This window comes from Micromonospora arida (assembly GCF_042873195.1).
GTDB lineage: Bacteria > Actinomycetota > Actinomycetes > Mycobacteriales > Micromonosporaceae > Micromonospora > Micromonospora arida.
Window position 1 is genome coordinate 114,392 of the sequence record NZ_JBIALC010000012.1, and the last position, 85,307, is coordinate 199,698.

Sequence of the window (85,307 nt, forward strand, 5' to 3'; positions counted from 1 at the left end):
GGAACCGGTCTCGCCCGGCTTGACGACCAGCGTCTTCACCTCGCCCTTGTTCGGGGTCAGGGTGAGCGTGACGGTCTCACCGTCGGCGGGGTTCTCGATCGTGAAGGTCAGCTTGTCGCAGGTCGACTCGACCGAGCCCACCGGCTCCGCCGGAGCCGGGGTGGCAGTCGGGGTCGGGCTCTGGGTCGGAGGCTGGCTCGGCGACGGCGAGGTGGCAGGGGTGGTCGGGGTGGGGGTCGCCGACGGAGTGGCGGTCGGCGTCGGGCTGCTGGGCGAGGGCGTGGCCTCTGCCGCGCAGGTGCCCTTCGGCTCGGCGGCCACGGTCCGCGACTCGGTCACGATCCGGTCGGAGCGCACCCAGCGGGCCTCGACGGTCAGCTCGATCGTCGGCCGCTTCTGGTCGAAGCGGTGGGCCTGGGTGCCGGTGAGGAAACCCTCGCCCTTCGCGGGGAGAGTGGCGTCCTGCGCCAGGCTGCCGGTGAATTCGGCCGGGACGGTCGACTTCAGCGTGGTGATCTTCGCGTCGATGTTCTCGCTGTTGCCGACCGTCCAGGTCACCTTGACCTGGCCGTCGGAGGTCAGGCAGTAGGTGCCGGAGGGCTCGGGGTGGTGGGCACTCGCGGGGCTCGCGAGGACGCCGACGCCGGCGATGCCGATCAACGCGCCCGCGGCGATGGCCGCGACGCGCCGGAACGGAGACTTGGGAGGGTTCACGCCTGCTCCTGGTGAGGGGGGTACGGATCGCGTGGCGGGAGGCCGGGAGACATCGTGGCCGGGGGGTCACCTGCTCACCGGTGGCGTCGCGCGACGCGGTGGTGTTCCCGCGGCGAAAGCGGGGACAGGGGGAGACTGTACTGATGGGTGGTTAATGAGGGGAGTTCAGATCATTGCCATCCGGCAATGTCACTGATTCGTGATCTTTGATATACCGAAGGTGCCGATCCGGTCACTGGGGAGGGTTCGTCCGCCGTGGCTCCACGGTGGATACCGCACCGTCGGAGCTGCTCAGGTGCTCCCCGTCGTCGCCGGCCGGCCAACTCCCCGGATCCGCGCCGTGCTGACCGGGTCCGGGCCGCATCGCGTAGCGTCGCGGGCATGAGCAGGAGGAAACGGTGACCCGGATCGTGGCCGGGACGCTCGGTGGCCGGCGGATCGCCGCGCCGTCCGGCGCCGGCACCCGACCCACCTCGGACCGGGTCCGGGAGGCGCTGTTCAGTGCCGTCCAGGCCGAGGTCGATCTCGACGGCGCCCGCTTCGCCGACCTGTACGCCGGCTCCGGCGCGGTCGGCCTGGAGGCGCTCTCCCGGGGTGCCCGGCACGTGTTGCTGGTCGAGTCCGACCCGCGGGCGGCCCGGGTGATCCGGGAGAACGTGGCCGCCCTCCGTGCCGGTCCGGCGGCCCGTCTGGTCACCGGCAAGGTGGCGACGGTGCTGGCCGCCGGACCGGACGGCGAGGCGTACGACGTGGTCTTCGCCGACCCGCCGTACGCGGTTCCGGACGAGGAGATCACCGCGCTGTTGGCCGCGCTGGTCGACGGCGGCTGGCTGGCGCCCGACGCGTTGGTGGTGGTGGAGCGGTCCCGCCGCACCAGGGAGTTCGACTGGGTGGAGGGGATCACCCCCGAGCGCAGTCGCCGTTACGGCGATACCACCCTTTGGTACGGTCGCCGATCATGAGACGTGCGGTGTGCCCCGGTTCGTTCGACCCGGTCACCAACGGACACCTCGACATCATCGGGCGGGCCAGCCGGCTCTTCGATGAGGTGATCGTCGGTGTGCTGGTGAATCAGTCGAAGAGTGGCCTGTTCACCGTCGAGGAGCGCATCGAGATGCTCCGCGAGGTGACCTCGTCGTACGGCAACGTGCGGGTCGAGTCGTTCCGAGGGCTGCTGGTGGACTTCTGCCGGGCCCAGCAGGCCAGTGTGCTGATCAAGGGCCTGCGGGCGGTCAGCGACTTCGACTACGAGTTGCAGATGGCCCAGATGAACATCGGTCTGGCCGGCGTCGAGACGCTCTTCATGCCGACCAACCCGCTCTACTCGTTCCTCTCGTCGAGCCTGGTCAAGGACGTGGCCAAGTGGGGTGGCGACATCTCCGCCCACGTCCCCGACCCGGTCCGCGAAGCCCTCCAGGCCCGCCTGGGCCCCCGCCCCTGACCTGCCCCCACGCCCTCGCGATCTTGCACTTGTGGTTTCGGATTGCCCCCTTTCGCCGTGGTCTGGCGCGACCGGAAGTGCAAGATCGGCGCGAGGGAGGCGCGGCGGGAGCTGCGGGTGACTATGTCGCGACTCGCCGGGTTGGGGTGAGTGGGGCGGCGGTGGGGCCGGCACGACATGATTGGTGGCGCGGGGAACGGCCGTAGCCCGCATCATGGAGGTCGGCCGACGAACGACAGGAGTGAGGTAGCCGGTGGACCCGCTCGATCGCATCGACGAACTGATCGCCATCCTGGAGCAGGCCCGCTCCGTCCCGATGTCGCGCAACAACTGCATGGTCGACCGGGGTGAGATGATCGCTGCCCTCGATGAGATGCGTGCCGATCTCCCCGCCGACCTGCGTCGCGCCGCCGCGCTCCTGGAGGAGCGCGACAAGATCATGGAAGCCGGCAAGCGCGAGGCGGACCGGATCATCAGCGAGGGTGAGGCAGAACACGCCCGCCTGGTCTCGGTGAACGAGATCACCGTGTCGGCCGAGCACGAGGGCGCCCGGATCATCGGCGAGGCCCGCGCCGAGGCGCAGCGCCTGCGTGAGGAGGTCGACGACTACGTCGACACCGCGCTGGCCAACTTCGAGCAGTTCCTCACCCGGGCGCTGGCCTCGATAGAGCGCGGCCGGGACAAGATGCACGCGCTGCGAGAGATCGGCACCTTCGCTGGGGATGAGGCGGAACGCCCGCTACCCTTCTGAGCGGCACCTCACCAGCCGACTTCTCAGGCAGGCGTCGCCCCCGGTTCGACGGTCCGGCGGTCGCCCAGGTAACCTTTTTTGTCGGCCTCTCACCGGCCGGAGTCTAACTATGCCCAAGCACTCGCCATCGACACTCAACCCCAGGTCGCCGCTGGTCCTCGACACGAGGGACCTGCCGCGTCGCCCTGGCGCGTTGCGTGAGGTCCAGCGGGTCGTGCCGGCACCGGCGGACCTCGGTGTGGAGTTGATCGGCGTGCCGGAGGGCGCGGACCTCGACCTCGATCTGAGGTTGCAGTCCGTGTCCGAGGGCGTGCTCGTCTCCGGGACCATCACCGGTCCCGTCCGGGGCGAGTGCGGCCGTTGCCTGCGCGAGATCAACGACTCGATGGGCGTGACGATCCAGGAGCTGTACGCGTACGAGGACAGCACCACGGACGCCACGACCGACGAGGACGAGGTGGGCCGGATGCAGGGCGATCTGATCGACCTGGAGCCGGCGCTGCGGGACGCGTTGGTGCTCACGCTGCCGACCAACCCGCTCTGCCGGGAGGACTGCCCAGGACTGTGCCCCGAATGCGGGGCGCACTGGGACGATCTGCCGGCCGACCACAGTCACCAGCAGATCGACCCGCGTTGGGCGGGCCTGTCGCAACTGACCGTTACAGAGGAGTAAGAACCGTGGCCGTCCCGAAGCGCAAGATGTCGCGCAGCAACACCCGGTCCCGCCGGGCGAACTGGAAGGCGACCGTGGTCGCGACCGTTGCGTGCCCGCAGTGCAAGTCCCCGAAGCTGCCGCACGCCGCCTGCTCCGTCTGCGGCACCTACAACGGCCGCCAGGTTCTCGAGGTCTGACCTGGACGCCGAGTGACGCCCCCGACCCCAGGTCGGGCGGCACGCGCATCCTGGCATTCGCCCGGTGCTCCGGCTCCCTCCGACGCCGGCCGGCCCAATCCGGCCGGCGTTCCGGTGGAGCCGGGCGCCGCGCGGATCGCCGTTGACCTCCTCGGCGGGGACGACGCTCCCGCCGTCGTGGTTGACGGCGCTCTGCGGGCCATGCGCGCCGACCCTGACCTGCATCTGCTTCTCGTCGGTCCGACCGAGGTCGCCGACGAGCTGATTGCTGCCCTCGATCCGGCGCAACGTGCCCGGATCACGGTGCGGCCCGTCCGCGACGTCGTCGGCATGGCCGACCATCCCAGCGCCGCCCGCTCCGAGAGCACCGTCCGGGCCGCGGTCACCGCCGTCCGGGACGGGACCGCCGACGCCCTGGTCTCCGCCGGCGCCACCGGCGCCACCGTCACCGCGGCCGTGCTCGGCCTCGGCCGCTCGCCGGAGATCCGCCAACCCGCGCTGGCCGCCACCCTGCCCGCCGTGGCGGGGCCGGTCGTGTTGCTCGACGTCGGCGGCTCCCTGGAACCCCGCCCGGCCACCCTCGCCCGCCACGCCGTGCTCGGCGCCGCGTACGCGGCGGTGGCCCACTCGATCGCCGCGCCCCGGGTCGGGCTGCTCTCGGTCGGCACCGAGGCCGGCAAGGGCGACCGGGTCCGCCGCGCCACCGACCCGCTGCTCGCCGTCGAACCGCTGCCCGGTGGGGCGCGCTACGTCGGCCTGGTCGAGGGGTACGACGTGGCCCTCGGTGCGCGCGCCGATGTCGTCGTCACCGACGGCTTCACCGGTAACGTGCTGCTCAAGGCCATCGAGGGCGCGTACGCGATGGCCGGCGGCCCACCTGCCCAGGGCGGCGCGCCCCGCGCGGCGGCCCTGCTGGGCGTCGCGGGGACGGTGGTCGTCTGTCACGGGTCCGCCCGCGCCGACGACGTCGCCTCCGGCATAGCTCTCGCCGCCCACCTGTGGCGGCGGCGCGCCACCGATCTGGTCTCCGCGTTGCTCGACCGCCACGCCGCGACGGATCGCACCGACCGCTCCACCGACACCGAGGTACGCACATGAGCAACGACAAGCGGCGGCGGGCGTCCGTCGGTCACCTGGAAGCCGCCTTCGGAGTGAGCCTGGAACCCGAGCTGCTCCAGCGCGCGTTGACCCACCGGTCGTACGCGTACGAGAACGGCGGGCTGCCGACCAACGAGCGGCTGGAGTTCCTCGGCGACTCGGTGCTCGGCGTGGTGATCACCACGGCGCTGTTCCACAACCACCCGGACCTGCCCGAGGGTCAGTTGGCCAAGTTGCGGGCCAGCGTGGTCAACATGCGGGCGCTCGCCGACGTTGCCCGCGGTCTGGGCCCGGACGGGCTCGGCGCGTACCTGCTGCTCGGCAAGGGTGAGGAGACGACCGGTGGCCGGGACAAGGCGAGCATCCTCGCCGACACGTTGGAGGCGCTGCTCGGCGCGATCTACCTCCAGTACGGCCTGGACACCACGGGGATCGTCATCCACCGGCTCTTCGACCCGCTGATGGCCGAGTCGGCTGGTCGCGGGGCCGCCCTGGACTGGAAGACCAGCCTCCAGGAGCTGACCGCGGCGCTCGGTCTCGGCGTCCCGGAGTACCGGATCGAGGGCACCGGCCCGGATCACCTCAAGACGTTCACCGCCTGGGTGGTGGTGGCCGGCATCCGGTACGGCGGCGCCGAGGGGCGCAGCAAGAAGGAGGCCGAGCAGCGGGCCGCCGAGGCCGCCTGGCGGACGCTCGCCGAGCAGAACGGCCAGAACGGCGGCGACGGCCAGAACGGCGGCGACGGCCAGGATGGTCGGGCCGGCGACGATCGCCAGGAGCAGCCGACCGTTCGGGACGACTCGGCCGACCGCGACGAGCCGTTCGGGCCGCTGGAGCGCGCCGAGCGGGCGGCTCAGGCCGAGCAGGCCGACCACCTGGCACAGGCACTGCCGGCCGGGGGCGCCGACGGTCACGAGACGGGTCGGCGGCGTGCCTGAGCTGCCCGAGGTGGAGACCGTCCGACAGGGGGTGGCCCAGTGGGTCGTCGGCCGTCGGATCGCCTCCGTCGAGGTTCGTCATCCGCGTGCCGTTCGCCGGCACGCTCCCGGCGATGTGCACTTCGCCGACGTGCTCGCCGGCCGGACGGTGCTGGACGCCCGCCGTCGCGGCAAGTACCTGTGGCTGCCACTGGACAGCGGTGACGCGATCGTCGGGCACCTCGGCATGTCGGGTCAGCTGCTGCTCCAGCCACCCGGGACGACGGACGAGACCCACCTACGGGTCCGGTTCCGGTTCAACGACGACGGCCCGGAGCTGCGCTTCGTCGACCAGCGCACGTTCGGCGGGCTCTCGGTGAGCGAGGGTGGCGCCGAGCTGCCCGACGAGATCGCGCACATCGCCCGCGACCCGATGGACCCGGAGTTCTCCGACGAGGCGTTCGTCGCGGCCCTGCGCCGCCGGCACACCGAGGTGAAGCGGGCACTGCTCGACCAGACCCTGATCTCCGGGGTGGGCAACATCTACGCCGACGAGGCGCTCTGGCGCGCCCAGCTGCACGGCGGTCGACCCACCGACGCGTTGACCGGCCCGGCCGCTCAGCGCCTGCTCGGCCACGTCCGCGACGTGCTGGCCGAGGCGATCAGTGAGGGCGGCACCAGCTTCGACGCCCTCTACGTGAACGTCAACGGCGAGAGTGGCTACTTCGACCGGGCGCTCAACGCCTACGGCCGCGAGGGCGAGCCGTGCCGGCGGTGCGGCTCGCCGATCCGCCGCGAGGCGTTCATGAACCGGTCCTCGTACAGCTGCCCGCGCTGTCAGCCACGGCCTCGGGGTTCCCTCCGGGGATGACCCGGAGCCGGCTCGGGGCGATGCCGGCGGGTCGCGGCGGGTCGCTCCGGGGTGGACCCCGGTGTACGTCCGGATCGGGGTTCGACCCTGGCGGACGCACCCCCGCACCCGGTCCGGTGGTTCCAGGGTGGGCCCGGGTCGATCCCCGATGTGACCGCCTCGTCACGCACCTAACGTCAGCACCGTTGACAGGGGGTTGACGTGACAGGGGGACCCGAGATGGGGAGAAGACCGGTGACGGTGCGGCTGGCGCGGTGGAGCGCCGAGCACCCGTGGCGGGCGATCGCGCTGTGGGCCGTGTTCGTGGCGGTGTGCTTCGTGGGCGGCAACGCCGCCGGACTCAACGAGGCCACCAGCGGTGACCAGGCGATCGGCGAGGCGGGTCGGGCCAGCCTCATCGTGGACGCCGGTGACTTCGACGACCCGGCCGTCGACAACGTCCTCATCACCTCCCGTGGTGGCGCGTTGGACCAGGCGGCGGCGAAGTCGGCGGCCGACGACGCGGCGGCCCGGCTGCGTACGGTCGCCGGGGTGGCCGGGGTGGGCCAGCCGGTCACCGCGCGGGACGGCTCGGCGCTGCTGCTGCCGATCACCATGTCGGGTGACCCGGAGACGGCCTCGGATCGGGTGCAGCCGTTGCGCGACGCGACCGCCACCGTGCAGGACGCGTACCCCGGGCTGCGCGTCGAGCAGGTCGGCGGACCGTCGATCGGCCAGGCCCTCGACGACACACTGGGTAAGGACTTCAAGCGCGCCGAGCTGCTCAGTCTGCCGGTCACCCTGGCGATCCTGATCATCGCGTTCGGCGCGCTGATCGCGGCGAGTGTGCCGGTGCTGCTGGCACTCTCCTCGGTGGCCGCCGCGATGGGTCTGTCCACTCTCGCCTCGCACCTGGTGCCGGCCACCGACACCACGGCACCGGTGATCCTGCTGATCGGCATGGCGGTCGGCGTCGACTACTCACTGTTCTACATCCGTCGGGAGCGGGAGGAACGCGCCAAGGGTCGGTCCGGTCTGGACGCGGTGGAGATCGCCGCGGAGACCTCCGGGCACGCGGTGGTGGTCTCCGGCTTCGCGGTGATCATCTCGATGGCCGGGCTGCTGCTCGCCGGCGACGTGGTCTTCTCGTCCCTCGCCATCGGCTCGATCCTCGTGGTGGCCGTCGCGGTGACCGGTTCACTGACCGTCCTGCCCGCCCTGCTGGCCCGGCTCGGCCGTTGGGTGGACCGGCCCCGGGTGCCGCTGCTCTGGCGACTGACCGCGCCGCGTACCGGCCGGCACGGCGAGCCCCGCGCGCCCCGGCTGTGGCCGGCGGTGCTCCGGCCCGCGCTGCGCGCGCCGGTGGCGACGCTTGTCATCTCGGTCGGGCTGCTGCTCGCGCTGGCCGCGCCGGCGCTCGGCATGAAGCTGAAGTTCCCCGGCATGGAGGACCTGCCTCGCACCACTCCGGCAATGCAGGCGTACGACCGGCTCACTGCCGCCTTCCCGAGCGCCGGCACCAATCACGTGGTGGCCGTCCGGGCACCCGCCGACCAGGTCGACCGGGTACGCGCCGCCCTCACCGGCCTGTCCACCCGTGCGGCCGGCGATCCGCTGTTCGCCCCGGCCGAGGCGGACGGCCCGAAGATCGAGGTGTCGGCCGACCGGCGGGTCTCGGTGCTGGACGTCCCCACCCCGTACGCCAGTCGCGACGACCGGTCGGTGCAGTCGTTGGAGAGGCTGCGCGGGGACCTGGTCCCGGCCGAGCTGCGCGGCATTCCCGGCATCGAGTACGCGGTGGGCGGGAGCGTCGCCGACAGCGAGGACTACGCCCAGCACGTCCGGGACAAGTTGCCGTTGGTCATGGGCTTCGTGCTGGTGCTGACCTTCCTGGTCATGGCGTTCACCTTCCGGTCGGTGGTGATCGCGGCAAGCTCGATCGCGCTGAACCTGCTCTCCGCCGGTGCCGCGTACGGCCTGCTGGTGCTGATCTTCCAGGGCGAGTGGGCGCAGGGGCTGCTCGGCTTCACGTCGATGGGCGCGATCGTGTCCTGGCTGCCGCTGTTCCTGTTCGTGGTGCTGTTCGGCCTCTCGATGGACTACCACGTCTTCGTGGTCAGTCGGATCCGCGAGGGCGTCCGGTCCGGCCTGCCCAACCGTGACGCCGTGTCGTACGGGATCACCTCGTCGGCCGGGGTGGTGACCAGCGCGGCGATCGTGATGGTCGGGGTCTTCTCGATCTTCGCCACGCTGAGCACGATCGACATGAAGCAGCTCGGCATCGGTCTGGCGGCGGCGATCCTGCTGGACGCCACCATCATCCGGGGAGTGGTGCTGCCAGCGTTGATGACCATGCTCGGCGACGCCAACTGGTGGGCCCCGCGTTTCCTGCGCCCCCGCCCGGCACCCGCGCCCACCGACCCGCCCGCCTCCGCCCCGGAGCTGGTCCCGGTGCCCTGACCTCCGAGCGCTCTGGGCCGGGCCGCGACCGTGGCCCGGCCCAGCCGTGTCTCAGGGGAGGGGGCAGGCTTCTCGGGACGCGTCCAGGGTGCGGTCCTTGCGGATCGACGCGAAGCCGTAGCCGACGGTGGTGACACAGAAGTCGTCGGTCGAGCCGGTGTACTCGACGTGGAAGACCGGCTTGCCGGCGTCGCTGAACGGCAGCAGTTTGGCGCACTGGGCCAGCCGGACGCACTCCTCGTTGACCGCGAAGTCGAAGTCCGGGGCCAGCGCGGCGAGTTGCGGCACGTCGTTGGCCAGCCCCGGGGAGAGACTCAGCGAGCGGGCCATCTCGGCGAGCCTGCGGTTGAACAGCAGTTGATCGTCGAAGTCGAGCGGAAAGCCGGTGCGCGCCGCGTACCCGTCGGCGTCGAAGAGCGCCACCGCGCCGAAGCCCTTGCCCCGGCAGAGCCGGAACCGGTCGGCCAGCACCGGTCGGAGCGCGTCCCAACTCCGGACGTCGAGCCACCGGCTGTCGGGTCGACGCCCGGCCGCGCCCCGGACGACCTCCGGGAACCGGCTGACGTCCGGGTCGTCGGAGCGGACCGATCCCACGTTCACCTGGCAGATCAACCGGCGGTCCCGGGAGCGCAGTTCGGCGGTCTGTGCGGCGGTGGTGGCCACCGGGTCGAGGAGGAAGACATGGGCGTCGACCGCCGGGTCGAGCGGGCCGCTGAGCTGCCACTGCCACTGCCAGTGCCGGGCCTGCGCCGCCGGCCACGCGGTGGGCGCGCCGGGCGGGGTGAGCGCGGGCCGGCACCCGTACGCCGGCACCAGGAGCACGAGAGCGACGCTGGCGGACAGGACGCGGTGCAGTGGGCGTACGGCGACGCGTCGCCGCGGCCGGATCCACATCGGCAGCTCCCGGGTCCCGGACGGCCGGTCGCCGCCCGCACCGGTACGCGGCCCCCACGCTCCGGCCCGACGTACCTCACCGGGTCAACGAGCGCGGGGGCGGGAACGACGCGCGGTCAGCGCGGCGCCGCGAAGACCTGCGTCCAGTACGGTCCGTTGCTGTTGGCGATGCCGACGCCGATCTCGGTGAACGAGCAGTTCAGGATGTTGGCCCGGTGGCCGGAGCTGTTCATCCAGGCGTCCATCACCGCGGCGGGGGTCTGCTGGTTCCAGGCCACGTTCTCGCCGTACGTGCGCCAGGCGTAGCCGACCCGGTCCAGCCGGGTGCCGGCGTTGCTGCCGTCGCTGCCGGTGTGCGACATGTTCTTGTGGTCGGCCTGGTCCTGGCTGTGCCGCTGGGCGGCGGTCATCAGCTTGGTGTCGATGCTCAGCGCCTTGCAGCCGGCCTTGGCCCGCTCGGCGTTGACCAGGTTCACCACCTCGCGGGCCTGGGCGCTGACGGAGCCGCTGGAGCCGCTGGAACCGGTGGGGCTGCCGGTGTTGCTCGGCGCGCTGCTGCGCTGGACGCTGCGGCGCGACGCGGCGGTGCTCCGCGACGTCGCCGGCGTGGGCTTGACGACCTTCGTCGGCGAAGGGCTCGGAGACGCCGTGGGGATGGCGGACGGGGAGGGTGCGGCGAGGGTGTCCAGTGCCGGCTCTCCGGTCGGCGCTGCCGACGCGGCGAAGGAGTCGTCGACGGCCGTCGGCTGGGCGGCCCCGTCGTCACCGCCGGGCAGGGCGAGCGCGCCGACGCCGAAGCTCACCACGAGGGTGGCGGCCGCGGCGGCGCCTCCGATCATCAGCGGCCGGCGCCAGCGGCGTGGGGAGCGGTGCCGTCCCTCGCCGGGCCGGCCGGTCTCGGCTGCGCCGTTCCAGCCGTCGGTGCTCTCCGGGTCGGTGTCGGTGTGCCAGCCGCCGGGCGCCTCGGCGCGCCGTACGCCGGTGGTGTCCTGGGCCGGGCGGCTGTCGCCCCAGCGGTCCGTCTCGCTGTCCGGCTGGTAGGCCCCCCAGGCCGCGGTGCGGGCGTCGGCCGCCTCGGCGGGGATCACCGGGTCCGGGTGCCGGCCCTCGGTGGGCTGCTCCCGGTGCCACTCGTCGCCCGACTGACCGGGCTCGTCGCCGAAGAGGTAGGCCGAGCGGGGCTCTGGGCCGTCGTGCAACCAGGCCGGCTCGTCGGTCGGTCCCTCGGCGCGCCGGGGGGCGCCGTTCGGGTCCATCGGATCGGTCCAGCCGTACACGCCTATGCCTCCAGGGGTCGGTTGCGGGCCGGGGTGACGCTACGGCGCGGCGACGACCTGCGGCAACGTGGCTAAGAAAGAGTTAAGGGGAAGTCGGACGCCAGGGTGCGGACTTCCGCAGATCCGGGCGTACAGTAAAGGCGTCCGGACAGAGAGTGTCCGTGCCTTGCGGCAGCCCCCCCGACAAGTGGACAGGTCGACGTGGAGATGATCTACGGCCTGCGAGAACTTGACGAAGGAGGGGTTTGCGGCTCAATATATAGGTGTCGCCAGTCGCGCCCGGTCATGCCCAGATACAGCCTGGAATGACAGCCGCGTATGAATTGGGCGCGCGTTGGCCGGCCTTTCCGGCAGCGCATATCAAGGAGTCAGCATGGCGAAGGCCCTCTACGGCCACGTAGGTGCAGCGCCCGACCGGCGTCTGCTCGACGAGGTCACCCGACTGCGTTCCAGGGTTCAGGCACTGGAGTTCGAGATCACGCGTCTGCGTGCCGACAATGATCGGCTCGCGGCGGCTGCGGCGGAGGCGGACGATCTGCTCCGTCTGGCCGAGCCGGCGCTGACCTGATCTCCAGGTCGTAAAAACTGAATCGCACCACCGCAAAAATACGCGCCGACACCTTCTGTGCCGGCGCGTAACACTGTCCGGGACCTTTTCGGCGCCGACGATTCATGATCTTGCTGCCGATCGTGCGGAGAGCGTGCCGCACAGTTACCGAAAAGCGCGTCGGCGGATAAGCCGATCATGAAAGGCACTTGTCTTTCTCGCGGTCTCCGGAACAACAGTGCGCCCACCGTCGACACGATGCGGGGCGGGTCGCGTGCCGGGCCGCTTCCACCGCCGGGTTAGTCTGCGAGTTCACCCAGGTCCCCACAGCCGGCGACGGTACGGCGGCCACCGGACGAGGATCGAGTAGGTGTATCTCAAGAGCCTGACGGTGAAGGGGTTCAAGTCCTTCGCCTCCGCGACGACGTTGAAGCTGGAGCCCGGGATCACCTGTGTGGTGGGCCCGAACGGCTCGGGCAAGTCCAACGTCGTCGACGCCATCGCCTGGGTCCTCGGTGAACAGGGCGCCAAGGCCCTCCGTGGCGGCAAGATGGAGGACGTCATCTTCGCCGGCACCGCCGGCCGGGCGCCGCTGGGTCGCGCCGAGGTCACCCTCACCATCGACAACACCGACGGCGCGCTGCCGATCGAGTACACCGAGGTCTCCATCACCCGCCGGATGTTCCGCTCCGGCGAGAGCGAGTACGAGATCAACGGCAACTCGTGCCGGTTGCTCGACATCCAGGAGCTGCTCTCCGACTCCGGCATCGGCCGGGAGATGCACATCATCGTCGGGCAGGGCCGCCTCGACGGCATGCTGCACGCCAAGCCGGAGGACCGCCGGGCGTTCATCGAGGAGGCGGCCGGCGTCCTCAAGCACCGCAAGCGCAAGGAAAAGGCGCTGCGCAAGCTCGACGCGATGCAGACCAACCTCAACCGCCTCACCGACCTCACGGCCGAGCTGCGTCGTCAGCTCAAGCCGCTGGGCCGGCAGGCCGAGGTGGCCCGGCGCGCCGCCGCCATCCAGGCCAACCTGCGCGACGCCCGGTTGCGGCTGCTCGCCGACGACCTTGCCACCCTGCGGACCACCCTCGACCGGGAGATCGCCGACGAGACCGCGCTGCGCGAGCGGCGCGAGCAGATCGAGGGTGAGCACACCGAGGTGCAGGGCCGGCTCGGCGAGTTGGAGGCCGCCCTCGCGGAGGACGCGCCGCTGCTCGCCGCCGCCCAGGACACCTGGTACAAGCTCTCCGCCCTCCAGGAACGCTTCCGCTCGATCGAGCAGTTGGCCCGGGAGCGGCTGCGGCACCTCAGCGCCACCGGCGACGACGAGCGGCCCGGCCGCGACCCGGACCAGCTGGAGGCCGAGGCGGAACGCGTCCGCGAGCAGGAAGAGGAGCTGCGCGGCGCGCTCACCGACGACCAGATCCGACTGGCCGAGGCGGTCGAGCACCGCCAGGAGTTGGAACGGCAGTTGGCCGCCGCCGAGCGCGAGCTGGTCGCCGCGGCCAAGGCCATCGCCGACCGGCGCGAGGGGATGGCCCGGCTCACCGGCCAGGTCAACTCCGCCCGGGCCCGGACCACCAGCGCCGGCGAGGAGATCGAACGCCTCGCGACCGCGCACGCCGACGCGCTGGGCCGCGCCGAGCAGGCGCAGGCCGACCTGGACGCGGTCGCCGCCCAGTCCACCGAGGCCGACCGGGACAACGCGGACCTGGACGCCCGGCACGCCGAGGCGGTCGCCGTACAGGAACGGGCCCAGGCCACCGTCCGATCGCTGGCCGACGCCGAGCGGGCGGCGGAGAAGGACGCCGCCACCTGGAAGGCCCGCGAGGAGGCACTCGCCCTGGGGCTGCGGCGCAAGGACGGCGCCGGGGCGCTGCTCGCCCGCGCCGGGGACGTGCCCGGCCTGCTCGGCAGCCTCGCCGGGCTGCTCACCGTCGCGCCCGGTCACGAGGCCGCGCTGGCCGCCGCGCTCGGCGGCCTCGCCGACGCGGTCGCCGTCACCGGGGTGGACGAGGCCGTCGAGGCGATGCGGCTGTTGAAGATCTCCGACGCAGGCCGCGCCGGCCTGCTGGTCGGCAGCCCGGCGGGGCCCGGCATGACCGGCTCCGCCGACGCGCTGCGCCCGAAGCTGCCGGACGACGCCCGGTGGGCGCCCGACCTGGTGGAGTGCACCGCCGAGCTGCGTCCGGCAGTGCACCGGGCCCTGCGGGACGTGGCGCTCGTCGACGATCTCGCCGCCGCCGCCGAGCTGGTCGCCAACAACCCCGAGCTGCGGGCGGTCACCCCGGACGGTGACGTGGTCGGGGCGTACGCGGCGGCGGGCGGTTCGGCCAAGGCCCCCAGCTACATCGAGGTTCAGGCCGCCGTCGAGGAGGCCCGCGCCAACCGGGTCACCGCCGAACGCGCTGGCCTGGAGCTACGTGATCAGTTGGTCGAGGCGCGTGCCGAGGTGGCTGCCGCCAAGGAGGCCGTGCAGCACGCCGCCGCCGAGAAGCGCGAGGCGGAGAGCCACCGCAACGCCGCCGCTCGCCGGCTGGCCGAGCTGGGCGCGGCGGCCCGTTCCGCGAAGGCCGAGACCGACCGGCTCGGCGACTCCCACTCCCGCGCCGAGGCCGCCCGGCAACGGGACCTCACCGCGCTCGCCGAGCTGGAGGAGCGGCTACGGCTGGCCGAGGAGACCCCGGTCGACGCCGAGCCCTCCACCGAGGAACGGGATCAACTCGCGGCCATGGTGCCGCAGGCCCGGCAGAACGAGATGGAGGTCCGGCTCGCCGTGCGTACCGCCGAGGAGCGGGTCTCCTCGATCGCCGGCCGGGCCGACTCGCTCGCGCGGCAGGCCACCGCGGAGCGGGCCGCCCGGGAACGCGCGGCGGCGCGGCGGGCCGCCCGCGCCCGGGGCGCGGGCATCGCCCGGTCCGTCGCCGGTGGTGCCCGGGAGGCGCTGACCCGGCTGACCACCTCGATCGCGACGGCCGAGGAGCACCGCGACGCGGTCGCGCTGGAGCGCGCCGCGCGGGAGGCGGAGCTTCAGGAGGTACGCGGTGCCGCCAAGCGGCTCGGTGCGGAGTTGGAGCGGCTGACCAGCCAGGTGCACCGCGACGAGGTGGCCCGGGCGGAGCAGCGGCTGCGCATCGAGCAGTTGGAGGCGAAGGCCGCCGAGGACTTCGGGCTGGACGTGGAGACGCTGGTCGCCGAGTACGGTCCGACTCAGCCCGTTCCGCCGACCCAGGTGGACGTCGCTGCGGCCGAACGGGACGGTCTGCCGGTGCCCGAGCCGGTGCGCTACGAGCGGCCGGTGCAGGAGAAGCGGGCCGCGAAGGCGGAACGCGAACTGGCCCTGCTCGGCAAGGTCAACCCACTCGCGCTGGAGGAGTTCGCCGCGCTGGAGGAGCGTTTCAAGTTCCTCTCCGAGCAGTTGGAGGACCTCAAGGCCACCCGTCGGGACCTGCTCACAGTGGTCAAGGACGTGGACGAGCGGATCCTGGAGGTCTTCGCCAGCGCCTTCGAGGACACCGCCCGGGAGTTCGAGCAGGTGTTCACAGTGCTCTTCCCCGGTGGCGAGGGACGGCTGATCCTCACCGAACCGGACGACCTGCTCACCACCGGCGTCGAGGTGGAGGCCCGCCCGCCGGGCAAGAAGATCAAGCGGCTGTCGCTGCTCTCCGGTGGCGAGCGGTCGCTGACCGCGGTGGCCATGTTGGTGGCGATCTTCCGCGCCCGGCCCAGCCCGTTCTACATCATGGACGAGGTGGAGGCGGCCCTGGACGACGTCAACCTGGGCCGGCTGATCACGTTGCTGGCACAGTTGCGCGAGAAGAGTCAGCTGATCGTCATCACCCACCAGAAGCGGACGATGGAGATCGCCGACGCGCTCTATGGCGTGACCATGCGCAGTGGGGTCACTCAGGTGATCAGCCAACGGCTCAACCGGGCCGACGAGGACGACCAGCGGCCTGGCCGCGGCGAGGAGAACGGGTAGTGGCTCGGGAACGCGCGACGGCGCTCCTGCTGGACTTCGATGGCGTACTGCGCCGGTGGGACCCGGCGGTGGCTGCCGTTGTCGAGCGGGAGTACGGCCTCTCCGAGGGTGTGCTCGGCGAGATCGCCATGCAGTGGGGGCGGCTCCAGCCGGTGCTCACCGGCCAGGTCAACCACGCCGAGTGGATGAACAGCGTGGCGGACGCCCTGACCGAGTCGGTGGGCAGCCCGGAACGGGCCCGCGCCGCGGTGGAGCAGTGGCAGAGCTACCGGGGAGAGGTCGACCAGGAGGTGCTGGCGTTCGTCCGGGAGGTCCGTGCGGCGGGCGTCCGGGTCGGGCTCGGCACCAACGCCACCGACCTGCTCGACGCCGACCTGGCCGCACTCGGCCTGGTCGGCGAACTGGACGTGGTGGTCAACTCCTCGGTGATCGGCGTGCACAAGCCCGCCCCGGAATACTTCAAGGCCGCCTGCGTGGCCCTGACCACCCCGCCGGCCCGGGTCCTCTTCGTCGACGACGAGGACTGGGCCGTGCGGGGTGCCCGGGCCGCCGGGCTGTCGGCGCACCGCTGGGGCGGCCACTCCGACCTGCGTTACCTGCGGGCGGCTCTGGACTACTGAGCCGCGCCGCCTGTCAGCGCAGGCCGGGGACCTCGGCCACCGTGAACGGTGGTGCCGGCGCGGTCGCGTTGAGCTGGCTGTTGACCCACAGCAGCCGGTCGTTGTCGCGGGCCAGGGTGGTCGGGGACTGCTCCAGGCCGGCGGTGTGGGACTTGGCTGACCGGTTGACGGGGCAGCGGGTCAGTCGCCGGTGACGCCGTCGATGCGTTCCCGGATCAGATCGGCGTGGCCGTTGTGCCGCGCATACTCCTCGATCATGTGCACGTACACCCAGCGCAGGCTGAAGGTGCGGTTCCCGTCGCTGCGGGTCAGCCTGAACGTGTCGTCCAGGGACCGCCCCTCGGTCGCCGCGCGGGCCGCTTCGACCTCGGCCCGGAAGGCGGCGAAGGCGGCCTCCGCGTCGGCGCTGGCCGCAGCGTGGAAGTCGGCGTCGTTGTCGGTGGTGTAGTCAAAGAGGTCGGGCAGGTCCTGGCCGGCGAAGCGTTGGCGGAACCATGAGCGCTCCACATCGGTCATGTGCAGGACCAACCCGAGAAGGTTCAGGCCGGACGGCTCGACGCTTGCCGTGCGCAACTGCTCGGCGGTCAGGCCGGCACACTTGTGCAGCAAGGTGTCGCGGTGGTAATCGAGCCAGCCTTCCAGCATGGTGCGCTCATCAGCGACCAAGGGCTCGTGGCTGCGGTCGATCTCCGGTGCTCTCCAAGTCGTCATCGGGTCATCCTGCGGCTCGGGCAAGACAGTCGCGAGCGGTTTTCAGGGCACCACGACGACTGGCCAGCGGCCGGCGCGGACCAGGCGGGTGGCGACCGAGCCGACCAGGCGGTGCCCGGCCTGCTCGGAGGCACCCACCACCACCATGTCGGCCTGGAACTCGTCCGCCGCCGCGCGCAGCTCGGCGTACGCGTCGCCGCGCCGGCACAGGAAGGTCACCCGCAGGCCCAACTCCTCGGCCCCGCGCCGGCACTCCCGGCGCAGCTCGTCGGCCAGCTCGTCGTGGGTCCGCTGCACCGCGCCGGCGTCCATCCCGGGCACCAGGGCGGTCAGGCCGCTCGACGAGCTGACGAAGACCACCACCAGGGAGGCGCCCTGCCGGCGCGCCAGGCCGGCGGCGTAGGAGCCGGCCCGCTCGGAGGTGCGGGTGCCGTCGACACCCACCATGATCACCCGAGGGCCGTCCGTGCCCCGTTCGAAGGGCAACGGGCGGGTCCGGGGGCCGAACTCCTCGCGGTCCGGTGCTCCCACGCTCATGGTTCTACCTCACCTCTGCTCACCGGTACGGACCACGGCTGCGCCAGCGCCGGCGGCGACTGTCGATTCCCGCTCGACCTCGCCGGAAACCGGGTCGCCGTTGTGCTGCCGCAGAGGTACCTCCTTGATGAAGGCGACCGCGATCAGCGCGATCAGCGCGAAGGGCGCGGCGGCCAGGAAGATGTCGCCGGCACCGTGGCCGTACGCGCCCTCCACGACGGCCCGCAGCGGGCCGGGCAGGGTGTGCACGTCGGGCAGGGTGCCACCCGAGCCGGAACTGGACGCGGGGATGCCGAGCTGGGCCAGCCCGTCGGCGGTGTAGTCCTTGACCTTGTGGGCGAGCACCGCGCCGAGGGCGGCGACGCCGATCGCGCCACCCAGGCTGCGGAAGAACGCCACCACCGAGCTGGCCGCGCCGAGCTCGTGCGGACCGACGGTGTTCTGCACGGCGAGGACCAGGTTCTGCATGGTCATGCCCAGACCGACGCCGATCACCAACATGTAGACGCTGAGCAGGGTGAAGCTGGTGTCCGCGCGCAGTGTGCCCATCAGCGCGAAGCCGACGGTGAGCAGCGCCGAGCCGATCACCAGGTAGCGCTTCCAGCGGCCGGTCTTGGTGATGACCCGACCGATGACCGTGGAGGAGACCAGCAGACCGAGGATCATCGGCAGGGTCATCAGACCGGACATGGTCGGGCTCTGCCCACGGCTGATCTGGAAGTACTGGCCCAGGAAGATCGACGCGCCGAACATGCCCACACCGACCGCGATGCTCGCGACGACGGCGAGGGTGATGGTGCGGTTGCGGAACAGCCGCGGCGGGATCATCGGCTCGGCGGCCCGGGTCTCGACCCGGATCGCCAGCGCGCCGAGCACCAGGGCCCCGAGGACCATGGCGGCGGTCTGCCAGGACGCCCAGGCGAACTGGTCACCGGCGAGCGAGACCCAGATCAGCAGCAGCGACACGGCCGCGGTGATCAGGGTGGCGCCCCACCAGTCGATCTCGGCCTTCCGCTTGACCACCGGCAGGTGCAGGGTCTTCTGCAGCACGATCAGCGCCACGATGGCGAATGGCACGCCGACGTAGAAGCACCAGCGCCAGCCGAGCCAGGAGGTGTCCACGATCACGCCGCCGATCAGCGGGCCGCCGATGGTGCCGACGGCCATCACGGCGCCGAGGTAGCCGCTGTAGCGGCCCCGCTCGCGCGGCGCGATCATCGTGGCCATGATCACCTGGGCCAGCGCGGTGAGGCCGCCGGCGCCGATGCCCTGCAGCACGCGGCAGGCGATCAGCTCGCCGGTGCCCTGCGCGAGGCCGGCCAACACCGAGCCCAGCACGTAGATGCCCAGGGCGAGTTGGACAAGTGTCTTCTTACTGGTCAGGTCGGCCATTTTGCCCCAGATAGGGGTGGTCGCGGTCGTCGCGAGCAGGGCCGAGGTAACCACCCAGGTGTACGCGGACTGGCCGCCGTGCAGTTCGGTGATGATCCGCGGCAGCGCGTTCGAGATGACCGTGGAGGAGAGGATCGCGACGAACAGGCCCAGCAGCAGGCCGGAGAGTGCCTCCAGGATCTGCCGGTGGGTCATGGTCACGGCGGTCGCCTGGGGAGGCGCTGTCGCCTGGCTCATCGTTGTTGCCTCCGAGCGGAGTCGAGGTGGAACGGCGGGGCTGGTACGCGCGGGCCGCCTGAGAGTTGCCTGAAGCAACCGTATGCCTTGGTTGCCTAGAGCAACAACTTGACGGACCGCGATGCTATTCCGTGTTCGACGCCCCTACTGCCAGGAGTCGTTGAACCGGCCGAGCAGCCGAGCGAAATCCTCGACGTCCTGGGCCGGCCAGTCGTTCAGCGTGCGCAGCAACTCTCCCACCCGCGCGGACCGGGCAGCGTCGAACCGGCGCTGGCCCTCCTCGGTGAACGTGATCTGCGCGGCCCGCCGGTCGCTCGGATCGGGGTCGCGGTAGACCAGGCCGAGGACCTCCAGGGCGTTGATCTGCCGGCTGAGCGTTCCCTTGCCCACACCGAGCCGCGCCGCCAACTCGGTCAACCGGATCGACCCACTGCGCCGCAACCAGAGCAGCAGCCCGTAGGTGTTCGGCTCCAGGTTCGGGTGCACCTCGCGGGCGATTTCCCAGGAAACCGCCCGCCCACGACGCAGCAGGGCGGTCAACTCGTGCTCGACCGCCCGGATCGGTTCTGGCAGGTGCTCGTCCACGCGTAGAGACTACGGCGAGGTCGGCCGTGCAGCGGCCGAGAGTCGGCGTCGCATCACGGGGCGTAGGTGGCCGTCCTTCGTGGTGCCCTCGATGACCACGTCGGCCCTGCGCCCCTCATGCGTCAGGGTGGCGACCGCGTTGCCGAAGTAGGGACCGGCCAACTTGCGCCACCGCACCCCCGGCCGGCGGACACCCGCGGAGCGGGCCAACGCCCGGGTGGCGCCGGCCGGACCGGCCGACCAGCCCATCTTCATCAGCGGGCGGATACCGGCCGGCACCTGGTTGTGGATCGGCGAACAGGTGAGCTGGTGCACCGGGGTCACCACCGCCGGGTCCGGGAACCGGGCCCGCGCCACGTACGAGTGGTGCACGTCACCGGAGAGCACGCTGATCGACGCCGGTGGGGCGTACGCCGGGCCGGCCCCGATCCGCGCGCCGGACTGCCGCGGCGTGCCGGTGCCGATGCGGGCGAACGTTTCCGCCAGCGCCTCGAAGGACCGCCGGAACGCCGCCCAGTGCTCCAGGTCCAGGGCGCGGCGCAGCTTCTCCGCCCCGCGCGCCACCCACGGTCGGCGTGAGTCCGCCAGCTTCTCGTTCCACGCCTCGATGTGGTGGATGCCCTGCGGCAGCAACCAGGGCAGCGACGCGCCGACCACCAGGTGGTCGTAGACCCCGTGCGCCTGGTCGAGGAACCAGGCCCACTCGCCGGGCGGCAGCATCGCCCGGCTGTTGGGCTCGAGCACCCTGCTGCACCGGTTGTCCAGCATGACCAGCCGGGTCCGGCCCAGGTCCAGTGCGTAGCTCCACTGATACTGCACCGCGCGCCAGCGCTCGGTGTCGTGCGCCAGGTCGGACTCCTGGTCGACCCGGTGGCCGAACTCGCGCAGCACGTTGGTGGCGTCCTCGGCGGCGGCGACCTTCGCGAAGACCGGATCGGCGACGATCTCGTCGGGGGAGAGGTTGCCCAGGTGCTGGTAGACCCAGTACGAGGCGAGCCCACTGCCGATCCGCTCCTGCCACCAGGGTTGCTCGCGCACCTCGGCTCGCCACGCCGCCGAGGTGTTCCAGTCGTCGATGATCTCGTGATCGTCGAAGATCATCACGCTGGGCACTGTGGAGAGCAGCCAGCGGATCTCCGGGTCACGCCAGGACTCCAGATAGAGCTTGGTGTACTCGTCGAAGCTCACCACCTGGTCGGCCGGAGCGCCCTTCGGCCGCCGCCGCCGCCGACGCAGCAGCCGGCGCACGGTGGGCGAGGTGACGTCGGCGTAGACCTGGTCACCGAGCAGCACCAGTAGATCGGGCAGCGGGTTCGACTCCGGGTCGGCCATCAACCGCCGGGCGTACGCGTCCAACGCGTCCGGTGGCAGTTTGCGGGTGGTGGCGTGCTGGGTGGTCTCGCGACACGAGCCGAAGATCAGATTTACCGGCTGGTCCCGATCGTCGGCGGCCCGGGTGCGGATCACGCTCGGCGGGAACCCGCTGCTCGGCACCGGCCAGACGATCTCGTCGTCGACCAGCACCTCGTAGGTGGTCTCGCTGTCCGGGGCGAGGCCCTCCACCACCACGAGGGCGTAGTGGTGGTCGTACGCCGAGAAGGTGGGCGCGGCGCCGGTGGCGCCGCCGGCAGTGCGGACGGTGACCACGGCGGGCGCGGCGGTCTCCACCCAGATCGTCGCCCGGGTGTCCACCACTCGCCGCAGAAGTGGGCCGATGAGGAGGTGTGCGGCGGGCATGCGGCCGAGCCTACCGCCGGTTCGCTGGTGCCGGCCGGGTGCGGTGCTGAGAGCCCCAGCACCGCTTCGGGCACGGCTCGGGGTGCGGTGGCTGGGACGCCGCCGCCGGCATCTGACAGGATTCCGGCATGGCCGAATATCTCGTCCTCGCTCTGGTCCTGCTCGGTGTGCTGATCGCCGGCACAGTCGGGCTGGTCGTGCCGCGATTGCGGCGACGGCCCGAGCCCCCGCTGCCACGCACGGAGGTCGACACCAGGGCTGAGGAGGATCTCGCCGGCCCGCCGGTCGAGGCACCGGAGTCCGATCTGTCCACCGGCGTCCTGGTCGAGCCGCCGCCGGTGCTCGAACCGCAGGTCGAGGTCCCCGAGCCGACCGCCGGGCGGCTGGTCCGGCTCCGCTCGCGGCTGTCCCGCTCCCAGAACGTGTTCGGCAAGAGCCTGCTCGGCCTGCTCGCCCGCGACCACCTCGACGAGGACGTCTGGGAGGAGATCGAGGACAGCCTGATCACCGCCGACGTCGGCGTCGACGCCACCCGCGACATCGTCGACCGGCTCCGCGAGCGCACCCGGGTGCTCGGCACCCGCTCGGCCTCCGAGCTGCGGGCACTGCTCGCCGCCGAGCTGGTCAACGCGCTCGACCCGAGCCTGGACCGCTCGTTGCGGACCGCCCCCAAGGACGGCGTGCCGGCGGTGGTCCTGGTCGTCGGCGTCAACGGCGCTGGCAAGACCACCACCTGCGGCAAGATCGCCCGGGTGCTGGTGGCCGACGGTCGCAGCGTGCTGCTCGGCGCGGCGGACACCTTTCGGGCCGCCGCGGCCGACCAACTGGAGACCTGGGGCTCGCGCGTCGGAGCGGAGACCGTGCGGGGGCCCGAGGCCGCCGACCCGGCCAGCGTCGCCTTCGACGCGGTCAAGCGGGGCATCGACACCGGCGTGGACACCGTGCTCATCGACACCGCCGGCCGCCTGCAGAACAAGGTCGGCCTGATGGACGAGCTGGGCAAGGTCAAGCGTGTGGTGGAGAAGCAGGGCCCGATCGACGAGACACTGCTCATCCTGGACGCCACCACCGGCCAGAACGGCCTGGAGCAGGCCCGGGTCTTCACCGAGGTGGTCAACGTGACCGGTGTGGTGCTGACCAAGCTCGACGGCACCGCCAAGGGCGGCATCGTGATCGCCGTGCAGCGCAAGCTCGGCATCCCCGTCAAGCTGGTCGGCCTCGGCGAAGGCAAGGACGACCTGGCCCCGTTCGACCCGGCGCAGTTCGTCGACGCGTTGCTGGGGACCGAGGCCACCGGCCGGGACGCGTAGTCTCGGGTGACCACTGACGATCGCGCGTACGCGGGCTGGCGTGACCCCGGCCATCCTTCGCAGCGCCTCGGGAGACCGTACGTGACTTCGCAGGAGATCCCGCTGCACGGCGGCAACGTGAGCACCGTTGTCCGCGTGGGTGACACGGTCCGGCGCAACGCCGGGCCGTGGACCCCGTCCGTACACGCGCTGCTGCGCCACCTGGAGTACGTGGGGTTCACCGGCGCCCCTCGGGCGCTCGGGATGGACGAGCGCAATCGTGAGGTGCTGTCGTACCTGGAGGGGGAGTGCGGAGAATATCCGCTCGCCCCGCACTGGGTGACCGACGAGGCCCTGGTCACCGTCGCCACCATGCTGCGGATGTTCCATGACGCGCAGTACGGCTTCACCCCTCCGCAGGCGGCGGTCTGGCGCTCGTTCGGCCCCCCACCACCGGACACCGAGGTGATCTGCCACCACGACGCCGCGCCGCACAACGTGATCTGGCGTCCGGACGGCACCCTCGGGCTGATCGACTTCGACCTCGCCTCGCCCGGAGCGCGGATCTACGACGTGGCGTACGCGGCCTGGACCTGGGTGCCGATCTTCGCGGACCGGGACTCGATCACGCTGGGCTGGAAGCACCCGGACCGCCCGCGCCGCCTCCGGCTCTTCGCCGACGCGTACGGGCTGATCCCCCGGGACCGGCACCGGCTGATCCGGACCATCCGTAAACGGATCGTGGACCACGTCGAGGGGATCCGGCGGATGGCTGCCGCCGGTGAGCCGGCGTTCGTCCGGATCGTGCACAAGGGCCACCTGCGTCGACCGATGCGCGATCTGCGGCTGCTCGACTACGAGCGGCACGCTCTGGAGAACGCCCTCCGCTGAGCGCCGGTCGGGCGATGCTCGGCCCGGCCGGTCACGCGCACCGGTCGATGCCGCTGACCGGTCAGCTATCGACGATCGCCGTCCGGTCGATCCACCTTCGTCCATGCCGACGACTGTGCGGAGTTCGTGACACGTCCGAAACAACCCGTCACGAAACGGAAACCCGCACGGGACCCAAAGTGAAACAGCCGGCCGCGAAGCTTCCGCGCAACCGGCCTACGGGCGACGCTGCCCCGGAAAGCCGCGAAGGAGGACTTCACCTTTAGGAGGCCAGCGTGCCTGAAGCACCGACGATCGACGGCGCCAATACCACGTGGCTGCTGGTTTCGACCGCGCTCGTGCTGCTCATGACCCCCGGACTGGCGCTGTTCTACGGCGGCCTCAACCGGGCCAAGGGCGTACTCAACATGATGATGATGAGCTTCTCGGCTATCGGGCTCATCTCTATTCTGTGGTGGTTCTACGGATTCAGCGTCGCCTTCGGGGCCGACGTGAACGGCTTCTGGGGCGACCCGGGCGCGTACCTCGGCACCAAGACCTTCCTCGCCGAAACCGACCTGTGGGGTGCCACGGCGGAGAACCCCAGCGGCATCGGGGTCCCGCTCTACGTGTTCATGGCATTCCAGATGGTCTTCGCGGTGATCACCGTCGCGCTGATCAGTGGTGCCATCGCCGACCGGGCCAAGTTCGCCGGCTGGCTGCTGTTCGCCTTCGGCTGGGCCACCCTGGTCTACTTCCCGGTCGCCCACTGGGTGTGGGGCGGCGGCATCATCGGCGGCGACATCCACGCACTGGACTTCGCCGGTGGCACCGCGGTGCACATCAACGCCGGTGCGGCGGCCCTGGCCGTGGCTCTGGTGCTCGGCAAGCGGCTCGGTTGGCCGCGTGAGGGCATGAAGCCGCACAACATCCCGCTGGTCGCGCTCGGTGCGGGTCTGCTGTGGTTCGGCTGGTTCGGGTTCAACGCCGGCTCCGAGCTGACCGTCGACTCGGTCGCCGGCCTCGCCTTCATCAACACCCAGCTCGCCACGGCGGCTGCGGTGCTCGGCTGGATCGCGGTCGAGTGGATCAAGGACCGGAAGCCGACCATGGTCGGTGCCTCGTCCGGTGCCGTCGCCGGCCTGGTCGCCATCACCCCGGCCTGCGGGTTCATCGCCCCCTGGGCGGCCGTCCTGCTCGGCGTCGTCGCCGGGGCCGTGTGCGCGCTCGCCATCAGCCTCAAGTACAAGCTCGGCTACGACGACTCGCTCGACGTGGTCGGCGTGCACTTCGTCGGTGGTTGGATCGGGTCGCTCTGGCTCGGTCTCTTCGCCACCAACTCGGTCAACTCCGCGATCACCGACGTGGTGGGCGCCTCCGACGGCCTCTTCTACGGCGGCGGCGCGACCCAGCTCGGGCGGCAGGCCCTCGCCGGCCTGATCGTCACCGTCTGGTCGTTCGGCATCGCCTGGGTGCTCGCCTTCGTCATCGAGAAGACGATCGGCTTCCGGGTCAAGGGTGAGGACGAGGTCGAGGGCATCGACATCGCCGAGCACGCCGAGAGCAGCTACGACCTGTCCCCGGCCGGCGGCGGCAGCGGCAGCGCGTTCGCGATGGCCGGCATCGGCACCCCCGGTGGCGGCACGACGAGTGGTGCCAAGCCGGAGGCGGAGCCCGCCGAGCCGGTCAGCGAAAAGGTCGCCGGTTAACGTTCCTGGGATGGAGGGGTTGGACATGAAGCTGGTGACCGCAGTCATCAAGCCGTACCAACTGGACGCGGTGAAGGAGGCCCTGCACGCCCTCGGGGTGGCCGGGCTGACCGTCAGCGAGGTTCAGGGGTACGGGCGGCAGAAGGGGCACACCGAGGTCTACCGGGGTGCCGAGTACACGGTCGAGTTCCTGCCCAAGATCCGGGTCGAGGTGCTCACCGACGAGATCGACGTCGACAAGGTGGTGGACGCCATCGTCGGAGCGGCCCGCACGGGCAAGATCGGTGACGGCAAGGTCTGGGTCACCGGTGTCGAAGAGGTCGTCCGGGTGCGTACCGGCGAACGCGGCCTCGACGCACTCTGACGCGGCCACGACTGACATGACCTCGTTGATCAAGAAGAACGCGTCAGGACCCGCCGATGACGGCGACGCGAACCTCTTGATCAACGAGGTCGTCGGCGTTCCCGGGGGGATCGGGGAAGCGGCCCGGCGAGGGCGGGCCGCCGCCTACGACTCGTTTCTGCGGGGGTTGCTGCCGGCGCGGGACGGGGTGGCACTGCTGGCCGTCGGGGGCTTGGGTCGGCGGCAGTGTGCCCCGTACAGCGACCTCGACCTGGTGCTGCTGCACGCCGGGGTGCCCGGCACCGACGAGTTGGCCGCCTCGGTCTGGTACCCGATCTGGGACGCGGGCCTGCGGCTCGACCATTCCGTACGCACCGTCGCCGAGGCGCTCTCGGTGGCCCAGGACGACGTGAAGGTCGCCCTCGGGCTGCTCGACGCCCGGTTGATCGGGGGGGACCAGACGCTGGCCGACGCGCTGATCCGCACCGCCGCCGATCACTGGCGGCGCACCGCGGTCCGGCACCTGCCCGGCCTGCGGGAGGTCACCGAGGCCCGTTGGCAGGCCCACGGTGAGCTGGCGTTCCTGCTGGAGGGCGACCTCAAGGAGGCCGCCGGTGGTCTGCGTGACGTGGGGCTGCTGCGGGCGATCTCCGCCGCCGGCATCACCGACGCGCTGCGTCCCGCCGTACGCGCCGCCCACCTGCGCCTGTTGGACACCCGCGACGCGCTGCACCAGCAGGTCGGCCGACGGGTCGACCGGCTGGTCGCCCAGGAGCGCGACGGAGTGGCCACCCTGCTCGGTCTGCGACAACTCCAGCCCGGCGCGTCTGACGCCGCGCGGCGGCCGGGAGCCGTCGTGGAAGACGGCGACGCGCTGCTGCGTCGGGTCGCCGGTGACGCCCGCACGGTCAGCCACGCCCTGGACGACGCCTTCCGGGCCGCCGACCGGCTGCGCTCCGGCCGCTCCCGGGGCGGCAACGGCCGCCCGGCCCGCCGCCCGGTCGCCCGCGACGTGGTCGAACACGACGGCGAGTTGGTGCTCGCCCGCACGGCGATCGGGGCACGCCCCGACCCGAGCCTCTCCCTGCGGGTGGCCGCCGCGTCGGCCACGACCCGGATCCCCATCGCGCGGGCCACCTGCGAGTGGCTGGCGGCGTACTGCCCGCCCCTGCCGGCTCCCTGGCCGGCCGAGGCCCGGGCCGCGCTGATCACCCTGCTCGGCGCCGGTGCCGGCCTGGTGCCCGCCTGGGAGACCTGCGACCGGTACGGGCTGGTCGACGGCTGGCTGCCCGAGTGGACCCGGCTGCGCAGCCTGCCCCAGCACAACCCGGTGCACCGCTTCACCCTCGACCGGCACCTCGTGCAGACCGCGCACGAGGCCAGCCGGCACGCCCGCGAGGTGGAGCGCCCCGACCTGCTGCTCCTCGGCGCTCTCCTGCACGACATCGGCAAGGGCCTCCCCGGTGACCACAGCACCGTCGGTGTGCCGGTTGCCCAGGCGGTGGCCACCCGGGTCGGTCTGCCCGCGGCGGAGGTCGAGCTGATCGGCAAGCTGGTCCGGCTGCACCTGCTGCTGCCTGACGTGGCCACCCGCCGGGACCTGGCCGACCCGGTCACCATCGCCTCGGTGGCCGAGGCGGTCGGTGACACCGGCACCCTCGACGTGCTGCACGCGTTGGTCCGCGCCGACGCGGCGGCGACCGGGCCGGCGGCCTGGTCCGACTGGAAGGGCCGCCTCGTCGCCGAGTTGGTCGCCCGGGTTCGCACCGCGCTGGACACCGGCGTACTCCCCGAGCCACCCGCCCCGAACCCGGAGCTGCTGGCCGGGCCACTGCCGGTCGTCCACCTGACCGGCGACCGGGTGTCGGTCGCGGCGGCCGACCGGCGGGGTCTGCTCGCCACGGTGGCCGGCTGCCTGGCGCTGCACCGGCTGGAGGTGATCTCCGCGGACGCCTCCGCCGTCGACGGCCGGGCCCTGGTCGAGTGCCGGGTGCAGCCCCGCTACGGCCTTCCGCCGGACCCGGTCCCCCTCCGCGCCGACCTGCGCCGGGCGGTCGCCGGCGACGTGTCGGTCACCCAACGGCTGCGGGGCCGTGCGCTCGCCAGCCGTGGCGGTGGCGCGGCCCCACGAGTGGTCTGGCACCGCGAGGCGGCCACCGACGCCGTACTGCTGGAACTGCGCGCCGCCGACGCCGCCGGGCTGCTCTACCGGGTCGCCTGCGCGCTCGACGAGGCTGGCGCCCTGGTTCGCGCGGCCCGCATCTCCACCCTCGGCGCCGACGTGGTCGACGCCTTCTATCTGGTCGGCGGTTGGCCGGACGACGCCACCCGGGTCCGCCTGGAGGCCGCCGTCCTGGCCGCCGTCTAACCGCCCCGCCCCGCCCCGCCCCCGCCCCCGCCCCCGCCCCCGCCCCCGCCCCGCCCCCCCGCCCCGCCCGCTCCGCCCCGAATTCCGCGTCGATCTTGCACTTTGTGTCCCCGCATACCACGTAAAAGCCGCGTAGTGACGACACAAAGTGCAAGATCGCGGGAGCGGAGGGCGAGGGCAAGATCGAGGGCGCGAGGGCGCGAGGCGCGAGGGCGCGGGGGCGCGGGGGCGGTACGTCGGGGGGCGTAGTGGCGGTGCCGCTCGTGGACGCACGTCGAGCGGCACCTGCGCGGGCAGAATGACGCCCATGCGACGAGGCGGGCAGTGGCGGTGGCCGGAGGCGGCGGCGGATGCCGCGCTCGCCCTGGTGCTGCTCGGGTTCGGCCTGCTCGCCACCGGTCTGGCCGGGGACAACCAGCCGGGGTCGAGGCCGGTGGACGCCGCCAGTCGGGTGCTGATCGCCGTCGCCGCGCTCGCCCTGCTGATCCGGCGGCGTGCTCCGGTCGCCACCCTCGCCGTGGTCACCGTGGCCACCTCGACGTACCTGCTGATCGGCTACCCGTACGGCCCGATTCTGGTCACGTTCCTGGTCGCGGTCTACACCGTGGCCGTGTGGCTCCCGGTGCGACCTGCGGCGCTCGCCACCGGCGGTGCGTTCGTTCTGTTGTTGGCGCACGTCTTCTTCGGGCGGGGGCCCGCGCCAGGTTGGACGGGAGTGCTGCCCGCGGCGGCCTGGGTGGTCGTACCGTTCGCGGTGGGGGTGGTGGTGCGGGTGAGCCGTGAGGCGACCGCGCGTACCCGTGCCGAAGAGGCCCGAAGTCGTGCCGAGCAGGCGCGACGCCAGGCCGACGAGGAGCGGCTGCGCATCGCGCAGGAGGTGCACGACGTGGTGGGGCACGGGCTGGCCGCGATCAGCATGCAGGCGGAGATCGCCATGCACCTGCTGCCGAAGCGGCCGGAGCAGGCGGAGGTGGCCCTCACCGCGATCAGCCGGACCAGCCGCGAGGCGTTGGACGAGCTGCGGGTCACGCTGGGCGCGGTGCGGCGGGGTGCCGGGCGCGAGCCGGTACCCGGCCTGGCCCGGCTGCCCGCGCTGCGCGACCGGCTCGCCGGGGCGGGGCTCGCCGTCGAGGTGCGCGTGGTCGGGGGCCCCCGGGAGGTGCCGGCCGCGGTCGACCTGGCCGCGTACCGGGTGGTGCAGGAGGCGTTGACCAACGTGCTGCGTCACGCGGGAGTGGCGAGCGCGGAGGTGACCGTGGACTACCGCGCCGACGAGGTGACCGTCGAGGTGACCGACCGGGGGGTGGGTACCGGCCGCGCCGGGACGGCTCCGGCCGACGACGAGGGCGGCCACGGTCTGGCCGGGATGCGCGAGCGGGTCGCGGCGCTGGGCGGGCGGTTGACCACAGGGCCGCGCGCCGAGGGCGGGTTCCGGGTGTACGCCATGCTGCCCGCGGAGCCGACGACGTGATCCGGGTGCTGATCGCCGACGACCAGGACCTGGTCCGGCTCGGACTGCGCGCGCTGGTGGAGAGCGAGGACGACCTGGCGCTGGCCGGCGAGGCGTCCGACGGGCTGCGGGCGGTCGAGTTGGCCCGTCGGGAACGGCCGGACGTGGTGCTGATGGACATCCGGATGCCCGGCATCGACGGCATCGAGGCGACCCGCCGTATCGTCGCCGACCCCGATCTGACCGGCACGCGGGTGGTGGTGCTCACCACCTTCGAGCTGGACGAGTACGTCTTCGACGCGCTGCGGCACGGTGCGAGCGGGTTCCTCACCAAGGACACCAGACCGGCTGAGCTGCTGCGCGCGATCCGGCTCGTCGCCGAAGGGGAGGCGCTGCTGTCGCCGTCGGTGACCCGGCGGGTGGTGCGGGAGTTCGCCACCCGGCCGTCCCGGGTGCTTCGTCCGCACCCCCGACTGGAGGCGCTGACCGATCGGGAGCGTCAGGTCGTCGGCCTGGTCGGTGAGGGCCTGAACAACGAGGAGATCGCCGCGCAGTTGGTGGTCAGCCCGGCGACCGCGCGGACCCACGTCAGCCGGGCGATGGGCAAGCTGGGCGCCCGGGACCGGGCCCAGCTCGTCGTGTTCGCGTACCAGTCGGGGTTGGTGTCGGAGTGAGGCCCGGGCCGGGCGACAGCGGCCCTACGGCAGGGCGGTTACCCTAGCGGTGGCCGGACTCCGCAGTGCCGGCCGCGTTGTGCCCGCCGGAACACTGACAAACGGGATGTTCGCGTGTTTGACACCTTGAGTGACCGCCTGTCCGGGATCTTCACCAAGCTCCGCGGCAAGGGGCGGCTCACCGACGCCGACATCGACGCCACCGCGCGCGAGATCCGCCTCGCGCTGCTGGAGGCGGACGTCGCGCTGCCGGTGGTCAAGGGCTTCATCGCGGCCGTCAAGGAACGGGCCCGCAGCTCCGAGGTCTCCCAGGCGCTCAACCCGGCCCAGCAGATCATCAAGATCGTCAACGAAGAGCTGATCAACGTGCTCGGCGGCGAGGGGCGACGGCTCCAGTTCGCCAAGCAGCCGCCCACGGTGATCATGTTGGCCGGCCTCCAGGGTTCCGGTAAGACGACCCTGGCCGGCAAGCTGGCCCGCTGGCTCAAGGGCCAGGGGCACCAGCCGCTGCTGGTCGCCGCCGACCTTCAGCGTCCCAACGCCGTCGGGCAGCTCCAGGTGCTCGGTGGCCGGGCCGGTGTCGAGGTGTACGCCCCGGAGCCCGGCAACGGCACCGGTGACCCGGTGCAGGTTGCCCGCGCGTCGATCGAGCACGCGAAGCGCGCCGCTCGCGACATCGTCATCGTCGACACCGCCGGCCGGCTCGGCATCGACGCCGAAATGATGCAGCAGGCTGCCGACATCCGCGACGCCGTCTCACCGGACGAGGTCATCTTCGTCATCGACGCGATGGTCGGTCAGGACGCCGTCCGCACCGCCGAGGCGTTCCGCGACGGCGTCGGCATCACCGGTGTGGTGCTCTCCAAGCTCGACGGCGACGCCCGTGGTGGTGCCGCTCTGTCGGTTCGCGAGGTCACCGGGCAGCCGATCCTGTTCGCCTCCACCGGTGAGAAGCTGGAGGACTTCGACGTCTTCCACCCCGACCGGATGGCCAGCCGGATCCTCGGCATGGGCGACGTCCTCACTCTGATCGAGCAGGCCGAGCAGGCCTTCGACTCCGATCAGAAGGAGAAGATGACCGCCAAGCTGATGGGCGGTGAGCAGTTCACCCTGGACGACTTCCTCGACCAGCTCATCGCGGTGCGGCGGATGGGCCCGATCGCCAACGTGCTGGCCATGATGCCCGGCATGGGGCAGATGAAGGACCAGCTCTCCGAACTGGACGACAGCCACTTCGACCGGGTCACCGCGATCATCCGGTCGATGACCCCGGGTGAGCGCACCAACCCGAAGATCATCAACGGTTCCCGCCGGGCGCGCATCGCCAACGGCTCCGGGGTCACCGTGATGGACGTCAACCAGCTGCTCAACCGCTTCGCCGACGCACAGAAGATGATGAAGCAGATGGGCGGCATGATGGGCCTGCCCGGTGGCGGCCGCCGCAAGGCGACCAAGTCGCCGAAGAACAAGCGCAAGGGCACCAAGGGCGGCGGTCGTCCGCGTACCGGCGCCGGCACCGGGATGCCCGCCGGCTTCCCGGGCGGCATGCCGCAGCTCCCGCCGGGGATGGACCCGAACGATCTCGCCGGCGGTCAGGGCCTGCCGCCCGGCTTCAAGCTCCCGAAGATCGACTTCAACAAGCTCGGCAAGGGTGGCGACAAGGGCCCGCGCTGAGGCGTGTTGGTGACGGACCTGTTCGTCACCGAGCGCCCGTGGAAGGTCTCCGTGGACCTGCTGGCGCTGACCACCCGGAAAGAACGACCTGCTCGCCCCCGACGGGGAGTGATCGGGTAGGACTGTGCGCATGGCTCTTCATGTGCGCGGCGTGCTGCTCCCCGACGACGAGGTACGGGATCTCTGGCTGGTCGGCGACCGGGTGACCTTCACCCCGGTGCCCGGTGCGGAGACGGTCGTCGACGGCGGCTTCGTCCTGCCGGGGCTGGTCGACGCGCACTGCCACATCGGCATCGCCCGAGGTGGTGCCCCGATCACCTCCCTCGACCAGGCCCGCGAGTTGGCCCACGTCGACCGGGACGCCGGGGTGCTGGCGATCCGGGACGCCGGCTCGCCGTACCCGTACCCCGAACTCGACGATGAGCCGGACCTGCCGCGACTGGCCCGCGCGGGGCAGCATGTCGCCCCGCCGAAGCGCTACCTGCGCGACATCGGCGTGGAGGTCGACGCGACCGAGGTGGCCGCCACTGTGGCCGCGCAGGCGCGGGCCGGCAACGGCTGGGTCAAGCTGGTCGGCGACTGGATCGACCGGGGCGTCGGTGACCTGGCGCCGGCCTGGGACGCGGACACCCTCACCGCCGCCGTGCGGGCGGCGCACGACGCCGGGGTACGCGCCGCGGTGCACACCTTCTCCGAGTCGGCCGTCGAGATCATGGTGCGGGCCGGGGTGGACTCGGTGGAGCACGGCACCGGGCTCAGCCTCGACCTGATCGACGAGATGGCCCGCCAGGGCACCGCCCTGGTCCCCACGATGATCAACATTGCCACCTTCGGGGGCATCGCCGAGCAGGCGCGGGGCAAGTTCCCCGGGTACGCCGACCACATGCTCGCGCTGCGCGACGGCTTCCCCGAGGTGGTGCGTGCCGCGCACGAGGCCGGGGTGCCCATCTACGTGGGCACCGACGCCGGTGGCGGCATCGATCACGGGCTGGCCGCCGAGGAGATGCTGCTGCTGCACGAACGGGCCGGGATGGCACCCGTCGACGTACTTGCCGCCGCCTCCTGGGGCGCCCGCGCGTGGCTCGGCTTCGCCGGCCTGGTCGAAGGCGGCCTCGCCGACCTGACCGTCTACCCCGAAGACCCCCGCAGCGACCTGCGCGTCGTCCGCGCCCCGTCCCGCACGATCCTCCGCGGCCGCGTCATCCGCTGACCCCGCGAGCGCCACGCCGCCCGCGCCGGGTCAGCGTCGCGCCTCCGCGTGGCGCCTCGGCGTCGCGCCTCCGCGTGGCGTCCGTCGCAAGATCGCGCTCGAACCAGGATGTAGTGGCCTACGCGTTGGAGGATGCCACTACATCCATGATCGAGCGCGATCTTGGCTTGGTAGCGAGATCAGGCAGGCCCCGAGGAGCAACATCCCCGCAACATCGGGGATGTTGCTCCCTTCTGCGTACCTGAGGCCGCAACATCCGGAAGTTGTGCGGGTGCGGGTGCGGGTGCGGGTTGGGGCCCGGTGGGCGTGCGCGGGGCATGGACAAGCGGGCGCGGGTAAAGCGTGCGCGGGCAGGCGGGACCGGGCAGGCGGGAACGGGCAAGCGTGCGCGGGCAGGCGGGACCGGGCAGGCGGGGACGGGCAGGCGGGAACGGGCAAGCGTGCGCGGGCAGGCGGGACCGGGCAGGCGGGGACGGGCAAGCGTGCGCGGGCAAGCGGGGACGGGCAGGCGGGTGGGGGCCAGCGGGCCGGTTGCGCGGGGGTGGGGGTGAGGGGGTCAGGGGAGTGGGCGGGCGGCGGCGCTGAAGAGGTGTACGGCAAGGTCGGCGAGGGCCGTGGCGGTCTGCTCGATCGGTTCACGGGGGAGCACGATGTGGCTGACCACCAAGCGGACGATGGTGTCGGCGGCGAAGGCCAGCGCGGCCTGGTCCGCTCCGGGCAGGTGATCGCCGGCCCAGTCGATCAGCGCGCCGGACGCCTCGGTGAGCACCACCTCGGCCCGGGTGGTGAGGTACGGAAGTAGCTCGTCCGAGCCGCCCCGGGCGCTGGTCAGGATGGCCTTGACCAGCGGGTTTTGCGCCGCCGTGCTGAGGGTGTGCGCGATGGCCGCGTACGCGCCGGCCCGTACGTCGGTGCCGTGGGCGAGCAGAGCGGCCCGGACGGCGCCGACGAACCGGTCCACCTCGGCGCGGGCGAGGGCTTCGGCCAGCCCTGCCTTGCTGCCGAACTCGTTGTAGACGGTCTGTCGGCTCACCCCGGCGGCGTTCGCGACGGCACCCATCCGGACGCCGTCCCATCCGGTCGCGACGGTCAGGGCGCGGGCGGCGTCGACGATGCCGGTCCGTACCGGGGTGGGGCCAGTCTGCTCAATCATGGTGGTCGAAGTGTAGGTCGTTCAGCGCACCTCGATCTGGTACTGCGCCTCGACCCAGAACCGCCCGCCGTCGGTGCCACCGAAGCTCAGGTCGTGTCGGCCGGGGCGGGGCGGCGGGATCAGCCCCCACAGCCCCCAGCAGGAGACAGGCACCGACCACGGCCACATGGTGACGACGTTGTTGAAGAAGCCGCGGACCGGGAACGGCTCGGCCGAACCGGCCGGTGTCAGCGCGATCGGCAGTCCGTCGAGCTGCGCGTGCCCGGTCGCGTTGAGGTCGGCCCCGGCCGGGCCGGTTTCGCCGCCGACCTGCCACCAGCAGAACGCCGGGAAGAAGAGCGGCCGTCCGGCGGGAACCACGCAGTTCCGTTGCGCAGAGCCACCGTGCGTACCCGCGAGGAACCACACGTCGGCGGGCTGGTGATGCCCTGCGTGCCGGCCGGATCGGTCGGCGATCGGGCTGGTCGGCCGCCGGTGTCGGGCCACCCAGCTCACCCATCTCGCGGCCAGATGTGCCAGATCGGGGGCCTCGGGCTCGGATGTGGGAGCCGCTCCGGTGTGCGGATTGAGGAAGGTCATGACGGCAGATGCTAACGATGCCGCGCCCGAGCGCACTGCCCTGACGAGCGGCGCATAGGATGTGCGGTCATGGCACGCGTGCTCACTCCCCGTGCGGAGGATTTCCCCCGCTGGTACCAGGACCTGATCGCCAAGGCGAAGCTGGCCGACAACGGCCCGGTTCGCGGCACCATGGTCATCCGACCGGCCGGCTACGCCATCTGGGAGCGTATGCAGGCTGAGATGGACGCTCGGATCAAGGCGGCGGGTGCGGAGAACGCGTACTTCCCGTTGTTCATCCCCGAGAGTTACCTCAAGCGCGAGGCGCAGCACGTCGAGGGCTTCTCGCCGGAGCTGGCGGTCGTCACCCACGGTGGTGGCAAGCCCCTGGCGGAGCCGGTGGTGGTGCGTCCGACCAGCGAGACGGTCATCGGCGAGTTCATGGCCAAGTGGATCGACTCGTACCGGGACCTGCCGCTGCTGCTCAACCAGTGGGCGAACGTGGTCCGGTGGGAGCTTCGTCCGCGGATCTTCCTGCGTACCAGCGAGTTCCTCTGGCAGGAGGGGCACACCGCGCACGCCACCCGTGAGGACGCCCGGGCGTACGCGCGGCGGATCCTGCACGAGGCGTACGAGGATCTGATGGTCAACGTGATCGGCATTCCGGTGGTGGTCGGCCTGAAGACGACGCGCGAGCGCTTCGCCGGGGCGACGGCCACGTACACCTGCGAAGGCATGATGGGCGACGGCAAGGCGTTGCAGCTGGGCACCAGCCACGAGCTGGGCCAGAACTTCGCCAAGGCGTTCGACATCAGCTACTCCTCCAAGGAGGGCGGCCGGGAGCACGCCTGGACCACCTCGTGGGGCACGTCCACCCGGATGCTCGGTGGCCTGATCATGGCGCACGGCGACGACAACGGCCTGCGCGTGCCGCCGAGGCTCGCGCCGATCCAGGCGTACGTCATGATCGTCAAGGACGGCGACGGCGTGGGCGAGGCGGCGGCCAAGCTGCGCGACGGCCTGCGCGACGCCGGTGTCCGGGTCGCGCTCGACGACCGGACCGACACCCCGTTCGGCCGCCGGGCCGTCGACGCCGAGCTGCGCGGCTATCCGGTACGCGTCGAGGTCGGCCCCCGTGACCTGGCCGTGGGCAACGCGACGGTGGTGCGTCGGACCGACGGCTCGAAGACCCCGACGCCGGTGGCCGACGTGGTCACCGCGGTGCTGGCCGCCCTGGAGACCGACCAGCAGGTGCTGCACGACCAGGCACTGGCCAACCGCGAGTCCCGCACGGTGGAGGTTGCCACCCTCGCCGAGGCGATCGAGGCCGCCGCGACCGGCTGGGCGCGCGTGCCGTGGTCTGCGGTGGGCGTGGCCGGCGAGGCTGAGGCGAACGGTCAGGGCGTCACGGTGCGCTGCCTGCTGCGCGCCGACGGTTCGGTACCGGACTCGGAGGACGAGTCGGATCTGATCGCCATCCTCGCCCGCGCCTACTGAGGTGCGGCCGGGCAACCCCGTCGACCGGTTCGCGCCGGGTCGGCTGATCATGCATCGGAACGTGCGGCACGGCCGGATCGGGTGGGTCCGGCCGGCCCGCGTGGTCAGCGACGACGATCGAGGCTTGCTGGTCTGGATCGCCCGGGACTCGCCGGTGGCCCACGAGGTGACCGAGGCCGGGCTCAACATGCGGGCGATGCCTTTCGCCCAGTGGATCTCGTCGACCTACCGGTTGGCGCACGGACGCTGGAACGGCCCGCCGCTGCTGAAGTTCCTGCCCACGGGGGCGGCGCACTCCGTCTGGTGGTTCTCCGACGCCCAGGGCCGGTTCGCCCACTGGTACGTCAACCTGGAGGAGCCCGGCGTCCGTTGGGACGACGGCCCGGTGGCCGGCGTCGACGTGGTGGACCAGGACCTGGACGTGGTGGTGTGGCCGGATCGCAGCTGGGAGTGGAAGGACGAGGGCGAGTTCGTCGAGCGGCTCGCCTTCGGCGCCGACTACTGGGTGACCGACGAGAAGGCGGTCCGTGCCGAGGGGGAGCGGGTGATCGCGCTCGCCGGGGCCGGCGAGTTCCCGTTCGACGGCACCTGGTGTGACTTCACACCCCCTTCGGAGTGGGGCATACCGGACAAACTGCCACCGGGATGGGATCGTCCGCCGGTGCGCTGAGCGGTATCCCAGGTCACCGACGACGCGGTGTACGGGTCCGATGCGGGAGATCGGCATCGGATCTGGCAGAATAGGTCGCTGGTATCCGGCGCGCGTCCGGCGCCCTCTAACCCGGGCACGTCGCCAGTCCACCGAGTAGTCTCCGGCCCAACCCCACTGTGCCGGTCGGCGCTCACCCATGCACACCGCCCGTTTGGGCCGGTGAGATCGCAACAGGAGCGAAACAACTGTGGCCGTAAAGATCCGGCTCCTGCGGATGGGCAAGATCCGCAACCCGCAGTACCGCATCGTCATCGCCGACTCGCGCACCAAGCGCGACGGCCGGGCGATCGAGTTCGTCGGGGTTTACCAGCCCAAGGAAGACCCCTCGATCATCGAGGTCAAGTCGGAGCGGGTCCAGTACTGGCTGTCCGTCGGCGCTCAGCCGAGCGAGGCGGTGCAGCGGCTGCTGGAGCTGACCGGTGACTGGCAGAAGTACAAGGGCCTGCCGGCCCCGCCGCCGCTCCTGGTCGCCCCCGAGCGGGCCGACCGCAAGGCGGCGTACGAGGCTGAGGCGAAGGCCGCCGCCGGGCTCGCCCCGGAGACCCCGGCCAAGCCGGCCAAGAAGGCCGCCAAGGCTGCCGAGGCTCCGAAGACCGAGGCTCCGGCTGAGGCTCCGACGGCCGAGGCGCCGAAGACCGAGGCTCCGGCCGAGGCCCCGGCCGCTGCCGACGCCGGTGAGCAGGCCTGACATGCCACTGCGTCCGGCGTTGGAGCACCTGGTCAAGGGCATCGTCGACCACCCGGACGACGTCCGGGTGCGGATGGTCGATTCCCGTCGGGGCAAGCGGCTCGAAGTCCGCGTGCACCCCGAGGACCTCGGCACTGTGATCGGGCGGTCCGGTCGGACCGCCAAGGCGCTGCGCCAGGTGATCGGCTCCATCGGCGGGCGCGGGGTTCGCGTCGACATCGTCGACTCGTACTGATGCAGCTCGTCGTCGGCAGGATCGGCAAGCCGCACGGTGTCCGCGGTGAGGTCACCGTGGAAGTGCGGACCGACGAGCCCGAGGCACGGTTCGCCCCCGGTACAGTGCTGCGCACTGAGCCGGGGGCGAAGCCCCCGCCTGCGCGCAACACTGTGCCGGGCGCTGAGCCGGGGGCGACACCCCCGCCGGCCAGCGATGAGCCCGGGGTGCCGTTCCGGGTTCCCGCGGAGCTGACCATCGAGGAAGCCCGCTTCCACCAGGGTCGGGTGCTGATCGCGTTCGACGGCATCCTGGACCGCAACACCGCCGAGGCGCTGCGCGGGACGCTGCTCGTGGTGGACAGCGCCGAGGTGGCCCCGCCGGACGACCCGGAGGAGTTCCACGACCACCAGCTGGTCGGGCTGGCCGTGGTGACCCCGGCCGGTGAACGCCTGGGCGAGGTCGCCCGCATCGACCACGCCCCCTCGTCGGACCTGCTGGTGCTGCGGCGGCCCGAGGGCGGTACCGCCCTGATCCCGTTCGTCCGGGCGATCGTTCCGGAGGTCGACCTGGCCGGCGGACGTGTGATCGTCGATCCGCCAGCCGGACTGCTCGATCTTTAGGACAGCACGCATGCGCGTCGACGTCGTGTCGATCTTTCCGGAGTACTTCGCCCCGCTGGACCTGTCGCTGATCGGACGGGCGCGGGCCAACGGCGTACTCCAACTCGCCGTGCACGACCTGCGGACCTGGACCCACGACGTGCACCGCACGGTCGACGACACCCCCTACGGTGGCGGGCCGGGAATGGTGATGCGCCCCGAGCCGTGGGGTGCGGCACTGGACGCCCTCGCGCCGGTCGACGCCGCGCCGCCCCGGCTGCTGGTGCCGTCGCCCGCCGGTGCCCCCTTCACCCAGGCCATGGCGTACGAGTTGGCCGCCGAGTCGCATCTGCTCTTCGCCTGCGGCCGCTACGAGGGGATCGACCAGCGGGTCCTGGCACACGCCGCCACCCGGATGCCGGTCACCGAGGTGTCGCTCGGTGACTACGTGCTCTTCGGCGGCGAGGTCGCGGTCCTGGTGATGCTGGAGGCGGTCACGCGGCTGCTGCCGGGGGTGCTGGGCAACGCGGGCTCGTTGGACGAGGAGTCGCACGCGCACGGGCTGCTGGAGGCGCCGATCTACACCAAGCCGCCGAGTTGGCGTGGGCACGACGTGCCGGAGGTGCTCCGCTCCGGTGACCACGGCAAGATCGCTCGCTGGCGGCGCGAGGAGGGGCTGCTGCGCACGGCCGCCCGCCGGCCGGACCTACTGGCCGCGCTGCCGGCCGATCGGCTCGACAAACGGGACATCGCGGCCCTGGACCAGGCCGGATTTCAGCCTCCACCGGGGGATGTGGCAAAGTAGGGGGGTTGCCGCATCCGTCCGCGCCCGCGGTCGGCTGCGAGGATCCCCGACCGGGGTCGGTTCGCCGATCACCACCCGGGAATCAGAATCACCCACCCGCGCACCGAGTGACGGTGCGCCGTGAGCCTTACGAGGACGCAGCGATGAACATCCTGGACGCCCTTGACGCCCAGTCGAAGCGGACCGACCTTCCCGACTTCCGGGCCGGTGACACCGTCAAGGTGCACGCCCGCGTCGTCGAGGGCAACCGGTCCCGTGTCCAGATCTTCCAGGGCGTCGTGATCCGCCGCCAGGGTGACGGTCTGCGCGAGACCTTCTCGGTCCGCAAGGTCAGCTTCGGTGTCGGCGTCGAGCGGACCTACCCGCTCAACGGCCCGGGCATCGACCGGATCGAGGTCGTGACCCGCGGTGCCGTGCGTCGCGCCAAGCTCTACTACCTGCGCGAGCTGCGCGGCAAGAAGGCCAAGATCAAGGAGAAGCGGGAGAAGCAGCCCAGCTGACTTCCCGCTCGCCACGCCGCCCGAGCTGCGCGTATGCCGTACCGACCAGAGCGCATTACCCTGGTCGGTACGGGCGCAGCGAGGCGGCGGTCCCGCCTAGGAGGCGGGCAGTTGTCCACTACCGCCCGTGGAGCCTCGACGAGGCTCCCGGGCGGTGGTGTTTCTGCGGACCGGGGAGTGGCGTGGTGCAGACGCTTGACGAGGACGGCACCGTCGATCCGTGGCGCCGACGGGCTCGCCGCACCCGCCGGCAGATGCCTCTCTGGCAGGAGCTGCCGCTGTTGCTGGTGGTCGCGTTCTGCCTCGCGGTGCTGATCCGCACCTTCCTGCTCCAGGCGTTCTTCATTCCGTCCGGCTCGATGGAGGACACCCTCCTCGTCGGTGACCGGGTGCTGGTCAACAAGGTCGTCTACGACGTTCGTGACCCGCTGCGCGGCGAGGTGGTGGTCTTCCGGGGCACCGACCGCTGGGCGCCGCAGGTCGACGAGCAGCCGAAGCCCGGCGTCGCCGGCCGGCTCGGCCGCACCGTCGGCGACCTGGTCGGGGTGAGTCGCCCCGGTGAGAAGGACTTCATCAAGCGGGTGATCGGTCTCCCCGGTGACCGGGTCAAGTGCTGCGACAGTCAGGGTCGGGTGACCGTGAACGGCACGCCGCTCAACGAGTCGTACGTCCTGCGGGACTCCCCCCTGGACCTGCCACCCAACCCGGCGGAGTGTCGCTCCCGGCGCTTCGACGAGATCGTCGTGCCGCCCGGTCAGATCTTCGTGATGGGTGATCACCGCGAGGTCTCCCAGGACGCGCGTTGCCAGGGGCCGGTGCCGATCGACAACGTGGTCGGCCGGGCCTTCATGGTGGTCTGGCCGTCGTCGCGGTGGAATGCGCTGTCGGTGCCGTCCACGTTCGAGGACGTCTCCGGGCCGGCCACGGCGTCGCCCGGTGCGACTCCGGCGCGACCGACTCCGCAGGGCGGTGTGCTGCTGATGCTTCCGTTGGCAGCCGCGCTACGTGGTTCCCGCGCGTTCCGGACGGTGCCGTCCAGCCGGGCAACGTAGGCTCCTTGGCGTGATTGACGAGCAGACCGACAAGCCGCGCAGCTCCTTCTGGAAGGAGCTGCCGATCCTGCTGGGTGTGGCGATCCTGGTCGCGGTGCTGGTCCGCGCCTTCGTGCTGCAGACCTTCTTCATCCCCTCCCCGTCCATGGAAAACACTCTCAAGATCGATGACCGTGTGCTGGTCAACAAGTTGGTCTATGACTTCCGGTCACCGCACCGCGGCGAGGTGATCGTGTTCAAGGCTCCGACCGCGTGGAGCGGCAACCCCGACGGTGAGGACTTCATCAAGCGGGTGATCGGCATCCCCGGGGACCACGTGGTCTGCTGCGACCCCGAGGAACGGCTGATGATCAACGGCAAGTCGCTGGACGAGCCGTACATCTTCTCCATGGACGGGATTCGGGACAAGCCCGCCGACCAGGAGTTCGACATCACCGTGCCGGAGGGCCGGCTGTGGGTGATGGGCGACCACCGGTCGGCCTCCGGCGACTCACTGGAGCACTGGCAGCAGTCCCAGCAGAACATCACCGAGGCCACGATCCCCGAGGACGACGTGGTCGGGCGGGCGTTCACAGTCTTCTGGCCGGTCAGCCGGGCCACCTGGCTGACGGTGCCCGACGGGTTCGACGGCATTCCCAAGCCGTAGGCCGTACGGGGCGTGGGCGATCCGTCTTCGGTCTGGCAGGCTGGTGCGGTGACCGTCTACACCCCTCGACGCGCGGCCCGCGTGCTGCTCGTCGACGCGGCCGGCCGGGTCCTGCTGTTCGAGGGCTTCGACCCGGCCCGACCCGGGCACCGATACTGGTTCACTCCCGGCGGTGGGCTCGATCCGGGGGAGGCGCCGGCAGTGGGCGCGGCCCGGGAGTTGGCCGAGGAGACCGGCCTGCGGCTCGACCCGGCCCAGTTGGGCGAGCCGGTGTGGTCCGACGCGACCGAGTTCTCCTTCGACGGCATCTGGTACCGCCAGGAGCAGGATTTCTTCCTGTTCGGGGTGGATTCCTGGCGGGTGGACACCACGGGCTTCAACGACATCGAGCGACGCAGCATCGCCGACCACCGCTGGTGGGTTCCGGCCGAGTTGGCGGCCAGCGGTGACCGGTTCTACCCGCCCGAACTACCCGCCCTGCTGACCCGGCTGGGGCAGTCGACCACCGCCGGCCAGGGCGAGGCGTCGTGCTGACCCCGCCGCGCACCGTGGTGCGCCGCGAGGCCGGCCTGTACGCCCTGGAGCGGGCGTTGCAGCGGCGTGGCTTCCGGCACGTCGCCGGCGCCGACGAGGCGGGCCGGGGGGCGTGTGCCGGTCCGCTGGTCGCCGCCGCGGCGGTGCTGCCCGAGGGGCGGCGTGGCGAGATCGATGGGCTGGCCGACTCGAAGCTGCTGACCCCGGCCAGCCGGGAACGGGTGTACGCGGAGGTCGTGGAGCGCGCGCTCGCGTACGCCGTGGTGGTCATCCCGGCCGAGGAGGTCGACGCCCGGGGTCTGCACGTGTGCAACCTGGCCGCGATGCGCCGGGCGCTCGCCTCGCTCACCACCCGCCCGGAGTACGTGCTGACCGACGGGTTCGGCGTGGACGGCCTGGGTGTGCCCGGGCTGGCGGTGTGGAAGGGCGACCGGGTGGCCGCGTGCGTGGCGGCGGCCAGTGTGCTGGCCAAGGTCACCCGGGACCGCCTCATGGTGGAGTTGGACGGGGTGTTCCCGGCGTACGGCTTCGCCGAGCACAAGGGGTACATCACCCCGGAGCACTCGGCGGCGTTGCGGGAGCACGGGCCGTGCCGGGAGCATCGGTTCTCGTACGTCAATGTCGCCGCGGTCTCCGGCCGCGACGGCCGGCCGCCGCGCGCTCGACGGCCCGGCGGCCACGGCTCGGATGAGCCGATGGAGCGCTCCTGGGCGTCAGGGGGTACCGTCGGCGTGGCGTTGGGCGAGCAGCCTCGGCCTCCGACGCCGGTGGGGGAAGATGTGGCCATGGAAGGCGGAGTGCGATGAGCGCGGAAGATCTCGAGAAGTACGAGACCGAGATGGAGCTGCAGCTCTACCGGGAGTACCGCGACATTGTCCGCCAATTCTCGTACGTGGTGGAGACGGAGCGCCGGTTCTACCTGGCCAACCAGGTCGACCTGCACGTGCGTAACTCCGACGGCGAGGTCTACTTCGAGGTCGAGATGCACGACGCCTGGGTGTGGGACATGTACCGTCCTGCCCGCTTCGTGAAGAACGTCCGGGTGATGACCTTCAAGGACGTCAACGTCGAGGAGCTGGAGAAGCCCGACATCTCACTGCCCGCCGACTCCGGCTTCGGCGGCTGAGCGCACCCGAGCCGCCGGGCCGTGCCACGGGCCCCCCACCCGTGGCGTGACACCCGCCGCCGATCACTCGGCCGGCACCACGACCTCGACCCGCTGCACCATGTTGTTGGCGAAGCCGCCACGGTTCCACTGTTGCTCGACCGGCTGGGTCCGCCCGGACGCGTCGGTGGCCCGCGCGCCGAGCACGTACCGGCCGGGGGTGGCGACCCACTCGTGCCGCCAGCGCCGCCAGGCGAAGTCCCCCGCGTCCGCCGGGTCCAGCTCGGCCGGCGCCCAGCTCTGCCCGCCGTCGGTGGTCACCTCCACGGCGACCACCGGGGCGTGCCCCGACCAGGCCCGACCATCCAGCGTGCACGGGCCCTGTCGCAGCACCCGACGGCGGGACATGAAGTCGGGGAAGCCGGGCGGGCGGACCAGCGCCCGCGGCTCGATCCGGGTGACCGGCACTCCCGGGTCGTCGGCGTCGCGGCGTACCCGGTAGGCCACCGCGTTCTGGTACCCCTCGAACGGCTCGGTCCGCACCTCGATGGAGTGGACCCACTTCACGTGCGCCATGCCGTACCAGCCCGGCACGATCAGCCGCAGCGGCGCACCGTGCTGCGGCAGCAGGGGAGCGCCGTTCATCTCGTACGCCAGCAGCACCTCCTCGCGCAGCGCGTCGGCGACCGGAAGCGCCCGCTGGTAGTCCTGCTCGATCCCGCGCTCCACGCCGTGATCCGCGCCGGTGAAGACCACGTCCACCGCGTCCGGGTCGACGCCCGCCTCCCGCAGCAGCGGAGCGAGGGGGGTGCCGGTCCACTCCGCGTTGCCGACCGCCTCGACCAGCCAGGGCTGGCTGACCGGCCGGGGGTGCAGCAGGGCTCGCCCGTTACCGGCGCACTCCAGGGTCACCTGCCGGGTGACGCGGGGCCGTTCGCGCAGGTCGGCGAGGGTGACCGTCAACGGACGGTCCACGGCACCGCCGATGGTCAACGTGTGCGCCGCCGGGTCGAGCTCCGGGATGTCGTAATGGATCAGCAGGTAGTGCAGCCCGGCCGGGGTGACGTCGTAGCGCAGCGCCTCCAACGGGATGCCGTGGTTGCGGGCCGCGAGCTGCAACTCCTCGGCGCTGATCGTCTCGTCCGGCTCCGCGAGCCGGGACGGGCCGCTCACGTCGCCCACCGTCGGCCCGGTGGGGTACGACGTCCGGTCATCGAGAGTGGTCATGCGGCCTCCCCGGTACAGACGGCGGCACCCGCCGTACGCGGCCCAGCCTAGGCCCTCCGTGGCGGCTCGAAAACGGCACCGGAGGGTACGGCGGCGTTCGCGCGGCGGGTCGTGGACGGCTTCCCGCCGTCCCTGGCATAACAGATCATCGACGCCGTTGGGTGGTCGTCCACAGCACCTCCGGTTGTCCACAGCCCCGTCGGCCGAGCTGGCGGACGACCAGGCGTCGGCCGGAGGCTGCCGTCATGCGACAGCCAACCGTCCGTTCGATCCGCCGCACTGTGCTGCTCTGCGCCGCGCTCCCGCTCGCGCTGACCGTCCAGCTCTGCGGGCTGGCGGTGCTGATAGCGGCGGTGCCCGGCCAACCACCGACACCGACCGTGCCGGTCGCGGCCCTGGGGGAGCCGGTCGTCGCCCCGACCATGCCGGTCGCGGCCGGGGCCGTGCCGGTCGTCGACCCGGCGCCCGCCGGGCGGTTCCGCTGGCCGGTCGACGGGCCTCCCCGTCCGGTGCGCCGGTTCGACCCGCCGCCGCGACCGTGGCTGCCTGGCCATCGCGGCGTCGACCTGGCCGCTCCCGCCGGAGCGGTGGTCCGCAGCGCCGGGCCGGGCACCGTGCTCTTCGCCGGTCTGGTGGCCGGTCGACCGGTGGTCACCGTGGGGCACGCCGACGGGCTGCGGACCACCCACGAGCCGGTCCAACCCGCCGTACGCCCCGGCCAGCCGGTCACCGCCGGCGCACCGCTGGGCGAGCTGCTGCCCGGGCATCCGGGGTGCCCGGCCGAGGCGTGCCTGCACTGGGGCCTTCGCCGGGGCGAGGAATATCTCGACCCGCTCGCCCTGCTCGGCCTCGGCCCGGTGCGCCTGCTCCCGGTCGGTCCGGCCCCGGTGTCCGCTCCCGGCCGGTCCGCTCCCGGCCGGCCGCTCAGCGCTGGGCGAGCAGTGCCGGCAGCCGTGCGCCCAGCCGCTCGTACTCGTCGGCGGCGTTGTAGACCTGGCCGGTGAGCCGCAGCCACCCCCGGCCGTTCCAGCTCATCACCGCCACCTCGGCGGCGAGCCGCTCACCGATCCGTGCCTGCAACGCCCGCGCCGCGTCGATCGTGGTGCCCGTGCCAGCCGGCAGCGGGATGAGGCGCAGCGCCACCCCCGGTCCGCCGGGGTCGGGCAGATCGGCGGGCGCCACCCCCAGCGCGTCCCCCACCACCCGCTGGCCGTACGCGGCGAGCGCGGCGTTGTGCGCCCGCACCCGGTCGACGCCGAGACTGCGCATCGTGAACACTCCCGCCGGGGCGGCCAGCCAGGGCGTGTAGTCGAGCGTGGCCTGCCACTCGAGCCGGGCCGGGAAACCCGACTCCTGCTCCCAGGACACCACCAGTGGCTCGATCCGGTCCCGCCACCGCGGCGCCACCGCCAGCAGGGCGGTCCCGCGTGGGGCGTACGCCCACTTGTGCAGGTTGCCCACCCAGAAGTCGGCGCCGATGCCGGCCACCGCGGTGGACAGCATGCCCGGGGCGTGCGCGGCGTCCACCAGGACCGGCACGCCGTGTTCGCGGGCCACCCCGACGATGGCGGCGGTCGGAAAGAGCTTGGCGGTGGCCGAGGTGAGCTGGTCGACGACGAGCAGCCGGGTCCGCCCGGGGCGCAGGCCGGCGCGGATGCTCTGCACGATCTGCTCGTCGGTGGCGGCCAGGGGGATCGGCAGGACCCGGCTGACCGCGCCGGTGCGGCGGCACTCGCGCTGGATGGCCAGGCTCACCGCTCCGTACCCGTGGTCGGTGCTCAGCACCTCGTCGCCGGCCTTGAGGTCCACCGACTGGAGCACCACGGCGACGCCGGTGGTGGTGTTGCCCACCAGGGCGCTGCCGTCCGGGTCGGCGCCCAGGAACCCGGCGAGGTGCCGGCGGGTGTGCGCGATCCGGTCGACCAGCCCCTGAGTGAAGAAGCGCAGCGGGTTCGCCTCCATCTCGTCGCGCAGCCGCTGCTGGGCGCGCTGCACGCCGATCGGCACCGCGCCGAACGAGCCATGGTTGAGGTGGCTGACCGCCGGGTCCAGGGAGAAGAGCAGGCGGGCGCCCGGGATCGGCTCAGGGGGATTCGGGACGCTCACTTGATGATCGTAACCGCCACGCGTGCGCGCCCTGCGGCCCTTGATCAGGCGTGCGTGCCCGCCCTGCGGCCCTTGATCAGGCGCGCGGGTGCGCCTGTCGGTAGGCGGCGCGCAGCCGCTCGACCGAGACGTGGGTGTAGATCTGCGTGCTCGCCAGCGACGAGTGGCCGAGCAGCTCCTGCACGGCGCGTAGGTCCGCGCCGCCCTCCAGGAGGTGGGTGGCCGCGGAGTGGCGCAGGTCGTGCGGGCTGGTCCGGGGCAGTCCGGCGGTCTCTGCGTACGCACCGACGATCTGACGCGCGGTCGTCGGGTTGAGACGACCACCCCGGGCACCCAGCAGCAGCGCGTCGCCGGAGCGGGCGCCCACCATCGCCGGGCGGCCCCGGCGAAGCCAGTCGTCCAACGCCCGCTGGGCGGGCACCCCGTACGGCACCGAGCGCTCCCGCCCGCCCTTGCCGAACACCCGGATCACCCGCCGGCCGTGGTCGACATCTCCGACGTCCAACCCGCACGCCTCGCTCACCCGTACGCCGGTGGCGTAGAGCAGCTCCAGCAGCACCCGGTCCCGCAGTGGCACCGCCTCGGCCCCGTCCGCTGGACACGACGCCGGCCCGGCCGCTGCGTCCGTCCGCTCTGCGTCGGCGCGCGCCTGGTTCGGGAGCTTTGGGTCCGTGCGCGCCTGGTTCGTGGGTGACGGGTTGGTGGGCGGTGCCTGCCGGGACGGTGCCTCGACCAGAGCGGCGGCCTGGTCGGCGCGCAGCACGCTGGGCAGCTCCCGGTGCGCGCGAGGGCTGGCCAGCGCGGCGCCCACGTCGGCGGGGAGCAGACCGGCCCGGTGTGCCCAGGCGCTGAATGCCCGTGCCGAGGCGGCCCGCCGGGCCAACGACGTGCGGGCCGCGCCAGTGGTGCGCTGCCGCGCCAGCCAACTGCGCAGCACCGAAAGATCCAGCTCGGCGAGGTCGACGCAGCCCATCCGGACGGCGTGGTCGAGCAGCGAGACCAGATCGGTGACGTACGCGCGGACGGTGTGCGCCGACCGGTTACGGACCCGGGACAGGTGCTCGGCGAAGTCGTCGACAGCGTCGCGTAACGCTGGCGGGAGTGCCTGGTGCATGGCCCGGGTGCCCCGGTCCGCCCGGCTCACCGGGGCCGCGCCGACGTGCCGGCCGGTTGCTCGGCCCCGGCACCCTCACTGACGGCTGACACGGCACCAGCCTACGGCCGGTCCCCCTCCGCCACCGGACACGACGGTGCCGGTGTCCACCCCCGACTACCGGCGGTTGTTCCTCTTGCTCAGGAACACGGCCAAGCCGACGACGAGCACGGCGGTCACGACGAGACAGCAGAGCACGCTGATGTGCCACGGCTTGATTGCACCCATGACCGGGCACGGTACCGGCAGTATCGGCTGGCCGGGATCCCGACCACGAGCGGTTACGGCATCCCGGCCGGGTGGCGGTGACGCATCCGCTCAGGTAACAGGTCGAGCGGACGTCTCCGCCGCCGCACGCTTCCGGTTGGCGGATGGGGCGAGGGCGTAACCGTCGTCGCGACGGACCACCATGGACAGCTCCTCCAGCAGCGACAGCTTGCGCAACGCGGTCCGTAGGTCGACGCCGGCGCGGGCGGAGAGCCGGTCCACGCCCATCGCACCTCGGCGGGGCAACGCCTCCAGGACCCCGGCGACGGCCCCGTGGTGCCTCCGCGCCTCTCGCCGGGCCTCCCGGCTGGGCCGGTGGGGGTGCCGCTCCCGCAGGCCAAGCCGAACCCGTACGAGTCGCCCCAGTACGTCGCCCTCAAGGCGTCGCTGTTCAGCGAGGACGAGTTCGACTCGCGGCCCCCGGTCGACTGGCTGGTGGACAGGTGCTGCCCCGGGGAGCGCTGGCCTACCTGGTCGGTGAACTCGGCAATGGCAAGGCGTTCGTCGCGTTGGCCCTCGCCCACTCGCTCGCGACCGGGCGCGATTGGTGGGGGCACGAGGTTGCCCAGGCCGGACCGGTGCTCTACGTCGCGGCCGAGGACGACCGGGGTGTGCAGGCTCGGGCGCGGGCCTGGCGGCAACGCCACGTCAGTGGCCAGGCAACTGGGAAGGTTCACTTCCTCGCCCACGCCCCGCAGGTCGGCGAGCCCGGCAGCTTCGACGCGCTCGGGATGGTGGTTGAACTGCTGCGGCCGGTGCTGGTCGTGCTCGACACCCCGGCCCGGGTTACCCGAGGGCTGGACGAGAACGACAGCAAGGCGATGGATCAGCTGATCCACCAGGCGAACCGACTCCAAAAGCTCGGCCGCCTCGCTGCCCGGCTGTCCGGGCGACCCCAGCCCTCGCCAGGGATCGCCGGGACAGCCGGTCACGCCTCGCGCTTCGTCAGGTAGGTGATCGCCCCGAAGATCAGGGGGGCCGAGCCGGCGAACGCGACCGCACCGGTCACGATGGCCCTGCCGACCCCCGGCTCGATCGACCAGGAGACAAGGCCGGCGATGACCGCGACCAAGCTCGACCCGAGGATCACGACGGTGAGGCAGAGCAGACGGATGGGGAAATCACTTCCCATGGCGGGGCATCCTCCTTCAGGACACAGCGATCCATTTTGGACCTGCGTCGGAGGTTCCCGCCTGCTGCGCAGGCTGTCAGACCGGAATGGTCGGTGTCAAGCTGGAGTGGCGCATCGGTGTCGATGGCACAACCTGAGTCGGCCCAGACCGACTCTGTCAAGACGACGATTACTGGTCATATTCGGATCATTGCCATCGCCGGGCACCGAGCCGCCGATCACTCATCGCGTCTCATGACGAAGTTGAACGAGACGATCATCAGGGCGAGCGCACCAGCGAAGGCCGCCCCTGCGGTGGTGATGGCCTTGCCCGCGTTCCGTTCGGTCGCCCAGTTGATCCAGCCTGCAGCGGTGCCGATCAGGCTGGCCGCCAACACGGCGACAACCAACAGCAGCACTCGGGTGGCGACGTTGATACCCATCGCGGGTGGACCTCCGTTGAGACGTGCGGTGACCCTACTCTGGATCACGCCTGCTTCAAACGATCCCACCTGGTCAAGGCCAGGCCAATGCCTCAGATCCAGCAAATCCAGGGCATGTCGACCAGCGAGGCACGTCGCGTCGTCGCGCAGGCCCTAGAGGATATGGCCGAGCGAGTCACCCCACCAATGCGGCGCTAGGCATCGGTGCTCATGACGAAATTGAACGCGGTGATGATCAGGGCCAGCGTCCCGCCGAAAGCGGTGCCCCCAGCGATCAAGGCCCTGCCGTTGCTCGGCTCGGCAGTCCGAGCGGCCCAGCCGACGATGACGCCGACCAGGCTGGCCGCGAGCAAGGCGACGATCAACAGCAGGATGCGGTAGGTGACGTTGTTACCCATCGAGGGTGGACCTCCACTAGACACACTGGTCCCTTTGGACCTGCGGTGGGTTCCAGCCCTCGGCTCTTCGCCTTGCTTCGCAAGATGTCATCGCGACAGTTGGATGTCAACACTGCCGCGCGCCCTGCCATTGCCGACACGCCGTACTGCCACGGTCGTGGCAGGTCAGCGCAAACTGGACAATTCGAAGTCGATTGCCTGCCGCAGGCTGCCTCGCTTTTGAGCCGAACCTGCTGGACAACGCCGCGATGGGTCCGCGTTCATCTCCCTCCTCGTCTCGGGAGGGGATTCGAGTAAAACCCGACACTGGCCCGCGTGTTCCGCTTGTCGGATGAAGTGTCAGTGCGCCTGCCTGGCCTGCGGGGGACCGATGGACCAAGCCCAGGCCCACAACCAAATCCGAACCTGCTCGCCCTGGCGCGCGGAGCCGATTCGCAGACTGCCCTGCGAATCCTGCGGGTGGCCGGCTCGGGCGAACAACGCCGCTCGCCCGGGTGCTGCGTCCCGAGGACATTCGGGCCCTCACCGGACCCGGAGTGGCGGGCGGTCCGACGTAGGGCCCTGGTCGAGCAGGCGCAACCCAAACGCGATGTGTATGCCGAGAGCCACCTGGACTGCAGCCGTCGGGTGCGTGGTCAGTTGAGGAGACCGGCTGCGACCGGCCGACCAACCGGCAGTTTGCCCAGGGCCACGACGCCAAGCTCAAGTCGCTGCTGATCCGGGCGGGGGTCGCCGGCTACACCGTCCGCTGGACGGAGGGCGGCACCACCCACGAGGGCGACTCCGCTGGCCGCCTCTCGGGCCTTCGGGTTCGGCTACCAGGTCGAGGCCGGCATTCGGGGCGGCTGTACAAGTTCGCCAAGAGGAAGGCCCCGAAGGCCGAGCCACAGCCCCGGACGGCCGTGATCAAAGTCGGCAAGCACGTCTACGCGGGGGCCAGCATTGCCCCGGACGGCACGGCCAACTACACCACCAAAGCCGGCGAGGCCAAGACCGTCGCGCCGGCAAGTTCACCGAGATTGAGGAGGCAGCGGAATGAAACTGGATCACCTGGAAGACGAGATCACCTACGCGCTGGGGGTGGCCGCCGACTGGGCGGACGAGAGCCTCGCCCCCGGACCGAGGGGGAAATCTCGGTGCTCGCGGTGTACATCGTGGCCCCTGCAACCCGGAGCTGTTCGTGTCGATTAAGAGCGACGACGAAGAGGACGAAGTCGAGCAGGCCCTCCAGGCGCTGGTAAACGTCGAGCAGGCCCTCCAGGCGCTGGTAAACGAGGTCCTCGGCCTGGAACCCGACATGAGCTGGTACTACGCGGGGCTGGGAAGCGGCGGCCATCCTGCAGAGTCGCGGAAGTCCCGAGACGGCCCGGGGGTGCTACGGCACCCGCCGGGCCGCTTCGTGTCACGGGAGGGCCTCCGGGCGGGTGGACGGGGCTACTCGTCCTCGTCTGCCGGGCGGGGGCGACGGTGCTCCCGGATGTAACGCTCTACGTCGACCTTCAACCAGATCGCCCCGACGCTCAGGACCTGGTACGGCTCGGGGAAGGCGGGGTGCTCCCGGATCTGGCGGAATCGCGACCGGCCCACTCCGAGCATGGCGAGGATTTCGCCCGCTGCCACCAGCTCGCCCGGCCCTCTGCCCATGGCAACGAAGGTAGACCGAGGCGATCAGGTCAATATGAGCGCGCTTCTATTGGCGCGCCCATGTTGACAGGGGGGTAAGAGTCGAGGTCCGATGGAGACGCCCCGCCCCTGCTGGAGGCCGAGCCCGGCAGGGGCGGGTGCCGACCCCCTGGAGGCTGACGTGGAACCGGAAGTAGAACTGGAGCGACTACACGAGCGGGTGGTGGAGCTTGAAACGTCGCTCCGACTGGCCCGGCGGCAGCTCTTCGACGCGCGCAGTCGCCTGGCCGCTATCGCGAGGATCGCCGGCGACCTGGAGCGGGCGACCCGGGCCCCCGGGGTGACCTTCGGGTCGGTGAACTCGGTCATCCACAACGAGCGCCCACCCCTGCGCCGGCTGAGTCGGTGGTCGTCGGTCCGATACCGGGGGGTGCAGCGGTGACCCGGCAGCGTCACTCGCCCGTCCGCCCTTTCTGGTTCTGCGCTAACTGTGTCCGCCCCTGGCCGTGCGAGCAGGCGAAGGCCGAACTCGTGGCCGACTACGCCGACGAGCCGAGGTCGCTCGGGGTGGACATGGCCGACTGCCTGACCGAGGCGGACCGCGACCTTGCCGAGCTTTACTGGGCCCCGCCCGATCCGGTCGAGCACTACGGGCGGTTCCTCGGGTGGGTCAAAGCCGCTCTGGCCGCCAGCCGACACCGCGACGCCGGCCACTTCCGCTGGTTTTAAGAGCCATGCCCTCGGCTATGGTCGGGGGCATCGCCGCACGCGGGGGGACGGGTTCCGCCCATGTCAACAGCGACGGCACTGTCGCGGTGTGGTGCGGCGCCTGGAACGGCGGGCGACGCAGCAGCCGACCACCCGACGGCAGCAGCCCGGCGACCGAGTGCAGCGCGGTGACCTCCAGCGCCGCGTCGTCGTCCAGCTCGGGCAGGATCGACGGCAGCCGTTCGGCGAGCCCTGCGCATCCTGCGGACAACAGCGGGTGGTCGCCACCCGGGACCGGCACGGCCGGCCGCGCTGCGCCCAATGCCCGCTCGAACCCGAACACGATTCCTCTGAAGTGACCGTTTCGCTGATCACCGCGATCGACGACACGGCAGCCAACTCGGCAGTCCGCGAGGCGGTCAGCTCGGTCGCGACTCTGCCGATGGTCCGGCAGAAGCTCGCCTGGGGACTCCTGGATGGGCCGGCGCTGTTGACCGGTGAGGCCGTCCACGGCTCACCCCGGCTGATCGCGCTGGTCGAGCGGCTCCGCGCCGGCGGGGTGAGCGGCGTGGTGATGGCCGCGATGCCCGTTCTGCGCGCCGCAGACCTGCCCGCGGTCGTCCTGAGCCAGCTGCTCGACCTCCACCTGAGCACGGCGACCCCGTGGACGGCCGCAGCGGGATCTCCGGCTGCGGACTAAGCGGCTGGCCTTCTCCGCCGCGCTGACCGGTGAGCCGGACCGGCGCCAGCGGGATCACCCCAGTAATGGGATCAAGAGGGACAAAGCCCTCACGCTCGTGGATCTCGACGAAATGGCTGGCCTTCCGCGCCGAAGTGACAAGCAGGACCCGCCCCAACCGCCAGGGCCCGCCGCTGGCTCGGGTCAGCTGCCTAGCATTGGGTTATCGCATGGTCCTCGCAGTGGGTGCTTGCATTACGGGTCTTACATGGCGGGCATGACTATTACACCCGCTGGAACGGTCAGATTCAGGGCAGCTGTCGCGGTTGGGTTCGGCGGGCTGCATGACCTACCTTGGCGGCCATGAACAACACACGCAGCGGTCAGCCGAAAGTCGAGAAGCCGGTAGTCACCGGCGAGGCGACCCGGGCAGCACTTCTCAAGCGCGCCATCCGATCCACCGTCCCACTCCGCCGGGTCTTCGTTCAGCGACCACCCGGAGAGGATCCACGCCACGGGCCTCTCAAGGAGTTCGTCGCCAACGGTGACGCACGCGGCGTGCGCGCCTACTTGATCACCGTCGCCGCGAACAGCCAAGTGAACGAGGACGGCTGGACCACCGAACTGGACAGCCTGGTCTGGGCCCGGCTCTTCGACGCCCACCTCTTCACCGGCACCGAACAGGGCGCCCGCACCACGGCTTGGCGCATCCTGAACCGTCTCGCGGACCGCGACCTCGTCAAGCTCACCCGGGCTCGCGGCAGCCGGAAGATCTCGGTGACCCTGCTCCGTGAGGACGCTTCCGGCTACGACTACACCCGGCCCGGCATTGCGGACAAGGACGCCTACCTCCGCCTTCCCGTCACGTTCTGGACGAAAGGCTACGACGCGAAGGTCGGCCTGCCCGGGCTGGCGATGCTCCTCGCGATCGCTGCGGAGAAGCCCTGGCACGCGTTCCCGGCCGAGCGCATGGACGAGTGGTACGGGTGGTCGGCCGACACCACCCTGCGCGGGCTGAAGAGGCTCCGCGAGCTGGACCTGGTCGAACGGCGCGAGGTTTTCAAGGAAGCGCCGCTCACCCCGACAGGATCGACCAGTTTCTATCAATATCGGCTCGCCCGCTGGATGCGTCCGAAGGCTCAGCCACGACCCGAAGCGAGCGCAGCGTGAACCAGGAGCAACCACCCAGCCCACCTGACCCGATCCTCCGACTCAAGCTCGACCTCCGCATGTCCCGCCGCCTCGGCTGGATCGCGGTCGGCATCGGGATCGGGAACCTTCATGACCTCGGAGACTTCCTCCGAGTCATCGGGAACGTGATCAACGCACTCCCGCAATAACATCGACCCGGCCATGCCTGGCGCCACCTGCTCCGCGGCGCCAGGCCGCCCGGAACGAGGCCGGCAGCATTCACGTGATTCCTCAACCCGGCTTGCCGATAGCGGCCGCGGCGACCTCTAGGGCCGCGCGCCTACCCATCTGCTGCTCGGCGACGTCGGCGACGTCGGCGAGATCCGGCCCACCGGCCAGCGGCTCCGGGATGTCCGCCGGTGGGTCGATCAGCGGGGTCCCGTCCCGAACGAAGGCGACGAGCCGGTGCAGGGTGTCCACCGCTCGCACCCGTACCTCCGGGATGACGGCGGCTTCGGCGGCGTTGCCGACCGGAACGATCACCCGCGCGACGCCGGCCTGGGCCGCCGGTCCGCCCGCGTCACCGGACACGACGGTGCCGGTGTCCACCCCCGACTACCGGCGGTTGTTCCTCTTGCTCAGGAACACGGCCAAGCCGACGACGAGCACGGCGGTCACGACGAGACAGCAGAGCACGCTGATGTGCCACGGCTTGATTGCACCCATGACCGGGCACGGTACCGGCAGTATCGGCTGGCCGGGATCCCGACCACGAGCGGTTACGGCATCCCGGCCGGGTGGCGGTGACGCATCCGCTCAGGTAACAGGTCGAGCGGACGTCTCCGCCGCCGCACGCTTCCGGTTGGCGGATGGGGCGAGGGCGTAACCGTCGTCGCGACGGACCACCATGGACAGCTCCTCCAGCAGCGACAGCTTGCGCAACGCGGTCCGTAGGTCGACGCCGGCGCGGGCGGAGAGCCGGTCCACGCCCATCGCACCTCGGCGGGGCAACGCCTCCAGCAGCGACCGTGCCTCGTCGTCCAGCGCGTCGGTGGCCCGCTGCGGCCCACGCGCCAGCGGGGCCAGGTCCGCGCCGATCCGACCCACCTCCTCCAGCACGTGCGCCACCCCGGTGACCAGCCGGGCCTTGTCGGGGTACTCGCGCAGGAACTCGTGCGCGCCGACAGACATCGCCGAGGTCACCGGCCCCGGCACCACCATGGCCACCCGATTGGAGTGGATGGCCCGCCGCGCGGTCTGCGTCGCGCCACTGCGCGCCGACGCCTCCACCAGGACGGTGCCCCGGGTGCCTGCGGCGATCACCCGGTTGCGGATCAGGAACCGGGGCCGCAGCGGCTCGGCACCGGGCGGCCACTCGCTTACCAGCAGCCCCGTCTCGGCGATCCGGTCGAAGAGCGCGGCGTTGCCCATCGGGTACGGACGGTCCAGCCCGCAGGCGAGCACCGCGACGGTCAGACCGCCCGCGGTGAGTGCGCCCCGGTGGGCGGCGGCGTCGATGCCGAACGCGCCACCGGACACGACCGTCCAGTCCCGCTCCGCCAAGCCGTAACCCAGCTCGGTCGCGACGTGCTGCCCGTAACCGGTGGCCGCCCGCGCCCCGACCACGGCCACCGAACGATCCAGAGCCTCGCCGAGCGGCCAGCTTCCGCGTACCCAGAAGCACAGCGGCGGGGCGGTCTCACCATCCACGCGGCGGCTGACGTCAGGCAGCCGCAACGCGGCCAGGCTGGCGACCTGGGCCGGCCACTCCTCGTCGTCCGGCGTGACCAGGCGGGCACCCAGTCGGTCCGCCCGATCCAGGGCCTCCGCTGCCACTGCCCGCGCGTCACCGGCCGCCGAGCGTGCGGCGACCGTGGTGTGCAGCCAGCCGTCCGGACTGCCGCCGTCGAGCAGCAGATCCAGGGTCGCCACCGGGCCGTGCCGTTCGACCAGGTGATACACCGCCCGCGTGCCCGGCTCCGCCAACCAGGTCAGGGCGATCCGGGCCAGCCTTCGTTCCTCCTCGGCGCTCACGTCGCCTCCCCCGTCCGTAGTTGAAGCGCTTCCCGGACGTCGTCCTGGTCAGGTCGGTCGCGGCCGTCGAGATCGGCGATGGTCCAGGCCATCCGGATCACCCGGTCGAAGCCGCGCGCCGACAGCGAGCCGGAGTCGAGCCGGCCCCGCAGCTCCACGGTGACCCGGGCCGGCAGCCGCCACGGCGGTCGGCGCAGGTGCGGCCCTTCCACCTCGGCGTTGAGCCGCCGGCCGAGGCCGGCCCAGCGGCTGGCCGCCGCCTGCCGGGCCGCCGCCACCCGGGCGGCGACCGTCGCCGAGGGCTCGACATCGCCGTCGGTCGCCATCAGCTCGGCCGCCCGCACCGGCATCAGCCGTACCTGGACGTCGATCCGGTCGAGCAGGGGCCCGGAGAGCCTGCCCAGGTAGCGGCGGCGAACCAGCGGCGAACACTCGCAGTGCGCATCGCCGGCCGGTTTCGCGCACGGACACGGGTTGGCAGCCAGCACCAACTGGGTGCGGGCCGGGTACACGGTGCCGCCTCCGCTGCGGCTCAGCTGGATGCGGCCGTGCTCCAGCGGCTGGCGCAGCGCCTCCAGCGCACCCTTGCTGAACTCGGGAGCCTCGTCCAGGAAGAGCACCCCACGATGCGCCAGCGACACCGCGCCGGGTCGGGCCAGCCCCGAGCCGCCCCCGACCAGCGACGGCACGGTCGCGGTGTGGTGCGGCGCCTGGAACGGCGGGCGACGCAGCAGCCGACCACCCGGCGGCAGCAGCCCGGCGACCGAGTGCAGCGCGGTGACCTCCAGCGCCGCGTCGTCGTCCAGCTCGGGCAGGATCGACGGCAGCCGTTCGGCGAGCATCGTCTTGCCGGCGCCCGGGGGGCCGAGCAGTGCCACGTGGTGCCCGCCGGCCGCGGCGACCTCCAGGGCGCGCCGACCCATCTGCTGCCCGGCGACGTCGGCGAGATCCGGCCCACCGGCCAGCGGCTCCGGGATGTCCGCCGGTGGGTCGATCAGCGGGGTCCCGTCCCGAACGAAGGCGACCAGCCGGTGCAGGTTGTCCACCGCTCGCACCCGTACCCCGGGGATGACGGCGGCCTCGCCGGCGTTGCCGACCGGGACGATCACCCGCGCTATGCCGGCCTGGGCTGCGGCGGCGACCATCGGGAGCACACCGCGCACCGGCCGCACCGTCCCGTCGAGCCCCAGCTCGCCGAGGACCACCACCCCCTCCAGAGGGAGCAGCGGCAGCTCACCCGAGCCGCCCAGCAGCGCTGCGGCGATGGCCAGATCGAAGGCCGACCCGAACTTCGGCAGCGTGGCGGGCAGCAGGTTGAGGGTGATCCGCCGGTTGGGCCAGCGCTGGCCGGAGTTGACCACGGCGGCGCGGACCCGGTCGCGGGCTTCGTGCAGGGCGGTGTCCGGCAGACCGGAGATCACCACCGCCGGCAGACCGGCGGCCAGGTCGGCCTCCACCTCGACGAGGTGGCCGGTCACGCCGACCAGTCCCACGCAGAGCACCTTCGCGTAGCTCACGGCGCGTCACCGATCCTCCGGGTACGCATGTCAGAACGCGCCCTTGAGGTGGTCGACCTGCGCCGGACCGGCGTCGGGCAGCCGCACCGACAGCACGTCGAAACGCACCTCCTCGGCGGTCGTACCGGTCTCGGTCAGCCACCGCGCGGCGAGCCCTCGCAGTCGGCGGGCCTTGGCCGGTACGACCGCCTCGGCCGGGGTGCCGAAGCCCTCACCCCGGCGGGTCTTCACCTCGCAGAAGGCGAGCACCGGCCCGTCCCACGCGATGATGTCGATCTCCCCTGCCGGGCAGCGCCAGTTTCGGGCGATGGGGCGCAGCCCCGCCTCGGTCAGGTGCCGGGCCGCACATTGCTCGCCGTACGCGCCAACCGCCTGGTTCCGCTTCGTCATGGCCGGCACGGTGCCCGCCGGAGGGTGATCGCCGCGACCCGGCAGCAGCCCAACTGTGGACAACGGGGGTGCTGTGGACAGTCGGATGATCATGCCCGCGCTGTGCTACGGAGCGACTGGTGTCCGCGCTGTCCCGGACGATCGGCGGCGCGGTCGGCCGGGTTGAAATGGCGCGGGCGTGGCCGGTCGCATACGGTGCCTGACGTGGACGGACGACGAAGTTTTCCGGAAGATCAGGAGTCGCGCTGGTACCCCGACGAGCGGGGTCGCGGTTACGGCGAGTCGGAGTGGCGCGGCGCGGGCGATCCGCGGTACCGGGACAGCGAAGTCCCCGAGCAGCGTGGTGCGGAAGACGGCCGCTCCGTCGAGGACACCGGCGTCGGCCGCCGCCGCGAACCGGACTCGGGACGCTTCGGCGCCGTCGACGCGAGCCGCTTCGGTACGCCGGAGTCGGATTCGGGTCGTCTGAGCGCGGTGGACGTGGGTCGCTTCGGTACGCCGGAGTCGGATTCGGGTCGCTTCGGCGCCCTGGACGCTCAGACCGGTCGGTTCGGGGGGAGCGAGGCTGATTCGGGGCGCTTCGGCGCGGTCGACCCGTTGGGTGCCGGCCGGCCGGAGGCGGACGGTTACCGGGCCACCCGATCGCGGCGGGCGGACCGGGACCCCTCGGAGACCTCCGGTGAGCTGCCCGGACGCCGGGCCGCCCGCGAGACGACCACGGCGGGATCTCCGGTGACCAGCGCCCCGCCGGAGACGTCCCGCGACAGCACGTCGACCGTGCTCGCTGACCAGGCTCGTCCTGCTCCGCTCGCTGGGTACCCGATCGTCGAGCCGACCCGGGGCAGCGGCGACACGCCGCACCCGCTGGAGATGCCGACCGGCCCGATGCCGGGGATCGGCCCCCGACCCGACCTGCCCGCAGGCGAGCCGCCGGTGTACCCGCCGGCCGCCGACGGCGTCTATCGGACCCGTCGACCGGTGCTGGCCGTACTCTTCGCTCTGCTGGTGTTGGTCTTCGAGGTTCCCGCGTTGCGGGTGCTGCTGGCGGGCGTGACCGGCGACCCGGTGGACGCCGGGAACGTGGTGGTGGGTATCGCCCTGGTCGCCGGCCTGCCGATCTTCGCGACCGGGCTGTACGGGCTACGAACCGGAGGCCTCGCGCTCGCCGACAACGGCCGGGGCTGGCTGCGCCCACCGACGGCCTACCTGACCGTCGGCCTGGTGCTCTTCGTGGCCGCCGCGCTCGCCGCCGGCTGACCCGGCCTGCCGGCTGACCCGGCCCGGCCCGCCGCCGGCCGTCGCGTGCTCGCTGAGGGTTCGGACAACAACCAGGAAATAGTGGCCTCCGGCGACGCGGAGGCCACTATTTCCACGAACCAGTGCGATCTTCCCGGCGAGACGCGCGGATCGAGCAGCATCGGGCAGGCGGGCGGGGGAGTGGCGGAGCAGCACGCCACGCGCACCCCGGGACGGCTGAACGGGTGAGGGGCGTACACTGGCCAACTGGCGACCGCCTCGTGCGGTCGACCTCGCGCGCCCTCTTCACGAATCGTCGTGGAGCGACGGCCTCCCTGGTCCCGATCTTGATCGGGTCCACCATGGGTCGGCGACCAGGCGCCAGGACGCCCGGCCACCGGCCGGGCGTGACAACCAGGGACCTTGAGGAGTACCCCAACCATGGCCGTCGTGACCATGCGTCAGCTGCTGGAGAGCGGTGTCCACTTCGGGCACCAGACCCGGCGCTGGAACCCGAAGATGAAGCGCTTCATCATGACCGAGCGCAACGGCATCTACATCATCGACCTGCGCCAGACCCTCGAGTACATCGAGAAGGCGTACGAGTTCGTGCGTGGGACCGTCGCCGAGGGTGGCAGCATCCTGTTCGTCGGCACCAAGAAGCAGGCCCAGGAGGCGATTGCCGAGCAGGCGACCCGGGTCGGCCAGCCGTACGTCAACCACCGCTGGCTCGGTGGCATGCTGACCAACTTCCAGACCGTTTACAAGCGGCTCCAGCGGATGAAGGAGCTGGAGGGCCTGGGTGACCTCAGCGGTACCGCCGCCGGTTACACCAAGAAGGAGACCCTGCAGCTCTCCCGCGAGAAGATCAAGCTGACCCGCACCCTCGGTGGCCTGCGGGACATGCAGAAGCTTCCCGCCGCGGTCTGGATCGTCGACACCAAGAAGGAGCACATCGCCGTCGACGAGGCCCGCAAGCTGGGCATCCCGGTGATCGCGGTGCTGGACACCAACTGTGACCCGGACGAGGTCGACTTCCCGATCCCGGGTAACGACGACGCGATCCGCTCGGCGGAGCTGCTGACCAAGGTCGTCGCCGCCGCCGTCGCGGATGGTCTGATCGCGCGTTCCGGCCGTCGCCGGGGCAACGACGAGAAGCCCGAGGGTGTCGCGAGCGACGAGCCGCTGACCGAGTGGGAGCGCGAGCTGCTCGAGCCGAAGAAGGCCGACGAGTCGGCCGCTCCGGCCGCTCCGGCCGCCACGGCCGAGCAGCCCGCCGCTGCCGCCGCCGAGCAGCCCGCCACCCCGGAGCAGCCGGCGCAGGCCGCCACCGAGCAGCCGGCGGCCGCCACCGCGGAGTGATCGCACCGTCGCTGCCCCGCCGTCCGTTTTCGCGAACGGCGGGCAGCGACGGTACGCCGGGCACGATCCGCCCGGATCCGGGTAACCGGCACCTCTGACCATCCACACGCCGTCTCAACACCGAAGAGAGAGCCATGTCCCAAATCACCGCCGCGGACGTCAAGAAGCTCCGCGACCTCACCGGCGCCGGCATGATGGACAGCAAGAAGGCGCTGACCGAGGCCGAGGGCGACTTCGACAAGGCCGTCGAGATCCTGCGCGTCAAGGGCGCCAAGGATGTTGGCAAGCGGGCCGGCCGTACGGCCGCGAACGGCCTGGTCGCCCACTCCGGCAAGGCGCTGCTCGAGCTCAACTGCGAGACCGACTTCGTCGCCAAGACCGAGTCGTTCATCGCGCTGGGCCAGCAGCTGGTCGAGCACGGTGAGCGCGCCGGCGTGAACTCCGCCGAGGAGCTGCTCGCCTCCGAGCTCGACGGCAAGGTCATCGCGGACCTGATCCAGGAGCAGTCCGCGAAGATCGGCGAGAAGCTGGTGCTCAACCGGTTCGCCCGGGTCGAGGGCACCACCGCCGTCTACCTGCACCGCAAGGCCCAGGACCTGCCGCCGGCCGTCGGTGTGCTGGTGTCGTACACCGGCAAGACCGACGAGGCCGGCGACGCCGACGCCCGTGGTGTGGCCATGCAGATCGCCGCGATGCGGCCGAAGTACCTCACCCGGGACGAGGTTCCGGCTGAGGTCGTCGAGTCGGAGCGGCGCATCGCCGAGCAGACCGCCCGCGAGGAGAACAAGCCCGAGGCGGCTCTGCCGAAGATCATCGAGGGTCGGGTGAACTCCTTCTTCAAGGATTTCGTCCTGATCGAGCAGTCGTCCGTCTCTGACAACAAGAAGTCGGTGAAGCAGCTGCTGGCCGAGGCCGGCATCGAGGTCACCCGCTTCGTGCGGTTCGAGGTCGGCCAGGCCTGAGCCGCCACCGGGCGCCGCTGGCGCCCGTGGGCAGGAGACATCAACGAGGAGGCCGCCGGTGTACGTGACAGGCACCGCGGCCTCCTCGTCACATAGGGTCGGCAGCGGCAGGTTCGCGGTACGCGCCGCACGGGGCGTGCGCGTGGGGAAGGGCGGGGCGGATGACGCAGGTTGTGAGTGACCGGACGCTGGGGCTGGACGATCCGACGGCACCGCCGCCGGGGCGTGCCCGCCGGGTGGTGCTGAAGCTCTCCGGTGAGGTCTTCGGTGGCGGCGCGATCGGCGTCGACCCGGACGTCGTCCAGGCCATCGCCCGGCAGATCGCCACAGTGGTCCGCCGCGGCGTGCAGGTCTCCGTGGTGGTCGGCGGAGGCAACTTCTTCCGCGGCGCGGAGCTGCAGAAGCGTGGAATGGACCGGGCCCGCGCCGACTACATGGGCATGCTCGGCACCGTGATGAACTGCCTCGCGCTCCAGGACTTCCTGGAGAAGGAGGGCATCGAGACCCGGGTGCAGAGCGCCATCACGATGGCCCAGGTCGCCGAGCCGTACATCCCGCTGCGGGCCATCCGGCACCTGGAGAAGGGCCGCGTGGTCATCTTCGGCGCCGGCGCCGGAATGCCGTACTTCTCCACGGACACGGTGGCCGCCCAGCGGGCACTGGAGATCCGGGCCGACGTGGTGCTGATGAGCAAGAACGGCGTGGACGGCGTCTACACCGCCGACCCGCGGATCGACCCCACCGCCAGTAAGCTCGACTCGATCACCTTCTCGGAGGCGCTGCGCCGCAACCTGCGGGTGGCCGACGCGGCAGCGTTCAGCCTCTGCATGGAGAACGGCCTGCCGATGCTGGTCTTTGGCGCGCAGGGTGACGACACCATCATCCGCGCGGTGGGTGGCGACAAGATCGGCACCCTGATCACCGCCTGAGTCCCGCCCAGGCGACGACGACAGCGGTCTGACGACTTTCAGCAGAGCCCACCACGAGCACAGAAGGAGGCGAGGAGACCGGTGATCGACGACACCCTCCTCGAGGCCGAGGAGAAGATGGAGCGTGCGGTTGAGCACGCCAAGGAGGAGTTCGGCGCCATCCGTACCGGTCGCGCCAACGCCGCCATGTTCTCCAAGGTCATCATCGACTACTACGGCACGCCCACGCCGCTGACGCAGATGGCGTCCATCGCGGTCCCCGAGCCGCGGATGGCCATCATCAAGCCGTACGACAACTCGCAGATCAACGCGATGGAAAAGGCGATCCGCGACTCGGACCTCGGGGTTAACCCGAACAACGAGGGCAACCAGCTGCGCATCCTGCTCCCGCAGATGACCGAGGAACGCCGCCGCGACATGATCAAGGTGGCTCGGCACAAGGGCGAGGAGGCCAAGGTGGCGATCCGCAACGTCCGCCGCCGTGGCAAGGAAGAGCTGGACCGGATCGTCAAGGACGGCGAGGCCGGCGAGGACGACGGTCGCCGCGCCGAGAAGGAACTCGACGACCTGACCCAGCGGTACGTGGCCAGCATCGACGACCTGGTGAAGCACAAGGAAACCGAGCTGCTCGAGGTGTGACCCGTGCATCGAGGCCCGTTCCCGACGTCGGGAACGGGCCTCGTTCCATAGGTCAGCAGGGGATCCAGACGGTCCTGGTGCTCTCGGCGAACTGCTCGCCGGTGTCCCAGTCGCGCAGCGAGAAGTGGGCGGTGGCCCGGCCTGGGTGCAGCGCCGGAGCGATCCGCGCGAACGCCATCCCGAGTCCGACAGTGCCGCCGTCGCAGAGGATCTCGCCGGCGCCGTGTCCCCCGGTGGCCCAGAGGGTCGGCAGGCCGTCCTGCACCAGCGAGGCCGACATGAGGACGATGCCGGCCGGGCAGTTCCGGGCGGTGGCGGTGACCCCTGCTGCCGGGTACGTGACTCCCGGCTCGCCGACGGGCGGCTCGAACGGGTACAGCTCGCTGGTGTGGCGGTCGATGGTGATCCTGGTCCGTGCCGTGGTGGCGGCGGCCGGTGACCCTGCTCCCAGGACCATGGCGGCCACCGTCAACACCGCGAGACCGAACTTGTACATGTGAGTGCCTTCCCCCGTTGCGGAGCGCGGGCTGGCGCCGGCGCGGCACCAGCGGACCACGCCGGCCAGGGTTCGCTCAGTACTCGATCGCGCACCGGACGAGTCGGATCGACGGCTGCGGATTGCCTGCGTCCTGCCGTACCGAACGGGTGTGCGTCGCTGGCCGGCGGGCCCGCGGCGTGGGTGGCGTCCGTGGACGTGCCTCGTCCGCCGTGCCGATCCGGCGTGTGCAGTAGGCTCGGCAGGATTCCCGGCCACCGGGTGGTGAACACCGGGGATCGACCGACCGTCGGGGCGGTCAATCGGAGGAACATCGCACGTGTAGGGGATGCTTGTGGTCTTGCGTCATGTGGTGGTTCTCGTGCCGCGTCGCGGTGCGTGATGTCCCACCCCGACCCCTACGGCAGCGAGCCTCGCGGCGGCTGGGACCGGCCGGAGCGCCCGGTGGCGCTGCCCTGGCCGGACCAGGAGCTGGAGGCTGGCCAGTGGAGCCGCCGTCCCGCCGCCGGCCCTGAGCTGTACGCCGACCCGCACGCCCGGCCGTACGCCGACCCGCACCCCGCGGACCCGTACGACGAGCGTGGCCGTCCGGTCCGCCCGGACGACCGTTTCGACGACCGGGACCGGCACGTCGACGACCGCAACCAGCCCGACCGGTACGACGACCGGGGTCGCGGTGACCGCTACCCGGATCGACCTCCCGCGGGGGAGGGGCCGCCCAGTTACGACGGCCCGGACCGTGGGCGTTTCGACGAGCCGAGCCGTCTCGACGGCCCTCCCGTCCGCTTCGACGACCCGGGGTACCCGACCGAGCAGCTCGCGCCCGTCCGGGCGGAGGTGGCGCCGGACGAGGCTCCGACGACCGCTCGACGGTCGAAGGGGCGACGCCGGGCCAGCCTCGACCGACCGGCCACCCAGCAGGTGGGCACCGGGCGGGCCGGGCGCAACCTTCCCGCGGCGATCGGGGTCGGGCTCGGCCTCGGTGCGCTGATCGTGGTGCCGCTGGTCTTCTATCCGTTGGCCTTCCTACCGGTGATCGCCGCCGCGGTCGCCATCGGCATCTGGGAGATGGCCCGCGCGGTACGACGCAGCGGTGCGCACCCGCCGCTGGTGCCACTGATCGCCGGTGGTGTGTTGACAGTGGGTCTGGCCTGGTACGCCGGCCCGGACGCGCTCAGCCTGGGGCTGCTGGTCACCGTGTTGGGCACCATGATCTGGCGGTTGGGTGACGGGCCGGCCGGCTTCCAGCGGGATCTCACCGCGGCCACCCTCATCGCCGTCTACGTGCCGTTCCTCGCCGGTTTCGCGGCGTTGCTGGCGGCGGCCCCCGACGATGGGCGTTTGCGCATCCTGGCCACGCTGATCGGGGTGGTCCTCTCCGACACCGGCGGGTACGCGGCCGGCGTCTCCTTCGGCAAACACCCGATGGCCCCGTCGATCAGCCCGAAGAAGTCCTGGGAGGGCTTCGCCGGCTCGGTCACCGCGGCGGCCCTGGGCGGAGCGTTGCTGCTGTGGCTGATGTTCGAGGTGGCGCCCTGGTGGGGCGCGCTGTTCGGGGTGGCTGTCTCCTGCGCGGCGGTCCTCGGCGACCTGGCCGAGTCGATGATCAAGCGGGATCTCGGCGTGAAGGACATGAGCAACCTGCTGCCCGGCCACGGCGGTCTGATGGACCGACTGGACTCGATCCTGTTCGCGGTGCCGACGGCCTACCTGTTGTTGGCGGTCTTCGTGCCGGTGGTGAGCTGAGGTATGAATCACGGCGGCGTGGTCTTCCGGCTCCGGCGATCGCGGGCCGTTCGACACCTCCGGACCGGCAGCCACCGCCGAAGGCGTGACACACTGGACCAGCCATGACGAGCCTGCCCTTGATCCCCGCCATCTCGGTCGCCCCCGCCTCGCGCCGGGCCTCCATGCCCCCTCAGCACCTCGCTGACCTGGACCTGGCCGGCCGCCAGGCGTTGGTCACCGGGCTGGGTGAGCCGGCCTTCCGCGCCAAGCAGGTCTCCAACCACTACTTCGGGCGGTTGGTCCGCGACCCGCAGGCGATGACCGATCTGCCCGCTGCGACCCGGGAGCGGCTGGCCGACCAGTTGCTGCCGACGTTGCTCAACCCGGTGCGGGAGCTGGCCTGCGATGACGGCGCGACCCGCAAGGCGCTCTGGCGGCTGCACGACGGTGCGCTGGTGGAGAGCGTGCTGATGGGTTACCCGGACCGGGTGACCGTCTGCATCTCCAGCCAGGCGGGTTGCGGCATGGCCTGTCCGTTCTGCGCGACCGGCCAGGCCGGGCTGACCCGCAACCTGTCGACGGCGGAGATCGTCGACCAGGCGGTGTACATGGCCGGGGTGGCGGCCTCCGGCGTGGTGGCGGGTTCCCCGCCGAGGTTGTCGCGCGTCGTCTTCATGGGCATGGGCGAGCCGCTGGCCAACTACAACCGGGTGATCGCGGCGATCCGTCGGCTGGTCAGCCCGGCTCCGGAGGGGCTCGGCCTGTCCCAGCGGCACATCACCGTTTCCACGGTCGGCCTGGTTCCGGCCATCCACCGACTGGCCAGCGAAGACCTCTCAGTGACCCTTGCGTTGTCGTTGCACGCGCCCGATGATGATCTGCGCGACGAACTCGTGCCGGTAAACCAGCGCTGGAAGGTAGCCGAGGTGCTGGACGCAGCGTGGGACTACGCCGCCCGGACGGGCCGCCGCGTGTCGATCGAGTACGCGATGATCAAGGACGTGAACGACCAGCCGTGGCGAGCCGACCTGCTCGGGCGGCTGCTGGCCGGCAAGTTGGCCCACGTGAACCTCATTCCGCTCAATCCGACGCCGGGCAGCCGCTGGGACGCGAGCCCGAAGCCGGTCGAGCGGGAGTTCGTCCGGCGGTTGCGCGACGCCGGGGTGTCCACCACAGTTCGGGACACCCGAGGTCGCGAGATCGACGGCGCGTGTGGCCAGCTTGCCGCCGCCGAAGACAACGACACCAACACCGACCGCGCCGGAGAGGCACCGGCGTGACCGGGCGTGGCGAACGAGACCAGGAGACATAGTGGCGAGTCAGGGTCAGCGTTTCCGGCGCAAGGCGCTCCGCCGGGGATACAAGGTCGACGAGGTGGATGCCTTCCTCGACCGGGTCGAGGCGACGCTCGACGGCCGACAGGTCGGTGCCCCGGTGGCCTCCCAGGAGGTTCATGACGTCGTCTTCCGGGTCCGCTTCAACGGCTACGACGAGTGGCAGGTCGACCTGCACCTGGACCGGGTCGAGCGGCAGCTGGCCGAGCTGGAGGAGCGCAACGGCGCCGGACGCGGTGGCGACCCCCGGATGGGCCCACCGGACCGGATGGGTCCGCCGATGCGTGACGACCGGGGCATGGTCCCGCAGCCGATGCCACCCCGGCCGATGCCCGCGCAGGCCGGCCCGCCCTACGGCCGTTACGACGAGCCGACCGGTGCCTTCACCGGTGGGTACGACGCCCCCCGCGGCGGTGGTTACGACGCGCCACGTGGCCCGGCCGGCCCGCCGATGGGTCCCGGTGGCCCGATGGGCCCCGGCCCGATGGGTGGCCACGGCATGCCGCAGCGCGGTCTGCCCGCCGGTCCCAGCGGGTACGGCCCCCCGGACGACCAGCGCTCACCCGGTGGCTACGGCCCGGATGATCAGCGCGGCGGGTACGGCCCCGACGATCAGCGCGCGCCCGGCGGTTATCCGCCGCCGCCGGAGGAGCCGCGCTTCGACGGCTTCGAGGCCGGGCGGCACGGCCGCGCCGACATGACGGCCGAGATCCGGATGCCGGAGCGGGATCTGCGCGACATGCGCCGTGGTCCGTCCGGTCCGCCTCCGCTGCCGCAGCAGGGCATGGGTGGTCCGCCGATGGCCGGTCCGCCCGCGGTGGCCGGCCCGCCGATGGGTGGCCCGCCGATGGCCGGTCCGCCCGGCAGCGACCTGTACCGGGTCGACCAGATCCGTCGTAGCTTCCAGGTGCGCCGGTTCGGCAGCGGGTACGACCCCGACCAGGTGGACCGGTTCTTCGACACCCTGCTCGGTGGCATGCAGCGCCGCAACCCGATGCCGGTCGACCCGAAGGACCTGGACACGCTTCGGTTCGGCCTGGTGCCGGGTGGCTACTTCGAGGCAGAGGTCGACGCCGCGCTCAAGGACGTGCAGGACATCCTCTTCGGGCGCTGACCCCGACGCGATACGGACGAGGGCCCGTCCCCGGGGTGGGGGCGGGCCCTCGTCGTACGTCGGCCGGTCGTCCGGCGGTGGGTCGGGTCAGGAGCGCAGACCGCTGCGCCGCAACACGATGTCGCCGATCACGATGATCAGCAGCAGCGCGGCCAGGCCGATCAGCCAGATGTCCTCGACCCTGCCCTCGTGGTTGCCGCAGATCATCGCCAGCAGCGCCAGTGCGGACAGCACGGCGCCGATCTGCCCGGCCTTGCGGTGCCCGGGCTTGTGCTGGTCTGGCGACGTTACCGGCTCGCTTCCTGCCACTGTCGGTCCTTCCCTCGCGATCGGATCTTTGGTTAGTCTGGCACGCCTCGTACGCGGTGCGGTGGGGTGGGGGTTTCCTGGCCATTGGCCCTGCCCCACCCGGGCTGGATGGCACTACCGGCGTCGCGGGGCGGCGGTCAGACTCGCTCCGGTAGCGTTTGGCGTACACCTGATTGTCTGTTTGAGGGGGACTGTGCGGTGCGAGTGACCGGAACCGGGCACGCCAGCATGCGGATCGACACGGCTGCGGGCAGCATCCTGTGCGACCCGTGGGTCAACCCGGCCTACTTCGCGTCGTGGTTCCCGTTCCCCGACAATTCACTGCTGGACTGGGAGAGCCTGGGTCAGGTCGACTACCTGTACGTCTCCCACCTGCACCGGGACCACTTCGACGCGAAGCACCTGCGCGACTTCGTCTCCAAGGACGCCACGGTCCTGCTCCCCGAGTTCCCCACCTCGGAGATGGAGGACGAGTTCCGGGCGCTGGGCTTCACCAAGTTCCTGAAGGCGCCCAACGAGCAGGTGGTGGAGCTGCCCGGCGGCCTGAAGATCATGATTCAGGCGTTGACCAGCCCGACCGACGGGCCGATCGGCGACTCCTCGCTCTGGGTCGAGTACGAGGGTGTGCGGCTGCTCAACCAGAACGACGCCCGCCCCACCGACCTGAGTGTCTTCGCCGAGTTGGGCCACGTGCACGCCCACATGCTCCAGTTCTCCGGTGCGATCTGGTACCCGATGGTCTACGAGCTGCCGCAGGCGGCGAAGACCGCGTTCGGCAAGCAGAAGCGCGACCGGCAGTTCGACCGGACCTGGCGCTACATCGACGATCTGAAGGCCGATCACGTCTTCCCGATCGCCGGCCCGCCGTGCTTCCTCGACGACGCCCTGTGGCAGTTCAACGACATCCACGGCGACGAGGGCAACATCTTCCCCGACCAGTCCGTCTTCCTGTCGGAGTACGCCAAGGTCGGCGGCACCAACGGGATCGTGCTGCTGCCGGGCAGCGTCGCCGAGGTCACCACCGAGGGCGCGAGCACCACCCACCCGGTGCCGGTGCAGGAGTTCTTCGCGAACAAGGTCGCGCACCTGGAGGAGATGCGGGAGCGCAAGCGCCCGATCATCGAGGCGGAGAAGGCGTCCTGGCGGCACCCCGAGGTGGACGTGCTCGGCGAGATGAAGCGTCGGATCGAGCCGCTGCTCGACGAGTCGATCTACCTGGCCAAGGGGGTCGGCGGCCCGGTCCGTTTCGACCTGGTGGGGTATGACGGCGAGAGCGTCGAGTCGATCGTTGTGGACTTCCCGGGCAAGGAGGTCCGGCCGTACGCGGACGAGAAGGTGCGCTACCGGTTCCGGACCGAGCGGTCGCTGATCGAGCACCTGCTCTTCATCGACGAGGTGGACTGGGTCAACTCGCTCTTCCTGTCCTGCCGGTTCTCGGCGGCCCGGATCGGCCAGTACAACGAGTTCGTCTACGCGTTCTTCAAGTGCCTCTCCGAGGAGCGGCTCCAGTACGCCGAGGGCTGGTACGACGAGCACGAACGCAGCACCGACGCTGAGGACATCACGTTGGGCGACTGGGTGGTGCAGCGGCGGTGCCCGCACCTGAAGGCGGACCTGACCCGCTTCGGCATCGTCGACGGTGACCAGCTCACCTGCCAGTTGCACGGCTGGCGCTTCGACCTGCCCAGTGGCCGCTGCCTGACGAGCGTCGGCCACAAGGTGCGAGCCCACCGGGTGGACGCGGAGACTCCGGCTCCCGCCGGCGAGGCCGTGATCTGACCTCCTCACCACCGCGATCTTGCACTTGCTGTCGCGCCTGAGCGGGGCATACCACCCGTATCGGCGTCCGAAAGTGCAAGATCGCGGGAGTCTGGGTCAGGCCGACAGGTCGGTGAGGATGCGGCGGGCGGCGTTGTGGCCGGCCGCGCCGATGACGCTGCCGGCCGGGTGGCAGCCGGCGCTGCCGGCGTACACACCGTCGATGCCGGTGGCGTAGGGCATCCGGTCGGTGAACGAGACGGTGTTGTCGACGTGGTGGATGTGCCCGCCGGTGATGCCGAAGTGCTCCTCGATGCCGGGCGGCGGCAGCGGCACCGCGTCGGCGATCAGGTCGGCGGTGCCGGGGGCGTACCGCTCGACGATCCCGAGCAGCCGGTCGACGTAGCCGGGCAGTTCCGCGTCCCAGGTGGTGCCGGCCAACTCGTAGGGGACGGACTGGACGAAGAGCGCCGACGAGTGGTGCCCGGCGGCGTCGGAGAGCGACGGGTCGACGGTGGTGTGCAGGTACCACTCGATGGTGGGCTCCGCCGGCAGCAGCCCGGCCTGCACGTCCGCCCACATGGCGCGCAGCGCGGTCATCGGCGAGGTCTGCGCCCCGCCGACCAGGGACGCCGACCCGGGCAGCAGGTGGATGGTCGAGCCGAACGGGCTCGGCGTGCCGTCCGGCAGGCAGGAGAAGCGCGGCAGCCCGGTGAGCGCCAGGTTGAGCTTGAGGGTGGTGCCGGGCCGGCGGACCGCCGCCATCCGCTCGCCGAGCCGCGCCGGGAGCGCGCCGTCGGGCAACAGGTCCATCAACCGGTACGGGTCACACGCGCCGAGCACCACCCGGGCGGCGACCTCCCGACCGTCGGCCAGCATCACTCCGCTCGCCGCGCCGCCGGCCACTGTCACCGCGTGCACCGGCGTACCGGTCAGGATGGTCGCTCCGGCGGCGCGCGCGGCCTCGGCGAAGGTCCGGGAGACGGTGCCCATCCCACCCTCGGCGATCATCCAGGTGCCGCCGGAGCCGGGCAGTCGGCACATGTTGTGCACGAGGAAGTTGTGGCCGGTGCCTGGGTCGTCCGGGCCGGCGTTGAGCCCGGACAGGCCGTCGGTGACCGCGTACATGCTGACCAGCAGCTCGGAGCGGAACTCGAACCGGGCCAGGTAGTCGGCGACCGAGCCCTGCACGAGGTCGACGAAGACCTGGCGCAGCGCCGGGCGGACGTGCCTCTCGGCGGTCTCCTGGACGCTCAGCGGCTCGGCCAGCCAGGCCGGGGCGAGGTCTTCCCGCAGCGCGGCCAGCTCGGCCTGCATGGCGTCGTCGGCGGCCACGTCGGCGGGGGAGAAGAACTCGGCGAGCTGCGCCCGGGTGGCGGCGGTGTCACTGCCGAAGAGCAGGTACGGCGAGCCGAGGCCGCCCGGGGTGGGGAGGAAGTAGTGCGGGTCGCGGCGAAGCACCGGAATCCGTACGTCGAGCGTGGCGAGCAGCTCCGGGGGCATCAGCCCGAGCAGGTACGACCCGGTGGAGTGGCGCAGCCCCGGCACCTTCGGGAACGGGTTCTCGGTGCGGGTCGCGCCGCCGATCACCTCGGCGGCCTCCAGCACGAGGACGTCCAGGCCGGCGCGGGCCAGCAGGACCGCGGAGACCAGACCGTTGTGCCCGGCACCGACGATCACGACGTCGGCGCGGGCAGGAATCTCACTGCTCATGCCGCGGCAGCCTAGTCCGCCCCACCAGCCCAGGTCACCCCGTCCGCGACCCAGTCACCCCGCACCCCCACCTGCGGTGATCAAGAGCTTTGCGTCAAGGAATCGGCTCCCGGTGACGCAAACCTCTTGATCAACCCGGCGGGGTGGGGGTGAGGCGTTTGGTGCGCCAGTGGGAGAGGGCCAGGGTGGCGGAGTAGCCGGCCAGGACGATCACGTGGAACAGGTAGAGCCAGAGGATGACGGCCACGCCGGCGCCGATGTCGTCGAAACCGCCGAAGGGCACTCCCAGGTCCAGCGGGAGCGAGGCGAAGAGCACGAAGCCGTGCAGGAAGCCGGAGAGGTTCGCCGCGGTGAACGACCCGACTCCGAGGGTGGAGAGCCAGTCCGGTGAGGCCGGCCCGACGACCCGGAACACCCACACCAGCACCGGCGTCAGCACCAGCCAGACCCCCAGGAACGACAGCACCACGCCGAGCACACCGAGCCAACCGCCCTGGCGTACGAGGCGGGTGGTGAGCGGGAGCGCCAGCAGGATCGACAGCAGCAGCGCGGGGGCCGGCGCGAGCAGCGGCAGCAGCAGGAGCCGGCCCCGCCAGCCGACCAGGTGCTCGTCGGAGCGGGGCGCTGCCACCGAGACGAACGCCCGGCGCAGGCCCTCGCCGTACAGCGAGGCGGGCAGCAGGGAGGCCAGCGCCAGCAGCGGGGTCAACTCTACCCCGGCGTCGACCAGTGCCTCCACCGCCCGGGGCGCGCCGATCGCGGTGGGCAGGGCCTCCACGGCGTACGAGGTGAGCCGGCGTACCCGGTCAGCCCCGGCCACCAGTGCGGTGAGCCAGATCGCCAGCAGGGCGACCGGCACGACGGCGATCGCCCCGTAGAAGGTGATCGCGGCGGCGTGCAGCGACAGGTCCCGTCCGCGCACCGGACGGAATGCGGCACTGGTGATCCGTTTCGCGCGCTGCCATCCGTCGCCCATCGGATCCTCCTTCCCTGTCGCCGGGGCCGTTACTCCTTAAGATCGCCGGTCATGACTGTTGTCACCACCGAACGCCTGATCCTGCGCGATTGGACCGACGAGCCGGCCGATCTGGCCCGGATCTACGACATCTACTCGCGTCCCGAGGTCAGCCGATATCTGGGCATGGCGTCGGGTCTGCCGATGACCAACCCGGCCCAGGCCGTCGAGCGGCTGCGGACCTGGCAGGAGCGGCACGCCGACGACGGCGGCCGGTACGGCACCTGGGCGATAGAGGTACGCGAGACGGGTCAGGCGGTGGGCACCGTGTTGCTCAAGCCGCTGCCGGGGCGCGACGAGTCGCGCCGGACCGACGACATCGAGGTGGGCTGGCACCTGCACCCGGACGCGTGGGGTCACGGCTACGCGACCGAAGCGGCCCGCGCTGCGGTGGCCCGGGAGTTCGCCGCGGGCACCCGGGAGATCTACGCGGTCGTGTCGCCGAGCAACGAGCCGTCGATGGCGGTCGCTCGGAGGCTGGGCATGACCCATGTCGGTCAGCGCACCGACTGGTATGGCGGAGAGCTGCTGGAGACCTTCGTGCTGACCGCACCAGCTGCCTGATCGTTCCCGCACGACCTGACGCAAGATCCGCGCAACTTCGGGGAAGGTGTGGCCTCCAGTCGTCGGGGGCGGCACCTTCCCCGAAATTGTGTGCGGGTCGGGCGGGGCAGTGAGCCTCAAGGCAGGCAAGTCCATCAATAGTCACGGTGGTCGAAGTGTTGACGCTCCCGTAGCACGTCAGTAACCTTTGGTCAAAGTAACGCAAGATTTTGACAAAGAGATGCACGGTTCTGAGCATGCTCTCGGAAGATTTAACGGGCCTCCTGGGGAGGCCCGTTGATGGTCGTACCCGTCTGGTGTTTCCAGGACGAGCGGCGCCCCCGCGCCGCGCGTACCACCCCGTCTCTCTCGACACCGGCCCGCTCGCGTCGGCCGGCGCTGCACCGCCGCACCCCACCCCCGTGGTCCAGCCACCGCGGCAACCGTCCCCCGACGACAAGGACAGTGATGAGACGAACGAATCTGTTCAGGATGGTGGCGGCGACGGCCGCCGCCGCGCTGATCGCGACGGCCGGGGCGACCGCCCTCGCGAACCCGGCCGCCGCCCGCCCGGCCGACCCGGCCGCCGCACCGAACACCGGCTTCGCCCCGGCGGCCACCAACCTCGCCCAGGGCCGTCCCACCCAGGAGAGCGGCCACGCCGACGTCTACGACTCGTCGAAAGTCGTCGACGGCAACGCGGGCAGCTACTGGGAGAGCGTCAACAACGCGTTCCCGCAGTGGGTGCAGGTCGATCTCGGCTCGTCGCAGAGCGTCAACCAGGTCGTGCTGAAGCTGCCGACCAGCGGTTGGGGGACCCGCACGCAGACGCTGAGCGTGCGGGGCAGCACCAACGGTTCGTCCTTCACCGATCTGGTCGGGTCGCAGACGTACACCTTCAACCCGGCGAGCGGCAGCACCGCAACGATCAACTTCAGCTCGACCTCCACCCGCTACGTCCGGATCACCATCACCGCCAACAGCGGCTGGCCGGCCGGGCAGCTCTCCGAGCTGGAGGTGTACGGCAGCGGCGGCACCACCCCCGACACCACCGCGCCGAGCGTCCCGGGGACGCTGTCGCACAGCACGTCGGGCAGCACGATCACGCTCACCTGGGGGGCCTCCACCGACTCCGGTGGCAGCGGGCTCGCCGGCTACAACGTCTACCGGGGCGGCAGCCTGATCGCGACGCTGGGCACCGTCCTCACCTACCAGGACACCCAGCCGGCGACGGCGACCGTGTCGTACTACGTCCGGGCCCGCGACGGGGCCGGCAACCTCTCCGGCAACAGCAACACCGTCACCCGGACCGGCAGCAACCCGCCCGCCTGCACGAACGTGGCACAGGGCAAGAGCATGACGGCGAGCGGCTCCACCTTCAGCTTCACCCCGGACAAGGCGAACGACGGGCAACTCTCCACCTACTGGGAGGGCGCGGCGAGCTACCCGCAGAACCTGACCGTGGCGCTGGGCGCGAACCACTCCATCTCCGGTGTCACAGTGAAGCTCAACCCGGACCCGTCCTGGGGCACCCGTACCCAGACCATCCAGGTCCTCGGTCGCGACCAGGCGTCGTCGGCGTACACCAGTCTGGTGTCGGCGGCGGCCTACCAGTTCGCCCAGGGCAGCAACGTGGTGACCATCCCGGTCACCGCGACCACCGCGGACGTGCAGTTGCGGTTCACCGGCAACACCGGTGCCCCGTCCGGCCAGGTGGCCGAGCTTGAGGTGTGCGGCACCCCGGCGCCCAACCCGGATCTGGTCGTCAGCTCGGTGACCTGGTCACCCTCATCGCCCAGCGAGGTCTCCCCGGTCACCCTCTCGGCCGTGGTGCAGAACATCGGTTCCGCCGCCGCTGGCGCGACGACCGTGAACTTCAGCCTGGCCGGCGCGGTCGTCGGCAACGCCTCGGTGGGCACGCTCGCCGCGGGCGCCTCGACCACCGTGTCGTTCAACGCCGGTACGCGGCCGATGGGCAGCTACGCCGTCTCGGCGGTGGTCGACCCGGCGAACACGATCGTCGAACAGAACAACGGCAACAACAGCTTCACTGCCGCGTCACCGCTGGTGGTGGCGCAGGCCCCGGGCCCCGACCTCCAGGTGCTCAGCATCGCCTCGAACCCGCCGAACCCGGCCGTCGGGGCGTCCGTCACCTTCACCGTGACGGTTCGCAACCGGGGCACCACCGCGACCGGCGCGACCACCGTCACCCGGCTGGTGGCGGGCAGCACCACGCTCAACACCAACACCGCCTCGATCGCCGCCGGCGCGACGGTCACCGTGGCCGTCAGCGGCACCTGGACCGCCACCAGCGGCGGCGCCACCATCACCGCCACCGCCGACGCCACCAACGTGGTCGCCGAGACCAACGAGACCAACAACGCGTTCAGCCAGTCGATCGTGGTCGGTCGTGGGGCCGCCGTCCCGTACGTCTCCTACGAGGCGGAGGCCGGCCGTTACCAGGGCACGCTGCTGGAGGCCGACCCGCTGCGTACGTTCGGGCACACCAACTTCGCCAGCGAGTCCTCGGGGCGCAAGTCGGTACGACTCAACAGCACCGGCCAGTTCGTTGAGTTCACCTCTGCCAACCAGGCCAACTCCATCGTGGTGCGTAACTCCATCCCGGACGCGCCCGGTGGCGGCGGCATCGAGGCGACCATCAGCCTCTACGTCAACGACGTCTTCTCCCGGAAGTTGACCCTGTCGTCGAAGCACAGCTGGCTCTACGGCAACACCGACGGGCCGGAGGCGCTGACCAACACCCCGCAGGCCGACGCCCGGCGGCTCTTCGACGAGTCGAACGCGCTGCTGGCGCAGTCGTACCCGGCCGGCACCCGGTTCAAGTTGCAGCGCGACTCGGGTGACACCGCCTCCTTCTACGTCATCGACATGATCGACCTGGAGCAGGTGGCGGGGCCGGCGAGCCAGCCGGCCGGTTGCACCTCGATCACCTCGTACGGCGCGGTCCCGAACGACGGGATCGACGACACCGCAGCCATCCAGCGGGCGGTGACCGACGACCAGAACGGTGTCATCAGCTGCGTCTGGATCCCGGCCGGGCAGTGGCGGCAGGAGCAGAAGATCCTGACCGACGACCCGCTGAACCGGGGCATGCACAACCAGGTCGGCATCAGCAACGTCACCATCCGGGGCGCCGGCATGTGGCACTCGCAGCTCTACACGCTGACCGAGCCGCAGAACGTGGTGGGCGGCATCAACCACCCGCACGAGGGCAACTTCGGGTTCGACATCGACAAGAACACCCAGATCTCCGACATCGCCATCTTCGGCTCGGGTCGGATCCGGGGCGGTGACGGCAACGCCGAGGGTGGCGTTGGTCTGAACGGTCGCTTCGGCACCGGCACGAAGATCAGCAACGTCTGGATCGAGCACGCCAACGTGGGCGTCTGGGTGGGTCGCGACTACGACAACATCCCCGACCTGTGGGGGCCGGCCGACGGGCTGGACTTCAGCGGCATGCGGATCCGCAACACGTACGCCGACGGCATCAACTTCAGCAACGGCACGCGCAACTCGCGGGTGTTCAACTCGTCCTTCCGCACCACCGGTGACGACGCGCTCGCCGTCTGGGCCAACCCGTACGTCAAGGACCGCAACGTCGACATCGCCCACGACAACCACTTCGTCAACAACACCATCCAGCTGCCCTGGCGGGCGAACGGCATCGCCATCTACGGCGGCTACGACAACTCGATCGAGAACAACCTGATCTACGACACCGCCAACTACCCGGGCATCATGCTGGCGACCGACCACGACCCGCTGCCGTTCTCCGGCACGACGCTGATCGCCAACAACGGGCTCTACCGCACCGGCGGCGCGTTCTGGAACGAGGACCAGGAGTTCGGTGCCATCACGATCTTCCCGGCCACCAGGGACATCGTCGGGGTCACCATCCGAGACACCGACATCATCGACTCGACCTTCGACGGCATCCAGTTCAAGAACGGTGGCGGCAACATCCCGAACGTCGCCATCACCAACGTGCGGATCGACAAATCCAACAACGGCGCCGGCATCCTCGCGATGAGCGGCGCGCGCGGAAACGCCAACCTGACGAACGTGACAATCACCAACTCGGCCGACGGCAACATCGTCATCCAGCCGGGCTCGCAGTTCGTCATCACCCCCTGACCGACACGGTTCAGGTGAAGTCGGGGTGCCCGCATGCTGCGGGCACCCCGACTTCCGTGCTGTCGGTCGGCGTACGCGACAGCAAGGACCGGCACGGACCCGTGCTGACCTTCACCACCTCGGCCTGGACGGCCTTCGTCACGTTCACGGCGGTGAGCCGGCCCGTGCAATGATCAAGCCCGGCTCGCCGGGGGGAAGGCTGACAATCAGGATGGGTGTCGTCACGACCGGGCTCTGCCTCGCCGTACCTGCGCTGTTCGTGCTCTGGTTGTGGGGCCGACCTCTGCTCACCGGCCGATGGAAGACTCCGGGCTGGTTCGTCGCGTCGGCCGGGCTGTCGATCGTCGCCACCGCTGTCACGTGGTTCCTCGGGGCGTTCGCCGGTTCCTCCATGAGCTCGGAGGAGTCCTGCCAACAGGCCGGCGTCAGCTACGACAGTGCCTACCGCGCCGCGCACTGGCGTGAGTCGTCGCGATGGTTCCCCCTCCACGATCGATGCAACGCCACCTACGACCTGGTGCCCGCCTGGGTCAACCCGGCCCTGGTGCTGTTGTCCCTGCTGGCCGTCCTCTGCATCGGCGTAGCGGTCTGGCTGGCCGTCGTGCGGCACCGGACCACGACGAGTCCAGCGCCGGCCCGCAGATCTTGGACACTTTCCGTTCTGCCTTGACGGAAACTGTCCAAGATCTGCACGCGCCGCACGAGGAGGCCGCGGTGCAGTCATCTCGGACAGACGGACCCTGTGTGCGATGACGCGCTTCTGGGGCTGCGGTGGCTAGGCTGACCTGAGCAGGATGATCCGCTGAGGGGGTGAGCCCGGATGGCCCAGGCAGCGTCTGCTCCGGCTCCGGCTCCGCAGCACACCGAGCCGTCGTTCGACGTGCTGCGGTGGGAGCCGTTCGAATTCTCCATTGACCCGGCCGAGTTGCTGGACGAGGAGACGCCGCCGGACGCAACTACAGCCGAGTCGGCTGACGACCCTGCTTGATCGACACGGTTTTAAGGAAGTCGGGGTGTCCGGTTGCCACGGATGCCCCGACTTTCTTGAACCCGAGTTGATCATGGACCGCGACGGCGCGCTGGTGCCGGGCCAGCGTCGTGTTCGGTGACGGGTTGATTGGGTGACGGCTGGCGGAGGGGGAGGGCTGAGGCTCCCAGCGGGCGTGCAGCGACGGTGGGGGAGAATGGCCCCGTGACTTCCCCCCGCGATCTTGTTCTGCTCGGGTCCACAGGTTCGATCGGTACACAGGCCATCGACATCGTCCGGCGTAACCCGGACCGGTTCCGGGTGGTCGCCGTGGGCGCGGGCGGCGGCAACGTCGAGCTGCTCGCCGCGCAGGCCCTCGAACTGGGCGTCGAGGTGGTCGGAGTGGCGAAGGCCTCCGCCGCGCAGGACCTGCAACTGGCGTTCTACGCCGAGGCGAGCCGGCGTGGATGGGCCACCGGTGACTTCAAGCTTCCCAAGATCGTGGCCGGTCCGGACGCCATGACCGAGCTGGCGCAGTGGCCGTGCGACATCGTGCTCAACGGGGTGGTCGGCTCGCTGGGCCTCGCTCCTACGCTGGCCGCGCTGCGCGGTGGTCGTACTCTCGCGTTGGCCAACAAGGAGTCGCTCGTGGCCGGCGGCCCGCTGGTCAAGGCCGCGGTGACGCGGCCGGGGCAGATCGTTCCGGTCGACTCGGAGCATTCGGCGCTGGCCCAGTGTCTGCGCTCCGGTTCGCGCGGCGAGGTGCGTCGGCTGATCGTCACGGCCAGCGGCGGCCCGTTCCGAGGCCGGGGTCGCGACGAGTTGACGCAGGTCACACCCGAGCAGGCGCTCGCGCACCCGACCTGGAACATGGGGCCGGTCGTCACGATCAACTCCGCGACCATGGTCAACAAGGCGCTTGAGGTGATCGAGGCGCATGAGCTGTTCGACGTGCCCTACGCCGACATCGTCGTGATGGTGCACCCGCAGTCGGTGATCCACTCGATGGTCGAGTTCGTCGACGGGTCGACGATCGCCCAGGCCAGCCCACCGGACATGCGGCTGCCCATCGCGCTCGGCATCGGCTGGCCGGACCGGGTGCCCGGGGCCGCCACCGCCGTCGACTGGACGGCCGCGCACACCTGGGAGTTCGCGCCGCTCGACGACGCGGCGTTCCCGGCCGTCGCGCTGGCCAAGGCCGCCGGGGAGGCCGGGCGTAGCCGGCCGGCGATCTACAACGCGGCGAACGAGGAGTGCGTGGCCGCGTTCGTGGCGGGCCGGCTGCCGTTCCTCGGCATCGTCGACACCCTGGAACGCGTGTTGGAGGAGGCTCCGGACTTCGACGAACCAGGTACCGTCGAGGACGTGCTCGCGGCCGAGTCGTGGGCACGCGCGCATGCGCAGGAGATCATCGCGGGTTCGGTGGAAGGAGCTTGATGTCGTACCTGCTCGGGGTGGTCCTCTTCGCCCTGGCCATTCTCATCTCGGTGAGTCTGCACGAGGCGGGGCACCTGCTGACCGCCAAGGCGTTCGGGATGAAGGTCACCAAGTACTTCGTCGGTTTCGGCCCCACCATCTGGTCGTTCAAGCGCGGCGAAACCGAGTACGGCCTCAAGGGCATCCCCCTCGGCGGCTTCTGCAAGATCGTCGGGATGACCCCGCAGGACGATGACGTCGAGCCGGGTGACGAGTCGCGCGTGATGTGGCGCTACCCGGTCTGGAAGCGGACGATTGTGATGGCCGCCGGGTCGATCACGCACTTCGCGCTCGCCCTGGTCACCATCTGGATCCTCGCCGTCTCCGCCGGCCTGCCCAACCCCGACTTCCCGACCACCGACGCGCAGGCCCGCCAAGAGCCCGCCGTCATCCAGCTCAGCGAGTGCGTGGTGCCGGAGAACGCGGTGCGGGCGTGCACCTCCGCCGACGCGGCCAGCCCGGCCGCCCAGGCGCAGTTGAAGAACGGCGACCGGATCACCTCGATCAACGGCACCCCGGTCAACTCCTACGGCGACCTGCTCACCACGCTGCGCAGCCTCAAGCCGGGTGACACCGCGCAGATCGCGTACGTCCGCGACGGGCAGCCGGCCACCACCAGCACGGTGCTCGCGCAGACGCAGCGTCCGCCGCTGGACAACCCGACCGGTGCCGCCGCCCCGGTGGCCGCGCTCGGCGTCGGGCTCGTCCCCAGCACGCCCACCCGCGTGACGTACGGCCCGGTCGGCGCCTTCGGCGCCACCGCCAACTTCACCGGCGACCTGGCCGTCGGCACCGCCCAGGCGCTCCAGCGCCTCCCGCAGAAGGTCCCCGCCCTGTGGACGGCCCTCACCGGTGGTGAACGCGACATTGACACCCCGATCAGCGTGGTCGGCGCCAGCCGACTCGGCGGCGAGGCGGTCGAGAACAACGCCTGGCTGGTCTTCTTCATGCTGTTCGTGTCGCTGAACTTCTTCATCGGCGTGTTCAACCTGCTGCCGCTGCTGCCGGTGGACGGCGGCCACATCGCCATCGCCTGGTTCGAGCGGGCCCGCTCCTGGGTCTACGCCCGGATCGGCCGGACCGACCCCGGCCGGGTGGACTACCTCAAACTGATGCCCTTCACGTACGCGGTGATCCTGATCGGTGGCGCGTTCACGCTGCTGACCATCGCCGCGGACGTCGTCAACCCGATCACGCTCTTCTCAAGGTGAGTGCCTGAAGTGACCGCAATCAGTCTCGGTATGCCCGCCGTGCCGCCCCCGCCGCTCGCTCCCCGTCGGGCCAGCCGCCAGATCATGGTCGGTTCGGTTCCGGTCGGTGGTGGTGCGCCGGTCTCCGTGCAGTCGATGACCACGACCCTCACCTCCGACATCAACGCGACCCTTCAGCAGATCGCCGAGCTGACCGCGTCCGGGTGCCAGATCGTCCGGGTGGCGGTTCCGTCCCAGGACGATGTCGAGGCGCTGCCCGCGATCGCCAAGAAGTCGCAGATCCCGGTGATCGCCGACATCCACTTCCAGCCCAAGTACGTCTTCGCCGCGATCGACGCCGGCTGCGCGGCGGTCCGGGTCAACCCGGGCAACATCCGGCAGTTCGACGACAAGGTCAAGGAGATTGCTCGTGCCGCAGGGGCGGCGGGGGTGCCGATCCGGATCGGCGTCAACGCCGGGTCGCTGGACAAGCGCCTGCTGAGCAAGTACGGCAAGGCCACCGCCGAAGCGCTGGTCGAGTCGGCGCTGTGGGAGTGCTCGCTGTTCGAGGAGCACGGCTTCCGCGACATCAAGATCTCGGTCAAGCACAACGACCCGGTCGTGATGATCCGGGCGTACCGCCAGCTCGCCGAGCAGTGCGACTACCCGCTGCACCTCGGCGTCACCGAGGCCGGGCCGGCGTTCCAGGGCACCATCAAGTCGGCGGTCGCCTTCGGCGCGCTGCTGGCCGAGGGGATCGGCGACACGATCCGGGTGTCGCTGTCCGCCCCGCCGGTCGAGGAGATCAAGGTCGGCAACCAGATCCTGGAGTCCCTCGGTCTGCGTGAGCGGGGCCTGGAGATCGTCTCGTGCCCGTCCTGCGGCCGGGCCCAGGTGGACGTCTACAAGCTCGCCGAGGAGGTCACCGCCGGCCTGGAAGGGCTGCCGGTGCCGCTGCGGGTCGCCGTCATGGGCTGCGTGGTCAACGGTCCGGGCGAGGCCCGGGAAGCCGACCTCGGTGTCGCCTCCGGCAACGGCAAGGGCCAGATCTTCGTCAAGGGGCAGGTCGTCAAGACGGTGCCCGAGGCGCAGATCGTGGAGACCCTGATCGAGGAGGCGCTGCGGATCGCCGACGAGATGGGCGCCGAGCTCCCCGAGGAGCTGCGCGGGCTGGTCACCGGCCCGACCGTCACCGTGCACTGATTTTCCATGTGGAAAAAGCGGCCGTTCCCCGCACGGGGAACGGCCGCTTTTCGTTCGTGCTGATCGTGCGCTTGTGCGGGCCTGGCGCCTTGGTGCTCGTGCGCCGTGGCGCGGCCTGGCGTTGTGGTGCGGCCCGGCGTTGTGGTGCGGCCCGGCGTTGTGGTGCGGCCCGGCGTCACTCGGATTCGGCGAGGATCGCGTACAGCTTGCGTCGGGTCTCGTCGAGCACCTGGGCGGCCCGCTCACGCTGGTCGTCGGTGCCGTTCATCATCACCTGGCGCAGGGCGTTCATCGCCTGTGCGCCGGAGTCACGGATGTCGTGCCAGCTGCTCACCGTGCCCTGGGCGACGTCCACCCACGGCGGGGTCTGCGCGGCCTCGGTGGCCTCCGCCTGACCGGCCTCGGTGACTGTGAATCGCTTCCGCCCGCCACCGGACTCCTCGGTGCTGGCGACGATCACGCCCTCGTCCTCCAGTAGCTGGAGGGTGGGGTAGATCGAGCCGGGGCTCGGCCGCCACGCACCGCCGGTCCGGGAGTCGATCTCCTGGATCATCTCGTAGCCGTGCATCGGCCGCTCGGTGAGCAGGGCCAACACCGAGGCTCGGACGTTGGGGCGTCGGCCCCGACCTCGTCCGCGGCCCCGGCCGCCCCAGGGGCCGCCGTGTCCGTGCTCGTGGCCGTGCGGACCGGGCGGGACCGGCGGGAAGCCGAACCCCCGCATCCGGGCTTCGTGCATCGGGTGGTGCTGTCGGTGGAACCTCATCGGGCTCTTCCTTCCGTAGGACTATCGCTGATGCATCAACGATATATCGCCAATGCATCGCTGACAACCTTGATCTACCAAACCGTACGTACGTCTTGTTAGAGTGTCGGTCATGCGCCTGCTTCCCCCGCCGGGTCCGGCCCGGGTCCTCACCCTCGGCACTCTGGTCAAGACCGTCGGGCGGGGCCTCTGGCTCGTCGCCAGCGCGCTCTTCCTCACCCGGTCGGTCGGCCTGTCGGCCACCCAGGTGGGCATCGGGCTGACCATCTCTGCCCTGGTCGGTGTCCTGGCCAGTGCCCCGAGCGGCTACCTGGCCGACCGCGTCGGCCCACGCGGTGTGCAGGTCGGCGCGCTGTTCGTCGCCGGCACCCTGACCATCGGCCTGATCGCCGTCCGGTCGTTCCCCACGTTCGTGCTGGTGGGAGCGGCCACCGCGCTCGCCGACGCGGTCGAGCGCGGTGCCCGCGGCGCGCTGATCGCCGGAGCGATCCCAGCCGACCAGCGGGTCCGCACCCGCGCCTACCTACGAGCCACCACCAACGTCGGGATCTCCGTCGGCGCCGTCCTCGGCGGTTTCGCCATCGCCGCCGACACCCGAAGCGGCTACGTCGCGCTGATCCTGGCCTCGGCGGCGACATCACTGGCCGCAGCGGTGGTCTTCCTTCGGCTGCCCGCCGTCGCCCCGGTCGCCGCCCCGACGAACGGTCCTCGGCTGGTCGCCCTACGGGACCGCCCGTTCCTCGCCTTCACCCTGGTCGACGGGCTGATGTCGATGCACTTCAGCCTGCTCACCATCGCGCTGCCGCTGTGGATCGCCGGCCACACCCAGGCCCCCATCTGGATGATCTCCGCGTTGACGCTGGTCAACACCGTGCTCGTCGTGCTCCTTCAGGTACGCGCCGCAGGTGCCGCCGCCACCCTGCCCGGAGCCGCCCGCGCCGCCCGCCGAGCGGGCGTGGCCATCGCCCTGGCCTGCGTATTCTTCGCCGCCAGCGGCGCGCTGCCCACCGTCGGCGCGGTGGGCCTGCTCGGCCTCGGGTCACTCGCGCACGTCACCGGGGAGCTGTGGCACTCCGCAGCCGGCTGGGGGATCTCCTTCGGGCTGGCACCAGCGGACGCCCAGGGGCAGTACCAGGGGGCGTACGGCATGGGCTACGAACTGGGCAAGATGCTCGCACCGGTGGTGGTGACCACCCTCGCACTCGGCTGGGGCGTACCTGGCTGGCTCGTGCTCGGTGCCCTGTTTCTCCTGCTCGGAGCCCTGGTGCCCCCGGTCGTCCGGTGGGCCGGGCGGACCCCGCCTCGTGGAGCCGGTGCCGGCCTTGTCACTCGACCGGCGAAGCAGGGTGCTGATCTGGCAGGCTGATAGTCGTGCTGACGGTGCCGGTACGCCAACTGGGGGAATCGGAGCGCCGCGCGGTCGAGCGTCTGCTCGACCATGACCCGTTCGCGGGCGCGCAGGTCGCCGAGCGGATCGCCGCGCGCGGACTCTCCTGGTGGCGGGCCGAGGGCAGAATCCTGGGGTACGGGGCTCGCCGCAACCTCGAGTCACTCTGCTGGCTCGGCGGCAACCTGACTCCGGTGCTGGCCAATGAAGCCGCAGTTGCTGCCTTCGCCGACCTGCTCGCGGGCGAGGAGCGGCTCTGCTCCTCGATCGTCGGCCGCGCCGATGCCGTCCTCGGGCTGTGGGACCGCCTCTCCGACACGTGGGGGCCAGCGCGAGACGTCCGCCCCAATCAGCCGCTGCTGGTCACCGACACGCTGCCGCCCGTACCGGCCGATCCGGAGGTACGCCAGGTTCGCTCCGGCGAGGTCGACCGGCTCTTCCCGGCGGCGGTCGCCATGTACACCGAAGAGGTCGGCGTCTCCCCGCTTGCCGAGGACGGCGGCCGCAGCTACCGCCGGCGGGTCAACGACCTGGTCCGCACCGGTCGCGCGTACGCCCGCGTCATCGACGGCAAGGTCGTGTTCAAGGCCGAGCTGGCCGTCGTGACCAAGCGGACGGCGCAGATCCAGGGCGTCTGGGTGGCACCGGAGTGGCGAGGCAGGGGGATCGCCACCGCCGCCATGGCAGCCGTGGTCCGCGACGCGCTGCTGCGGGTCGCCCCCACCGTCAGCCTGTACGTCAACGACTTCAACCTCTCGGCCCGCCGCGTCTACGAGCGCTGCGGCTTCCAGCCGATCGGCACTTTGGCCACCGTCCTCTTCTGACCGCTGCGGTCGCTTGCCGGTGGTGCGTCCCGGCGAGATCTTGGACAGTTTCCGTTCTGCGCGAACGGAAAGTGTCCAAGATCTGCGGGTTGCGGAGCACGGAGATGCCGCTGGCCGGCACCCCGGGTAGGGGGTGCCGGCCAGCGGTCGGTGTCGTGC

General features: G+C 71.3%; 83 protein-coding genes and 3 pseudogenes (1 of these 86 cut by a window edge). 58 read left to right on the forward strand and 28 right to left on the reverse strand.

The genetic code is table 11. The features are described from left to right. Positions 1-714 carry the 5' portion of an LPXTG cell wall anchor domain-containing protein gene (locus ACFYP0_RS27620; protein ID WP_124861607.1) on the reverse strand. 249 nt of this gene lie to the left of the window's left edge, so only the first 714 of its 963 coding nucleotides appear in the window; its start codon is at positions 712-714; the stop codon falls past the left edge of the window. 398 nt (positions 715-1,112) lie between these two features. Here ACFYP0_RS27620 and rsmD point away from each other — a divergent pair, with 398 nt between their 5' ends. The 9 genes from rsmD (at position 1,113) to ACFYP0_RS27665 (ending at position 9,083) form a co-directional block, all read left to right on the forward strand. Beyond that, positions 1,113-1,676, forward strand: a complete 564-nt coding sequence (rsmD, locus tag ACFYP0_RS27625) for a 16S rRNA (guanine(966)-N(2))-methyltransferase RsmD (RefSeq protein WP_124861604.1) — start codon at positions 1,113-1,115, stop codon at positions 1,674-1,676. Continuing rightward, positions 1,673-2,155 carry a pantetheine-phosphate adenylyltransferase gene (gene coaD, locus ACFYP0_RS27630; RefSeq protein ID WP_091393067.1) on the forward strand — a complete coding sequence of 161 codons (483 nt, stop codon included), beginning with the start codon at positions 1,673-1,675 and terminating at the stop codon, positions 2,153-2,155. The genes rsmD and coaD overlap by 4 nt, the downstream gene beginning before the upstream one ends. Before the next feature lie 253 nt (positions 2,156-2,408). Further along, positions 2,409-2,906 carry a hypothetical protein gene (locus ACFYP0_RS27635; protein ID WP_030335287.1) on the forward strand — a complete coding sequence of 166 codons (498 nt, stop codon included), beginning with the start codon at positions 2,409-2,411 and terminating at the stop codon, positions 2,904-2,906. Positions 2,907-3,015: 109 nt separating this feature from the next. Further along, on the forward strand, positions 3,016-3,579 hold the full coding sequence (locus tag ACFYP0_RS27640; RefSeq protein ID WP_110562455.1) for a YceD family protein: 564 nt from the start codon (positions 3,016-3,018) through the stop codon (positions 3,577-3,579). A gap of 5 nt (positions 3,580-3,584) precedes the next feature. Continuing rightward, entirely contained in the window at positions 3,585-3,758 is a 174-nt protein-coding gene (rpmF, locus tag ACFYP0_RS27645; protein WP_030335284.1) for a 50S ribosomal protein L32, read from the forward strand. A gap of 114 nt (positions 3,759-3,872) precedes the next feature. After that, positions 3,873-4,856, forward strand: coding sequence for a phosphate acyltransferase (locus ACFYP0_RS27650; RefSeq protein ID WP_356976299.1), 984 nt, complete (start codon positions 3,873-3,875; stop codon positions 4,854-4,856). Next, positions 4,853-5,794 carry a ribonuclease III gene (rnc, locus tag ACFYP0_RS27655; protein WP_244219197.1) on the forward strand — a complete coding sequence of 314 codons (942 nt, stop codon included), beginning with the start codon at positions 4,853-4,855 and terminating at the stop codon, positions 5,792-5,794. Before ACFYP0_RS27650 ends, rnc begins: the two co-directional genes overlap by 4 nt. Then, positions 5,787-6,644, forward strand: a complete 858-nt coding sequence (mutM, locus tag ACFYP0_RS27660; protein WP_124861601.1) for a bifunctional DNA-formamidopyrimidine glycosylase/DNA-(apurinic or apyrimidinic site) lyase — start codon at positions 5,787-5,789, stop codon at positions 6,642-6,644. The genes rnc and mutM overlap by 8 nt, the downstream gene beginning before the upstream one ends. Positions 6,645-6,863: 219 nt before the next feature. Then, the gene (locus ACFYP0_RS27665; protein WP_356976302.1) at positions 6,864-9,083 is read left to right on the forward strand and encodes an MMPL family transporter; all 2,220 of its coding nucleotides are present in this window, start codon (positions 6,864-6,866) and stop codon (positions 9,081-9,083) included. 51 nt (positions 9,084-9,134) lie between these two features. On the opposite strand, the gene ACFYP0_RS27670 is transcribed toward ACFYP0_RS27665, so the two are convergent. Beyond that, positions 9,135-9,977, reverse strand: coding sequence for an endo alpha-1,4 polygalactosaminidase (locus ACFYP0_RS27670; RefSeq protein ID WP_124853372.1), 843 nt, complete (start codon positions 9,975-9,977; stop codon positions 9,135-9,137). 116 nt (positions 9,978-10,093) lie between these two features. Beyond that, on the reverse strand, positions 10,094-11,233 hold the full coding sequence (locus tag ACFYP0_RS27675; RefSeq protein ID WP_124853373.1) for a CAP domain-containing protein: 1,140 nt from the start codon (positions 11,231-11,233) through the stop codon (positions 10,094-10,096). A 394-nt stretch (positions 11,234-11,627) separates the two neighbouring features. Here ACFYP0_RS27675 and ACFYP0_RS27680 point away from each other — a divergent pair, with 394 nt between their 5' ends. The 3 genes from ACFYP0_RS27680 to ACFYP0_RS27690 all read left to right on the forward strand — a co-directional run bounded on the left by ACFYP0_RS27680 (position 11,628) and on the right by ACFYP0_RS27690 (position 16,406). Continuing rightward, positions 11,628-11,822, forward strand: a complete 195-nt coding sequence (locus ACFYP0_RS27680; protein WP_030487463.1) for a hypothetical protein — start codon at positions 11,628-11,630, stop codon at positions 11,820-11,822. Between the two features lie 349 nt (positions 11,823-12,171). Beyond that, positions 12,172-15,786, forward strand: coding sequence for a chromosome segregation protein SMC (gene smc, locus ACFYP0_RS27685; RefSeq protein ID WP_355498440.1), 3,615 nt, complete (start codon positions 12,172-12,174; stop codon positions 15,784-15,786). Further along, positions 15,786-16,406 carry an HAD family hydrolase gene (locus tag ACFYP0_RS27690; protein ID WP_124861976.1) on the forward strand — a complete coding sequence of 207 codons (621 nt, stop codon included), beginning with the start codon at positions 15,786-15,788 and terminating at the stop codon, positions 16,404-16,406. Before smc ends, ACFYP0_RS27690 begins: the two co-directional genes overlap by 1 nt. A gap of 180 nt (positions 16,407-16,586) precedes the next feature. Here the strand turns inward: ACFYP0_RS27690 and ACFYP0_RS27695 are convergent, their stop codons facing one another. The 5 genes from ACFYP0_RS27695 to ACFYP0_RS27715 form a co-directional block, all read right to left on the reverse strand. Then, positions 16,587-17,117, reverse strand: a complete 531-nt coding sequence (locus tag ACFYP0_RS27695) for a DinB family protein (protein WP_124861985.1) — start codon at positions 17,115-17,117, stop codon at positions 16,587-16,589. A 42-nt stretch (positions 17,118-17,159) separates the two neighbouring features. After that, the gene (locus ACFYP0_RS27700; RefSeq protein ID WP_244219207.1) at positions 17,160-17,654 is read right to left on the reverse strand and encodes a universal stress protein; all 495 of its coding nucleotides are present in this window, start codon (positions 17,652-17,654) and stop codon (positions 17,160-17,162) included. Between the two features lie 9 nt (positions 17,655-17,663). Beyond that, positions 17,664-19,283, reverse strand: a complete 1,620-nt coding sequence (locus tag ACFYP0_RS27705; protein ID WP_124861973.1) for an MDR family MFS transporter — start codon at positions 19,281-19,283, stop codon at positions 17,664-17,666. 144 nt (positions 19,284-19,427) lie between these two features. After that, positions 19,428-19,868: a MarR family winged helix-turn-helix transcriptional regulator gene (locus ACFYP0_RS27710; protein ID WP_244219206.1), complete on the reverse strand. Its 441-nt coding sequence runs from the start codon at positions 19,866-19,868 to the stop codon at positions 19,428-19,430. Between the two features lie 9 nt (positions 19,869-19,877). Continuing rightward, positions 19,878-21,605: an alkaline phosphatase D family protein gene (locus ACFYP0_RS27715; protein WP_124861970.1), complete on the reverse strand. Its 1,728-nt coding sequence runs from the start codon at positions 21,603-21,605 to the stop codon at positions 19,878-19,880. A gap of 128 nt (positions 21,606-21,733) precedes the next feature. Between ACFYP0_RS27715 and ftsY the strand changes: the two genes are divergently transcribed. The 9 genes from ftsY (at position 21,734) to ACFYP0_RS27760 (ending at position 33,192) form a co-directional block, all read left to right on the forward strand. Further along, complete coding sequence (ftsY, locus tag ACFYP0_RS27720) at positions 21,734-22,915, forward strand: signal recognition particle-docking protein FtsY (RefSeq protein WP_112603473.1); 1,182 nt, start codon at positions 21,734-21,736, stop codon at positions 22,913-22,915. A gap of 6 nt (positions 22,916-22,921) precedes the next feature. Next, complete coding sequence (locus tag ACFYP0_RS27725) at positions 22,922-23,785, forward strand: phosphotransferase (RefSeq protein ID WP_181539524.1); 864 nt, start codon at positions 22,922-22,924, stop codon at positions 23,783-23,785. Between the two features lie 275 nt (positions 23,786-24,060). Continuing rightward, a complete protein-coding gene (locus tag ACFYP0_RS27730; RefSeq protein WP_124861966.1) occupies positions 24,061-25,473 on the forward strand; it encodes an ammonium transporter in 1,413 nt (470 codons plus the stop codon). Between the two features lie 25 nt (positions 25,474-25,498). Further along, a complete protein-coding gene (locus tag ACFYP0_RS27735) occupies positions 25,499-25,837 on the forward strand; it encodes a P-II family nitrogen regulator (protein ID WP_172862163.1) in 339 nt (112 codons plus the stop codon). Between the two features lie 16 nt (positions 25,838-25,853). Further along, positions 25,854-28,184 carry a [protein-PII] uridylyltransferase gene (locus tag ACFYP0_RS27740; RefSeq protein WP_386998069.1) on the forward strand — a complete coding sequence of 777 codons (2,331 nt, stop codon included), beginning with the start codon at positions 25,854-25,856 and terminating at the stop codon, positions 28,182-28,184. Positions 28,185-28,491: 307 nt separating this feature from the next. Then, positions 28,492-29,655, forward strand: coding sequence for a sensor histidine kinase (locus tag ACFYP0_RS27745; protein WP_355502140.1), 1,164 nt, complete (start codon positions 28,492-28,494; stop codon positions 29,653-29,655). Further along, positions 29,652-30,308 (forward strand): response regulator transcription factor, encoded by a 657-nt coding sequence (locus tag ACFYP0_RS27750; RefSeq protein WP_124861663.1) that lies wholly within the window; start codon positions 29,652-29,654, stop codon positions 30,306-30,308. Before ACFYP0_RS27745 ends, ACFYP0_RS27750 begins: the two co-directional genes overlap by 4 nt. A 114-nt stretch (positions 30,309-30,422) precedes the next feature. Further along, a complete protein-coding gene (gene ffh / locus ACFYP0_RS27755) occupies positions 30,423-31,982 on the forward strand; it encodes a signal recognition particle protein (protein WP_124861660.1) in 1,560 nt (519 codons plus the stop codon). Positions 31,983-32,112: 130 nt separating this feature from the next. After that, positions 32,113-33,192 carry an amidohydrolase family protein gene (locus ACFYP0_RS27760; RefSeq protein WP_355502144.1) on the forward strand — a complete coding sequence of 360 codons (1,080 nt, stop codon included), beginning with the start codon at positions 32,113-32,115 and terminating at the stop codon, positions 33,190-33,192. A gap of 556 nt (positions 33,193-33,748) precedes the next feature. Here the strand turns inward: ACFYP0_RS27760 and ACFYP0_RS27765 are convergent. Together ACFYP0_RS27765 and ACFYP0_RS27770 are read right to left on the reverse strand one after the other, a co-directional pair. Continuing rightward, positions 33,749-34,345 carry a TetR/AcrR family transcriptional regulator gene (locus ACFYP0_RS27765; RefSeq protein WP_355502146.1) on the reverse strand — a complete coding sequence of 199 codons (597 nt, stop codon included), beginning with the start codon at positions 34,343-34,345 and terminating at the stop codon, positions 33,749-33,751. 21 nt (positions 34,346-34,366) lie between these two features. Then, a complete protein-coding gene (locus tag ACFYP0_RS27770) occupies positions 34,367-34,924 on the reverse strand; it encodes a hypothetical protein (protein ID WP_355502149.1) in 558 nt (185 codons plus the stop codon). A gap of 69 nt (positions 34,925-34,993) precedes the next feature. Between ACFYP0_RS27770 and proS the strand changes: the two genes are divergently transcribed. The 12 genes from proS to ACFYP0_RS27830 all read left to right on the forward strand — a co-directional run bounded on the left by proS (position 34,994) and on the right by ACFYP0_RS27830 (position 43,279). After that, positions 34,994-36,400, forward strand: coding sequence for a proline--tRNA ligase (proS, locus tag ACFYP0_RS27775; RefSeq protein ID WP_124859591.1), 1,407 nt, complete (start codon positions 34,994-34,996; stop codon positions 36,398-36,400). 49 nt (positions 36,401-36,449) lie between these two features. Then, positions 36,450-37,070: a DUF402 domain-containing protein gene (locus tag ACFYP0_RS27780; RefSeq protein WP_355502151.1), complete on the forward strand. Its 621-nt coding sequence runs from the start codon at positions 36,450-36,452 to the stop codon at positions 37,068-37,070. Positions 37,071-37,299: 229 nt separating this feature from the next. Then, a complete protein-coding gene (gene rpsP, locus ACFYP0_RS27785) occupies positions 37,300-37,800 on the forward strand; it encodes a 30S ribosomal protein S16 (RefSeq protein WP_112588420.1) in 501 nt (166 codons plus the stop codon). Beyond that, positions 37,775-38,035, forward strand: coding sequence for an RNA-binding protein (locus ACFYP0_RS27790; protein WP_172862164.1), 261 nt, complete (start codon positions 37,775-37,777; stop codon positions 38,033-38,035). The genes rpsP and ACFYP0_RS27790 overlap by 26 nt, the downstream gene beginning before the upstream one ends. Then, positions 38,035-38,637: a ribosome maturation factor RimM gene (rimM, locus tag ACFYP0_RS27795; RefSeq protein WP_355502153.1), complete on the forward strand. Its 603-nt coding sequence runs from the start codon at positions 38,035-38,037 to the stop codon at positions 38,635-38,637. Before ACFYP0_RS27790 ends, rimM begins: the two co-directional genes overlap by 1 nt. 10 nt (positions 38,638-38,647) lie before the next feature. Continuing rightward, the gene (gene trmD / locus ACFYP0_RS27800) at positions 38,648-39,421 is read left to right on the forward strand and encodes a tRNA (guanosine(37)-N1)-methyltransferase TrmD (RefSeq protein WP_355502156.1); all 774 of its coding nucleotides are present in this window, start codon (positions 38,648-38,650) and stop codon (positions 39,419-39,421) included. Positions 39,422-39,564: 143 nt separating this feature from the next. Continuing rightward, a complete protein-coding gene (gene rplS / locus ACFYP0_RS27805; protein ID WP_088991045.1) occupies positions 39,565-39,921 on the forward strand; it encodes a 50S ribosomal protein L19 in 357 nt (118 codons plus the stop codon). Between the two features lie 182 nt (positions 39,922-40,103). Then, positions 40,104-40,973 (forward strand): signal peptidase I, encoded by an 870-nt coding sequence (lepB, locus tag ACFYP0_RS27810; RefSeq protein ID WP_355502159.1) that lies wholly within the window; start codon positions 40,104-40,106, stop codon positions 40,971-40,973. 10 nt (positions 40,974-40,983) lie between these two features. Continuing rightward, entirely contained in the window at positions 40,984-41,619 is a 636-nt protein-coding gene (gene lepB / locus ACFYP0_RS27815; RefSeq protein WP_112588428.1) for a signal peptidase I, read from the forward strand. Positions 41,620-41,667: 48 nt separating this feature from the next. Further along, entirely contained in the window at positions 41,668-42,153 is a 486-nt protein-coding gene (locus tag ACFYP0_RS27820; protein ID WP_124859599.1) for an NUDIX hydrolase, read from the forward strand. Continuing rightward, the gene (locus tag ACFYP0_RS27825; RefSeq protein ID WP_355502163.1) at positions 42,147-42,959 is read left to right on the forward strand and encodes a ribonuclease HII; all 813 of its coding nucleotides are present in this window, start codon (positions 42,147-42,149) and stop codon (positions 42,957-42,959) included. The genes ACFYP0_RS27820 and ACFYP0_RS27825 overlap by 7 nt, the downstream gene beginning before the upstream one ends. Then, positions 42,956-43,279, forward strand: a complete 324-nt coding sequence (locus ACFYP0_RS27830; protein WP_007075222.1) for a DUF2469 domain-containing protein — start codon at positions 42,956-42,958, stop codon at positions 43,277-43,279. The genes ACFYP0_RS27825 and ACFYP0_RS27830 overlap by 4 nt, the downstream gene beginning before the upstream one ends. Before the next feature lie 63 nt (positions 43,280-43,342). Here ACFYP0_RS27830 and ACFYP0_RS27835 read toward each other — a convergent pair whose 3' ends face one another. Next, positions 43,343-44,485, reverse strand: a complete 1,143-nt coding sequence (locus ACFYP0_RS27835; protein WP_124859603.1) for a sulfite oxidase — start codon at positions 44,483-44,485, stop codon at positions 43,343-43,345. A 311-nt stretch (positions 44,486-44,796) separates the two neighbouring features. Here ACFYP0_RS27835 and ACFYP0_RS27840 point away from each other — a divergent pair, with 311 nt between their 5' ends. Further along, positions 44,797-45,489 (forward strand): murein hydrolase activator EnvC family protein, encoded by a 693-nt coding sequence (locus tag ACFYP0_RS27840; RefSeq protein ID WP_386998102.1) that lies wholly within the window; start codon positions 44,797-44,799, stop codon positions 45,487-45,489. On the opposite strand, the gene ACFYP0_RS27845 is transcribed toward ACFYP0_RS27840, so the two are convergent. From ACFYP0_RS27845 to ACFYP0_RS27855, 3 genes are all read right to left on the reverse strand, one after another. Further along, on the reverse strand, positions 45,410-46,591 hold the full coding sequence (locus ACFYP0_RS27845; protein ID WP_355502168.1) for an aminotransferase class V-fold PLP-dependent enzyme: 1,182 nt from the start codon (positions 46,589-46,591) through the stop codon (positions 45,410-45,412). The genes ACFYP0_RS27840 and ACFYP0_RS27845 overlap by 80 nt on opposite strands. A 76-nt stretch (positions 46,592-46,667) precedes the next feature. Further along, positions 46,668-47,705 carry a tyrosine recombinase XerC gene (locus ACFYP0_RS27850; RefSeq protein ID WP_355502224.1) on the reverse strand — a complete coding sequence of 346 codons (1,038 nt, stop codon included), beginning with the start codon at positions 47,703-47,705 and terminating at the stop codon, positions 46,668-46,670. Between the two features lie 357 nt (positions 47,706-48,062). Then, a complete protein-coding gene (locus tag ACFYP0_RS27855; RefSeq protein ID WP_386998104.1) occupies positions 48,063-48,233 on the reverse strand; it encodes a hypothetical protein in 171 nt (56 codons plus the stop codon). Positions 48,234-48,421: 188 nt separating this feature from the next. Here ACFYP0_RS27855 and ACFYP0_RS27860 point away from each other — a divergent pair. Beyond that, positions 48,422-48,964: pseudogene (locus tag ACFYP0_RS27860) on the forward strand (AAA family ATPase); the annotation flags it as partial. Here the strand turns inward: ACFYP0_RS27860 and ACFYP0_RS27865 are convergent. The 4 genes from ACFYP0_RS27865 to ACFYP0_RS27880 all read right to left on the reverse strand — a co-directional run bounded on the left by ACFYP0_RS27865 (position 48,940) and on the right by ACFYP0_RS27880 (position 51,607). After that, the gene (locus ACFYP0_RS27865; protein ID WP_355502173.1) at positions 48,940-49,143 is read right to left on the reverse strand and encodes a hypothetical protein; all 204 of its coding nucleotides are present in this window, start codon (positions 49,141-49,143) and stop codon (positions 48,940-48,942) included. The pseudogene ACFYP0_RS27860 and the gene ACFYP0_RS27865 sit on opposite strands and share 25 nt — an antisense overlap. 218 nt (positions 49,144-49,361) lie before the next feature. Beyond that, positions 49,362-49,565, reverse strand: a complete 204-nt coding sequence (locus ACFYP0_RS27870) for a hypothetical protein (protein ID WP_355502176.1) — start codon at positions 49,563-49,565, stop codon at positions 49,362-49,364. A gap of 194 nt (positions 49,566-49,759) precedes the next feature. Continuing rightward, a complete protein-coding gene (locus ACFYP0_RS27875; protein ID WP_355502179.1) occupies positions 49,760-49,963 on the reverse strand; it encodes a hypothetical protein in 204 nt (67 codons plus the stop codon). A 1,434-nt stretch (positions 49,964-51,397) separates the two neighbouring features. Then, positions 51,398-51,607, reverse strand: a complete 210-nt coding sequence (locus tag ACFYP0_RS27880) for a helix-turn-helix transcriptional regulator (protein ID WP_355502182.1) — start codon at positions 51,605-51,607, stop codon at positions 51,398-51,400. A gap of 160 nt (positions 51,608-51,767) precedes the next feature. On the opposite strand from ACFYP0_RS27880, the gene ACFYP0_RS27885 reads away from it, so the two are divergent. Further along, a complete protein-coding gene (locus ACFYP0_RS27885; protein ID WP_355502185.1) occupies positions 51,768-52,028 on the forward strand; it encodes a hypothetical protein in 261 nt (86 codons plus the stop codon). Beyond that, positions 52,025-52,315 (forward strand): flavin reductase, encoded by a 291-nt coding sequence (locus ACFYP0_RS27890; RefSeq protein ID WP_355502188.1) that lies wholly within the window; start codon positions 52,025-52,027, stop codon positions 52,313-52,315. The genes ACFYP0_RS27885 and ACFYP0_RS27890 overlap by 4 nt, the downstream gene beginning before the upstream one ends. Before the next feature lie 64 nt (positions 52,316-52,379). On the opposite strand, the pseudogene ACFYP0_RS27895 reads toward ACFYP0_RS27890, so the two are convergent. Continuing rightward, positions 52,380-52,622 (reverse strand): annotated as a pseudogene (locus ACFYP0_RS27895) (ATP-binding protein); the annotation flags it as partial. 27 nt (positions 52,623-52,649) lie between these two features. Here ACFYP0_RS27895 and ACFYP0_RS27900 point away from each other — a divergent pair. After that, on the forward strand, positions 52,650-52,994 hold the full coding sequence (locus ACFYP0_RS27900) for a hypothetical protein (protein WP_355502191.1): 345 nt from the start codon (positions 52,650-52,652) through the stop codon (positions 52,992-52,994). Between the two features lie 333 nt (positions 52,995-53,327). Next, the gene (locus tag ACFYP0_RS27905; RefSeq protein ID WP_435796166.1) at positions 53,328-54,143 is read left to right on the forward strand and encodes a hypothetical protein; all 816 of its coding nucleotides are present in this window, start codon (positions 53,328-53,330) and stop codon (positions 54,141-54,143) included. 252 nt (positions 54,144-54,395) lie between these two features. Here the strand turns inward: ACFYP0_RS27905 and ACFYP0_RS27910 are convergent, their stop codons facing one another. The 4 genes from ACFYP0_RS27910 to ACFYP0_RS27925 form a co-directional block, all read right to left on the reverse strand. Further along, complete coding sequence (locus ACFYP0_RS27910; RefSeq protein WP_355502194.1) at positions 54,396-54,713, reverse strand: hypothetical protein; 318 nt, start codon at positions 54,711-54,713, stop codon at positions 54,396-54,398. A 207-nt stretch (positions 54,714-54,920) separates the two neighbouring features. Further along, positions 54,921-56,138, reverse strand: coding sequence for a DNA-processing protein DprA (locus ACFYP0_RS27915; RefSeq protein ID WP_355502196.1), 1,218 nt, complete (start codon positions 56,136-56,138; stop codon positions 54,921-54,923). Continuing rightward, positions 56,135-57,655: a YifB family Mg chelatase-like AAA ATPase gene (locus ACFYP0_RS27920; RefSeq protein WP_355502199.1), complete on the reverse strand. Its 1,521-nt coding sequence runs from the start codon at positions 57,653-57,655 to the stop codon at positions 56,135-56,137. Before ACFYP0_RS27920 ends, ACFYP0_RS27915 begins: the two co-directional genes overlap by 4 nt. Before the next feature lie 30 nt (positions 57,656-57,685). Beyond that, positions 57,686-58,045 carry a YraN family protein gene (locus tag ACFYP0_RS27925; protein WP_355005226.1) on the reverse strand — a complete coding sequence of 120 codons (360 nt, stop codon included), beginning with the start codon at positions 58,043-58,045 and terminating at the stop codon, positions 57,686-57,688. Positions 58,046-58,212: 167 nt separating this feature from the next. Here ACFYP0_RS27925 and ACFYP0_RS27930 point away from each other — a divergent pair. From ACFYP0_RS27930 to frr, 5 genes and pseudogenes are all read left to right on the forward strand, one after another. After that, positions 58,213-59,302, forward strand: a pseudogene (locus ACFYP0_RS27930) (hypothetical protein). A gap of 420 nt (positions 59,303-59,722) precedes the next feature. Further along, positions 59,723-60,643 (forward strand): 30S ribosomal protein S2, encoded by a 921-nt coding sequence (gene rpsB / locus ACFYP0_RS27935; protein WP_355502202.1) that lies wholly within the window; start codon positions 59,723-59,725, stop codon positions 60,641-60,643. Positions 60,644-60,777: 134 nt separating this feature from the next. Continuing rightward, the gene (gene tsf, locus ACFYP0_RS27940; RefSeq protein WP_091400300.1) at positions 60,778-61,605 is read left to right on the forward strand and encodes a translation elongation factor Ts; all 828 of its coding nucleotides are present in this window, start codon (positions 60,778-60,780) and stop codon (positions 61,603-61,605) included. 161 nt (positions 61,606-61,766) lie between these two features. Then, positions 61,767-62,534, forward strand: coding sequence for a UMP kinase (gene pyrH, locus ACFYP0_RS27945; protein WP_124854464.1), 768 nt, complete (start codon positions 61,767-61,769; stop codon positions 62,532-62,534). A gap of 81 nt (positions 62,535-62,615) precedes the next feature. After that, positions 62,616-63,173 carry a ribosome recycling factor gene (gene frr, locus ACFYP0_RS27950; protein ID WP_088946658.1) on the forward strand — a complete coding sequence of 186 codons (558 nt, stop codon included), beginning with the start codon at positions 62,616-62,618 and terminating at the stop codon, positions 63,171-63,173. Between the two features lie 52 nt (positions 63,174-63,225). Here frr and ACFYP0_RS27955 read toward each other — a convergent pair whose 3' ends face one another. Then, a complete protein-coding gene (locus tag ACFYP0_RS27955) occupies positions 63,226-63,669 on the reverse strand; it encodes a hypothetical protein (RefSeq protein WP_386998083.1) in 444 nt (147 codons plus the stop codon). Positions 63,670-64,050: 381 nt separating this feature from the next. Between ACFYP0_RS27955 and ACFYP0_RS27960 the strand changes: the two genes are divergently transcribed. The 3 genes from ACFYP0_RS27960 to ACFYP0_RS27970 all read left to right on the forward strand — a co-directional run bounded on the left by ACFYP0_RS27960 (position 64,051) and on the right by ACFYP0_RS27970 (position 67,845). Further along, the gene (locus ACFYP0_RS27960; protein ID WP_355502206.1) at positions 64,051-65,415 is read left to right on the forward strand and encodes a phosphatidate cytidylyltransferase; all 1,365 of its coding nucleotides are present in this window, start codon (positions 64,051-64,053) and stop codon (positions 65,413-65,415) included. 104 nt (positions 65,416-65,519) lie between these two features. Beyond that, the gene (gene rlmN / locus ACFYP0_RS27965) at positions 65,520-66,677 is read left to right on the forward strand and encodes a 23S rRNA (adenine(2503)-C(2))-methyltransferase RlmN (protein ID WP_124854467.1); all 1,158 of its coding nucleotides are present in this window, start codon (positions 65,520-65,522) and stop codon (positions 66,675-66,677) included. A gap of 31 nt (positions 66,678-66,708) precedes the next feature. Beyond that, positions 66,709-67,845, forward strand: a complete 1,137-nt coding sequence (locus ACFYP0_RS27970; protein ID WP_355502209.1) for a DivIVA domain-containing protein — start codon at positions 66,709-66,711, stop codon at positions 67,843-67,845. An 87-nt stretch (positions 67,846-67,932) separates the two neighbouring features. On the opposite strand, the gene ACFYP0_RS27975 is transcribed toward ACFYP0_RS27970, so the two are convergent. Beyond that, a complete protein-coding gene (locus tag ACFYP0_RS27975; protein WP_036412111.1) occupies positions 67,933-68,154 on the reverse strand; it encodes a DUF2631 domain-containing protein in 222 nt (73 codons plus the stop codon). A 198-nt stretch (positions 68,155-68,352) separates the two neighbouring features. Here ACFYP0_RS27975 and ACFYP0_RS27980 point away from each other — a divergent pair, with 198 nt between their 5' ends. Continuing rightward, entirely contained in the window at positions 68,353-69,933 is a 1,581-nt protein-coding gene (locus tag ACFYP0_RS27980; RefSeq protein ID WP_124854469.1) for a Rieske 2Fe-2S domain-containing protein, read from the forward strand. Positions 69,934-70,029: 96 nt separating this feature from the next. On the opposite strand, the gene ACFYP0_RS27985 is transcribed toward ACFYP0_RS27980, so the two are convergent. Together ACFYP0_RS27985 and ACFYP0_RS27990 are read right to left on the reverse strand one after the other, a co-directional pair. Continuing rightward, positions 70,030-71,625 (reverse strand): phytoene desaturase family protein, encoded by a 1,596-nt coding sequence (locus tag ACFYP0_RS27985; RefSeq protein ID WP_386998087.1) that lies wholly within the window; start codon positions 71,623-71,625, stop codon positions 70,030-70,032. A gap of 130 nt (positions 71,626-71,755) precedes the next feature. After that, positions 71,756-72,601, reverse strand: a complete 846-nt coding sequence (locus ACFYP0_RS27990) for a YhjD/YihY/BrkB family envelope integrity protein (protein WP_124854471.1) — start codon at positions 72,599-72,601, stop codon at positions 71,756-71,758. A gap of 51 nt (positions 72,602-72,652) precedes the next feature. Between ACFYP0_RS27990 and ACFYP0_RS27995 the strand changes: the two genes are divergently transcribed. The 8 genes from ACFYP0_RS27995 (at position 72,653) to ispG (ending at position 82,174) form a co-directional block, all read left to right on the forward strand. Further along, entirely contained in the window at positions 72,653-73,204 is a 552-nt protein-coding gene (locus ACFYP0_RS27995; RefSeq protein WP_355502213.1) for a GNAT family N-acetyltransferase, read from the forward strand. 447 nt (positions 73,205-73,651) lie between these two features. Further along, a complete protein-coding gene (locus ACFYP0_RS28000) occupies positions 73,652-77,338 on the forward strand; it encodes a CARDB domain-containing protein (RefSeq protein ID WP_356976330.1) in 3,687 nt (1,228 codons plus the stop codon). A 14-nt stretch (positions 77,339-77,352) separates the two neighbouring features. Beyond that, entirely contained in the window at positions 77,353-77,511 is a 159-nt protein-coding gene (locus ACFYP0_RS28005; RefSeq protein ID WP_355502219.1) for a DUF397 domain-containing protein, read from the forward strand. Between the two features lie 38 nt (positions 77,512-77,549). Next, a complete protein-coding gene (locus ACFYP0_RS28010; RefSeq protein ID WP_355502221.1) occupies positions 77,550-78,008 on the forward strand; it encodes a hypothetical protein in 459 nt (152 codons plus the stop codon). Between the two features lie 150 nt (positions 78,009-78,158). Next, positions 78,159-78,326: a hypothetical protein gene (locus tag ACFYP0_RS28015; protein ID WP_355500570.1), complete on the forward strand. Its 168-nt coding sequence runs from the start codon at positions 78,159-78,161 to the stop codon at positions 78,324-78,326. Between the two features lie 204 nt (positions 78,327-78,530). Further along, a complete protein-coding gene (dxr, locus tag ACFYP0_RS28020) occupies positions 78,531-79,742 on the forward strand; it encodes a 1-deoxy-D-xylulose-5-phosphate reductoisomerase (protein ID WP_386998091.1) in 1,212 nt (403 codons plus the stop codon). Next, positions 79,742-80,992, forward strand: a complete 1,251-nt coding sequence (locus ACFYP0_RS28025) for a M50 family metallopeptidase (RefSeq protein ID WP_356981316.1) — start codon at positions 79,742-79,744, stop codon at positions 80,990-80,992. Before dxr ends, ACFYP0_RS28025 begins: the two co-directional genes overlap by 1 nt. A 9-nt stretch (positions 80,993-81,001) precedes the next feature. Next, positions 81,002-82,174 (forward strand): flavodoxin-dependent (E)-4-hydroxy-3-methylbut-2-enyl-diphosphate synthase, encoded by a 1,173-nt coding sequence (gene ispG, locus ACFYP0_RS28030; protein WP_112588507.1) that lies wholly within the window; start codon positions 81,002-81,004, stop codon positions 82,172-82,174. 175 nt (positions 82,175-82,349) lie between these two features. Here ispG and ACFYP0_RS28035 read toward each other — a convergent pair whose 3' ends face one another. Beyond that, the gene (locus ACFYP0_RS28035) at positions 82,350-82,937 is read right to left on the reverse strand and encodes a PadR family transcriptional regulator (RefSeq protein ID WP_356981314.1); all 588 of its coding nucleotides are present in this window, start codon (positions 82,935-82,937) and stop codon (positions 82,350-82,352) included. Between the two features lie 112 nt (positions 82,938-83,049). On the opposite strand from ACFYP0_RS28035, the gene ACFYP0_RS28040 reads away from it, so the two are divergent. Both ACFYP0_RS28040 and ACFYP0_RS28045 read left to right on the forward strand, forming a co-directional pair. Then, the gene (locus tag ACFYP0_RS28040; RefSeq protein WP_124856426.1) at positions 83,050-84,303 is read left to right on the forward strand and encodes an MFS transporter; all 1,254 of its coding nucleotides are present in this window, start codon (positions 83,050-83,052) and stop codon (positions 84,301-84,303) included. A gap of 5 nt (positions 84,304-84,308) precedes the next feature. Beyond that, on the forward strand, positions 84,309-85,148 hold the full coding sequence (locus ACFYP0_RS28045) for a GNAT family N-acetyltransferase (RefSeq protein ID WP_124856428.1): 840 nt from the start codon (positions 84,309-84,311) through the stop codon (positions 85,146-85,148). The last annotated feature ends 159 nt before the right edge of the window (positions 85,149-85,307 follow it).

What these genes read in the sequence shown, in the direction of transcription:
- ACFYP0_RS28015 (WP_355500570.1), top strand. Translation starts at nt 78,159, where the DNA reads ATGGCCCAGGCAGCGTCTGCTCCGGCTCCGGCTCCGCAGCACACCGAG.
- rnc (WP_244219197.1), top strand. Translation starts at nt 4,853, where the DNA reads ATGAGCAACGACAAGCGGCGGCGGGCGTCCGTCGGTCACCTGGAAGCC.
- ACFYP0_RS27760 (WP_355502144.1), top strand. Translation starts at nt 32,113, where the DNA reads ATGGCTCTTCATGTGCGCGGCGTGCTGCTCCCCGACGACGAGGTACGG.
- ACFYP0_RS27765 (WP_355502146.1), bottom strand. Translation starts at nt 34,345, where the DNA reads ATGATTGAGCAGACTGGCCCCACCCCGGTACGGACCGGCATCGTCGAC.
- proS (WP_124859591.1), top strand. Translation starts at nt 34,994, where the DNA reads ATGGCACGCGTGCTCACTCCCCGTGCGGAGGATTTCCCCCGCTGGTAC.
- pyrH (WP_124854464.1), top strand. Translation starts at nt 61,767, where the DNA reads ATGACGCAGGTTGTGAGTGACCGGACGCTGGGGCTGGACGATCCGACG.
- ACFYP0_RS27830 (WP_007075222.1), top strand. Translation starts at nt 42,956, where the DNA reads ATGAGCGCGGAAGATCTCGAGAAGTACGAGACCGAGATGGAGCTGCAG.
- ACFYP0_RS27745 (WP_355502140.1), top strand. Translation starts at nt 28,492, where the DNA reads ATGCGACGAGGCGGGCAGTGGCGGTGGCCGGAGGCGGCGGCGGATGCC.
- ACFYP0_RS27875 (WP_355502179.1), bottom strand. Translation starts at nt 49,963, where the DNA reads ATGGGTAACAACGTCACCTACCGCATCCTGCTGTTGATCGTCGCCTTG.
- rlmN (WP_124854467.1), top strand. Translation starts at nt 65,520, where the DNA reads ATGACGAGCCTGCCCTTGATCCCCGCCATCTCGGTCGCCCCCGCCTCG.
- rpsB (WP_355502202.1), top strand. Translation starts at nt 59,723, where the DNA reads ATGGCCGTCGTGACCATGCGTCAGCTGCTGGAGAGCGGTGTCCACTTC.
- ACFYP0_RS27665 (WP_356976302.1), top strand. Translation starts at nt 6,864, where the DNA reads ATGGGGAGAAGACCGGTGACGGTGCGGCTGGCGCGGTGGAGCGCCGAG.
- ACFYP0_RS27680 (WP_030487463.1), top strand. Translation starts at nt 11,628, where the DNA reads ATGGCGAAGGCCCTCTACGGCCACGTAGGTGCAGCGCCCGACCGGCGT.
- ftsY (WP_112603473.1), top strand. Translation starts at nt 21,734, where the DNA reads ATGGCCGAATATCTCGTCCTCGCTCTGGTCCTGCTCGGTGTGCTGATC.
- ACFYP0_RS28040 (WP_124856426.1), top strand. Translation starts at nt 83,050, where the DNA reads ATGCGCCTGCTTCCCCCGCCGGGTCCGGCCCGGGTCCTCACCCTCGGC.
- rimM (WP_355502153.1), top strand. Translation starts at nt 38,035, where the DNA reads ATGCAGCTCGTCGTCGGCAGGATCGGCAAGCCGCACGGTGTCCGCGGT.
- coaD (WP_091393067.1), top strand. Translation starts at nt 1,673, where the DNA reads ATGAGACGTGCGGTGTGCCCCGGTTCGTTCGACCCGGTCACCAACGGA.
- rplS (WP_088991045.1), top strand. Translation starts at nt 39,565, where the DNA reads ATGAACATCCTGGACGCCCTTGACGCCCAGTCGAAGCGGACCGACCTT.
- ACFYP0_RS27955 (WP_386998083.1), bottom strand. Translation starts at nt 63,669, where the DNA reads ATGTACAAGTTCGGTCTCGCGGTGTTGACGGTGGCCGCCATGGTCCTG.
- ACFYP0_RS27695 (WP_124861985.1), bottom strand. Translation starts at nt 17,117, where the DNA reads ATGACGACTTGGAGAGCACCGGAGATCGACCGCAGCCACGAGCCCTTG.
- tsf (WP_091400300.1), top strand. Translation starts at nt 60,778, where the DNA reads ATGTCCCAAATCACCGCCGCGGACGTCAAGAAGCTCCGCGACCTCACC.
- ACFYP0_RS27960 (WP_355502206.1), top strand. Translation starts at nt 64,051, where the DNA reads ATGTCCCACCCCGACCCCTACGGCAGCGAGCCTCGCGGCGGCTGGGAC.
- ACFYP0_RS27735 (WP_172862163.1), top strand. Translation starts at nt 25,499, where the DNA reads ATGAAGCTGGTGACCGCAGTCATCAAGCCGTACCAACTGGACGCGGTG.
- ACFYP0_RS27670 (WP_124853372.1), bottom strand. Translation starts at nt 9,977, where the DNA reads ATGTGGATCCGGCCGCGGCGACGCGTCGCCGTACGCCCACTGCACCGC.
- ACFYP0_RS27985 (WP_386998087.1), bottom strand. Translation starts at nt 71,625, where the DNA reads ATGAGCAGTGAGATTCCTGCCCGCGCCGACGTCGTGATCGTCGGTGCC.
- ACFYP0_RS27850 (WP_355502224.1), bottom strand. Translation starts at nt 47,705, where the DNA reads ATGCACCAGGCACTCCCGCCAGCGTTACGCGACGCTGTCGACGACTTC.
- ACFYP0_RS27870 (WP_355502176.1), bottom strand. Translation starts at nt 49,565, where the DNA reads ATGGGTATCAACGTCGCCACCCGAGTGCTGCTGTTGGTTGTCGCCGTG.
- ACFYP0_RS27780 (WP_355502151.1), top strand. Translation starts at nt 36,450, where the DNA reads ATGCATCGGAACGTGCGGCACGGCCGGATCGGGTGGGTCCGGCCGGCC.
- ACFYP0_RS27770 (WP_355502149.1), bottom strand. Translation starts at nt 34,924, where the DNA reads ATGACCTTCCTCAATCCGCACACCGGAGCGGCTCCCACATCCGAGCCC.
- ACFYP0_RS28035 (WP_356981314.1), bottom strand. Translation starts at nt 82,937, where the DNA reads ATGAGGTTCCACCGACAGCACCACCCGATGCACGAAGCCCGGATGCGG.
- ACFYP0_RS27990 (WP_124854471.1), bottom strand. Translation starts at nt 72,601, where the DNA reads ATGGGCGACGGATGGCAGCGCGCGAAACGGATCACCAGTGCCGCATTC.
- ACFYP0_RS27835 (WP_124859603.1), bottom strand. Translation starts at nt 44,485, where the DNA reads ATGACCACTCTCGATGACCGGACGTCGTACCCCACCGGGCCGACGGTG.
- ACFYP0_RS27995 (WP_355502213.1), top strand. Translation starts at nt 72,653, where the DNA reads ATGACTGTTGTCACCACCGAACGCCTGATCCTGCGCGATTGGACCGAC.
- ACFYP0_RS27675 (WP_124853373.1), bottom strand. Translation starts at nt 11,233, where the DNA reads ATGGACCCGAACGGCGCCCCCCGGCGCGCCGAGGGACCGACCGACGAG.
- ACFYP0_RS27700 (WP_244219207.1), bottom strand. Translation starts at nt 17,654, where the DNA reads ATGAGCGTGGGAGCACCGGACCGCGAGGAGTTCGGCCCCCGGACCCGC.
- ACFYP0_RS27740 (WP_386998069.1), top strand. Translation starts at nt 25,854, where the DNA reads ATGACCTCGTTGATCAAGAAGAACGCGTCAGGACCCGCCGATGACGGC.
- trmD (WP_355502156.1), top strand. Translation starts at nt 38,648, where the DNA reads ATGCGCGTCGACGTCGTGTCGATCTTTCCGGAGTACTTCGCCCCGCTG.
- ACFYP0_RS27640 (WP_110562455.1), top strand. Translation starts at nt 3,016, where the DNA reads ATGCCCAAGCACTCGCCATCGACACTCAACCCCAGGTCGCCGCTGGTC.
- ACFYP0_RS28010 (WP_355502221.1), top strand. Translation starts at nt 77,550, where the DNA reads ATGGGTGTCGTCACGACCGGGCTCTGCCTCGCCGTACCTGCGCTGTTC.
- ACFYP0_RS27705 (WP_124861973.1), bottom strand. Translation starts at nt 19,283, where the DNA reads ATGAGCCAGGCGACAGCGCCTCCCCAGGCGACCGCCGTGACCATGACC.
- ACFYP0_RS27715 (WP_124861970.1), bottom strand. Translation starts at nt 21,605, where the DNA reads ATGCCCGCCGCACACCTCCTCATCGGCCCACTTCTGCGGCGAGTGGTG.
- ACFYP0_RS27865 (WP_355502173.1), bottom strand. Translation starts at nt 49,143, where the DNA reads ATGGGAAGTGATTTCCCCATCCGTCTGCTCTGCCTCACCGTCGTGATC.
- ACFYP0_RS28025 (WP_356981316.1), top strand. Translation starts at nt 79,742, where the DNA reads ATGTCGTACCTGCTCGGGGTGGTCCTCTTCGCCCTGGCCATTCTCATC.
- ACFYP0_RS27880 (WP_355502182.1), bottom strand. Translation starts at nt 51,607, where the DNA reads ATGGGCAGAGGGCCGGGCGAGCTGGTGGCAGCGGGCGAAATCCTCGCC.
- ACFYP0_RS28000 (WP_356976330.1), top strand. Translation starts at nt 73,652, where the DNA reads ATGAGACGAACGAATCTGTTCAGGATGGTGGCGGCGACGGCCGCCGCC.
- ACFYP0_RS27925 (WP_355005226.1), bottom strand. Translation starts at nt 58,045, where the DNA reads ATGACGAAGCGGAACCAGGCGGTTGGCGCGTACGGCGAGCAATGTGCG.